The sequence below is a fragment of the Ktedonobacter sp. SOSP1-85 genome (assembly GCF_016587415.1).
Lineage (GTDB): Bacteria > Chloroflexota > Ktedonobacteria > Ktedonobacterales > Ktedonobacteraceae > Ktedonobacter.
Map to the genome: position 1 here is coordinate 1,729,432 of NZ_BNJI01000002.1, position 115,343 is coordinate 1,844,774.

A 115,343-nucleotide genomic window follows, 5' to 3' on the forward strand; every position below is an offset into this window, starting at 1 on the left:
CGGCAGGGTTTGCCACTTCTCTCAGTCTGGCGAGTAGGTAAGTTCGTGTGCAGTTCTCCTGGGTGCTGCGCTCCGATTGAGCTTCAGCGCTTAATCAAGCTGCTTGTGCAAGAACGCAATGGTCCGCTCCCAGGCAAGGCGAGCAGCCTCGGCGTCATACTCGGGGCGATTCTCCTCGAAGAACCAATGTTTGGTCCCTGGATACGTATAGACGGTGACTGGCTTTCCCGCAGCCTGGAGCTCCTGCTCCATCTGTGCAACCGACTCAACCGGCTCGAAAGGGTCATCCTCCGCGAAGTGGAGAAGGTATGCGGCCTTCGCGCTGCGATAGTCCAGTCCGGGGTAGGAACCATAAAAGACCACGACGGCGGCGATCTGCTCGGCTAGGGTGACGGACATGTCGAGCGCGTAGGCATCTCCCAGCGAGAAGCCAACGAAGGCGAGCTTACCGCGCCCGCCTACCAGATGTGTCGCAGTGTGTTGGTGCAGGACCCCCGCTGCCGCCATGATGTCGCCGCGCCACCGCTCCACATCTTGATCCAGCGCTGCGCCCAACGCTTGTGCTTCCTCGACCGACGCGGTCGTCTTACCGTGGTAGAGGTCGGGGGCGAGCGCCACGAAGCCCGCTTCCGCGAGCCGGTCGCAGACCTGCCGAAACGGCTCAGTCAGTCCCCACCATGCATGGAGGACCAGCACACCTGGTCCGCTGCCCTGTTCGGGAACAGCCAGATAGCCGCTGATCGTTCTGCCATCAACTTGAAATTCTCTCATACTGCTCTCCCTAAAAACTCAGGAAATACTGCGCTTCAAGAAGCAGCGCACACGTGTTCGGTTCCTGCATCTCTCGACACCTGCGAGGCGACAGCCCCATCTGCCATCGTCTCCACAGGCATTAATGTTGGTGCAACTCACTGTTCTGCTCATCTCTTCTTTCACAGGAAGGCGAAGCCGGTAACGAAAGCGAAAGTCCGAGAAGACAAAGCAGCACATCAGAAACAGCTTTCGTCCCGAAGTCGATCAGAAAAGCGGTAAAATCCCTCCGCATCGGCCCTTTCTGGTGAGTGCACGTTGGTAGGCTCAGCATCTCCAAGAAGTCCTTTCGAGGAACATTAGCTAGCTCTTTTTCTACACTTGTCCTGCTCAGTTTTCACTCACAAGTGGGATCTATTACCTCTTCAACAAGCTCGTTGCGCATCGCGTGGGATATTGGATTGACCTGCCAGGAGGAGGTCGCTCGCGTCTGGGTACGGGACCAGGGACCAGGCATTTCAAAAGAGGTCCAAAAGGACATCTGGCAGCGCTTTCATCAGGTCAAGGAAGTGCCTGCGCAAAGCAGTACGGGGAAGGGCCTTGGTTTGGGCCTCGCTATCTGTCAGGCCCTCATCACCCAGCACCATGGAGAAGTCGGCGTGGAAAGTGCGCCTGGGAAGGGTTCCACCTTCTGGTTTACATTGCCCATCGTCAAAGAATGAAGTAGGGCACCAGCGAGGTTCCTGACGGACCTTTTCTGTTGCCCCGCCGAGTAGCCGGAGGGCGTTGCCGCCCTCAAGCCCTCTAAGAACCGTACAAGGCGGTATTGTCAACTTAACGAATGAAAGGGAGAGCTTTTTGAAGGGAAGGGAAAAGAGAGAGGAAAGAAGCGGAGAATTGCAGGGGATGGTGTCGTGTTAGGCGACTGCTTTTCCATTGGTAACCTCATTCCATGCCAGGAAGCGACCCCGTATGAGGGCACGGTAATCTCTGGTTGTGAGGCGATGCCGTTTGGGCCGAAAGTGATCCAGGATCGGACCAAATGCTGAGAGAAACCGTTGGGCTTGTCCTGGAGATGTAAAACGTCGCATAGTTCGTTCACGTTGCCGAGTTGGTTGATGCGAACGCTCCGCGCAATTGTTCAGCCCTTTGTGCTGACGATGTTCGACACTTCTCAGGGTCTCCTTCTTCGCTGCAGCGTAGCTAGCCAGTTTGTCAGTGATGATCACCCGTGGCACGTATTGCAAGCCCTTGAGCAGTTTCCGGAAGAATTTCTTGGCTGCGTGTTTGTTCCGTCGACTTTGCACCAGGATATCCAAGACATTTCCATACTGATCAACAGCTCTCCACAGAGAATGAGTCTTGCCGTTGATTTTGAGATACACTTCGTCCAAGTGCCACTTGTCACCCGTTTTGGTGCGACAATGTTTCAGTTCATTGGCATACGTCTGGCCACATTTCAAACACCACTGCCGGATGGTTTCGTAAGTCAATACCACCCCACGCTCTGCCATCATCCCTTCAACATCACGGAAACGGAAGCGAGAAGCGGAAGTACAACCAGATGCAATGGCTAATAATCTCAGCCGGGAAGCGAAAGCCTTTGTAGAGAGATGCAAGTGCTTGTGTTTTCATGAACATGAGTCTATCAAAAATTGGAGCCATTCAGCAAGTTGACAATACCTAAGCCAGAGCATCAAATCCTTGTGGTGTGTTGGCAAAGTGGTGTGAGCTGGCTTTTGCTTCTGTAAGCAGATGAACATCGAAGGTGCTTTTGGCCATATCAATGCCGAGAGCTGGGAGTAGGGTGCTCATTGAGAAGAGGCTCCTTTACTTGTTCCACTTGACGGCGAGAGGTGGGGAAGCGCGGATCAGAACCATACTTGTGAATACAGGCTCATTGCCGGCCTATCCAGCCGGGAAGGCCTCAGATACCGTTCGGTTTTCGATGCCGGCGCAGAAGAACGGGACCTCATCTCCAAATCAAGCTCGGGACCTCTGTGAACCCGCAGGTTCACCGTTCTTCTCCTCCTCGCCTCGATTCTCTCCTAGTGTATCCGATCCTCCCCTCTCTTAAGATACAAGTGAACCCATCAAGATAGATGTTCCCCTGAGGGGTTAGTGCTGTCAACGTGTATGTGATACGAGCGAGAGTTGCCTGCGTTCCCTCAGCTTCACAGGACACCTCAATCCGACTCACATGAGAATCTGGCAATACATTGAGATAGCTCACCTGAGCTTGTTCGCTAGCATACGCAACGATGGTCCAAATCTGAGTTGGTTTGTTGGCATGTTGGGTCGTGAAGACAGTGCCGACCTGAGTTCCTCCAGAGGAAGGATAGAGCATTTCAGGATCCCAATCATGTGCCCAGTGCTTCTCACCAAGCGGAGAAAATAAGGGAAACACCTTATGAGGAGCGGCAGGCGGATAAATAGTATGAGATCGTGTGACCCGTTGAGCGATAAAAGCCGACATAGCAATCGTTTCCTTTCGAAATCACCTTCACATGAAGAGGAAGAGTTGATAGCAGGGAATGAACATATGGTATCAGGATGGTTCATTGTGTGCAGTCTGCTCGATAAATCGATGGCTGACGCTAGCATCATAGTCCATCCCATAAACTTCCTTGAGCTGCGCAATGCGTTTGAGGGTTTCCTCTCCAAAAGGATGTTTTTGCTCGAAAGCATGTAAAACTATCCCTTCAAGCAAATCTCCAAGAGAGACGTCAAAATATTCTGCCAGAGCTTTAAGGACTTTGACCAAGTTCTTTTCCATGCGTGCGCCAATTTGCACCCGCTCAACGGGAATAGTCCGTCCATGCTGACTGGCATTTTCTTCAATCTGACCCATCATATTTCTCTCTTTCAGGTGTCGTTACCATGTTATATTGCTACCAATATAACATGGTAACGACAAAGAGTCAATCAGCCGAAAGAGTTCTCGCGGTGTGCCGCCTCGCGCAACTCCACCAATTACATCGAATTGCTGAAAATGATCGAAACGGACAACCCCGCTGGCGACATTTTTCTCATTACCGATAATCTGAGCAGTCATAATAGCCTGCAGACGCACACCTGGCTGGCGGAGCATCCGCGTCTCCAGCATGTCTTCATCCGAAAGGCGCGTGTTGGCTGAACTTGCAAGAAGGCTGGTGGCGTTTGTTCCGCCGTGATGCGCTCGCCGGCCAGAGCTTCGCCAACGCCGATGAGATCGAACAAGCCATGCAGGCGGGCACGACCCAACTCAACAACCGAGCGAAGCCTTGGATCTGGGAACGGCCTCCCAAGAGGCGCCGCCACTTGCGCCGCCTCTTTTGTTATCGCCTTTGAGGAATGGAGCACTATAAGCCAATCAGGAAACCGAGCCTGATATCTTCGCCAGAATGCGATCAATCACAGACTGCAATTGAGCAGGATTTGGACCAACGATGCGCTCAACCACGTTCCCTTTGTAAAAAACGATCAGTGTAGGAATGGCTTGAATGCCGAGAGTCTGAGCAGCATTGGGATTCTCGTCAATATTCATTCTGGCAAAGCGCAGTTTCCCCTGATACTGATCGCTCAAGCGCTCAAAGACAGGAGCGATAGCACGACAGGGCCCACACCAGGGCGCCCAGAAATCTATAATGACGGGCTGATCAGGCTGGTTAATAAACTTTTGGAATGCCTGATCATTCACAGTAAAAAGATTGGAGTGTATGCTCATGAGGTACCCTCCTGTCTGGATATATTATCTCTGCAACCGTTATTTGCTCTGCTTTTATCTGTTCGGGAACCTAGCACAACCAATGGTAGCTACTTTTATATATTTTCGCTGATGAGAGCAATAGTCAGGGATATGCTAAGATTGATAGCAAGATCAGGAGACGTATCTCTGTTACCTGGAAATGCATTCAGTAAGTGTCCGTTTTCCAGGCGGGATTGGTGTGTTTAGATAAGTGGCGCAGACCAGGAGTGCTGATCTGCTGATCGCGATATTCGAGCAAGCGATGGGTGTTGCCAGGGAACGACTTGCGAAGAGGGATGAGCACTCTATCAAAGGATAGATGTAGATTGTTTTTGTAGAGCATCAATACCAAGTATCGCTGTAGGTGAACCAAAGCGTCAGAAAGTTTGAGTGCTACGCGAACCAGACGTGCTGATCCGTTGAGCACGAGGTCCGCGCAAGCGAGGGATGGTATCAGGAAACGTCTTTTGAAGAAGCTATAAGATTTGTCAATCCCCTGGTCAGCGCCCATGGGGGAAGCTGAGCGCGGAAAGACAGCAAGCCCCCCTCTCGGCTGCCCTGGAGAGAGCAGCCACCCTGAGTGTGATCCCAAGCTGGGTAGGGGCTACGAGCTCGTAGCCCCTACCCAGACTTTGCCGGGATCGTAGTCCTCCCCCGTTTGCATCAGATGCGTTGCCACCGCCACCATTTTGCGCATGACAGCCATGAGCGCGGACATCTCCTCGAGCCCACGCGCAACCAGATGCTGGTAATACGCGCCAAAGGCGGAACCTTGCAGGGAAATGCTGCGCATGGCGGCTAAGTAGAGCATCTGACGCAGCAAGCCGCTGCCTCGTTTCGAGAGCTTGGCCTTGCCTTTCCACTTGCCGCTCTCGCGGATCTTGATATCCATGCCGGCGTAGGCGATCGCTTGATCGGTGTAGGCAAAGCGATCCACCTCTCCTAGTTCTGCCCGCAGGACCGCGATCGTCTTCGCCCCAATTCCGGCATCTACCTGTTGGGCTTGAGCTTGAGCTCTAGTCACTGTTGATATTCCACCGTCATCCGCCACATCTCTTTCGTAAATTGCAGTTAATTGGACAATGCGTCCAAAGCCTTGCTTTTTGGTCGGTGTAACGCTTACCAACCGCCATCCTTCACGCTGATGTTTTTCAGATCCTTTTCAAATTGGCTTTGTGTTGTGGAGAAGGACTTATCGTTGTAGATAACAACATCTTGTTGTGTTTTAGCCACAGATTATCCCCCAAAAATAAAGATAAACAGAACAATATTGATTGTATCATAATTTGCCTGCTTTGGAGTCACTTCACTTGGGGATATTTTACAATGGTGAAACATGTTTCCAGGCTCTATGCTGATGTTCATTATTACTGCTCTGCCTTTTTGACTCATGTTCTATCACCTCCATATACGGGTTTGTTGCCACTATATATGACCGTCTCTTTCTCAAATGACCTTTTCAGGAGGTGAGCCGCAGAAGACTGGCTAGGGGAGCAGGCGGAAGGGAGTGTAGAAGAGCCAGCTTAGAGGCGACGGCATGGAAGGCAAACTTTTTGTTGTAGCGCTCTTTTCAATGTTGGGATTTACACTTAGTGCCAGCTTGCGTAACAGCATGCATGCCATAAAAGGACAACAAAAAAGCGCCACCCCCTGGAGGGGGAAGCGCCGATATCATACGTGGAGAGGGTTAGTAATCTTCTTGAGATTTAGCTTGTGACGGTCAGCTCCGTATCACTAAAATGAGCGAACATGCCATAGCCTGCACGCATTCCTGCTCATTGGGACAATCAGACTTTTTTGCTACAAGTTTTCGCTGGTCATTCTCGCTTAACGGGAATTGTGGAGGCAAGGGGTAAAAAAGAGGCTCCGTCAGTGTGACGGAGCCTGGAGGTATTTTATGACTTCTTGCAAAAGCCATAAAGTTGCTAGACAAGCGATACCTGAAGCTTTTTACCAAGAACATGAGCATATCTTTGTAGTAAATCAAAAGTACACGCACGATAGCCTAGTTCTTCTAACTGTACAATTTGTGATTTAGGTACTTTTAAACGTTTAGCGATGCCTGCCTGTGTTATGCCAGCATCCAGGCGTGCTTCAACAAGTTCAAGTAGTATATCGAACTCGTTAGCAACTTCTTCATAAGCAGATCGAGCTTCAGGAGTGGACAGCAAGTTATGCTTCCATTCTTGATAGAGCTGCTCACCACTTTTAAATTTGTTGCTATTTCCCTGGACAAATTCCTGCATTGCAGTTTCTCTTTCACCTAGCATTGATGTTGACACAAGACAAACGCGTATACCTGTAATTGTACAATTGCTTCACCACAAGTCGCCTGTCTAGCAATAAGTATACCTCCAAATTAGTTTTGCACCAACATACTTTACTCTAGGAAATCTTGTATCTACTGTGTGCTTAATAGGCCTGAATGGTTTTTAGGAAGCAGGGGGAAAAAACAGGTTTTCGCCCCCTACTCCAACTCCTGTTAGGCGCTTAAAAGGTATTCTTTGTATCTTTTTTGCGCTAACTGGATAAAGCGTCCTGGAATTTTTTTTGTTTTCTTGAGAAAGCCATGTAATACAACGATATGCCGATCTTCATAAAAGAAGATAAGGCGACATGAATTGCCTGCGAAAACTCTGAGTTCCCAGAGATGATCATCACCTTCAATACGAGAGACCATTGAGCGGCGGGTATTACGGTTTGCTAAGCGCTTCAAAGTATATAAGACAGCGTACTGATCTCTCTCTTGAAGGCCCTTGATGAACTCTAGTGCTGGACTGGAACCATTAGCATTTTTATAGTAAGCAATGTCCCATGTCTGGCTTTCGTCCAAATCGGCATGCCTTTCTACTAAGCAACAGCATAATACAGATACTTCACGAGCTTCTCCCGGCTGGAAAGGTTATTGTTCAGCAAGAGAGAAGTTAGAACGTGAAGAGTAGTGTATGTTTGTTCAGGTGCGTGATTCAGGCTAAACGCCTGAGGTAAATTATAACATTTCAATGCTTGACCTGCAAGGATTGCGGACGTGATGCAGGGCTTTGTCGCCGGAGGAGAACGAGACAAAGCAGCGGTAATTGCAGGACTCACGCTTCCCCAAAGCAACGATTACCGGTACTTTGTGGACTCGGGGAATCGCGTCTGATAGTGGATGTCTATCCTGAGCAATTTGAGCACAGATTGCTCTCATTTGGTGGGTTTAAAACGGGGTAAAATCCCAATGCAACAAAGTACCGGTAACCGGTACTTTGTTGACGAGGGTGGAAGGGGGAGTAGAATGAAGGGAGAAGAAGAGAGAAGGAGGAGAGAAGAAGATGACGAGACGCATCGAGGTCGCCGCAGCTCCAGGACCACTGGAGGACTATGCGAGGTCCTTTGACCCCATCTTTGGCAAGAGCAATCAGCGTGAAGGGTTTCGGCGCTATCTTGAGGGGCTCTTACTGCCAAGCGAGCGAAATAAGACCCTCACCGGGCTGGTCAACACGGAGCCACTGGTAGGAGCGCACCAGCCACGAGCGCAAGCCTTACAATGGTTTCTCTCCGAGTCGGACTGGGATGAGCGCAAGGTGCAAGCCGAGCGGCTCACCATATTGCGCGAGGATCCCACCACAACACCGACCAAGGACGGGGTCCTGGTCATTGATGAGACAGGGGATCGCAAGGATGGTCACAAAACGGCTCATGTGAGTCGGCAGTACCTGGCCAATGTGGGCAAGATTGACAATGGCGTGGTCTCCGTCAGCAGTGTATGGGCCGACGAGCGCGTCTACTACCCGCTGGATGTCGAACCCTACACCCCGGCGCTCTATTTTGCCAAGGGAGAACAGGATCCTGCCTTCCGCACCAAGCTGAAGATTGCCCTACAACTGGTGCAACGAGCCGTGAGCCAAGCCCTCCCTTTTCGAGCTGTGGTGGCCGACTCCTTCTATCGGTACTTTGTTGACCAGGGTCAAGCGGAGCTGTAGAGAGCAAGGCCCTGCCCCCGTTCAAGCCTTTGAAAGAGGCGTTGCACGGCAGGAGGTGGGGGCAGTGATGACCAACCGCTCCAATAGCGCCTGAGCATGATCCAGGGCTCGAGCCATCCCCGCACGACTCGAAGGGCTGCTGGCCAGGACATCTGCGGTCGCATCCCGTGGGCCGTGGTGATTTTTTTCCCCCGTGTCTGCTGGTACGGACGAGGCACTCGTGGCGGCAGCCGTTGATGGCTCAGGCGGCTGGCTGACCACGTGGGTCGCACAGACGGTCGGATGACGGAGATGGTACCAGCAAAAGGAGAACGCGCAACAGACCAATTGCCAATGCCGGCGGATCCCTGTGTCGCTTCTCACCTGATATTGTGACCAGCCCAAGGCGTGTTTGACCTGTTTGTAGCTCTGTTCAATCCACATGCGCAACCCATAGAGCCTCATCACTTCTTCCAGCGTGGCTGCAGGCCATGAGGCTTCCATTTCAGAGGAGGCCGGCAGGTTCGTGACCAGGTACGAGGTCGTGGTGTCAGGCAATTGCTGGGGGTCGGTCGTCACCACCATGGCCCGTTCCTTCTGATCTGCTCCAAATGGCCCCGCCACGATCTCCAGCGCCCACCAGTCCTCTTGACTCCCATCGCGAAAGGTCCTGCAGATGCTCACCCACTTGCCTGGATGCTTACTCCCCTTCCATCCAGCCTCGTGGGCGACATCTTGCAAGGTTCCGGCTTCTTCTTCTGGATGCCACCAGGCGTGGGAAGGCTTGAGGGCCAGCACATACGGGACCTGCAGATCGGCTAAACCGCTTCGAAAGCCGCGATCCTCGCCATAAAAGGAATCGGCCACCACCGCTCGAAAAGGGAGGGCCTGCTGCACGGCTCGTTGCACCAGTTGCAGGGCAATCTTAAGTTTCGTACGAAAGGCTGGATCGTGTTCCCCCTTGGCAAAATAGAGCGCCGGGGTGTAGGGTTCGACATCCAGCGGGTAGTAGACGTGCTCGTCGGCCCACAGACTGCTGACGGAGACCACGCCATTGTCAATCTTGCCCACATTGGCCAGGTACTGGCGGCTCACATGAGCCGTTTTGTGGCCATCCTTGCGATCCCCTGTCTCATCGATGACGAGGACTCCGTCCTTGGTCGGCATTGTGCTGGGATCCTCGCGCAAGATGGTGAGCCGCTCGGCTTGCACCTTGCGCTCATCCCAGTCCGACTCGGAGAGAAACCATTGTAAGGCTTGCGCTCGTGGCTGGTGCGCTCCCACCAGTGGCTCCGTGTTGACCAGCCCGGTAAGGGTCTTGTTCCGCTCGCTTGGCAGCAAGAGCCCCTCGAGATAGCGGCGGAACCCTTCGCGCTGATTGCTCTTGCCAAAGATGGGATCAAAGCACCTCGCATAGTCCTCCAGTGGCCCTGGAGCTGCGGCGACCTCGATGCGTTTCGTCATCTTCTTCTCTCCTCTTTCTCTCTTCTTCTCCTTTCATTCTACGCTCCCTTCCATCCTCGTCAACAAAGTACCGGTAGCGGTAGTTTGTTGCCTTGGGATTTCTGCTTGTTTTAAGCTCATCAGATTCTAGCAACCTAAGCTCAAACTGCAGAGGATTGATATCCAAAATCAGGCGTAGTTTCCCGAGTCAACAAACTACCGGTAGGTTGCATAATGCACCCGTCTCTCGGATTACGATCACATCAAAGGAGTTAGGGAAGGCTGGTTCTGCGGAGCCGGGAAGAAGAGATAGGGAACTCCGATCATTGTATAGTAAACCAGCAACGCGCTCCTGACGCTACCATCGTCAAATGGATACTTGAGGCTTAGGTGGCTTTCAAAAGCCCTGCCTTGCGCAACGCATCCTGAACATTCCATTGGTTCGGATACCACTACACGGTTTTTTCCCTCCCCTCTTTCCCGCGTAGTTAGCACTTCATGACTACCCAACAGTAGCCATGAGGGTCATAATGAAGTTGAGCAAGCATCTCCATTGCCTCTTTTGCTTTCTCCCAGGAGGCTGTACGTGTCTGTTCCTGCCAAGTGTTGCCAATAAGCCTGCGCACACTGAAGGGTATTGTCAACTTCATTGAAATTGTAGAGCTTATAGAAGAGAAACAGGCCTCAAAGTGGGGATTGCGCCCTTTTTCTTGCCTTGGTTGCTCGAGAATTCTGGTTGATGTGGCATCGAAGTGGTGAAAGCTCATCAACGAAATTTTTTAAGTTGACAATACCCGTAATAGTAGCTCGAACGAGCCAGATTCAAGAATTCACACTGACGCACAATGCTGAGTGTCGGATGATCTGGTTCGATCAGTTGACGCTTCTGCTCAACGGAGCTGGCCTGATTTTTTTTTGAGAAAGTCAACCTCTACTTTAAGCTGACCGATTTGCTGATAGAGGTTGGCGATGAGTACTTTATCCTTCTTCTCTTGCCCAGAAGGTGGCTGTGCGAACAGGGAGGGGAGGTCATCGAGCACTTGCTTCTTCCACTGGGTAATTTGTGTCGGATGCACTCGATATTCTGAAGCAATCTCATTGGTGGTTTTCTGACCTCGAATAGCTTCCAATGCCACTTTCGCTTTGAAATCGGCGCTGTATCGTTTGCGTTGTCCAGTCATCTTATTTCCTCCTGAATCGCACTTCCTCGATACAGCTATTTTATCTTATCTCCCTGTCCAGTTTTCTGGTACCAGTATACTGGTTCGTAAGAAATCTTATTTCGTCGTAAGCATATTTTTATTAGGAGGGTAGATGTCTATAGTTGCAGAGAAGCCTAAATTGCATACAAATTTTCTCAAACAGGGATACCTGATTCAAGAAAATTTTGTTTCTCCTGAACAATGCACTCATTTTCTTGATCTTGTCGCCCAGCTTCAGCAAAACCAGGATCTGGAGCTCATTCACCGTGCCGTGCGTGGTCATCCACTGCATTATAAAGTAATCAATGGACAACAGATTGAAAGCGGTATCCCTGAGATTGACCAGTTTTACCGGCAACTGACTGACTTCGTGCGCAGAATCAGTAGCGACGACATGACACCATTGAAAGATAAGCTGGTGGGCGTCAACATCAACGTCACTCCCGCTGGTGGCACCTACCGCTGGCATTATGATCGCAATGCCGTAACGGTGCTGGTCTACCTCAATGAGGTAAGTGGGGGCGAGATCGAGGTCTATCCATTATTCAGGATCTATCTGAAAGGAAGAGGCCCGGCCTTTTTGCAACGCTGGCTGGACTGGTTCGTGCAATTGAATGTGGTACGCCAGCTTTTTGGCAAGAAGATCGTTGTGAAACCCGCTCAGGGGCGCATGGTGGCGCTTCGCGGCAATCGTTGCCTGCATAGTGTGCGACCAGTGCAGGGCGAACAGGAGCGTGTCAATATCGTTATGGCTTTTGACAATTATAAAGATCAGAATCTATCAAAGCAAGGGCTAGATCAGTATCTATACTCGCAAAAGCCTGTCTCATCAGACCCGAACTACACATCCTAGCTTGTAGTAATTGTCAGTTAATCAATGCGAGGGCTTTTTCTTCGGCGCTCTACAGTATCTTAAAATGATGACACATATGCCTATGAGTCATCCGTTCAGACGGCCAGCCGTCTGGGGAGAACTGCGGCTGCGGCTGCTCCTCCTCCTTGATTCGCTAGCGGTAGCAGACGCTTCGATCTGGCCGCGACAGGACCGCTGGACCGATGTTTTATTCTCACCCTCCAACCAACACGACACGCGGCCTCTCCTTGCCAGCAGAGAACACTCACGGCCATCCCTCTTGAAAACAGTGCGACACGCTCTCCACCACTACCACCAACATCTGGGGTATGACAATCAATACCATCTTTGGTTCTGTCTCCATACTCAACCAGTGTATAAGCAAACAATAATTAAATTCTTTATTAACGTGGGGCAAGCCATATATGGGTAGTGGTTGGGTCTGACTCAAGGTGTCTATCAAAACTTACAGAAGCCATCCTGGAATGGACACCCCGGCCATATGGCATCGATAATTATTCTGCCCCTTTCGCCTGACTCCCAATAATCACCCTGACACGTTCAGCCGCATTCCGCCACGAATAATCACACCCGCGAGTATGATTTTGACTCTTTCTTGGCCTGCATGAAGACAAGCTGAGACAAGGCTCCAACCCCCTTCCTTCTGATGGGATGCTCAGAAGCATTGGCATATGTTCCCAGATGGAGTATGATGATTCGTGGCGGAACCAGAGGGTGGTTGGGAGGGCGCGTTCGCTAGAACCGCATTCACAAAAAGAGTGGTGTGGTCTGCATCTGTGGTATGCGCTGGTCTTGAGTGCTGACACCACGCTGTTCAGTTCGACACATCAATGAGAGGAATGAAATATGAATCCATTAACGCCTGAAGAGCAACGCGTGATTCTTGGCAAAGGGACAGAACCTCCCTTTAGCGGGGAGTATGATCATTTTTACGAAGAAGGAACCTTTGTGTGTCGCCAATGCAACGCGCCGCTTTTCTCCTCGAAAAGCAAATTTGATGCAGGCTGTGGATGGCCGAGCTTCGATGAGGATTACCCCCACACGGTCAAACGGGTTCCCGATCCCGATGGGAGAAGAACGGAAATCGAATGCGCCAACTGCGGTGCTCACCTGGGACATGTCTTTGTGGGAGAGCAGTTAACCTCAAAGAATACGCGCCATTGTGTCAATTCTCTCTCTATCCGTTTCTTTTCAAAAGATCATGCGTTGCCTGCAATGCTCTCGAAAGAGAAATAGGAGCATTTTACCGGCGAATAACAGGCTCACGAAAAGGAAAGTGAGCCTGTTATTCAGTGCTTGCTCCCTCAAAAAAACAGGGACATTCACCCGGAAAAAGAACGGTTCTCATGTTTATTATTCTCCTTCTAGAAAGAGCACATTGAGTTGTTGCTCTCAGCCTTGACGCTCGTGCCACCTGATGATAGACCGTTCCTGTCGGAGCCGACCACAGGCCACTTGCCCACAAGCAAGTGGCGAGAGGCGAAGGAACAATTTGGATGGTATTGTCAACTTGGGAAAGTAGCTGAACAATGTGTTAGAATAGCTTTATGAAAACAACCCCCACTGTTCTAAGCTATAAAGGCTTTCGATTCCCACCTGAAATTATCAGCCACGCAGTGTGGCTCTATTTCCGCTTCTCGCTCAGCTTTCGCGATGTCGAAGAGCTTCTGGCGCAGCGTGGAATCGTGGTGACGTATGAAACCGTGCGTCAGTGGTGCCATCGATTTGGACACACGTATGCCAATGAACTGCGTCGTCTTCGCCCGAAGACGGGAGACACACGGCATCTGGACGAGGTATATCTGAAAATCAATGGCAAAACCCATTATTTGTGGAGAGCTGTTGATCAGGACGGCAACGTGCTGGATATCCTTGATCAGAGCCGACGCAACAAGCATGCGGCCAAAAAGTTCTTCCGCAAGCTCCTCAAAAGGCTGCACTACGTGCCACGCGTGATCATCACCGATAAACTGAAGAGTTATGGAGGAGCGAAACGTGAGATCCTGCCTGGCGTGGAGCATCGGCAACACAAAGGATTGAACAATCGAGCGGAAAATTCGCATCAGCCCACACGGCTCCGTGAAAAGAAGATGCGGCGCTTCAAATCAGCCAAACACGCACAACGCTTTCTCTCGGCTTTCGGCCTCATCGCTGGCCATTTCCAACCACGAAGGCACGGATCTCGAGTGCTGAGGAATACCGTGCCATTTTACAGACCCGATTCCAGATCTGGAATGAGGTAACCGAAACAAAAACTACGGCATAACACTGCATCGTCCACTCCTCTTCTTCTCCCTCTTTTCTTTCCCTCATCCTTCTTTTTTACAAGCTCTTCCATTCTTTCAATAAGTTGACAATACCTCCTCAGCTCGTTGCATGCTTTTTCTGCTCCTTTTCGTTCTGAGATTACCTTATCCAATTTCAGTTTTTCTGTCAATTATCCTGCGGAATGTGGGACACACGCATACGCATGAACATTAAGTGTCGGACGAGCTTAAATAACAGGCAAAAAATGAGGTGGCGCGCATTTTTGCGCGCCACCTCATTTTTTGCCTGTTTTATTCAATGTGGCAGTGTGAGAGACCGCTCTTCGCCAGGTAGCGCTGGTGATACTCCTCCGCCCGGTAGAAGGTGGTGGCGGGAACGACCTGGGTCACAATAGGGCGCTTATAGCGGCCGGAGGCTTGCATATGCTCCTTAGATGCCTCTGCCTCCTTCTGTTGCTCGGGAGTGTGATAGAAGATGGCCGAGCGATACTGAGTGCCGACATCGGGACCCTGGCGGTTGAGTGTGGTCGGATTATGGTTCTCCCAGAAGACCTGCAAGAGCTGATCGTAGGAGACCTGTGCTGGATCGTACTCTACCTCTACAACCTCAGCGTGCCCCGTCTGGTCTGTACAGACATCGCGATAGGTTGGATTCGCGTAGGTGCCTCCCTCATAGCCAACGGCGGTATTGGTCACACCCTTAGTAGCACGGAAGGTCTCTTCAACTCCCCAGAAACAGCCCGCGCCAAAGGTGGCTTTCTCTAATTGTGTCATATTGTATGTGCTCCTTTCAGAGAAAACTGAAAATGCTATATGCTAATAAACTTCTACCTTTTAGAACAATCCCCCATGGCCTTTAGTTCCCAGCAGGGGCTGTATATGCAATATTCTTGTTCATGCTTCTTATATACCTGCGGTGCTTCGTGTGGATTTATAGTGTGTGATGGCGGGCTGGCGCAGCCAGCCCGCCATCACACACTATAAATCCGGCGAGCCACGTAGTGGCGAGTGGTCTCTTATAAGAACACGTTGCACGCAGCTTGTATTTGCAAGCAATGTTGGCTATTTCACAGACAAAAAGAGATTTTTCGTGTATAATTTATAGGGATCTCTTTTTCCAATGAACACTGGTCTACCACTATTATATCCCACATTCCGCAGGGTAATTGACAGAAAAACTGAAATTGGATAAGGTAATCTCAGAACGAAAAGGAGCAGAAAAAGCATGCAACGAGCTGAGGATTACCAGAACGAACGTTTGGACCATTTGGGCATTGTGGCAGGCGTGTGCCAGGAATTGGGCCTGGCGCAGTGGTTGGATGCCTTGGAACCCAACCAACAGCGCGTGGTCAGTTACGGGACCTCCACTGGGCTGTGTTGCAAGAACGGAAGGTATTGTCAACTTGACGGTGTGGCGAAACATGGTGCTAAAATAACCTCATGAAAACAAACATCGTTGCCCCCACATATAAAGGCTTTCGTTACCCTCCGGAAATCATTAGCCACGCCATCTGGCTGTATTTTCGCTTTTCGCTCAGTTTTCGTGATGTCGAAGAACTGCTGGCACAGCGAGGGATCGTCGTGACCTATGAAACCGTGCGGCAGTGGTGCTTGAAGTTTGGGCAGACCTCTGCCAATGAGTTACGTCGTCGCCGCCCTCGTTGTAGCGACACATGGCACCTGGATGAAGTCTATCTGAAGATTAACGGGAAAACGCACTATCTCTGGAGGGCTGTAGATCAGGATGGCAACGTGCTCGACATCCTTGTGCAAAGCCGACGCAGCAAGAAGGCCGCGAAACGATTTTTCCGCAAGCTTCTCAAAGGGTTACAATACGTTCCACGCGTGATCATTACCGATAAGCTGAAGAGTTATGGGGCGGCGAAACGCGAAACCTTGCCTGGCGTGGAGCATCGTCAGCACAAAGGGTTGAACAATCGTGCTGAAAATTCGCACCAACCTACGCGACTGCGTGAAAAGAAGATGCGGCGATTCAAGTCTGCCAAAACATGCCCAACATTTTCTCTCTGCTTTTGGCCCCATTTCAGGGCATTTCCAACCCCGTCGTCACCGTTTGAGGGCCGAGGAATACCGTGCTATTTTACAGGCTCGCTTTCTGGTGTGGAACGAGATCACCGTAGGAAAACGCATCGCATAATAGTTAACCCTCCCTCGCATTTCACTGTCTTCAGTCTCTCTCTTCTTTATAACTCAACAATAATCGGCATTCCTAACAAATAAGTTGACAATACCTGATATTCCGAGGTATCGGTTACAACCCCGTCCAGATCAAAGATGATTGCCTGTGGCTGCTGCATTGTTCACCTTTCCGCATACGCAAGCCTCTTCGCCTGTATACTGGCTTTCTCCTTTTCCGCTGCAATACTGTTGCTTTCCAGTACTAGATCTCTGTGTTGATCTGAAGAACGCGCACTCCCCGCATATCCAGCCAGTAGCGCCCCCTTCCTTGCGCCACGCGAATGAGCACGGTATCGCAGGAGGGGCAGCGAATGACCGTCCCCATCCCATGCATGTAGACAGCCAAAGCACCGATGGCAGCGGTTGCGCCGCAGCCGGTGCAGGTTGCCTGGACCTGCGTCATTTCAAAGGGGAAGATCTCTTGCAGGATGCCCCCGGCAGCGTTGCCATCAAGCTTGTTCTCCATCATGTTTCTCCTGTCGGTCCGAAGCGTTCGGTTTTGATGCGCCCTGGCTCATATCCCAGGGTGACGAGACTCGTGGCGGTTGTTTCGACGAATGGGGTTGGGCCACAGATGAACAGCAACGGGCGTTGATCAACTGGCCATGCCACCTCACGCAGCATCTCGGTATCGATCCGGCGGTGATACTCTGTCCACCCAGGCGGTTGCTCCCGGGTTAGCGTATGCACCACCTCAAGCTTCGTGTTGCCCTTGACCAGGCGAGCGAGTTCTTCACGGTAGATGACCTCTGTGTATGATCGCGACGAATACAGCAAACGGATCGGAATCGTGCTCCCGAGAGCAGCCCAATAGCGGATCATCGCCATCAACGGCACGATCCCCGATCCCCCGGCTACCAGCAAGAGAGGGCCACCCATCTGCTCCTCCCAGACGAAGTATCCCCCGATTGGACCGCGCAGTTCCAGCTGGTCACCGACACGGAGTTCACCCGTGAGGTAGGGCGATACTTCCCCCTCATCGAGCCGTTCGACGGTAAGCGTCACACGTGGTTCCTGCTGGGGAGCAGACGCGATCGAATAGCTACGTTCTGCCTGGTAGCCGTCTTCAGCCGTGAGGCGCACATCCACATGCTGTCCTGGTCGATGCCCGTTCCAGTGCGGAACGGCGAGCGTAATACTCTTCGCCCGCGCTGTTTCTTCCTGCGTCGCAACCACCTCGCCAAGCTGCCAGCTTAGTCGCCCCGGTATCGTTCTTCTTTCCATGGATCACCGTGATTATGGTAGCCAAGCGATTCCCAGAAGCCCGGTTCATCCCGATCGACCAATCGCAGCCCTCGGACCCACTTGGCGCTCTTCCAGAAGTAGAGATGGGGAACCAGCAGGCGGGCCGGTCCACCATGTTCAGGGGGGAGCGGCTGCCCCTCATACGCATCCACCACCCATGCCTTCCCACCCAACACGTCTTCCAGCGGAAGGTTGGTGGTATAGCCGCCATCGCTAAAGGCGATCACGTACTTGGCATCGTACGCAACCTGCTCGAGCAGCGTCTCGACAGAGACACCTTCCCAGTGTGTATCCAGTTTCGACCACTTGGTTACGCAGTGGATGTCTTTGGTCACCATCTCATGTGGCAGTGCGCGAAAGGCATCCCAGGTCCACCGTTTTGGTTGATCGACCTCCCCAAGCAGGGAGAAATCCCAGGTTGCGAGGGGCGTGTGTGGCGTTGGCCCTGCCGAAAGGACAGGGAAGCCACGCTCCAGATATTGTCCTGGCGGGATTCGCCCACGCTCGTCGCCAGGTTTTCGGCGACCTCGGAATCCCCGCGAGACGAAACCTTCGCTCATTTCTTCACTCCTGATCTCTTTCTCATGGTATTTTTGATGAACGACAACTTGTCCTACGAATCGAGTGTCATAAACAGCAGATTGAGCCCTTCCGCCAGGAGTGGATGGGTGAAGATGCCTTCCTTTAAAGCAGTGTAGGGCAGCTTCCCCATCATCGCCACCTGGATGATGGTCATGATCTCGCCCCCTTCGATGCTCAGGATGGCGCAGCCCAGGATGTGCTGGGTCTCGGCATCGACGATAACCTTCATAAACCCACGCGTCTCGCCCGTTTCCAGGGCACGGGGCACAGCAGTCATGGGCAATTTCGCCACACGGATATTGCGCCCCTGTTTCCTGGCCTCGTTTTCAGTCATGCCAACCCGTCCAAGCTGGGGGTCGATGAAGATGGTATAGGGGACAAGGCGATCCCGCGTGCTGGCACTGCCATGCTCCAGCAGATTGGTGCGTAAAATGCGGAAGTCATCGTACGAGGCGTGGGTGAACGCTGGCCCCCCTCTTACATCCCCCATGGCATAGACGCCAGGAACGTTCGTTTCCAGTCGCTCATTGACCTGAATGTAGCCCTCCTGGTTCAGGTGGATGCCCGCCGCTTCGGGGGTGAGCGCTTCGGTATTGGGAATGCGACCGGCGGCTGCTAGCAGATGCGAGCCGGTCAGCTGCTGTTCGCCTTGAGGCGTACGCACGGTCAACTGGAGACGCCCATCACTGAGCGGCTCCACCTGTTGCGGTGTGGTGCCGGCCAGGACCGTGATCCCCTCCTCGCGAAACATCTTCGTGATCTCATCGGACACGTCCTCATCCTCACTCATCAGCAAGCGTGGACGGCGCTGAATAATCGTGACCTGGCTGCCAAAGCGGCGAAACATCTGTCCGAACTCCAGCCCGATGTAGCCGCCACCGAGAATGAGCAGATGTTCGGGAAGTGTATCCAGCTCCATAAGCGTGGTTGAATTGAGCACGGGGATACTCTCGACGCCTTCGATCGTGGGTGGCGCTGGTCGGTCGCCCGTATCGATCACAATCAGGGGCGCGGTGATTTCTCGCGTCTCGCCGTCCTGGAGAGAGACCTCAAGCGTTTTTGGGGCGGTAAAGTGAGCCTCGCCCCTGAGCAGATCCAGCCCTTGTGCCGCAGTCAGAAGGTTCTGGTGGCCCTTGCGCGCACCCTCAACGATCCCTTGTTTGCGTTGGAGGACATCCTGCAGATCGACCGAGATGGGGCCCGTGTGGACGCCGTACTCAGAGCCACGCCGTGCCAGATACGCAACGCGTGCGCTAGCAACCATCGTTTTGGTGGGGGTACAGCCCACGTTGACACAGACCCCGCCGATATGGTCTCGCTCAATCAGCGCCACTTTTCGGCCTGCCTTCGCCAGGGTGATGGGGAGGAGTCTGCCACCCCGGCTGGTCCCGATCACAATCGCGTCATAGGTGGTGGCTTGGGGCATCTCACTGTTCTCCTTCTGCTTCTCCGTAGACGGAATAGGTGCTTCCCACGAGCAACCTACCTACCTCAATAATGGTGTTCCATCTTCAAGATATATGTTGAGTACAAGAGAATGACAAGCATATCTCCATCTCTTTATGCAAAAGATTACAGGGATGTCATTTCATGGTACGTGCATGTTTTTCCAGCTAAGTTCCCAAAATGAGAACGGCCTTGTCATGTTCCGTCAACCGATATTTGCAACAGAAGGCTTTCCCTTGCTCTCTTGAAATCGCTGCGGGGCAGCCAGGCATCCATGCTGGTCTGTCCCTATGCGCGCCGATCTTCCCGATCATGGAAGTAGGGCTTGAGCATCATGGCTGTTGGAGAATGCTTTTCCCACGCCAGAGACATCCTTTGCTGCTCAGGCCAGCAGTTCTGCGGGATGTGTCAGAACTGAGAACACAGAAGATCACAAGGCGTGCCTCATCTTCAACCTGAATCTGTTTAGGCGACCAGCAACATGGTTTTCAAGGCATCCAATCGTTGGCAGAAGAGATGACGTTGGTCAGCGAGGGAAACATATTGCTTTCTCGTGGTCCGAAACCGAAAGAACTGGCGTACCTCGTCAAATGCCCTGCAGAAGCGAGAGGCCGATGTGAAGTTCCCAAAACCACGCATCGGATAATAGCGCTGTTTGATCCCACGATGATCTTGCTCCAAGTGGTTATTCAGATAGGCATTCCGGCGATGCATGACCTCGCTGCCGAGAATCTCACGAATCGCACGTGGAGAGGAGTCATGTCCATCGGTCGTTACCCGCTCCGGGGCGTGACCAACCGTTGCAATAGCTTGGCGGAAAAACTGCTTTGCTGCCTCCATATCGCGTTTCTCACTCAGGCGTGAATCGACCAGATTTCCATCACGATCGAGAGCGCGATAGAGATACCACCACGTTCCTCGCACGTTGATGTACGTTTCATCCACGTACCATGATGTCCCTGTTTGTCCCCGCCGCCTGGTACGCAAGTGTTCTGCAAGCAAGGGAGCAAAACGAGCTTCCCAGTCTCGGATCGCCTCATGAGTGAAGACCCAACCGCGCTCGAGAAACATCTCAGCGCGATCCCGCAGACTCAGTGTATAGCGCAGCCGCCAGAGAACAACAAGCAGAACGAGATCGGTTGGATATTCCAGAAAGTTAAAAGGCGTGTTGGTGCGCTCATTGAAGATATGGTGGCACCTTCGGCAGCGGAATATCCGGTAGCCAAGTGTGGTTTTCCTGTTTTGTTCTCTTGTCGTTACAGCCAGGCAGTACGGGCAGTTCATCGGGCACGCCTCCCCAAAATGTTTCTGTGCTGATCAGTCTATCACACGCTAGCGGAACTTCGCTTAGAGTTCTGTTCTTAGTTCTGACGCATCCAGAAAAAGGGCGCAATCCCCACTTTGAGGTCTGTTTCTCTTATATAAGCTCTACAATTTCCATTAAGTTGACAATACCTATTCCTCGCTTGTCCCGCGTAACATGCGTTCCATTGAGGCGATGGCCCGCTCAAGTGTTTCTTGTTCGGCGGGCGTCAGTTGCGCGAGCAGATTTCCCAGTTGCTCAGTTCGTCGACGCTGGCCCTCATGCAAGACCTCCATACCCCTGGATGTGACTATCAAATGAATCGTGCGCCGATCACGCGCGTCTGCCTGGCGTTCTACCAATCCCTCCGTGACCAGGGCTGCAACGATCCGGCTGATCGTTGGCAGTGCCACCTGTTCCGCCTCGGCTAGCTCGCTGATGGTACGAGGGCCACCAAAACCGATCACTGAAAGGGCCGAGAGGCGTGCGGGACTTAACCCTGTCAGCGGATCTTGCTGACGCACGCGCCTGAGCAGGTGGATCGCCACAGAATGGAGGCGGTTGGCGATGTCAACCGCATGGTTTTCAGGGTGATTTGACGTGTGACTCATCATATGCTATTCTACTCCTAGAAATTAGTTAGCAATGCTAAGTATACCCCGGAAAGGATTATTTGCCTCATGTCTCAAGATTTTTTTACCGCTATCAGAACAGGCGATAGCGCGCATCTCACCACATTGCTTGCGGAACAGCCCACGCTGGTCCATGCTCGGTCACCTCAAGGTATCTCCGCTGTCCTCTGGGCACATTATACAGGCCAGACCGGCTTGCTTCCACTGCTCTTAGCCGCTCATCCTCAGCTTGATATTCATGATGCGGCAGCTCTGGGTGATCTGTATCGGCTGCGCGCCCTTCTCGCTGGTGATCCTTCACTGGCTCAGGCGTATTCAAGTGATGGTTTTACGCCATTGCACTACGTCGCTTTTTTTAATGGCAGTACCGACCTGGCATCCTCTTTGCTTGAGGCAGGGGCGGAGGTTGATGCTGTTGCGCGCAATGCTCAGCAGGTCACACCACTGCACAGTGCTGCCGCACATCGCCACCATGCCATCTTTCAATTACTCCTGGCTCATGGAGCTAACGTCAATGCTCGTCAGCAGGGTGGCGAGACTCCGCTCATGGAGGCCGCCCAAAATGGCGACGTGGCTCTGGTGGATGATCTGCTCGCACGCGGAGCTGATCCCATGCTGACTATGGACAATGGACAGATCGCGGCTGATTTCGCGGCAAAGGCTGGGCATGCTGATCTCGCTGCAACTCTGCGTCGTAAGATGGTGTAATATCTCTCGCGAGTGTTTCACTTGAAAAGAACCCTACGAGCAACTACTCGGTTGGGGGTATTTTCAGTCGCATTTCTGTCTGGTACAGACATCGCGTTTTCTCATTCAGAAAACTCGTGTGTAGGAGCTTTTCTGAATGAGGAAACACCCTCCAACAGGAGCGGTCTCCAGATGAAACTTAACACATTGAAGACGTTTCGTCAGCAAGTGTACCACTGCCTGGAACAGCGAGCCGATGCCTTGTTTAGTTTGTGTGACGGTTTGTTGAGCAGCCCACAAGCGCGAACGTTCCCCCGAACTCTCTCATTCGCCCTTTTTGGGCCGGAAGTGGCCCAGCATCTATGCCGCACTGGCCGATGGGAAGATCAAGGTTGATCAACTGCAAGCTCTGTGTGTGCGCAGGGTGCTGGCCGAATTGCCCGCAGAGGGTCCGATCTGATATTGTCAAGATATCATGTGCCGAAGGCACACCACCCTCTATGAAAACGGGCTACAATGAACCCCGAGAAGAGCTTCCAGCGAGAGGACGAGAACAAGTTTAAGGCCATCGAGCTTGTTTCATTGTCAAGATGTCCCCTGGTGCCTGGGTGAACCACCCCTTGTCGCTCCCTCGGGAAGCACGAAGAAGAAATGAGAAATAATGGCACCTCGCTGGGGATCTTCGCGAACCAAGTGTGGTGAGAAAAAGGAAGGGGGAAGTGAATGGAAGTGCTCTATACGCGCTGTAGCGGCATTGATGTCCACGAACGCTTTGTGGTCGTTTGCCTCAGCCAGGTGGAACAAGGGCGACGGACCAAAGAACTGCGGCGCTTCGCGACGATGACTGGAGATCTTCTGCGGTTACGCAAATGGCTCCTGGAGGCGGGTTGTACTCACGTGGCAATGGAAAGTACGGGAATTTATTGGCGTCCGGTTTATGATCACCTCTCTGGCTTCTTTGAACTGATTGTGACCAATGCTCAGCATATGAAGGCCGTGCCTGGCCGCAAAACCGATGTTCAAGATGCTGAATGGATCGCGGACCTCTTGCAACATGGCCTTCTCAAAGGCAGCTTTGTGCCACCTTCCGCACAGCAAGCGTTGCGCGATCTGACGCGAATGCGTGTGACCCTGGTACAGGAACGAGCCCGACTGGTCAACCGGTTGCACAAAGCGTTAGGAGAAGCCAACATCAAATTGGGCGCGGTTCTCAGTGACATTCTTGGCGTCTCGGGCAAAGCCATCTTATCGGCGCTGGCGGCAGGAGAAACCGACCCTCAACGGTTAGCAAACCTGGCTCATCCCAGCCTGCAGCCAAAACACGACCAGTTGGTCCAGGCCTTGGAGAGTGAAGGTGGGGAACACGTTCAATTCGTCCTCCGGGAGCTGCTCAGCTTGATTGAAGCCCTTGATCACTCGATTGCTCATGTGGAGCACCAACTCGAGGAGCAGTTGCATCCCTGCGAGGAGACGCTTGCCCGTTTGGAAGAGATTACCGGGGTGAGCCGACGCATCTTGTATGTTCTGTTCGCCGAAGTTGGAACGGATATGAGCCGCTTCCCAGATGCTGCTCACCTGGCGTCCTGGGCCGGAATGTGCCCTGGCCAGCATGAGAGTGCTGGCAAACGGCTCAGCGGGCGCATTCGTAAAGGGAATCAGTGGTTGAGAGCAGCGTTAATCCAAGCTGCTCATGCGGCAGGTAGGACCCAAACGTACCTCGGAGAACAATATCGACAGATTGGGAAGCGGCGCGGGAAGAAGCGGGCAGCGGTTGCCGTCGGGCACAGCATTCTGATCATTTTTTATCACATGATGCTCACGGGTGAGCGTTATCAGGAAAAAGGGGTGACATTCTTACACGAGCGAGATAAACAACGGCAACAGCGCTGCCTCGTCCAACGGCTAGAACGCCTGGGCTATGAGGTCAGCGTACAACCACAGCCGGCCGCTTGAATGAAACGAGCGAACTGAACGAGAAGAGGCTGAAGAGGTTCGAGAGGGAGGATTTTTTTGCTTTTCGTACGGCGTTTTCAGAAGAACTTGTTCGGAGAAATGAAGTATATTGATGAGGTATAACGAAGTGAGACGTTGAAAGGCGAGGAGAGGCGGGAATACCTCTGCGATTACGCGACCAGTTTCACCCTGGTTACCTCATTCCATTGTTGGAAGCGGCCCTGTAAAAGAGTACGATATTTCCCAGCACGCAAACGGTGGCGTCTCGGCTGGAAATGCCCAGCAATGGGACCGAAGGCAGAAAGGAAGCGTTGGACCTGTTTGGCTGATTTGAACCGTCGCATATTCTTTTCACGCAGTCGTGTGGGTTGATGCGAGTTCTCCGCTCGATTATTGAGGTATTTATGCTGGCGATGCTCCACGCCGGGTAGGATCTCGCGTTTCGCTACTCCATAACTTTTCAGCTTATCAGTAATGATCACCCGTGGAACATATTGTAATCCTTTGAGGAGTTTGCGGAAAAAGCGTTTGGCGGCTTTCTTGTTGAGTCGGCTCTGCACCAGGATATCCAGGACGTTGCCGTCCTAGTCTACTGATCGTCATAGGTAATGTCTCTCACCGTGGATCGTGAGGAAGACCTCGTCCATATGCCATGTGTCTCCACAACGCGGGCCACGACGACGGAGTTCATTGGCGTAGGTCTGCCCGAACTTCAGACACCATTGTCGCACAGTTTCGTAGCTCACGACCACCCCTCGTTGTGCCAGCAACTCTTCCACATCGCGAAAACTGAGCGAAAAGCGAAAATACAGCCAGACAGCGTGGCTCACGATTTCAGGTGGGAAGCGGAAACCTTTATAGTTAGGGGAAATGGTGTTTGTTTTCATAAAGCTATTCTAGCATATTGTTCAGCCGTACTACCAAGTTGACAATACCCGCCAAAGTCCTGGAAACTGGGGGATTTCAGCGCACAGCCCAGCCAGCATACCGTGAGCGGAAACCTCCGCAGGCTGATGTTGTCTCTCAGGATGCACAGGATGCAGATGCTCATACCGCTTCGTCCTCCATCGTTCGTTCCCACTCGACGATCCCTGCGAACAACGGGTAAATCTGGTAGGGAATAACGGCATTGCCTAGCGCTTCTATGCGCTCTCTTTGCTCTGATACGCTTCCAACAACTCGCCGCGGCTCCCACTCAAATTGTGGTCCTGGAGGAGCTGGCCAGCGGGCGCGGTCCAACTTGGCGGAAATCCCATGAAGCATTCGGTCCATTCCGGGCTGAGGTTCTCGCCCGGCAACGGCGCTGCCACGTAACACAGTTGCACCTGGTTGGCATGCACTGAGCACCCACCGTTCGCGTCCCCAGTGTTGAGCGTGGGCCAGTGCAGACGACGAACCAGCGCGGGCAATAAGGAACGTTTGAGGAACGCTGCATCCTTTATACTCTCTACAAGATCAATAACAGCATGATCCCTGCAGAACAAGCAAGCGTTCTGCGGGAGTGCTACAAGAGAGGATAAGAGCATGGATATATCGAACACACGATCTCGTTCCCATTTGTTTACCGTGCGCGTATGGGAAGAGGAGATCGAGCCAGGTGTGTCCGAGTTGCGGGGCAAGGTCCAGTTGCTCATCAGTGGAGAAGTGCGGTACTTTCGCGGATGGACTGCACTGGTGCCTCTGCTTGTCGCTCTGTTGTTGGAGTTGGATTCCCAATCGGAACCAAACCAGTAACATTTTGCCAGTCATTCTAGCGGAAAAAGATATATATATCTAAGCGTGCATATCTATAGAAAAGGAATAAACAACCATGAGTACGGATACAGTAGAAACGGAAACAGTAGATGAAAATAAAGCCCAAACTCAGATAAGCCTGCTAACTGCACATCGTCTCAAACGTGGAGCACTCCTCTATTGGGCGGTATTGCTCACTATGAGCGCAGCCATCATGCATAGTGTCGCTGTACTGAACCAGCTACCGCCGTCCGCGCTGCTCGCGGTTCTCCTGATTGGTTTTACTCTCTTTCAGGCTGTTGTCTCCATTGCTATCGTAGCAGCCCCAGCGCGTCGTTTCCTGTTCGTTGCGGGGATAGTTGAAGCAGTTGGGATGCTGATCTGGCTGGTCGCGCACATCTTTGGGCTGCCTAATGGCTTCGCCATATGGCGTCCAGAAACGCTGGGTGTGCCGGATCTATACATCCCCTTTGTGGAAGGAATCTCAGCCGTCTTTTTCCTCTGTCTTAGTGGACGCACCTGGAACGCGGCATCCAGAGCATGGCGTCTCAGTTTTACCTGGCTGCCTCGCCTGCTTCTCCTTGGTTTGCTGATATGGGGAGTGCTGAAATCCGTCGCTATTGTCGTCTTCTTCCTGGTTCCCGGTGTGTTTTCAAGCTTGCAGTATTTCTTCCTGCCCGTCGTTGGGTTGCTGGCTGTATTCATGATCCTGCGTCTGGTTATTCGACCTCTGCGGATGAAGACGCCGGGGGCGTGGCGCACGACTTCTCTCGTGCTTCCGGCGTTGTTCGTGCTTGGCTTCCTGACCTGGGGTGGGGGCGTAAGCGCCATCGATACAGCGTGGCTCTCCACATCCACGCCAGTCAGTGTGCCTGCCGGTCAGACCGCGACTCGGATGTACTGCAATAGTCGTGTGAATGGTAGTCCGCTTGCCATGGACATTTCCGAACCCTCAGTTCAAGCGCCTCGTCCCGCGCCAATGGTCTTCTACATTCACGGCGGCGAAACGCTTGTCGGTTCGCGCCTCCTGCGAGATGGGACTTCGGATGGGATGTACTTTGATCAGCTGCGCGCGGATCTGCTCAATCGCGGCTTCATCGTTGGCTCAATTGATTATAGCCTTGTCCCGGTCGCTAACGCGGGAGAGCAGGTCAGGGAAGCTAAGTGTGCCGTGCGCTTCTTGCGTGCCCATGCGAGTGATCTGGGCCTCGACCCGCGAAGCATCGGCGTTTATGGCCCCAGCCAGGGTGGGTATATTAGTGCCATGCTGGGAACAGTTGGTCCTGAGATGGGCCTTGATGCAGGTCAATACCTGAATCAATCGAGCAGTGTGCAGGCAGTTGTCGATATGTGGGGACCCGCCGATCTGTCGGATTTCAGCGGTTCGCCGTGGTGGGTCTCTCTCCTCAAAGGGAATGGCACGAAAGCGCAGTTTTTAGCCTCAAGCCCGGTCAGCCACGTTGCGCACGGTGATCCGCCTTTCCTGATTATGCACGGAGCCGACGATTGGTTTATCGCGCCTCATCACTCTCAGGATCTGGCAAAGCGGCTACGTGCGGCTGGTGTCTCTGTGACGCTGGTGATGATCCAACACGATGGCCATGGCCTGGATATGCCTAGTGCCAGGCAAGTTGAGCAGCCCAGCCCCAGCGCGCTTATCCAGATGATCGCCGATTTCTTCAGCAGAACTCTCTCAGCTTGATAACGAAAGAAGTCTTGCGGCGACAAAAGCAGGCGTTTGCTTTTGTCGCCGCAAGACTTCTTTAGAGATAGCCCATCTGCTCCGCAAGAGGACGCGCCTGCAGGAGGAGAGTGTGAGCCATCGCTTCTTCTCCTGCATCCCATGCGTGCAATACCGCTTCGAGGAGGGTGTCCAATGGTTCACGAGGGGGCTGCTGTGTGGGATCGAAGAGCAGGCGCACGTTGTTGATAGCTGCGGAGGTTTGTTCTTGAGCCAGGGCCACGCCTATCAGCGGCCACCTGCCTGTCCAGAGGAACGGGTTTGGCCTGATCTGCAGGGAACGCTCTCCTTGCAATGATTCGCGGCCATAGGTCTCAGCTAGAGCCAGATTGCCTTCGCGCCAGGCGACCCAGGCAGCGTGTCCTGAGAGAATGCGATTATGTGGCGCGATGCCTATAGACCGGGCTTGAGTGAGCACACGGCGCAACTGCTCCACCTGGCCGCGCTGCCTGAAGACAAAGGGCAAAAACGTCAGGCAATTGTTTTGCGCCCAGGCATTTCCTGTACGTTCTCCCAAACGTAATGCCTGCCATAGCAATTCCTCAGCCTCATCGAACTGAGCCGCGCATACGAGGCCGATGGCAAGTATGGCAAGGTCCGTGGCTCGCTGAGCCTCGTTCTCTGTTGGTCCCATGGTGGCTATGGTCGCGCGCCAGGTAGCTACCCTTTCAGCAGGAATCACATAGCGATCTCGCAAAGCATTGTGTACCCCTACTGCCTGTGTGAGCAGCTTGCGTTGTTCCTGTGTCCCATACTGTTCAACGATGGGCCGGGCTTTTTCAATGGCTATGGCCATATCGTCCACAGAGCCTTTCCCTTGCCATAATCGAGCAAATTGTAGCGCTATCCATTCATCGCGCCAGTCCAGGTTTGCTGTGTCTGTCATCTGTGTTAAGATGCGTTCCGCTTCTTCAAACTCCTCGCGCCCATGCAGATAGGAGGGATCGTGACGCTCAGTGGAAATAGACATCCAGGTGGTGGCTCTTTTCCAGTACAGACGTGCTCGCCAGAGATGTGCGTCTGGCGGGATACTGTTCATAGCATGCTGATACGCCTGTCTCGCCTCCTCACAGGAGCCAACTTCCATAGAAACGTCTCCAAGCAAGCTGTAGACCTGGGCGGCCGTCTCCCATGGGATATTCCCTGGCGTTTCAAGAAGCCGGGCCGCCCGCGCAAATGCGCGTTTTGCCTCCACGTGTGCGTAGATGCGGAGCGCCGCTTTCCCGGCCTGTTGATATGCTGCAATGGCCTGCTTGGGAAGGTTCGCGTGCTCGTAGTGAGTGGCGATTTGTCCACTAACAGTCTCCTGATCGGCTATATACAGGGTTTTGAGTGCCTCCGCGACAGAACGGTGGAGCAAACAGCGGGATGCAGAACTGAGCGATGTATAGACCTGTTCTCGCAGCTTGTCATGACTAAAGTCATAGGCCTCAGCCGTTCCCGTGCCTTGCTCGCGCACGATGCGTCGCTGCCACAATTCATCCAGTCCGCGCACCACTTCGTCTTCGCTATGTTTGCTCGCTTGTACGAGGACGGAAAACGCGAACTCGCGCCCGATGACAGCGGCCACGTTTGCCACTTTCTGAGCCAGCGGAGAGAGTTGCGCGAGCCGCGTCGCAAGCACGCTTTGCACGACTGGCGGAAGTGTTGAGGCTGATTGCGAGAGCAGTGGCACCGGGCGACCTGGAAGATGTTGCTCTGTCTTCTGCTGTGTCAGTGTGCATGCTCGTACCATTTCGACCAGAAACAGTGGGTTGCCCTCTGTCTCGTGATATATAGTATTGCTCATCGCTGAATCGAGCTGACTTCCTAGCATATGCTCAGCCAGGATTGTTGTGTCTGCCGCTGTAAGTGGTCCGAGTGGAATCTCCGTTATCAAGCCGTCACGCTGCAATGTGCTCAGGAAGGTAGCCAGGGGATGCCCAGGAACCATCTCCTCCGCCCGTACAGTTCCGATGAGCAAGAAGCGTGCTCCTGTGTCAAAATGCCAGAGAAAATGTAACCATTCCAGTGTCTCGTTGTCGCACCATTGTAGATCATCAAGCAGGAGGAGAAATGGTTGACGAGCGGAGAATACAGCACGTGCCAGTGCTGCGAAGAAACGCTGGCGTTGCCATCCTTCAGTCATCGCAGCAGGAACGGAGAGGCGTGCATGTGTGGTAAGCACTTCTGGTACCAGCCGTGCTATTTCCGTGAGTGAGATCGAATCGAGAGTGGTAAAACCTGTTTGGAGCGCAGCCGCGCGTAGCCAGCTGGTGACAGGAGCATAAGCCAGTGACCCGGGCAAGGCGTAACAACGCGCGCTCGCCGTTGCCATGCCCTGGCGACTCACCCATGCTTCCATTTCCTCGGCCAGCCGTGTCTTGCCAATGCCAGCTTCACCTGTGAGTATCACAAAGCTTTGGTGTCCCGCGGTAACCTTACGCCATGCCTCCTGGATTTGCCGCCATTCCGCTTTTCGACCGAGCAACGGTACTGCTGTTCCGCGTGTTGTGAGCGAGTTCGTCGGCGAATCAGGAGTACTATCCGATTGTAAGAGCGCTTCGTAAACCGCCCGTGTGGCCTGACTCGGCTCCACTCCTAGTTCGCGTTCCAGGAGTGTGACACCGGTGTGGTAGATGCGCAGTGCTGTAGCTCGGTCGCCACGCAAAGCCAACAAACGCATGAGTTGGCGATAGGTCGCTTCACGCAGGACATCCTGGCGAAGAAGCTGTTGCGCTACTGTGATCGCGGCGTCATAGTCACGTTCCTCTTCCAGAAGCGCACTCAAGCGTTCTGCAGCCTGAAGGAACACCTGGCGTAAACGATCTCGTTCAGGTAAAATCCATTCATCATAACAATTGGGCAACAGATCCCCACGGTACATGCGTAACACTACCTCTAAAGCCTCTCGCAGCGCTGACATATTCTGGGCACGCCGCGCTTGTTCAGCCTGGGCCAGAGCCTGCTCAATCTCTAGGACATCAAGGGTCCAGGAGACATCGGCCTGCAGAGGTCGCCACTGTATGTTCTGTTTGCCTATAGAGAGGAGCAGATCGACATCCGGGAATGTTTGCCGCAAATGATAGAGGAGCTTACGCAGATTGGTATACGCTTGCCCCTCTGTTGAATCGGGCCATAGCAGGAAAGCCAGGTGCGAGCGGCTTTGGGGTGTATTTCTATGCAAAGCAAGATACACAAGCAAAGATTGTAGGTGGGGAATAGTGCTCGTAGTCACAGGGGTATCGTCAGCCATCAGCAGAAAGTCACCCAAGAAAGAGATATGGAAGGTTGGGTGCATCAAAGATCTCCCTTGGTAGACTGTCTTTTTGTGGAATCTTGCGTGCTAGCTATAGTGCCGCGCAAATGCTTCAGCAGTAGTATATCATATCCATCATCAAAAATGTTTTGCAGGTTTTCCTGTGGCAGGGCTTGTGAATTATTGCTGAGAGGAGCTCTTTGGAAGGTATTGTCAACTTAATGGAAATTGTAGAGTTTATAGAAGAGAAACAGACCTCAAAGTGGGGATTGCGCCCTTTTTCTTGCCTTAGTTGCTCGAGAATTCTGGCTGACGTGGCATCGAAGTGGTGAAAGCTCATCAACAAAATTTTTTAAGTTGACAATACCCGAGTTGTTGACCAGTTGTGTTTTGACGGGCCGCCAGCCCGTCAAAACACAACTGGTCAACAACTAAGGCGGCCTGCAAACAGGCCGCAATGGGATGGAGGGCAACTTTTGCGAAACCCTGCTGCTGGCTTGAGATGATTCTCAAAAAAGGCCGCAAGTATCGCTAGAGCGTGTCCAAGAAGGCTGCTCAAGCGCTTCGATGCCGTTGAGCGTTCTCCCTGGCCGTTTCAGAGGGATTAGTGAGCCTCCTGAGCATCAGACGAATCATCGTCAGGCACACCATACTTTCACTGCTGCTCGTTAAGTACTCATAATCCTTGCTCATTCGACGATATCTCCCCATCCAGGCAAAAGTTCGTTCCACTACCCAACGTCGCGGAAGCACCCCTCGAAACTTCTTTGGTTCAGGTTTGATGCGCTCATACGTGAACCAGACCGTTCGCAGGTCCGAGAGATCTCGCACGCCGGTACCCACTCTCCACGGGCACGCCAGGCATGACGAACCACCTCTACTTCCCATCCCATTTCTTGCTCGATCCACTTTCGTCCCTTGCCCGTGTACCCCTGATCGACCCATACTTTTTTCAGACGAGTAAAGATGCCCTTGATTGGCTCTAACAAGAGCGGGACGCCTTGCCGATCCTGGATGTTGGCTTCATGAACGACAACTTTGAGCAGTAATCCAGTCGTATCAACGAGCAAGTGCCTCTTTCGGGCGGATCAGCTTCTTTCCACCATCATAACCATGTGGTCCGCCCCGATCAGTCGTTTTGACCGATTGACTATCAATGATGCAGCAGGAAGATGTGGCCTCCCTTCCTGCCTCCAAGCGGCAGCGTTCACGTAAAGTGGTCATGATCTGTTCCCACACTCCCTCATCGCGAAAGCGAGCAAAATACGCATACACGGTAGATTTTGGCGGGTAGCCACGCGGGATCATGCGCCAAGCACACCCAGCTCGCAGCACATAAAATATCCCATCAAGGACCGCACGCATATCCACTTCTCGTGATCGCCCACCTGGCTTCTCTGGTGGAATCAGCGGTTCGAGAATGGCCCACTCAGCATCTGTGAGATCAGACGGATAGATTTCCATTGGCTTCCCATCTTTCTCGGATAGACGCCCTTTTCTCCCCTTTCTCTCTTATTCTATCATTTTGCTCTCTTCTCGTGCTGGCCCTTGCTTCAATCCGCTCCTCAAGCCTTCCTGGACACGCTCTAGTTATATGGTACGTCGTATCCTGGATTTTGCACATTTTAAGCGGAGGAACACACAAGGCCAGCAAGGCGAACAAGATCCGAGCGTGGGAGTAAAATGACATCAGGGTTTTGAGGTGATGTAGAAGAACTGAAATTGTTCCACAAGTGCCATCGTACAGCGGCAAGTACATCAATAAAGGTGGCTTGCTGCTTTTGATACCAGGCTGTTCGTTGGAATGGAATATCCCCACGAGGATGGAGGCGGTACCCAAGCAACGCCACCAGACTGTAGAGTCCAAAGAGACAAGGTGTCATCCTCTCGATAGCTTTGTCAGACCATTGCCGCTGTGTCTCTATCCCTAAATGGGCTCGACTCTCTTCAAAGGTCACTTCAGCACACCAGCGCTTCATAAAATCGATCACGATGGAGAGGCCAGATTGGGCTTGATCGGTTGAGAAGTAGGCTCGTGGCTCATGTTTCCTCTTGGGATCGCGAGTTAAGACCCATCGTAGAGGTAAAGGTCTTTGACCTCCACGGTACCACAGAGCCGTTCCACTACACCATTCGATCTTTCGTTCGCCTTGCCCATACCATTTGACACAGGCTTTCTGCCAAGTGGTCTGCTGATCAGCCAACACCTGATCAAGTTGCGGTAAACGTTGCCCGATCAGGCGTGGTCGCCCCATTTGGCCTGCTTGACGAGTTGGAGGAGGGGTATAGAGACAGGCATCAAAACGCAGGGGAGCAATCAGTGTCACCTGCTGGCTTTGGCAGGTCGTCCCCAACTCAACCACGCTGTATGCTCCATCACCGACCAGCTTGAGAGTGCGATTGGGAAGCCATCGTCGTACCACTTTCACAAGCTGCCTTGTCCACTCTGGAACCGTTTTGTGTTGGCGTCCCACTTTCGTATCTCTCTCCTCTGAGGTTCACAAAACGCAGAGAAAAGGCAGGGCCCAGACACGATTCGTCCAGGCGGGTCGCACCAAGAGCATCATACACAACCATTTCAAACCACGACTGACTTTCCTGTGTTTTTGGGAGGAACGAACAGGGTCATGGTAATAAGCACATTTGGTAATATGCGGCCCCCATCGCCGCTCCAGGGTTTCATCAACGACCAATTCAACCGTTTCTCTTGATTGGAGAAATGTCTGGACGAGCAGCAGCAGCAGCAGACGACTCAGCAGAAGCGAAGACCAACGAGCGCGACTGAGCACATGATGGAAACAATTGAAATGTCTTTCCTCTTGCAATCCCACCGCTCGTAGCGCTGCTGTCACGGTTCTGCGTCCAGGAGTGAGAAGGGCTCCTTCAATCAATAGCACACCCTTGCGCCAGGTCGGTTTACTAAAGGCCGATTGGAATGGAGCAAGCAGAAGCGTAAGAGGATGTGATCTCACGAACAGAAACCTCCTTTTCTCGTGAAAAGAATGAATAGGTTCCTGGCATTGTATCGGAAGAGGTCAAAAAAGCTCCTGCTTACAAAAATGTGCAAAGTCCAGGTATCTTTTCGTCAGAAAAACACTGAGAGGCCTAATGTGCATTTCTCTCTACAATTCCTCAGGAGTCGATTACAACACGAAAATAAAGATAGTGTATAGTAGGGATAAGGCTGAGTGTTGTGCGTTCGATGCTCGCCATCGCGTTATTTTGCCCGAAAGGGTCCGAGCTGCTCCTGCTGATTGTCCCGAGAGCACCTATAGAAAGTGAGCAATTATGTTGCGTTTAACGATACCGTCATTTACCCTCAAACAACGTCTCCGCAGTTTTCTGGCTTTCGCACGCGATCCCCTGGTCTATTTCCAACAGCTTGTCGCCTCCTCACCTGACCAGGAGATCCACGCATTTCCTTTGTTGTATAAGCGTTGCTATTTGCTCAGCCATCCAGACGATGTGCGCGCGTTTTTTAAACGGGCAGATCTCTTTCAAAAGAAGAGTATCGACTTTGCCATTTTCCGCCAGACCCTGGGAAATGGCATATTCGTCTCCGAGGGGGAGCTCTGGCAGCAACAACGCGCGCTCATGAATCCGATGTTTACCAGGAAACAAGTGCTTGCGTTCGTCCCCGCTATCGCCAGCGCAGCGGAGAGGATGGGGCGGCAATGGGAGACCCTCCCCGCTATCGACGCCTGGCAGAGCAACAAAGCCTTTGCCCTGCGCGTGATGGGGGAAGTCCTTGTGCGCAACCACCCGCAGATGGAGGCCGTTGGCGTGCATTTTGAGGCCATCGAGCGCTACATCGTCGAACTCTTTCAAACACCGCTCCCCATTCCTAAGTGGGCCCCCCTCCCGCAAAACCGGTGATTGGTGACGGCCCATAAGCATCTGGGCAATACCATCGCCCAAATACGGGAGGAACGGCACCGCACGCCCCTTCCGCCAGGAGAGGTCGATGTGCTCTCAACCCTGGTGGACACGCAGCAGAAGCAGAAACACGACCCGCAGCAGACAGTGGCCATGACTGATCAGCAAATTGTTGATGAGATGGTCACCCTCCTCTTTGGCGGCCATGAAACGACGGCCGCCACGCTGACCTGGATCTGGTATGCACTGGCGACCTACCCGCAGGCGAGGCGGGTCTACGAAGAAGTGGACCAGGTGCTCGGAGGGCCGGGCCAGGAGCCCCGTCTTCCTAGAGCGGAAGACCTCGAACGGTTCCCCTATACATCAATGTTTATCAATGAGTGCTTGCGGCTCTGGCCGCCTGCGCCATTTACCAATCGAGTCGTCATGCAGGAAACCGAGCTGCGAGGATACACGCTCCCTGCTGGGAGTACCTGCTTTGTGTGTGCCTACAGTATGCATCACCATCCTACCTACTATCCAGATCCGGACCGTTTTGATCCAGATCGTTTCACCCCGGTGCAGAAACAACTGCGACCAGCCCTGGCCTACTTCCCTTTTGGCGCGGGTCCCCATAGCTGTATCGGGATGTCGCTGGCGATGGTGGAGCTGCTCCTGGCGGTGGTAACCATCGTGCGGACATACCAAATTGAGCGGATCACGGAGGAACCGGTAGAGGCCAAAATGCAGCCGTCATTGCGCCCTGTGGCCTTTACGATGCGCGTCAAAAAGCACGTGCAGGACCAACTTCTGGTCGAGCAGTAACAACCACAGGAAGCGAGTCCTCTTTCTCCCTTCCTAAACGGGGTTTGAGCACGCTACCCCAACTTTTGGTTCCTAGCGTGCTCAAACCCTCAGGACTCGTCTCGTTTTAGCCTTTTCTCCCCCAGACGGAAACGAAATAATTAAAGTTCACGAACATGGGGTCAGCGACATCGTGCGCGGCCAGCGCGATGAGGTTTTCCAATTCTTCCTGGGTTGTGACCCCGGCGCTGATCATTCTGGAGTGCAGGGCGGAGACGATCGCGAAGAGCTCTTCATTCCATGCGTTGGCCAATTCCGTGCCGTAGGAGCAATCGACCGCGTAAGCCTCGCTCTCGATTTCGAGAAAACCGGCTTGATAGAACCACATCGGTAAGCGGTGACTGATCCCAAGGCTTGCCCCTGCCGAAAACCCCTTGCCCATGGCATACATCCCCTGCAGAAAAATCTGATTGAGCCGGCGAAGCACAGGGCTTGTCGAAACGGCTGTTTCGTACTCGCTCACCACCAAGCATCCCCCTGGCCGTAAGAGACGATGCGCCTCTTGGATCAGGAGGGGCCATTGATTGCGAGGAAGAATACTATCGAGCAAACGCGCGTGGATCAGATCAAACGATTGCCCGTCAAATGGAAGCGGATATTGTGTCACATCAAGTCGGCGAAACTCCGCTCCGAGCGCATTTTCAGCCTGCGCGAGTAAGCGGGCAGGTGTTGTCAACTTGTTTGTAGCAACGCAATGTATTGCTGAGTTATAACGAAGAATGCGTGCGGGAGGAGTCAATGAGAGGCAGGGCGAGTGGTGGTTAGGCCGCTTGTTTGATTCCGGTTACCTCATTCCACGCCTGGAATCGGCTCTGTAAAAGAACAAGATATTCCTGCGCATGCAAACGGTGTCTCCGTGGTTGAAAATGCCCTGTGATGGGACCGAATGCCGAGAGAAAGCGTTGCGCGTGTTGTGCTGATTTGAATCTTCGCATCTTCTTCTCTCGCAGGCGTGTGGGTTGGTGCGAGTTTTCCGCACGGTTGTTCAATCCCTTGTGCTGGCGATGCTCCACACCAGGCAGGATCTCGCGTTTCGCAGCCGCATAACTCTTCAGTTTATCAGTGATAATCACCCGCGGCACGTACTGCAACCCTTTGAGGAGCTTGCGGAAAAAGCGTTTCGCCGCTTTTTTGTTGCGGCGACTCTGGACGAGGATATCGAGCACATTGCCATCCTGATCGACGGCTCGCCATAGGTAGTGTTTTTCGCCACGAATGGTGAGGAAGACCTCATCCATGTGCCATGTGTCTCCACAGCGAGGGCGACGACGACGCAGTTCATTCGCATAGGTCTGGCCAAATGTGAGACACCACTGCCGCACTGTTTCATACGTCACAACGATGCCTCGCTGTGCCAGAAGCTCTTCAACATCGCGAAAACTCAGCGAAAAGCGGAAATAGAGCCAGACAGCGTGGCTGATGATTGCAGGAGGAAAGCGGTAGCCTTTGTACTCGGGAGTGGTGGGAGTTATTTTCATGCAGTTATTTTAGCACAGTGTTCAGCTACGTTCCCAAGTTGACAATACCTTCGCTCTTTACTCAATCCTTGAACTTTTAAGTGCTGAGTGCAGGTCTCAAGAAAAACGCGCAGGTGGACGAGCGCCTGCCGGAAACTGTCAACCAACTTGCTCTGGATGCGTAATTCACTGATATACCGAACGATGAGATCGCGGCGAATATCCTTGGGCGTACATTGAGGAAAATCTTGAGCAAGGAAGCGTGAGAAGATGTGAAGTGCCCAAAGCTTGTTCGAGCAGTCAGCAGGGCTCGCAATGGCAATTCGGTATCTCATGAATGTCTTGGCCAATGAACGAAGCCAGGGTTGGACAATGGAGGTAAAATTCAGGAGATAATTCGAGTTCGTCAAGTTGACTGGTAATCCGAGCTGGCACATATCCCAGATATCTCGTTCCAGGATGGGGCGATCATCATAGGCCTTTTGAAGCGTCGCGTAAATCTGACGCAAGAGACTAATGCGCCGGTCTTCACAGAGATAGGTTACATAGACCTGGTTAGCTCGCAGACCTGGAGCCCCTTTCCATTGTTTGAATAGCCCCATTTCGATAAGATGTGATCTCAGAGACCACTCCCAGTACTCAAGACGCTTTTCCAGGAGAGAGGCTCCGTTTGGGGAAATTCCGTTAAGCCAGACGACAAGATGGTTCAAGCGAGCACGGAGGCGAGAAACATCCTTTTCCTCGTTCCATGCCTTTGTGTGAAATTTGTGCCATATTGCATACTTGATTTCGGTCCGAAGTGCGGGAGAGGTCAGATGGAAACGGAGGTAACATGCACTCCCCGATTCCCCATTCAGCTTCCAAATATCCTCAGACCAGGAATCAACGAGCTGATCCTGCAAATGCTGAGTTTTCTGCGGCGACCAGATGATATCATCAGACGTAATTGTTTCCACGTGAGTCCCGAACCTCCTTTCCTTCCATGAGCACTTTTTTCAAATCTTCAGCAGTCAGGTGAAGATACGTATCGTTTGTCGTTTGAATACTGGTATGCGTGAGTAAACGGGAGACAACAGGCAGAGGCAGTTTGTCATCTCGAATCCACGTCGTGGCCCGGCTGTGACAAAACATATGTGGGGTAAAATCCACACCGGTCTTCTTGCGCAAGCGTTTGACCAATGACATGACTGCTGCATAGGTCAAAGGGCGGCCAATTTCTCCCTCCCAAAGATTGACAAAGACGAAATCCGGGAGTGTATCGTATTCTAATGCTCCAAGCTCATCTATCAGATAATCAGTGTACAATTGCATGAGAGGAGTTAAAGCCGGAAGGGTGTAGACAGCCCGCGATTTGGTGCGCGCCCCGTTAGGATTGTCATTGCGCGGAACCACTAATACTTCCCCATTCTCCACAGAAATGTCAGCATGCCTTAGCCCCAAAGCCTGTCCTACTCGCATTCCTGTTTCATACAGCAAACTGAGGAGAAATTTGTCTCTGGTATGAGAGCAAGCATCGAGGATCTGTTGAATTTGTTGGTGAGTAAGAGTCTTTGGTCTTCTTTGCTCTCGTTTGATAGAAACGACCCGTGTTTGTTCCGGTTTCGTTTTGGCAATGCCATGCAAGAAAGGTTTGTATCGTTTTTGGTAGGACCCAGATGAACGATACAGTGATAACTCAGGAAGTGATCCAAGACGGATGTGGAAATTGTAGAACCCATGAACTGAACTGAGCATCTGATCGATGGTTGCATTGGTTCGTGTGGGGGCATGGAGCTCGATGGAGGCCACTTTGGGATCTTGCCGTCGAAGCCAGGAGATGAAGCCTGCCAATTGTGCGATATCGACCTCTTGCCAGACGAAAGAGCTATCACGTAGATACTCCCAAAACAACTTTAAGTGGTACGCCGCATTACGGATAGTGTTTGGGCTACGATCGATATCATGAAGGAATTTGATGTAGGAGAAAACCGGTTCAATGGGGACAAAGTCATCATCAAGAACGAGCCAGGAGATCTGATTCGTTTCGAGTAACCGAATACGTTGGACTTTCATTAACTACGTTCCTCACGTTGTAGAAATAGGTCACCATTTATATTATATTTACAACGCGAAGATAATCCTTTTCATATGTTTTTCACGTTATGAGTATGAGTATGAGTATTTGTTAGTCTAGATTTGAGCCGTAAAGTGAGTTGGCACGCGTGGATCCAGTTCATGGCCGACGATGTGGTCGACGTGCGTCGTTCGCGGATATCCATAACGCACATCGTCCATGAACGTGCTACTCCAGGTGACCACCACAGACCCGGCGAGGGCGAGGAGCAGCGCACACAACATCCCCAGCCCAAGGGGCAGGAGCCAGCTCCCTCCTCGGGACCTCTTTGGCTGTGGCGAGGCCTCCCGCAAGCATTCCGGGACCTCTTCGCTGGATTCAGGGCGCTGCTCCCGTGGTTTGGCGAACTGAGAAGCACGCGCTGTCTGGACCGCTGGCGCTTTTCCTGGTGACGACATCGGACGGCGGCGCACGACAAGGCTGCGTGGAGCCAGACGTGACTCCTTCTCCTCGAGAGGTGCAGGCATAGTGGTTCCTTCCTTTGCGAAGCAAAGCACAACACAGTCACACAAGAAATAGAGGGGCCGACGCCGGGCACAAGAGAGGGAAGCACGCTCGTTCCTCCGAAGCATACCTGAACCAGGGGGCCCGACGCAACCCACTTTTCCACGAACTTATCCAGGGGGGTGTGCAGCGATTGTGGAGAAAACACAAGCCATCGTCACAGCCAGGCCAACTGGCTACCAGCCGGGTGCGACAAGTTTTTTTGCGCGAGGCAGAGACCAGGAAAAGCTTCGTACTACAATAGAGCTATCGGCGAGATGACGGTCGGAAAGAAAAAGAGCAAAGCGGGATTGCAAAGGACGCAGCCATTTGCTGGGGGCGGGGTATCTCCGCAAAAACCTCTTTTTCCTTCTTTTGCACACCGCCGCAGGTGACAGATGGGACGTTGCAACGGCCTTGAGGGCCATGGGATCACTCTTGCTTTCGGGTATACTCTATGTTATATTCAATCTGTTGAAACATCGTTTCTTCAAACAAAAAGGAGCAACAGAAAATGAAACACACCCCCTATTTTCATGTTGTGTGCCGCTTCTGCTAACAGCTCGGTACAGCTCTCTTAAGGCATCTTACCGCTTCTTGTTATCATAAGGAATGGATACCTATCCTCCCTTGTGCCACACCACGCTCAATGCAGAATCGCTTCAGCAGAGATACCCCTGAGTGATATATGTCGTTCGTGCACATGCATGAACGACGCTGGTACACACTTCTCGATACTCCCAACAATCAATCGCGACATAGCACAGCAGAGGCAAAGCTATGTACTTCGGTGTGCTATGTCTTTATTCGCTAAAAAACATGAAGGAAGAAAATATGAATCAACATAGTGTAACAGGCGAAATTAAAACAGAGGTTACTGCAAGTGATCGAGCGAACATAACCAGGCTGATCGAGGATTATCGCCTGTATGAAGGGGTGGACTTTCTCGTTTCCCTGGAAGAGATGCTTGCACCATCAGGAAACAAACCAGCACAGTTACTCCATTATCAGGGTGACACCCTCACCGGCATCGCCTACCTCCAACACCTCCGACCTGACTCAGAGATCGAGATCTACGGGATGGTACATCCAGATCACAGGCGTAAAGGTGTAGGAACAACTCTATTTGAGGCAGCGAAGGCTGTCTGGCGACGGAGAGGTGCTAGCGGCCTACTGCTGGTTTGTGATGGTGCCTTACCCTCCGGCAAAGCGTTTGCCTCCGCAAACAGGGGAGAATATCGTTTTTCAGAACATCGCATGGTGCTTGATCCAGCTAACATCAAGCGTCCCCAATTGTCACAAGGACAGCAGATACAGTTCCGACGCGCAGAAGCTACCGAAGTTCCAATCCTCACCCATCTCGTTTCACAGGCATTTGAGGCATCTGAAGAGGCGATAGAAAACTGGATCATGGAGGTTATTTCAGCAGACAACCAACGTTTTTACATCGGCCTGCTTGATGGGTTGCCAATTGGGGCACTCAGAACTGTCAGCATTGGTGAGCAGATTGATATCGTGACCTTTGGCGTACTCCCTCCCTATCGCGGGCGGGGTTACGGTCGGCAAATGCTTCTGGCAATCATTGATCTGCTGCTTGAAGAACACTGGCCTGACATCGCTCTTGATGTAGAGACAAAGAACGCTAATGCCCTCGGACTCTACGAATCTTGCGGCTTCCGTACAATCAGAACATGTGATTACTACCAAGTAATCGAAGGGGATCCTGCTCGCTCGTAGGCTGATAGAAGAGATAGCCTGTAAATCATCAGATTCTGCTCATAAAATCTTGTGCTTTACAGGCGATCTATTTTGTTCGTACTTTCATCACCGACCGGCGTTCGAGGAGGTGGTAGACCCAGCGCAAAAAAACTTGCCGCACCCCTACCAGCCTGGCTCTGATGATGGCTCCCTTTCTCGCGCGACATGGTGAGAGAAAAGTGGCTACCGGTTGGCAAAGAGAGGCGCGAAGAGAATATCAAGACACGCCACCATGAATGGACGCTCGCATTCCCTTCCACCACGGCTCCACCATGGCATCATGTCGACTCCCATGCTCATCACGCTCTTCCATACATTTCCGCGCTTTTCTCTCGGGGATTGCACATTGCGGCATTTCATACTACAGTAAAGATGAACAGAGGCATTCGTGCGTCGTGCGAATGCCTGTCCCAGGCGTCAGGTACGCAGGCGCCATTTTTCAAGGGGACATCTCTATACCCGCAAACAGACACAGAGAGACAGCAAGGAGAATGCCATCTCGCGGAGAAGTCTGCGCTCTTCGAGAGGCTGCCACCAGTTCCGTTTTGTGCAACCACAACAGATCTCCTCCTGCCAGTTCGTGCTCTCCCAACGGCAATGCCGGCAAGGGCTCCAGGCTCACATCACCCAGGCGCTCGTCATGCCACCTCTGCGCTCGATCCTCTGGGACCATCCAAACGTCACAGCCTACTTTCCGGCCCAATCAATTAGCAATACCATGCTTCTCCTCCTTCTGCTCCCCTACCACTCTCAAACGGCACCACTGCGCACTCCAGTACACCATCTCCATCTCCACCAGGAGCGCACTACCATCGTCCTTACGAGAAACGGTCATACCTGCATGCGCCTCTCTGCAAAGAGAGGATCCCCAGCACAAAACGACACACCATCACTCTCGTGGGTTGCTACAATGGGTCTCGCTCCTGCAATACGAGCTCCCTTGTTCCATTCTCGTCAGAAGCATCCTTTTCCTCCCTCTCGCACACCACCATGACAACAACACTGAGACAGACGTCATCTCACCTGAGGCGGACGACAACGCGCGGTGAGAACCGACAAATGCGGCCCCTCGCGCTCCGTCTGTTGCGGAGGAAGACGAACGAGTTCAGAGACCGCCGAACAGGTATTCACGTAGGTGCAAACGACGGGCGAAAGGCGGATGGCGGCTTGTCAGTTGTCGAGGACCGCAAGGTGCACCTGGCGCAGGCGTGCAGGATCGGTAATCGTGGTGATCGCGATGATCTTGCCTCCCCTGATCGAGACATCAAAGACGCCGATCAGCCGCCCGTACGGGGCCACGACGACTCCCACGGAGCCATTCACCAGCGCAGTCTGTGTTGCCTGGGCACGTCCCACAAACTGGTTCGCCACAGCCGCTGCACCATGAAGCTCTCCTGCTCCGCCCGCAGGCACGGACATGGGATCGCGCCGGAGCACCACATCTGGATCGAGCACGGCGAGCAGCGCGTCAAAGTTCCCGACACGCGCGGCGGTGAGGAAGGCTTCCACCACTTCTCGGCTGGCGGACAGGTCCGCATCCTGCATAGGTGCTCTTCCCCGCACCCGGCGGCGGGCGCGGCGGGCGAGCTGCCTGGCTGCGCCCTCTGAGCGCTCCACGAGAGGCGCGATCTCGTCGAAGGGCACGGCGAAGATGTCGTGCAGCACATAGGCTAGGCGCTCGGCAGGAGTAAGCTGATCGAGCACCACCAGCAGCGCTAGACCCACCGCATCGACCAGTTCGGCTTCTTCCTCGGGGTCGCTTCTGCCAGGCGCTCTCGTGATGGACCCAGCAAAGGACGCTTCCAAGGACTCTTCTCCCCGCGATTTCCGCGCGCGCAGCATATCCAGGCAGATCCGCGTGACCGCCCTGCTCAGCCATGCGCCCGGGTTTGAGACGGTACTTGGGTCCGTGCGGACCAGACGCAGCCAGGACTCCTGAACGGCATCCTGCGCCTCGGGAAGGGAACCCAGCATCCGATAGGCCATCGCCTGCAGTTGGGGACGTTCTGCCTCGAAGCGCTTCACCAGCCAGTCTTGTTCATCCATTCCTTCTCTTCCTTCTTTCTCCATTCGTCATACCACCGACGAAGGAAACCGGGCTGATGTGACAGGCAGCCAGCCCGTCTTGGCGCGTCATCACAAGAGAGCAGGATGTTCCCTTCCAATCGCACACGAGTTTGCCCGAATCAGGAAGAAACCGGTCACATTCTTTCCGTGTCATACGTCGGGAGGGTGACGAGGGAAACCCAGTCAAGGTGAGAGGGAGTCCCACTCCTCTTGACCGCGCTGACTGGGCAATCTCATCACCATCAAGATGCACCTTGGGGGGGGTGTGCACCGCCAGCGGAAACGCACCACGAACCAAGTGGACAAGTGAAAGGACCTGTTCCCATGAAAGTAGCGATTTCCCATACCAAAGTCAAGCCTGACAAGCGCGCCGAAATCGATGCGGCGGGCAAGCGCGTGCTCGAGGCGCTTGAACGAGAACGTCCGCAGGGGTTTCTCTATGCCGTCTGCCCGCTCCCCGACGGGGAGACCTTTGTCACGCTCAGCGTCACTGACGACGGCGTAGACAATCCGTTGGTGGCCTTCCCAGAATTTCAGGCGTTCGTCGCGAACTTCAAGACCTGGATCGCTGAGCCGCCAACCGCCGAACACTTGACGGCTACCAGCTCCTATCGGTCCTTCTAACGACCCAGGAGTCGAGCGTCTGGCGAGTGAGGCAGCCGCTGCCGATCATACTCGCCAGATCCTCTCGGCGATCTCCGGTGAAAAGCCTGGCGAGAAGACGCGGGCCACATGGCTCGTGAAGCAGGTGAGCGCGGCTCGTGAAACAGAGCCGCATTCCTGTGCTTTCCCGATGGTATCGTGTCTTTTGGATTGGGCACGCACGAGAGGAACAGAAGCAATAGCCCGAGTGACTGTCGTTTCTCAGAATACTTGGTTCTTCCCACGGGTTGCGCAATGAGGTTGAGTAACCAAGTGATGGAAGCAGGAAAGGGTTGTGCCCAAAACAGGGGGCTGTTGATTACAGAAATGCTCGATTGGATGGCTCGCGCTGCCAATCGGTGTTGAGAAAGGCAGTTCGCAGAGCCACCAGGGCCGTGGCATTGGCTCGTTTCCAGCGCATCCCTCGCCGTTTCATGCGCCGATTGATGACCAGAGCCACTGCTCGTTCGATGATGCCACTGCCTACCGGATATCCTGCTTGTCTCCAGGCCTCATACGATCCCATCCAATCTCGTTGCTGATCCAGGTAGGTCAAGGCTGCTTCCAAGGCTTTGCCTTCCCCTTTCTCTTGCCCTTGCCAGCTCTGCAATCGCTTGACAGCCTCCTCGACCTCTCCCTGCCACAACCAGCTCTTGATCTCAGCAATCTGCTGCCTGAGCCAGGTGTCCGAGTAGTGCTGCTCTCGTTGCATCTCACAAATGGCCTTGCGTACCACCCGCCAAAGGTGGAACCAATCCAGTATGTGCGTGGCTTGGGCAAAGTGTTGCTGGGCTTCCTGTTTGATCCACTGCGCTCCATCGGCCACCACCACGCTGTTGGCCTCATCCAGTCCCACTTCACGAGCTGCAGCCTCCGCCAACACTCCCAATGCCTTGCCCACGACATGCGCAATGAGTTCGCCAAAACGTTTCTGCTTGCCCAAGTCAGGGGGATGAGTTACTCTTCAGGTTCTCCTCCTGGTTTCCGAGAGCCTGGACTTCATGTATTCCCTGTCTGAAGTGCTTGCTCCCTACTCCCTCCAATTGCGCACGGGCCTCTCTGGCCTGCTAGAGAGCCAGTCAAGTAATCGAAAGTTAGTAGATAAGCTCTAGCATTATCATGCTCGATGATTATCGACTGAGACCATCTTAGAACCCTAAATGGTATTACTTGACCGATTCTCTAGACTCAGTCGTTATTGAGCGCATTCCTCTCGTTGCCGCTTTCGCACAACGCCATTCCTTCGCTTCACAGGCGTCCGTCTCGATCCATTCCCTGAGCGATGAACCGTTCATTGTTTGCCAACGCCAGGTTTCGCATTTTTTTTACGACCGGATCATTCAGCTCTGCGGCTTTAGTCCGCGCATTACGCAAGAGGTCCCTGACATTGGTATGCAGTTTGGGCTGGTGGCTGCAAACCTGGGTATCGCCATTGTGCCTGCTTCAGCAGCAGACATTCGCAATCTTGGGGTCGTTTATCGTCCTCTTGCCGATCTCAATGGCGATGGTGCCATCGAAACGGCTCTGGTGTGGCGTCGAAAAGACACCTCTCCCTTGGTCCAGGAATTTCTTGCCGTTGCACACGAGGTGCTGGGGCAGCGTACAAATACCGCGACAGGGGTTGAGGAAATGTAAGCTTCTGAGAAAGGTGCAAGGGATTGCCTCGCCGACATGAGTAGTAGCATCATGTACGATAACATGTTCTTGTGTGGATTCTCTTGATTACGTTCGCATCTCAATCATAAAAGCATTTATCAGTTTTGCGTCAGACAGCTTGCAGAGCCGTGCCAAGCCTTACAAGTGGTACTCTCTTTTCTCATATAAATTTTCCAGGCTGCGCAGGCGCATTTTGACAGGTCCAAACAGGCGATTTTTCTCACATAAAAATTCGCTGGTAGGGCTTTGGCTCGCTCCACAGGCCGATGAAAATTTATGTGAGAAAAAGCTTTTTGAACGATCTATGCCACCAGCAACGACCTTACCAGCGTCAAGAACAGTTATGTGAGAAATTGTGCCTGTTCTACTGCTTCTGTACATAGATGCTGCGAATTTTTTTCTGATAATAACGAACAAAATTATAAGAAACCACATGATACCGCAGCATGTCGGATTTCGAAGTATCGCCTTGCAGGATGGAGTTTTCCTGGTCAATGGAGTGGCGATAAAACTGAAAGGTGTGAATCGTCACGACCATCATCCCGATCTTGGGAAAGCGGTCCCCTATGAGGCCATACTGCGGGATATTGTGCTCATGAAGCAGCATAACATCAATACCGTCCGCACCTCACACTATCCCAACGATCCCCGTTTCCTTGATCTGTGCGACGAATATGGACTCTATGTCATTGACGAGACCGATCTGGAGTGCCACGGCTTTATCTCTCTGGAGGATATGGATGCCTTAAAAGAAGAGCGTCAGATCAGTAGAGATGAAGCCTATCGTGTACTCAATGAGCATGCCGCACACTAGACCAGTGATAGCTCTGAGTGGGAGGCCGCATATGTTGATCGGGCGGCCCGCATGGTGCAGCGTGACAAGAATCATGCCAGTGTGATTCTGTGGTCGCTGGGCAACGAATTGTTCTTTGGTCGCAACCATGAAGCGATGGCGAACTGGATACGCGCATATGATCCCACCAGACTGATTCACTACGAGGGCGATAGAGAAGCGCAGGTTGCCGACGTCTTCAGTACGATGTATACCTCAGTCGGTGAGCTCAAGGAGCTTGGCGAGCGGAGCGACCTGGAGAAGCCACATATCCTCTGCGAATACGGGCACGCCATGGGGAATGGACCAGGCGGCCTGACAGAATATTGGGAGACGATCTACAAATATCCTCGTTTGCAGGGAGGATGTGTGTGGGAGTAGTGCGATCATGGTATCCGGCAACGGACTGCGGATGGTCAGGAGTACTTCGCCTACGTGGCGATTTTGGTGATGAGCCAAATGATGGAAATTTTGTGATCGATGGGCTGGTGTCTGCGGACCGTGTGCCGTCGCCCGGACTGATCGAATATAAAAAGGTGATTGAGCCTGTCTGGGTCGAGGCCATCGATGTGGACACGGGGCAATTGCGCATCCACAATTTCTATGACTTCAGCAACTTGAAGCATCTGGTCTGTTCATAGTCCCTGCTCAGGGAGGGGACCATCGTGCAGCAAGGCGTTGTTGATCTCCCTGATATTCCTGCGCACGACGCTGGCACAGTTGAAATACCCTTTGTCCGGTCTGCTCTCCAGAGTGGATGGGATTACTGGCTCAACCTGGACTTCACGCTGGCCTTCGATACGCTCTGGGCTGATCGAGGACATGAAATCGCCAACGCCCAGTTTCTCGTCGCGGCCCGCACAAGCGATGAGCAGAGTGCCGTTCAGGTGGGTGCGCAGTTGCATTGTCATACCGAAGGCACATCCCTGGTAATTGAAGGGCCAGAGCTAGAGATACATTTCAATACAGCGTACGGTCAGCTCACATCCTGGATTTCCGAGGGCGTGCAACTGATCGAGAAAGGTCCACAACTCACCTTCTGGCGTGCCACAACGGACAATGATCGTGGTTTTGGCACCACCTCGGTCGCGCAGTGGCGATCACTTGGTTTGCACCAGCTCACGCATCGTATCGCCAGCGTGGATTGGGAGAGTATTGATCGTGGGCGTGCTGTGAAAGTGGTTGTCGCGGCACGTATTGCACCTCCGATCAAGGCCTGGGGCATTGCATGTATGTATGTATGAATATATGGTGTATGCGACCGGCGATATAGTGATTCAGATCAAAGGTGAGCCAGCCGCAGGTGGGCCGCGTACACTGCCTCGGATTGGTCTGGAACTTCAGCTTCCATCGCAATTCGAGCAGGCAAGCTGGTATGGTCGTGGGCCGGGCGAATCCTATGTGGATACAAAGCAGGCGAACCGGGTCGGTGTCTACACAAAATCCGTCGACGAGCTGTACACGCCCTATACGATGCCGCAGGAGAATGGGAATCGTTCAGAGGTGCGCTGGGTAACGGTTACCAATACGCGAGGGGTGGATCTGATGGCAGTTGGGATGCCTGAATTGAACTTTAGTCTGCATCGTTATAGCGTGGAGCAACTGGAGAAGGCTATGCACACCTATGAATTAAGTGATAGTGGACGGCTGATCTGGCATCTGGACTATCGTCAGCACGGTATGGGGTCCGCCAGTTGTGGACCGGATGTGCTACCGCAATATGAGTTACTCTGCCAGGCGTTTCAATTTGCGCTCCGTCTGTCCCCATACTCGCGCGATCTTGTTGCTCCCTCTGTTCTGTAGGGGAGGAGCTTGTCTCCTCCCGAATTCCTCCCCTACAGAACCGGGATGGAATACCGGAATCAACGGCGAATCTGGCTGAGGATTGTTTTATCCTTAATTTTGCTATCCTCCGCCAGCAAGAATGCCTTGGAGAGTATGAGCGATAGCAAAGGATCGCCTTCGAAAGGCAAGAAGAAGCGCTCTTTCTCCGTCTTACGCATCTTTCCTCCAAAGACGATACATAGATACTGGTCCCCCGGTTGCATGAAGATATTGCCAGAAATGAGATGGATACGATAGGTATGCAAGTCACCGCGCACGGTGAGAAAGCGTTCTTCCAGTGAACATCGTTCGCTGATTGCCAGACGCGGCAACAAGCGTTCCAGGATCTGCCTTCTTGCTTCAATTTGCAGGGAAGGCGTCTCCTGGTTATAGGATTGCCAGTACTCTGCCAGTAATGAATCTCCATCATCATGACCATAGATATCAGTGCCTACGCTGGTGACGCTGACAAAGAGATCCACGTCGCGCATTATCTCTGAAAAGACAATGGGGGGAATCTCTTCCAGTGGCTTGAACTGCTGGTTGTGAAAAGGGCTGGTGATGGGCTGAAAGCGTACCTTCCTGGTCAAAAGGTGGCGTGGGATCTCTTGATCCTGGTATAGATTGCCGAGCGTGAATTCGGCACGTATTCCCGCCGATGGGATATCTATATAAGCCGGATCATCCTGGATCGAGCCAGAAAAATTGCTGTGCAGGGAGAATTGCCAGTCACGAGCACGGGCCAGAGCATTGAGTTGGTGCTGCTGGATAATGTGGTCCGCAAAACGGCGCGAGTAGTCGTATGTGTCCTGCTCTGCGTCCGTAATGGGATAGATTTCACGGTGCGCTTGCTTGAAGGGCTGTGTGATCTGTTGTTCCTCCAACCAGAGTTGCCAGAGCTGCGCCTCCTGGGGCTCACTCATGAGGGGATGCCAGAGAGTAACCTCACTCTGGGTAGGCAACTCACAGGGCTGGCCCTGCGCGTTGACCAGTTGCCCATGTTGCCAGATGACGCGCCAGTTGTGTGCACCAGAACTGATCTGCCAGATGAGTCGTCGAGCCAGCACGCTGACCAATGGATGCTCCAGGTAACGTTCACGCCAGTCCTCCAGTGACCAGTGTCGCGGATTCAGGTACAGGCGCTCTAATCGGCCCCGTTGTGAGCTGATCAAGTGTTGCATATCGTCCGCCAGACGATCGACGGACTTGATCTCATCTTTGTGCTCACGCTTGAATGCGGTTGGGAGTTTCGTTTGCGGCTGACCGCTGGCATCAAACCAGAGCGGCTCTACTTTTCTTCCTCCTGCGTCTAGCTGTACAGTCCAATCGCCAACAGTGATCTGAAGCTGACCATCGTGCAGATCGAAGGTTGGGAGCATCAATTCTTCCAGGTCTTCACGACTCATCTTCTCACGTCTGGCAACGCCATCCAGTGCCTTGCCGATTTTTTCCTGATAGGAAGGCTGTTTAACATTTCTGCGGATGCGTTCTAGTTGACTGATCGCGTCCTTGCCGGGCATGGTCGCGAGCGTGAAGATGCCAGCATCTCCCACTTTGGGGCAGCGCGGTCCCTCACCCGGGAGCTTGCGATAGCCCTCAATAGCGGCATCGGCCAGGGTCGCAGCCAGTCCACGATCGCTATTTCCGCGACAGAGCCAGATCAGCCCACGCAAGATGTCAGAGTTATCGCCATCCATGCGGCCTTCCTTCTGGGTGCAGAAAAGGTCGATCCAGCGCCGTACGGTGGATGTGAGTTGCTCTGGCTCTATGGCTTCCGTGAGCGTGTAGGCCTGCTGCTGCCATTTGTCTGTAGGGGCCGTTCCCTTAGCACTGGCACACAGGTTCAGGATCGCGAGCCAGGGATCACGTTGCTCTGGCGTGAGGTCCGTCAGTTCGTCAAGAATAGCGGTACCCCAGCGATCGGGCAGCAAAGGATAGCTGAACTGTTGTCCCCGTTCGGAGAGCAGATCGCGGAGCAGGAGATGGAAGCGACGGGTATCCGGATCGGAGAGGGAATTTTTCGTCTGGTTGACTAACCACTTGATCTCGGCGCGACACTGTGCCAGCACGTCCGGTTGCCGCAGGAATGGCTCCAGTTCTTGCACGTATGGCCTGAGGGTATGGGTCGCGTAACGTATTCCCAGGAGATCATGCAGGAGCATATGAATGTCTTCAGGGACGAAGGGCAGCTGGTTGTTGAGCAAGGTTCCTATCAGGCAGAGATCCTGCTCTACCTGGTAGGTGTTTCCCTCTCTCCGCTCGGATTCAGAGCCGGGTTGGATGTTGTGTGTCTCTTCCGCGCTCAGGCGCAGGAGACGCACGATGCTCTGTGCGCCGAGTCGTTGCTGAATCAGGCGTGTAAGCTCGGCGTCTATATCCGGGGTGCCCGCTCCAAACTCCTCATGATATGCTGCCAGCAGTATGAGGAGCTCACTATCGCTGGTAAAGTGTCTGGTGTTGTCCTGGAGAAGATCTCTCAATGGACCCGCGCTTTGTGGGAAGAGGAGGTGGCGGATCAGAAGGCGCATTTGATTTTCCTCTATCTGTGCGCTATGCCAGCGGACTTGCGAGAGGTGTTCATAGAGAGGTGCTAACTCGTCCTGACAAAGACGTTCTAACTCTGACGGCTTGAGCACAGGAACGAAGGTTTTAAACAGGTCGAAGAGCCGTATATTTTGTGGGCCGTATTGAAATGTTCGATAATAACTATCATCCAGCCCGAATAGCTTTGCGATGCCCACCAGGATACCATAGATATCCTCGTAGCTATAGGGCAGATCGTAGGTAAAGATAGCCTGGATAAGCAGAACGTTTTGCTTGTAGTGTACGGGGTGGTGATTGGAATAAGAGTCTGGAGGGTTCAGAGTGGATGTATAGCCATCGAGCAATGCTTCCTTGATCAGGTGAGCTTTGATCTGCTCGCTGGCCTGTTGACTGATAAATTCAACCACATATGGCCTGTTGACCAGGCCGTCTCGCATCTCCTGATGATAGGCGACCAGGATGGCACGTGCGTGCTCTTCTGCTGATGACTCGGCCTTTTCGGCATCGTCGCGTAGCAGTGGAGCAAGGCCGGGAGGATTCCCGGCGTAGCACAGGTCCGCGATTAAGAGGTACAACGCGTATGTCTCCTGACTTCCATTCAAGAAGTAGTCTGTGTAATCTGCTTCTTGCGACCAGGCGTAGAGTGTATGGAGCTCTTCCTGTACATATTCGTGGATAGCAGGCTGTTTGATGGCGGGTGCGATGGCGTGCAGAACTGCCGTGATGCTGATCGCCCATTGCAAGAAACGACCTCGTTCATCGAACGTCAAGCTATGGGGATAGTTATGCAGATTGCGTAGATTCTGGTTGCTATAAAATGTCACGCAGCTGTGCAGGATCGCACGAACATCTTCTCTACTACAGGTGAGGGGTGTAGAGGAGAGAACTGTGACGAGATTCATATCTCGCTCTAAGAGACTTCTACTCTGGATTGTGGTGCTGATGACACGCGCTTTAAGCGAATCGCTGAGGGTATCCCTCATCTGCTGCAAGAGAGGATGATCCAGAGGCGGTATGTGCTCTCCGAACTCGCGCTGGTAGGCGGCAAGAAACGTGTCCACCTGTTCTTCATCTGGCATCTGGTTTTCTTGATAGGCATGAAGGAGCGCGGCGAGTCCATGTGAATTGCCGGGAGAGGACATCGCTGTAATGGACTGTCTCAATGCGTAGATTTTGTCTTGCATATAGCTCATTTTTTCCTGTGCCAGACGAGCTTCAAGTGTTAGCAGCTCTGGCTGGTTACGGAAAGATTTGCCTGATGCTTTAAGGATAGTGAGCGCGTATTGCAGTAGAACGATGCCACCTCTGCGGCCATTGCCGAGTTCTCCACCGTGCGCAAGGATGTTCAGGATGCGCTGAATATCTGCATCGGTCCAGGGGAGATCATCTGTGATGAGCGCGGCTACTATCTCCCGGTTATTATATGTAATCTCATCCGATTGAATACCTATACCTTCCTGTAAGGCAAGGAGAATCATACTCTTTTTGACGGGCGGGCTGGCTTGTCTGAGCAACGCAAATACAGGGTGGTCATATTTGTAGAGCCTCAGTCCGCGTAGCTCCTGGTGGAGTATAGTGAGTAAGACTTTGGCTTGCTCGTCGCTATCGGGTGCATCCCCGCTGGCATATCTGCGTAATTGGAAGATAAGGCCGGGTGCGTCGTCCCCAAAGAGCAGCGCTTCGAGCTGTTGTCGAAGCTGGTAGGATTCGTGGAATGGTTCAAAGGTGCCCCAGCGATACACATAGGTATAGAGTGTTTCGCATTCGCTGCGACAATAGTTGAGAATCTCTGGTTGCTGCAATGCCGGTACAAAGCTGCTCAGCAGGTGCAAGAACGGGGTCCGTGCACTATCTGAGTGATATTCCACCGCGAGAAACGATTGGAACACGTCGTTCACAAGGGAGAGGATGGCTTGCAGGTCTTCCTGCTGGTATGGCACGCCTCGTTCGCTGATCGCACTGAGAAGAGAGAGGTCTGAAGCAAACGTTTTATCATCGCGTATCTTGTAGGGTTCCAGCCGATGTTTATAGAGGACTCTCTGGATATCGTTCAGTATTACCTGGATGAGGTGGCTATATTGATTGTCATCGATTTTTTCGATGATGCGCGGACACTGCTGGCTGGCTTTGCTGGTACGATGAGCCTTATCGTATTCTGTGAGGATCTGTTGAAGCGTTTCCAATTCCTGTTCATTGATCATCGTTGTTAGCCCCCCACCAGTGGTACAAGTTTGAAGAAGGTGACGCTGCTCTCCGGCGTGAGCAGGATCGGGCTGTCGAGCTGTGTTACCTGTCTGGTATCGACGATCACAATGTAGCTTCTTTTCCCGAAGGCTTTGATGGCTTGCTCATATAGTAATTGCCAATCGAGCTGAGGCTGGTTCTCTGTTACTGCTTCACTGTGGTTCTGGTCGGGTGATGGTGGGATCAGGCAGAGCTGTCGGGCACGCTTGCGGGCGTTGTATTCGGTGACATCCTGATAGATGCGGCTACGAATAATCTCGCGGAGCGTACAGCGTTCTTCAAATATCTCAAGCTGCAAGGGTGATTGAATTTCCCCTTGCAGCGATTCGTTGTTGACGGTGATCGTAATTGACATACAAAAATCTCCTGATAATACTGTTCTCTGAGACTAAGGCGCAGAATTTATGTGAAGAGGTATTTTTTGTTTCTGCTTATGCTTCTATTCTTTCCATTGCATTATAAATCGGAAAGGGAATAGGCCGACGCAGATTTCTGAATGTATTGAAATCGTTGCGCTTGCTTTAGCCCTCATCAGTAGTTTTGACCGTAATACCCAGTCCTCGGACGATAGCGAGCGCCTGATTTGGATCGATGATCGCACCTTTGAGCTCACGTGGGCCCACGCGTGCACCATCGATCTGCGAACCACGTAGATCGACACCTGTGAGCCTCGTTCCTGTGAGGTCCGCATTGCGGAGATCGCAATCGACGAACATTGTTCCTGAAAGATCGACCTCCATAAAGTTGACCTCACTCAAATCGCAGTTCTCGAGGCGTACCGCCTTGAAGCGTGAGTAGGCGAATTGGGAAAAGCCCGCATGGCAGTCTTTAAAGAGAACATCCTGGAACTGTGCTTCACCACATTGCCAGCCAATCAGATGGCAACCGATCAGTTCCACGCGACTCATACTGGCCTCGGTCCACTGGGCGTTGGCAAGGTCACAGACGGAGAAGCGACTATCAAGCACCTGAACTTTTTTGAAGAGCGTTTTATTAAGATTCACATGTTGAAAAAGCATCTGATCGAGGGAAACATGTGCTGCCTCGTATTCCTGATATATAGTGACCCCCTTTGTCAAGACACCAAAATCACGAGTTTTAAGGTGTGTTCTCCTTGCTTGCTGAGGCGAAGTAAAGCTCTGCCGGAGTTCGATAATCAAGCGCCTGATGAAGACGTTGCTCGTTGTAAAAACGAAGATAGGTTGCGAGTTCCTGGCGAGCTTGGCGAGGACTCTCGTACCCTTTTATATACACCTCCTCATATTTAATGGTTCTCCAGAGTCTTTCTGTAAAAATGTTATCCAGAGCACGACCACGACCATCCATGCTAATATGCACTCCATGTTCTTTTAAGAGCGTAATATAGGGTGTGCTTGTGAAGTGTGATCCTTGATCACTATTCCAAATGTCAGGCGTTGCAACCTGAAACGCACGCGTTACGGCGGAGAGGACAAACGGCAATTGCAGCGTCTGATCCACTTCCCAACTCACGACATAGCGCGAGTACCAATCCAGGACAGCGACCAGGTACATCCATCCTTTGCTCAGGCGGATAGACGTGATGTCGATCCCCCAGATATGATTGGGCGTGCTGGCCGTGACATTTTTGAGCAAGTAGGGATAGATGCTTGCCTGATGGGCTCGCTTGGAGAAATTGGGACCGGGGTAGATCGCCTCGAGCCCCATCTCTCGCATGTGTCGAGCGACCGCCTTATGGTTCACCTGGACTCCTTCAAGCTGTACGTGTTTCGTGATCTTGCCCACGGGTTGCGCAACGAGGTTGAGTAACCAAGTGATGGAAGCAGGAAAGCAGCTAGGTTGAACGTGAATGAGGAACGATTCTGTCCGCAAGAGAGGATATAGTGAGCAGAGAAACGTTGTACTTTCGCGGAAAGATGTGTAGAAGGAAAAGAGAGTAGACAGGAGACAAGCTAATGGCCTCTATCCACAAGGAAATTCTAATCCAGGCTCGCCCCCAGGACGTGTGGGCGGCGATTCGCGATGTCGGCGCGGTCCACCAGCGCCTCGCCCCTGGCTTCGTCATCGATGCACGCCTCGATGGAGATGCCAGAATCGTGACCTTTGCCAACGGTGCAGTAGTTCGCGAACTGCTCGTCGACATTGACGACGAGGCTCGACGGTTAGCCTACGCAGCGGTGGGTGGGCGAACCACTCACCACAATGCGTCCATGCAGGTCTTTGCCGAGGGGGAAAATCACAGTCGGCTCGTCTGGATCACCGACCTGCTGCCCAATGAGGTCACCACAGTTATCCATGGACTGGTCGAGCAGGGCGCAACCACGATGAAACAGACGCTGGAAGCTCAGACTACAGGCAGCTAGAGAGGAGGGAATGAATTCTTCAATACCCTCATTGTGCCATTCATGGGAATTGCGCAATGAGATGGAACCCGTAGCGAAGCAGCAGAAAAATATGCCTTCTTGATGAGGAAGAACAAAAAGATTCCTGACAAAGGAGGCATATGTGAACAGTATGATGGATTCGTCGGTAATCATCCAGACTTCTTCGCATTCCGTCCCCTCAACGCCCTGCTGGTTTGGGGAGGCAGTGGTCATCGCTCAGGCTCTTCGACACAGAGGTGTACTGGCAAAGATTTCCCAGCGTGTGCGCTTCGCGCGGCGTCGGTTCGGGCGTTACGAGGTCATCGATTTTCTCGCCGTCCTCTTCGGCTATGCTGTGAGTGGTGAACGGACGCTCGAAGCGTTCTACAAAAGCCTGCATCCCTTTGCCCCAGCCTTCATGGCGCTCTTCGGACGAGATCGCTTGCCTGCCCGTTCGACGCTCTCGCGCTTTTTGGCGGCTCTGACTGCCGAAGCAGTCGAAGCCTTGCGTGCGCTGTTTCTCGAAGAGCTGCTTGGGCGGCAACCCGACTTTGAGCAGCAACCATGTGGGCTCACCGATCGAACAGGCAACCAGTGGAAGGTGTTCGACATCGATGGCACCCGTGAGGCCGCCCGACAACGAGCCTTACCCCAGACCCCGGAACTGCCTGTTCCCCAACGTTGGCTGCAAGAGGTGTGTGCTCCTGGTTACACCGGTCGCAAGCGGGGAGAAATCGTGCGCACCCGGACGACGGTCTTGCAAGCGCATTTGTATCAGTGGCTCGGTTCCTTCGGTAACCCTGGTAACGGAGAGTACCGCAAGGAGTTGCGCAGAGCGGTCGGGGTGATCGGGTCCTACCTACAAGCGCACCAGTTTCCCGAAGAGAGCGCGCTCCTGCGGCTTGACGGTCTGTATGGAACTGGAGCCGTCCTGGCTGATCTGCTCGGGTTCGCATTCGTGATGCGCGGCAAAGACTATCGGCTCCTTGACCTACCTGTTGTCCAGACACGCTTGCACTTGCCTGCTGATCAGCAGTTCTCGCGCCCGGAAAGTAACCTGGTCCGTACGCTCTATGACTGCCCGGATGTAGCGGTGGGTGCGAGCGGGCAGCGCTGTCGTCTCGTGGTGGCAACCCATCCTGCTGGGCCGACAAAGAACCGCATTGGTGTCGAACGCGGCGGACTCGTCTACGAACTGTTCTTGACAAGGCTGCCGCAGGAGGCCTTCACCGCTTCTGATATCGTGGCGCTGTATCTGCATCGGGGGCCTTTGAAACCACCCTCTCGGATGAAGATAGCGAGCAAGATCCCGATCGCTGGTGTTCTCATGCCGCTTGTGGGCAAGAAGCCTGGCAGATCGTCTCGCAATGGCTCTGGAACCTCCGTCTGGAGTTGGGACATCAACTTGAGCCTGAGCCGGTGCGCATCACTGAGTTTGCCCCTGCTCTTTCCCCCTCCAAAGAGCCCACCGCTTCTGTCTCGGGCTATGCAGCAGCCGAGGTGGCCCTGCCGTTCAAACTGGGTCGCTTCTCGGGGAGCGACTTTGCCCTTCAGCCTGATGGCACTGTGCGTTGCCCCGTGGGACAGGCACTGCGTGCGACCGAAGAGCGCCGGGAGGCTGATGGGAGCCTGCGGCTGATCTATGCCGCTCGTATCAGCCAGTGTCGAGGCTGTTGCTTACGCGAACAGTGTCAATGGCATGGTGGCAACACCCAGAAACCACGCCGGGTCAGTCTATTGCTCCATCCGCTCCAGGTCGGCTCAGCTCCCTTGCAGTGGCGTGACTGGAGTCGTAGACAGCATCGTCGAGCCTGCATGCAGCTCGTGCGCCACCAGCGGGTTGACGTGCACCTGGAGCCTCCCAGCCAGCTTGACTCAGCCACGCCGGCATCCGTGCTTTCTCGCGCCCAACGAGCCCATTCTCGGCTCTCATGGCAGGCGCGATTGGCCTGCAATGCCTCTGCCTCAACTACTGCTCGGAGTACAATCACGCTGTTCGGGGTACCAGAAGGCTTTGCGACCTGGCTCGGTCTATCGGCCGCGTAACACCGCGACCGGTCGCCGTTGGGTTTCTTCTCCTCGGAAAAGCAGGCTTCTCCGAGCGATGCTTCATGTCTTTTTTGCCCGGCTTTTGCTCTGTTTCTCTCACCTTCTGGTCTTTTTGCTTTCTCCTTCCCGGTTTTTTCTTCCCTCTTCTGGACATTCTCTCCTGTTCTGAGGAGCTTTCGTCTCCTTACCCAGCGATGAGCCCTTCAACAGGCTCGTTGCGCAATTCGTGGGCAATTTCACCGGTCGGCTTGAGGGGTCGCGTCTGATCGACATAGCGGTCGTAAGACGAATGGAACCAGGCCCCCACCTTTTCCAGGCGGGCGTCCCTCTTATTTCCCTTCCAGACCGGCCAATCCTTTTGCAACAGGGCATTGATGACGCTGATGCGCACGATTTCGGGCCGCCGCTGCTTGACCTTTGCGAGATAGCCACGGTAGAGCCGCTGGCCATCCTCGCTTGCTAGAAATGCATCGTCGAGATATTCCGGGCCATCAAGGACGAATATCAATCTCCGTGCTTCCAGGTCGTCTGACACATCATCCAATACTTCGCTCGACGGCCCACTCCACGCCTGGTCATCTTGCAATGGCTGCTTCTCACTCTCCGAGTCATGTCCCGAAAAGGAAGCATTCTGGCAGGAGAGCGAGGGCGCCTCTTGTGGAGTTTCATCGTGCCTGTCTCTGTTTTCCGTACTGCTCTCAGAAGGGATTTGGGTATTTTCGGCCTCCTTCTCTAACACACAAGTGTAGTGGAGAGAGAGGGACGAGCATTCCTCTTTAAAGGAGCCTGGCAAGACATGTCTTTCCCTGGTTTCCTCCATTGCTCCCAGGTAGCCCTTGATCAGCAGATGCAAGGGCTGAGTCGTAAACCAGAGGACAAGTTTCCTCCGCATCTTGCGGGGAACCCCAACCTCCCCCAGCTTGCAAATGAGCGCCTCTTGGAGTTGCAGGCGCAGCTCCAAGAGACGAGGCTCTTCCTTCTCACCCGAGAGAGCGTAGGAATACCATACCGCTTAATATCCTCACGTGCGCGCAAAAGGAGTTCCCGGGTTTTGCCGTTTTTGTACTCAACCAAGTAGAGATCTAAACGCTCTAAGAGCTCCTCTTCATTGAGTGGGGGTTGCTCTCCAAGCGGAATCTGGATCACGGTCTTCCTCTTGCGACGGAATTTATTGATAATTTTGATAGCCTCAAACAATACCAACCACTTGAGCGTCGTTTCTCTCCCATAGGACCACACCGGGCAATCATTCCGATTTCGCGACCGTTTGCATGATTTCGCGATATTATCAATTTCGATTTCGGTCAGAGGCGGTATCTCATCAGATGTAAATAAGTGCGGCTGGAAGGCCATGCGGCAGAGATCTGCCAGAACGCGTAATCCCTCCACGTGCCCCTCCCGTGATGGGGAGGAAAGCATCTCAACGAGGTGCAAACGAGCAGGATCTATCCAGGCACGTAGTAGATTCTGCGTTACAGCGGGAAAATTCGCGGTGTTTTGGTCACCTGTTGGGCGTAAGATGACAACAGCATCCTCAATGGGTCTTCCTCCGGTTGCAATTGGAGGGGGGAATTCACCTGGCTTGGCCGCTATTGCTCTCATGCGCTATCTCTCCTACATTCACATCTTTTATTGACGGAGAGAAAAGGGCCGTGCTATACTAGTAGTAAAAATACAATCTGTACTACAGAAAACAACATAAGGTCCCTCACCAGTCTGGTTGGTCTTTCGCAAAAAGTCCGGGCTGGTAAAATCTCTCGTTGGTTTGTAGTTGCTTAATTAATTGTCAAATAGGCTCTGGATAGAGCGAGCAGGTTAACTCGAGTCCATAAGGAGGCCTCCAGGATTAAATAGCAAACGTTAAAAAGTGCTGGAAAACCCACGCTGTGTCAGAGCGTGAGTTTTCTCTTTTTGGGACTGTGCTCGATTCAGCCTGAGCATCAAAATCGACTGCGAGTGAGAGAAGAATGTGATAAAGGATGCACAAAGTAAACATAGCTTGCGCCGTTTTGCCTTTATGAAGACCCGCTTAATCAAGGTTTCGGCCAGATTGCATAGTAGCGTGATTTGCCGCACCGGTGAGACATGGATACTATCCCTTATCATCCGCCTCTCTTCTTTCCACTGCCTCTGCACTCCTTTTTCCCCTCTCTATTCTGCCGGACTTCATTAATTCCACACCACATCCTTTATAGACGCCATCTGATCTCATCAGCGCGTGACATCGTGAGACAGGATCTCGACGGTAGTCACGAATGTACTATATCGACATTATAGCCAGCGATATCTCTTCCTACTAGCCCGCATAATGCACTTTTACCTCTTAAAATCAACCGCCTGGCGGCAAAAGCCACTGCCGGGCAAATCCTTTTTGCCGTCTTCATTAAGCTCTTTTTTGGCCTGCTATGCGGACCGATAATTTCACATTAGATATTGTTTAACAACTCCTAAAGGGAGGGGGGGTGGCACAAAAGGCCCCAAAAAGTCAACCAGCTAGCGCCAAAGTCAACCGGCTAGCGTTAAACACCACCCCCACCTAAGCTAGCTTGTAGAGCTAGTTAGCGTATTTTTTTGGGAGGTCCTGATACCAGCCAAGGGGGTGGCATTCGTCCAGAGGCAGAAAATCAACCGCCTGGCGGCTTCTACCACCTCCCATTACACTGGCCTTTAGAGCGCTTTTATACGCATTTGATACACAAGGGGGGTGGCATTTAGAAATACACAGGGGGTGGTAACGACTGAGTGTTGGCTATAGCTGCCTTTTTCTGGTTTGAAGTGGGCTGGGCAACCAAGCACCAGCATGCCGGGATCCTACGCCAGGCGAACCTGGACACGTGATACTGATCTGATCAGTGTTAGGCCTTCATCTCGATACTACAACATAGGCTACGCCTCTAGATGCAGAATTATAGACAACCAGCACTTTGGTTCCATCGGGATTCTTGAAGGCAACATCCTGAATGCCATTACTCCCAGTGCTGGAATCAATATGATAGGCACCGGGTGCGACAAACTTACTAGCCTGCCCCAAAGCATAGTAATCCCCGTTATAGGTGACATTACCGTTGCTCTGATCCACGCTGACAACGCCACGACAGGTTGAGCAGGCCGCGCCCGTACCGAGATTTGGTTGACCATTAGGATCAAGCACCATGCCCCAGCGGACCACCGACTTGCCCCAGTTGCGCACAACACCAATCAACAGCGACATTGTATTGGGAAAGCCATTGCTATTTTCCCATGTTCCACCAGAACATTCCGTCTCCCAGGCATCCTTGTTGGGGAACGAGGTATGTACCGACGTCTGTGCATCAACACTACCACCATAACAGTGCCAGGCGGTACCAGCAGTGTAAGCGTTGGCGGTTGCATCATTCAATATGGTAGTAGGATAGCCTGACTGATCCCAGTTGTGGTCGTAGCCCAGTATTTTCGTTGTAACACCGTTGCTAGCGAAGGCTGGCCCCAGATAGTTTTTGATGAAGTTGGTTTCATCGCTCGCAGGAAACGACATTCCAGGATAACCATTGGGCACATAGAGAGGCTCATTTTGCGGTGTAATGGCATAGATAGGTAGCCCCTGGGCCTGATATGCTTGAACGTACTTGACAAAGTAGTTGGCATAAGCACTATAGGCACTCGTGTTGAGTGTCCCACCCTCCATCGAGCCAGTCGACTTCATCCAACCAGGGGGGCTCCAGGGCGTGCCCATAATCTTGATGGCAGGGTTGATCTGCAACGCCTGTTGAAGCACTGGAATGATGTAAGCGGAATCATGGGCGATGGTGAAATGCGCCAGCGACGGATCAGTCTGTCCACTGGGCATATCATCATACGAATACTCACCTACCGCAGGAGCTGGCCGCGTGAGATCTGAAGCACCAATAGGCTGGCGAAGGAAGCTCAGGCCAATGCCGCTACTGCTACTAAAGAGGTTATTCATCAATGTAGAGCGCTGACTACTACTCATCTTGTTATAAACAAGCCACGCGGAGGAGTCAGTAAAAGAAGCACCAAAACCATCCATCTGTTGAAAGGTCTGATTCTCGTTGACGGTAATTATGTTTCCGGAAGCGTTACCAGTGGCAAATGTGAGACCTGGTTGCTGCGCGAGATGGGTGCTGAGATCCCCCGTGGTGAGCCACACGCTGACTGTCTCGCCAGCAGCATGCGCATAGAATGGAGAAGAGAAGAAGGCAAAGACACTACATGCGATCACAATACAGATTACGATGATATGAAGTACGTGTACCGAGAGTTTGCGAAAAAGAGTCGACCAGAACATACAATCCTCCATGATATTCTTGTCTGTCGGCCTGCCACAAACAAAGACAATGGGCTCCTTCCCATCATGCGGGACAATTACGTACCATGTATCAATTTATGGCGTTGAATACCTCCTCTCCAACAAGGGGTGCACTAAATAACCTTCAATTCTGCAATGTATTGTCTCTTATATGTACTATTGAACCTTTATTGCCAAAGCTGATATAAGCTCGTACTATATCAACTATACCTACCTCCTTCTCAGATGTCAATATGTCCAGACCTCTAGACCAAAAGAGCAGCATCTCAACTGATGAAGATGGCGTTACAGCCCTCCACCAATGTTTCTTGTTCAACGCCTCTTCACACATTCAGCAAACATTCAGCAAACAGACCGTAATATTTCAACCTACAGAGGTATGCTTCTTTTCGAGGTACATAGAAAAAGCCTCAACCAAAAATGTGCATTGATGAAAGGAGAATACCTTGTTTCGGCTAAAACCTTCTGGAAAAAAAATTCTGTTTCTAACGAGCATGCTTGCCTTGATGGGCGCAGTGTTCCTCATGGGAGGTATCACTATGTCCTCTGCCAGTGCGAACAGTCTGAATAAGACTCCACCAAAAGAGAAGCCTCCTTGTTCACAGTCCTGCAATCTCACCAAAGGTCTGGCGACGATAACCAATGTGAACGGCAATACGATTCAGGCAAAACTTCTGGGAACAGAACAAAAGGGCAACCAGGTCACGCTCCTCACTACAGCGAAGACAACCTACGATCCAGATCGTAGCATCGTCGCGGTAGGCAAATCCATCATTTTTGCTGGTACGATTAACCATGATGGGAGTATCACTACTCAGTTGATTACTTCCTATGATCCCTCTGTTACCGACGTTGCTGGAACTATTGTGAAGATTGATGGTTCAGCCATCACGCTGCAAACGAAGGATACACAGTCCATCGTTCACCTAACCGATAGCACAATCTTCCTCAAACTCGATTTCAAGGACAAAAAGAAGCTGCCCGCAACCTTAAGTGACCTCAAAGTAGGTATGACCGTTACCGCTCACTGCACAGTGCATAGTAATGGTTCGCTCACAGCGCAGTCTGTCGTCATCGTTCCGGCAAATTCCGAGGTTAAGTAACCTTTACGTCTATACAGGGACTTACTTCGGTGGTAGAGCACTGCTAGATTGATGAGGCAAAACCAGGCACAGGTACTTTCTGAGCAAGAGGGTACCTGTGTTGATGAGAGAAGGGAAACTGCGCATGACCATCCAGCACGACACTGCCAATCAGAAACCAACCGTTCTCGTGGTTGATGATGAGCCGCAAATCATTGATTTTCTGCGTGTCGGATTGAGCTATGAAGGCTTCCTGGTTCATGTGGCGACCACTGGACCAGAGGCGTTAGAGAGCATTACTCGATGCCTCCCTGATCTGGTGATTCTTGATCTCATGCTCCCAGGTTTAGATGGCATGGCTGTCGCGCAGCGGATCTCTAATGCACACGATACCGCAATTATCATGTTGACAGCAAAGGAAGATGTCGAGGATCGTGTTGCCGGATTAGATATTGGTGCGGACGATTATGTGACCAAGCCCTTTGTCTTTAAGGAATTGATGGCGCGTGTACGTGCAGTTTTGCGGCGGCGTGGCAAAATGTTTGGGGAAGTCCTCTCGTTTCAAGGTATTACGCTCAATCGAGTCACGCGCATTGTCACTCGCGAGGAACGCACGATAGACCTGACTCCCCGTGAGTTTGAACTCCTGGAATGCTTTCTGATGCATCCACGTCAGGTCTTGAAGCGTGATGCCATCCTGGCCCGTGTATGGGGCTATAATTATGTTGGCGACGATAATGTCATTGAAGTCTATATTCGCCATTTACGTGAAAAGTTACAGGACGATCCTCCGCGGCTCTTGCAAACAGTGCGTGGCGTGGGGTATGTCCTACGCGGCTAAGGAGGTCGTCCATGTCCAGACGTTTTACATTCCCTCCCTTGCTAGCATCTTTGCCGATCCGATGGCGATTAGCACTGGTTTCCTTTGGTCTCTTCGCGGTATTGCTCACAGCCTTAGGCATCATCATCTCGACGACTGAGGAAAAGATACTGCTGGCAAACCAGGCAAATATCCTCTCCCAGGAAACAAGCCTCGCGCAATCGCAGTTGATCGTCACCAAAACTGCGCCTACGCAGTCACAGATCATCTCCTTTTCCTCAATGAGAAAAGAGGTGGCGGTCAGTATTGTGCCAATAGTAAAGGGTTTTGATCAGAATCAGAACATGAGCGTCGCCGTCCTTACCCCCGAAGGAGAGGTGCTAGCAACAAATACGGGCAACACTTCTATTTCCAAATATCGCGCGTTGCCAGCGATTCCCCTGACACGCTCGTTTCTCCAACAGTGGCTCGCAGAGAAATCCTATAAGCTTGCCAACGACGACCAGGGACAACGTCAACTGGTTATCTTGCAACAAATCATCATATGGGATAAAACAGTAAAAACAACGCCAGATAACGATATCGCGGGATATAAAAAAGGCCTCTTACTGCTCAGTATCCCGACCACGACCATTGATCAAGCAATCTCTATTACCCAACTGACCCTGGCTCTTGGTATTTTCATCGTCTTGTGCATAGCTGCCGCTCTCACGCTGCCTCTTATTAGCGTGGCCCTTCGTCCCCTACGGGAACTGGAGAGAGTCAGCTCTTTAATCGCTATGGGAACATTATCGCTACGTCTGGCAGAGCCACCAACACAAGATGAAATCGGACGGATGGCGCGAGCATTTAACAGTATGGTCGCACGCCTGGAAGCAACGTTTGCCAGGCAAAAACGTTTTGTGGCCGATGTTTCTCATGAATTACGCACACCACTGACCGGGCTTGGAGGAAGTCTCGAAATGCTACTCATTCGGGCTGACAATGGGGATGAGGAGACCAGGCATCACCTTCTTAACGGCATGTATCGCGAGGTCGAGCGGATGCAACGCCTGGTAACGGAACTGCTTGCTCTCACGCGCCTGGATGAAGGATATATGAAGCCTCAAATTGATACAGTACCTCTAGCGCCACTGGTCACAGAGGTGTGTGAACAGGTTCAAGAACTTCTCTGCGGTCAGGAACTTTCTTCTCAAATACCAGCGGATCTACCTGCGCTGCGTGCAGATATAGGTCAACTGAGGCGGGTACTTCTTAACATCGTTGAGAATGCCCTGAAGTTTACGCCGCCCACCGGTTGTATCACCATTGTGGCATCAAGAGAAGGAACGGAACATATCAGGCTTGAGATCCAAGATACTGGTATTGGCATTCTGCCAAAGGATCTGCCTCATGTCTTTGATCGTTTCTATCGTGCCGATCCGGCCCGAACGCGTCTTTCCCAACAAATAGGTGGGAATGGTTTGGGTCTTTCCATTGCGAAAGACATCGTCGAAGCACACAGAGGAAAGATAGCTATCAGAAGCACTCCTGGTGAGGGCACTATTGTGACGCTCTGGCTATTAGCAGATGCTGGTGACATGCTCTCAAAGCATTCGCCAACACCGAAAGGCAACTAGCTTCTGGTGTCGAACAAGGGCCTAGTGCAGTAGAACGAAAGAAAGTAGGAAAGTGAACCGATATGAATAGGTATGAAAGCACCCATCTTCATCCGGCCACTCACCGAAAACGAACAAAACGAGATCCAGGCAAGATTACGTTCCTCCTCAGCCTTTGTGTTGCGTCGCTGCCAGATTCTCTTGGCAAGTGCTCGTCACGAACATGCCAGAGCCATAGCCAAGCAACTGGGTTGCGACGACCAGACCGTTCGCAATGTCATCAAAGGCTTCAACGAGCGCGGACTCGCCGTGCTCAAGCGCGAGTCCTGCCGCCCACATCACCTTCGCACAAGCATTCCCGACGACGCGTTAGAGGCGTTGCAAGACCTCTTGCACCGCAGCCCTCGCGACTTTGGGCTCAACCGCAGCCTGTGGAGCTTGCCTCTGGTTGCCAAGATCAGCTTCGAACAAGGAATCATTCCGACTGCGACCAGCGTCACGAGCGTGTGCCGTGCGCTCAAACGCTTGGGAACCAGTTGGAAACGCGCCAAGCACTGGATTACTAGTCCCGACCCACAATACCAAGTAAAAAAAACGCTCGGCAACGGTTGATTGCCTACGCGAGCCTTCAGTCCGACTGGGCCATTGGCTTCCTTGACGAGGTCTGGTGGAGTCGCTTTGCTCTTCCTCGCCTCCACGCCTGGCAAGACGCAGAGCACCCCGTCCGTCTGGTTGAGCAATCCTGGCTAAAGGATGATCCTGACCCCAAAGCACTGGCTTGTTATGGCGTCCTCTGGCAACAAGGGAGCCATGATGATCCTCTACGAGAGGAGATGTGGCTCCGTTTTGTCACGGGACGCCCAGTCAGCGATATCACCATTCAGTTTCTGGATTGGTGTTGCCAGCACTTGGCAGCACAAGGCAAACGGCATTGGCTCCTCATTTGGGACAATGCCTCCTGGCATGTGAGCAAGATGGTACGTACCTGGATCCGGGAACACAACCTCACCGTTAAGCAATCCCATCAAGGCGTTCGGATTTTGCCTTTTCAACTGCCCACCAAAAGCCCCTGGCTCAATCCGATTGAACCAAAGTGGGTCCATGGCAAGCGCAATGTGGTCGAACTTGATGGCTTGCTTTCGGCCCATCAATTAGCCAGCCGGGTCTGCGCTTACTATGGGTGCTCGTATGAACCACATTTAACTCTTTCCGAAATGGTTTCGTAATCTTGCACTAGTAGCCTTATTTTGATGATCACAGAAAACACAGCAGACTGACATTTCGTCGTCAGTCTGCTGTGTTCATAATTTTTCTATCCCTCCCAAACAAGAACATCAATCATGTTGGAGCCAGGAGCCGCTCCAAGGGTCGAATCTAATTGTGGAGGTCTATCAACTAGAGAATATTGGTTACGCTTTGGTGAAAACAGTAGGCGCTTGTCAAAATGGCAGACCTTCCGGAAGAAGAGCCGAGAGTGTCAAGCAATAGGAATCTCCCATTGTGCCAACCATCGCTGTGTGCGGTGGTCACGCACGCGAATAATAGCTTTCTGCGGGTAGATATGGACAGCGAATGAGGCCAGCATATCTGGATCGTCCGAGCGATACACTAAGGTTTGATCATCCTCGCTCTTGACGGGTCCATGAAAGCCCGTATACCAGGGGCTCATCAGATTGACATGAGTCAGCGGATGAGTACCCAGCGTTTCGGTGTGAATGAGATGTGGAGACCCCCATCCAGAATGGGTATGCCCGCAAATATAGAGAGCAGTATTGGAATGGCGAGCAAGAATATCGCGTACCGCTGACGAATTTTCTACAAAGAAGAAACGGGTTAATGAGTCATCGTCGAGATTCCTTACAGGGTCGCGGTCCAATACCGTGTTTTTCAAGGGACAATGGGCAAAAATAATAGCGGTGCGTCCAGCATGGGCGGCCAACGTCTCATCGAGGAAAGCAAGGGCTTCTGGCGTAAAGACAACATCCATATTGAGTTCACACCTGTCAGGTAAAAACCAATCAGGCTGTTCAAGCATAATACACACAATACCCTCATCTTCCCCGGCAAGCCAGGCATACCGTATGGGTACAGACCAGGTCGAGGTAAATTCTTCAATACCATGAGGCGCGTTTTCGTCCTCCTCAGGAAGGTATTCGTGGTTGCCGATGCCTGGATAAAATGGCATGTCCTTCAAATACGTGGCGAGTTCCTTTTTCGCCAATTCATAGTTTCTGAGTGCACCGCGTTCTACGAGATCGCCGGGGAAAACGCAGAACGCAGGACGGCGTTCCTCCTGCCACACTGTTTGCAAGTCGTCAAACATCTGCGTCATACGCGGAGTATGAAGCTTTTTCCACTGCTCATGATCGCGAAAATGCATGTCACCAATGGCCCAGAAATACAGCAATTCCTGATCCTGATCAAGTGGCGTTGCAATATAGGCGCTATAGCTATCATCCATAAAAGTTCTAAGAACCTCCAATTCGTTCGTACTGCTGGGATAAGTATCACACAGTTAGAGGTTCGCTCCAATAGATCTCCTGGGCATAGTGAGCGCAAGCAAATGGGTCATTATATCGATGCGCAGCAACAAATTAAGCAGCAAGAGCCTATTCACCTGTACCACAAACTTGTTTTGATGAAATAAAGGGACGTGAATGATGGATGATCAGCGGAATATTTCCCCTTTACTCATTTTATTAACTAGGTCAGTCACTGCGAAGCCACTTGTAAACATTTGCGCGTTTTGACTGCTAGCGGGTGTTCAGATCCAAGGATGCGTTCTCGGATGAGGAGCGCCCACTGGTAAAGGGTTACCGCCTCTTTTGTTTTCCCTTGCATTTGTTGCAAGTATGCAAAATCGTGCAGAATGTGCGTAGTCTCAACACGCTCCAGGTAGAGCTTACTGATGCATAGCGCCCGTAGGTAAAGTGGCTCGGCTTGCGTGTATTGTTCTTGGTCTCGATAAAGATTGGCTAATCCAAGCAGCACATCGATAATGATGCTATTTTCTGGTCCAAGCTGTTGCACTCGGATGGAGAGCGCTCGCTGATAGAGCGGCTCGGCCTCCGTATATTTCTTTTCTTTGTAGTAGAGGTCTGCCAATCCGCGCAGCGTGTCCGCGACATCGAGATTCTCTGGCCCAAGTTGTTGCTCGCGCATATGCAGCGCCCGTTGATAGAGTGGCTCGGCCTCAACGTATTTTCCCTGCCCCGTATACAGCCTTGCCAGTGCATGTGAAGCCATGGCTACCAGTGGGTGTTCTGGTCCAAAATGTTGCTCGTAGATACGTAATGCCCGCAGATTGAGATGCTCAACTGGAGCGTCCTCGTCCTTTAAGGTCGTTATCTGAGCCAACCCAAGCAGTGCAGAGGCCACAGAGGGATGGTCTGGACCCACGTGTTGTTCACGGAGACGCAGCATCCGCTGGGAGAGGATGATTGCTTCTGTATATTTTCCCTGCTGAGCCTTAACAAAGGCCAGGCTTCCCAGGATGCCAACTCTTCTGATCTGTTCCGCTTCTGCGAGTTGCTCCCAGATAGACAGCGCTCTCTGGTAAAGCACTTCGGCCTGAGCATACTTTCCTTGATCACCATAGACATGCGCCAATCCGCGCAATACATCAATAAAGAGAAGTGGTTCTGCTTCCGTGTACTGTTCCACAATGGATAATGCACGCTGGTAGAGCGCTTCCGCCTCCGTAAAAGCTCCCTGACTGAAATAGATGCGTGCTAAATAGGCCATAGCTGATATGCTCGCGGGGTCGGTCTCACCCACCAGTTGTTCTCGCATGGAAAGAGCGTGCTGGTAAAGCTGGGCAGCGGGCGTGTACAGCCCACGTTCATACAGGTATGCTCCAGCCCGCTTGAGGAGTTCGGACGCTTCGGGAAGCAGAGCATGCTGCTCCCGGACCAAGGCAGCGCAGTCTTGCACCTGATCCAAATAGCGCGAACAGATGGGCCAGGAAGTAGAGTCTTGCGGATTCTGCGGAAAAACCGCATTGAGTACTCGCACTACCCGCACCATCCATTGGCGTTGCTCTTCCGGTGAGAGACGCTCCCTCTGTACCACCTGTACAAGCCGATGAATGCTAAGGGAATGATCCTCCGCAAACCGTTGGATCAGAGAAAAAGCAAGCAGCGCTTCGAGCATCTGGTTGAAGCTGAGACGATCCGCGACAGCCGCTTGTAGCGCAGGAGGCCAATGGGAAGCACCTTTGGTAAGCACTTCTTCGGGAATCGCATCCGGCGAGAGGAAAGCACATAACCGCAGTAGATCTGCCGAGGCTGGATTGGTCGCTTGGATGTGCCGGAACGAGAGTTCCCAGGTAGTAGCGACCGAGTGCGGGTACCCTATCGCCTGTCTGCCACGGCGCGAGAGCAGAATACGGCGATGTGTCTGGTAGAGCTGGAGATAGTCCGTCACACCGCACCCAGTCTCCTCAATGTATGCACCTGCCTGATCGAGTGCCAGAGGAAACAATGCCAATTCCGTTGCCAGGGTAGCCGCTTCATTCATGTGCTCATCTGATGCCTGGGCGAAGCGTCCGGCACGGCGTAATAGCAATTCAGCACCCTCAATAACACCCATGGTGCTTACTTCTAGAGAGGGTGCCAGCCAGCCAACTGCACTTGATCGCGTAGTAAAAAGCAGGCTGCCATGTCCTTGGACTGGAAGATAAGGATGCACCATGGAGAGATCATCAGCATTATCCAGAATCAACAGCCAGGATTCCTGGCACTGCTCTAACCAGCGAATGACGGCAGTGACCAGTTTGCGTTGGTCTGTCTCCTTCTTGAAGGAAACAGATGGTAGATGTTCTGCAAGCGCCGCAAAACTCATCAAGAGAGTCTCTTCGTTGGCAGCCGAGATCCAGAAAGTATGGATATAATGACCCATTTCACGAGCGCGATAGGCATATTCAACGGCGATTTGGGTCTTCCCAATTCCACCCAGTCCTTTAATGACCTGGGACTGTGTCAGAACCGCCCGACGGATAGTGGTTGGTTGGCTTGAGGCAAGGGAAGTGAGTTGCGAAGTAAGCTGGTCGAGCAGTTCGTGACGTCCGGTAAAGTGGCCATTGCGGGGAAATGGAACTGTCCAGAGGGTAATCCCATTGGTCATTGTCTGAGTCCTCTGTGTAGCGCCAACGAGATCTTGTTCAGATGAGGAGACAGAGGAGCGATGTAGCAGTTCACGGAACCAGTGTTCATCTAGAAGCACCTTCTGGCGTGCAGCCCGCCAAAGTGCCCGAATCGCTTCTTCTTCGTGTTGAGCAGGGAAGGCGAAAGCTTGAACCCCTAGTTCGATCAAGTGTTGAAGGTGTTTGGCTTTGGGATAACTATTGCCTCCCTCCCATTGGGCAATCGCATTGCGAGAAACACCAAGCTGGCTAGCAAGCCCTGCTTGTGTCAGCCCAATCGTGGTCCGTAGGGTCAGCATCATCTGACCAAAGGAATAGTCTCGCTCTCCATAAGAGGGTCTCTGCATTGGTGACCTCCTTTTCATTCCATAGAAATGGCACAAAAGAAGCGTTGTAAAGCAATGTAAAGCGATATGCCAACTGCTATACAGTGACTCCTCTGAGGAGCGTGGCTATACTTGGAGAGCAGGTGTCCCACGGGATGCGCAACGAGCCAGGAAAAGATCTCTTCAGGGAGAAGGCTTCTCCCTTGCAACAGTGGCCCATACCCCAGGGAGCGCCAGTTGCTGGACCACCTGCTCCATGTGTTCGGGTGAATAGGGCATCTCGGCCTTGAGCCACCATTTCAGCAAGGTAAGAATGGACCCGGTCAGATACTGGGCGATCACTTCCCTGGAAATCGCCGGAGAAGCGTTTTCCGCGTAGACCGTGCTCAAAGCCAGTTCAACGGTTTTACTGAAAGCCGTCTGTGCCGCCTCCCAGAACACCTCTGCGGTGTGCCCTCGCAACATGGCTCGAAAGTACTGCTCATGCTGTTGAACATGCTCAAATAGCTCCAGAATTGGAATGATTGCTCCTTTCTCCTGCCTTTGAGCAAGTTGCTTGCCAAACATGTCAAGCATCTGTTCTGCGATACTGGTCAGCACATCTTCCTTATCGAAAAAATGGGTATAAAATGTGGAGCGCCCGATCCCCGCCCGATCCAGGATGTCTTGAACCGTTATCGCATCATAGTGTTTCTCAAAGAGTAACGCTAGCATCGCGTCGTTGACCAGGTGCCGGGTACGCTGAGAACGACGATCCTGTTTGTCTTGTTTCACCGAATCTGTTCTCCTTTCCATACAATTTGGACGCTTTGTGCAGTAATGCACACTTTTCTCACTTTGGTTCTTGCAGGCAATCGGCTCTTCCCTGTATATATACAACGAACGGTATATCCATTACAAAACAAACTGTTCATCTGAAAGGAGTTCCATCTGTGTTTCTGTCACCCTCGTCTATGACTCCCCTCATGTGGGGAGAGATGATTCTCTTTATGGCGCTTTTGATGTTTGTGGTCCATATATTGAGGACGAACCATCTCAGACGGCATGGGCAGTCTTCTCATGGGCCATCGGGCGTGGTTTCCACCATCAACTGGGGGATCAAAGTGCTGCTTCATCTGGGGATTCGCGTGACGATCCTGGGACCGATGATATTACTCACCGTACGTGGGCGCAAAACGAACAAACCTCGTACTATTCCTGTCGATCTGCACGAACGCGATGGTCGTCGCTTTCTGATGGCGACCCACGGCGAGGGGAACTGGGTGCGCAATCTGCGCGTAGCAGGTTCAGGCGTCTTGAGCCTCGGACGGCATCACCAGACATTTACTGCGGTGGAATTGACCCCAGAGGTAGCCGGGCCAGTGATCAAGGAGATCCTGGGACCGCTTCTGGCCTCTTCCGGGATACGAGGAAATGCTCTGCGCCAACATCTTGGGGTGCGTGCTGATTCCTCGTTGCAGGAGTTCATCACGGTGGCCAGAACTCACCCTGTCTTCGAGCTTGACGAAGCGCTCGGCTCATCTTCTGTGAGAGGAAAGCAGCAAAAAAATGCTGGTCACTCCGTTCCTGAAGGGATCGAGTACGGTTCTTGACGCTTCAACCCGTCACCACCTCACAGAACCTCTCTGTGAGGTGGTGATATTCATTATCTTCGTCCTGCTGTTGGTGCTTTCTTGCAAAAAAGGATGGAAGATGTTTTTCCCCACGGGGCGGGCTGTCGAGAAACGAGGCGCGCCAGCCATTTGACTCCGGAACCTGCTCGACGTGTTGTCGAACAGAGAAAGAAAAAGGAGCGATTTGTCTATGCATCCACATGATCAGGAGGCTTCCCATCAGCATCCTTATGGCCAACCATCTCACACGAGAGAAGAACTCCCCAACCATCCCCAGGAGAGCGAGATGCACGAGCATGACCATCACGCTGAGCATGAGCACGCACACCATCTTCTGGGATGGCTCATCGAGGCGATTCCCTTTCTGCATGGGCACAGTCACGGCGAGACACATGTTGACCGTGCGATGGAAACGAATGCTCGCGGCGTCTGGGCGCTCAAAGTCTCGCTGGCTGGACTCTTCATCACGGCCTTGTTCCAATTCGCGATTGTCCTCTTGAGTGGCAGCGCTGGATTGCTTGCTGATAGCATCCATAACGTGGCTGATGCCTTTACAGCAGTTCCGCTGTGGATTGCCTTCGCGGCTTCCCGTCGTCCTGCCACGCGTCGTTACACCTATGGCTATGGGCGTGCGGAGGATCTTGCCGGAGCCATCATTGTCCTCATGATTTTCCTCAGCGCGTTGCTTGCTGCCTATGAAAGCGCTCAGAAACTCCTGCACCCGGAGCCACTGCACGATGCCGGGTGGGTGATCGCCGCAGCGCTCGTTGGATTTGTTGGCAATGAGGCAGTGGCCGTCTTTTGCATACGCATCGGGAAACGGATCGGGTCAGCAGCGTTAGTGGCCGATGGACAGCACGCCAGAGTCGATGAGTGGACCTCTCTGTCTGTCTTGCTGGGAGCGCTGGGCAGCCTGCTGGGATGGCCGCTGGCTGACCCACTCATTGGAATCCTCATCACGCTGGTCATCCTCTTCACAGTCCGAGACAGCACCGTGACGATGTGGCATCGGCTGATGGATGCGGTTGAGCCGCAGCAGGTGGAGGCAGTGGAGCGTGAGGCTCGTGCCATTGCGGGCGTGCAAGATGTCCATGAGGCGCGTCTGCGCTGGATAGGACACACCTTGTTCACGACTGCATGCTCATTGCGCAACTCGTGGGTGTTTGAGGGCCAGATCTGCTCACTTCAGATAGAATCATCTCTCAATGATGAATGAGGAGTTTCGTAGGGAATTTACCACCATTCCTGTCCATACGCACGCGCCTTTCTCTCTTTCTACCCTCTATTCTTGCATCAGTGTTGTACAGTAGAGACGTGATCCAGAAAAAGCCCGGCCAGCCTGGATCGGAGATGCATGCATGCAGCCGAATGCTCGACCTGTCGAAGCCAGGAGAGTGTTCTCACTTCTCCAGGCTCCCATGCTCTCGAGAGCAGGAGACGAGAGCATGGGGCAAAAACAAAAAGCGAAAACAGTATTACCGTAAAGAAGCTGGCCCGCGTCATTTGGGAAAGTCAAGGCGGTCCGCGGTGTGTCCTTTGAAGTCAAGAAGGGAGAGATATTTGGACTTCTCAGGCCAAACGGAGCCGGTAAAACGACGATCCTGGAAATGATGGAAGGCCTCCGCAAGAGTGATAGTGGGACGAGTATTGTGGCTGATGTCAATGTTGGTGAGGACATGAGCAAGGTCAAATCTCATATCGGCGCCATCGGCGCCCAGCTACAGTCCTCTTCTTTTTTGATAATTTGAAAGGGGTGCAGCCGTGATCCTCCCGAAAGACCGCGACCCTCGCTTCATCACCATCCGCCGCGGGGGGACGCTCACAGACTCCGACCATCAGCTGCTCGCCCTGTGGGCCGCAATGTGTGCGGAACACGTCCTGCACCTGTTCGAGTCGGCGCAACCTTCAGACCTGCGGCCTCGCCAAGCGATCGCGCAGGCTCGGGCATGGGCGCGAGGCGAGATCAGGATGTCTCAGTCCCGCGCGGCGGGTGGCCATGCCATGGCTGCGGCAAGAGAGTTGAGCGGAGCCGCTCGGTACGCCGCATATGCTGCCGGCCAGGCGGCGGTGGTGGCGCATGTCGCCGCACACGAGCTCGGTGCTGCGGCCTACGCCATCAAGGCTGCGCGTGCAGCCGCTCCTGAAGGCGAGGGTGAGAGCTCCGGGCGGCTCGAGTGCCGATGGCAGCGCGACCAGCTCCCTGATGCGATCCGCGAGCTGGTCCTGGATGATCAGCGGTTGCGAAACGACATCTGCTGGTCGGTGTTCGACTGCTGATCAACGTTCAACCTGACCACACACCATCTGCCTCACGCTCCCTTCACACCTGGAGCACCATTCCGTTGCCCAGCGCTCTCGTAGAAAGGAAACGTTCGCTCCCACCACATAGCGCACTGGCCACTCCTCCCTCCCTCCCACTTTAGCATTTCCTGCCAATTGGCTACCTTACCACCTTTGGCGAAGTGTCATCTCCATTGCATGATATTTCTTGGGGTTCAAAGCGGGAAAACATCTTTATCACCAGGGATGGGGGTATGTGAAAGGGAGACAGACAGTATGACATTCAATCCACAAAGCAGCGAGTATAGCCCTCTTACATCGCGTGACACGCTCCTCAGCATACTCGAGACGCTTCCTGATGCGTTATTTTGCATTGATGACGCCGAGGCGGTAGAAGGACTCCGTGTCCTGATCGATACCATTCCCCAATTCGTCTGGATGATGCGCCCCGATGGCTCGTGTGAATACTGTAACCAACGCTGGTGTGACTCTACCAATATGACTTCTGAACAAGCTCAAGGGGACGGCTGGCTCCAGGCTATCCACCCCGATGACCAACAGCGTGTCCTGGAGAGGTGGCAGAGTGCCGTCCAGACCGGCAGGCCCTATGAAGCAGAACTGCGCCTGCGCCATGGTACGACCGGAGAGTATCACTGGTTCCTTGCCAGAGGAGTGCCACACAGGGATGATCAGGGGACGATCCTGAAATGGTTTGGGACTGCCACCGACATCGAGGACCAGAAACGAGTCGAGCAACAACTCAAGGAAAGCAAGGAAAGCGAGGAGCACTGGCGGGTACTGGCTGAAACAGTGCCCCAACTCGTGTGGACGACACGACCGGATGGCCGTGTTAACTACTGTAATCAGCGCTACTGTGACCTGACGCAGGCCGATTTCGAGCAGATACGGGACTATAGATGGCGTCAATTCCTGCATCCCGAAGATGCCGAGCACACGCTTGCGCTTCGGCAGCAATCCCTTGCCACAGGTGAACTCTTTGAGAACGAACAGCGTCTCAGAGATGGGCGAACTGGAGAGTATCGCTGGTATTTAACCCGTGCGCTCCCAGTCCGCGATGAAGCAGGCCAGATCATCAAGTGGTTCGGCACCAGCACTGACATCGACGAGCAGAAACGCGTCGAAGAGGCCCTGCGAGAGAGCCAGGAGCGCGTGAGTGCCTTGATGAACTCGAGCATTATTGGGATCACTGTCCTCGAAGGGGAGCAGATCGTGGATGCCAACGACACCTTTCTGCGCATGACTGGCTATACGCACGAAGACTTGCGTACCGGGCGCATGAACTGGATGTGCATGACAGCTCCTGAGTATCTCGCTCGGACCCAGCAAGCGCATCGGGAGCTTGCCACCCAGCAGTCGATGACGCCCTATGAGAAAGAGTATGTGTGTCAAGATGGCAGTCGCCTTCCGGTGCTTGTGGGTGGAGTCGTCTTACAGCATCACTCATGCCAAAATATCACCTTTGTGCTGGATAACTCGGCGCGCAAGGAACTCGAACAACGCAAGGATGACTTTATCAGCATGGCCAGCCATGAACTGAGGAACCCACTTACCGCCTTGAAACTGCAGACCACCTTGCTGCACCGGCAACTCGACAAGCAAGGCCTTCAGGCTGCTGCTCCAGCTCTTGTCAGCATGCAGACCCAGATTAACAAACTCACCCGGCTGGTGGAAGACTTGCTGGATGTCTCCAAAATCCAGGCGGGCAGGCTCGAGTATCGGCAGGAATCGGTGGATCTCGATGCCTTGCTGCGGGAGATCGTCGACACCATGCAGCAAACGCATCCCAGCCATACCATTCTGGTACATGGTACAGCAGAGGTCAGCCTGCTGGGGGACCGAGACCGGCTCGGACAGGTCTTCACCAACCTGCTCAGCAATGCCATCAAGTATTCTCCCAGCGCAGAGACCGTCGAGGTGGATCTCTCCGCTTCCGAAGAGACGGTCACGATCCGAATACACGATCATGGCCTGGGCATCCCACGCGAGCAGCGCGACAAGATTTTTGACCGCTTCTATCGCGTCACTGATCCCAAGCAGAAGGCAATCCCCGGCCTGGGCATGGGGTTATACATTGTCGCGGAGATTGTGAAACACCAGGGGGGAACGATCACCGTCGAAAGCGAACCAGGAAAAGGATCGACCTTTCGGGTGACGCTTCCCCGCAAAAGAACATGAGGAACGCACATGGAGACTTCCCAATACCAGGAATGTAATGAGAGTGTAGTTGTCAAGAGTATTCTCATTGTCGAAGATGATCCCGTTCTTGGGAACCTGCTGCTGGAAACGTTCCAGGAGGAGACGACCTATCAAGGCTATCTTGCGTCAAGTGGCGAGAGCGCGCTGATGATGCTTTCAACGATCATGCCTGCGTTGTTTCTGCTCGACTACCATCTCCCTGGGATGAATGGGCTGGAACTCGCCGAGCACCTACGTCGCCGAGAAGGTGGGAAGCACTGCTCCATCCTCCTCATGAGCGCCGATTTGCCACAAGAAAACGATGTCCTGGATCATCTGAGCACACTGCAGAAACCTTTTGACCTGGAGGCACTATTGCAACTGATCGCAGAACTGCTTGCTCCATAAGGAGAAATGGCTTTTTAAAATAGGATACAGAGGCCGTCATGCTCTCCTTCTGTGAGCGTGACGGCCTCTGTGGTTTCTAGAAAATCAGAACAAAAGACTTGACGCATTCATTTCGCTCTAGTACTCTGTCATCCTTGATTTGATGAGTTGAAAAAGAAAGAGTATCCTTGAAGGACAAACGAAACAGATCCATTCAAGGAGGCTCTATGAAAAAGTATACCGTCCAACTCGACGCACAGCAACGTCAGATGCTCGAAAGCATGCTGACTGGAGGGAAGGCCACAGCGCGCAGCCAGACTCATGCGAGGATTTTACTGAAAGCCGATCAGGGAAGCTTCGGCCCAGGCTGCTCAGATGAACAGATCGCAGAGGCGCTCGCGGTGGGAAGGGCCACGGTGGAACGGGTCCGCCAACGCTTTGTGCAAGCAGGGCTCATCGATGCGCTGGTGCGCAGGCCCCAACCCGAGCGGCCAGAGAAGCGGAAAATGGACGGAGAGTTGGAAGCGCATCTCGTGACGCTGGCTTGTAGTCAAACAGAAGGAGGAAAGAACCGCTGGACGATGCGTCTGCTCGCCGACACATTGGTGCAATTGGGGTATGTGGATCAGATCAGCCACCAAACCGTGTGGGTGACGTTAAAAAAAATGAACTCAAACCCTGGCTAAAGAAGTCCTTTTGCATTCCTCCTGAAGCGAATGGGGAATTTGTCTATCATATGGAAGACGTTCTTGAGGTGTATCAGCGTCCCTATGATCCGCGCTTTCCAAAGCTGTGTCTGGATGAGGGAAGCAAACAACTCCTGGCCCATACCCGTGAGCCGATCCCGATGGAAATTGGCGCAGCAGAGCGTGTGGATTACGAATATGAACGCAAAGGAGTGTGTAGCATCTTCCTCTGCATGGAACCGGAAACAGGAGCGTGCCAGGTGCGTGTGAGCCAGCGACGCACCAAAAAGGACTGGGCTCTGTTTGTGCGTGAGGTGCTCGATCATCACTACCCCCACGCCGAGAAAATCGTGCTGGTGATGGACAATCTCAACACGCATACGCCTTCGTCGTTTTACGAGGTCTTTCCACCGGCAGAAGCTCGACGGCTGACGGAGAAGTTGGAGATCCATTACACCCCCAAGCATGGCAGTTGGCTCAATATGGCTGAGATCGAATTGTCGATCCTTGCGCGGCAGTGCTTGTCCGACCGCTTTGCGAGCATGGCAGCGCTAGCTGCTCAGGGAGATGCCTGGCAGGCTGAACGCAACCGGTCGAAAGTCTCCATCAATTGGCGCTTCACCACCGCAGATGCACGCATCAAGCTCAAGCGCCTTTACCCATCAATTGAACAATGACAGAGTACTAGCTCTACCTCAATGCTGGGCGCAGGGCCGCGCGCTGTTGCTCAAACAGGTTATGACCGCTGGCGTCTCTCGCGTACATGTCTCCGAAACGGCAGCCCAAACCTGGAAAACCGCTGTTGCCTCTCCGTATAACCTTACCGCGCGCGAACTGGATGTCCTGCGCCTGCTCGCTGAGGGACATCCAGACACGCGCATTGCCCAGGCGCTGGTGCTAAGTCCGCGCACCATCAACACCCACCTGCGCTCGATCTACGCCAAACTTGGCGTCTCCTCGCACAGCAACACGTCGCGCGCTTGAACACAAACTTATCGCGTTTGGGGAGCCTCGTTCGGGGGAGGAATAATCCAGTCCCAGCGAGGCATGGGATCGAGATCTTTCGGGATTTCTCCATCGTATTGTGAGACGGAGAGCGCAACGCGGCTTCCCCATTCGATATAGCTGACGAAAGCCGCGCGGAACTCGGCATCAGAGGGCAGGCCGATCTCGTCTGCAGTTTCGATGAGCAGGCTTACCCAGCGGGCGCGCTGCTGTTCGCTGAGATGACGGTGCAGGTGAGCCGAGATCAACTGGCGGTGTCCTCCGCGCTGCCGGGTATAGGTTTGTGGACCGCCCAGAATCTCGGCAAGCGCCCAGGCCACACGCTGCGGGTGATCCTGAGCCATCGCTCCAAAGACCGGCTGCAAAATGGGGTCGTTGACCACCCTGCCATAGAAAATCGAGGTTAGCCGCTTGAAGGTTTCCTCTCCGCCAGCCCATTCATACAGTGTGGGCACACTCTCTTCTCCATGTTCATAAATGCTCCTTCAGTTTACTACTTTTTGCCAGCAATCGCGGTCACTTCATAATGACGCATTTCCTGAATATTGCTTACAAACGGACTTATCGCTCTGAAAAAGCTCTGAAACTCTGGACTTTTGCGAAAGCCCTGTAGATGGCCTTCTATGGAGTCCCATTCAATCCGCAGGATATAGGACGTGGGCTCTTCAGCGCAGCGAGCCAGTTCATAACCAAGACAGTGAGGAGATTGTAGCAGAGCTTCGCTCGCGTGGCTATAGGCTCGTTCAAGTTCGGAGCCCTGCCCCTCTGAGATGAGGTAACGGATATATTCAACGATCATAGTATTGTATCGTCCTTTCGTCAAAAGCTGGAAACGCAACCGTATTCTCTTTTTCAAGAGGTGGTTGATGCCATGCGGAGGAAGTCCGCGCGCAAAGCGCTATTCTCGCAAAAGGCGCCTTGCATCGTAGTCGAGATCATCGTGGCGGGTGTGCGAATACCGCGCATGATCATGCAGAGATGCTCACCTTTGACATGTACAGCAACGTCTCTGGATGCGGTGATACGCATAACCTCTTCCGCGATTTGCTGGCAGAGCAGCTGGTAGGTAAATGACCTGAAAACTGGATCTGCCCACGGGGTGCGCAACGAGATGCGTTTTTGTGCTGAGGGGTCTTCACAGGCTCGCTCAACGCTCAGGCTTTTTCTTGACCAAGAGGCCGAAAATACCTCTGCATTATGCGAACGGAAGAGCTGCGAAGAACGTTCTCAAGCCAAATTGTTGCTGAGGTAAAACTCGTTGCGCAACCCGTGGGTAACGTGGCGTGGTCTGGTCGAGATAGTAGAAAAATGGCTGAGAAGCGTAGGCAGCACGCTTGCCATGGCGGATGGCGGTCACCTCTTGTGTGGTAAAACGTGCTCGCTCGCGATAAAAGGTGCGTTCACTCACCGCAGGAATGCCTTGCTTCGCACATTCTTCGCAGTACAGCCAGTAGACTGCCGCAGCGCGTTTGGCCTGGGGAACGGCGTAGTGAGCAGTCAGGTACTCTTCGAGCAACTGTTTGGAAGCCTCGGGCAAGCGCGTCTTTCGGTTCCCGCGTTGGGCAACCTTGTCCAAGAGTCCGAAATATCCGCATCCATATTCTGCTTCCGCCTGGCGAAAGGCGGCCATCCAATTCTGGATGCTGCGTGCAGTGAAACTGATGGCTTCGCCATAGCGATACGCCAGAATCTGGCTGAGTCGCCGATTGGCAGCCTCTAGTGCTCTGACCAAGTTGAATTAAAAAGAAGAAAAGGAAGAGGTAACCTTGAGATGAACACAAACCACAACAAGGAGACCTCTTTGAAAAAGCATATCATCCGTTTGCAACGAGAACAACATCAGACATTAGAAGCGCTCATCAACTGCGGCCAGTCCTCAGCTCGCAGAATCAAACATGCTCAGATCCTACTCAAAAGCGAACAAGGCTGGAGAGATAAGCAGATCATGGAGGCCTTTGGAGTGGGAGAAACCACGATTTGGCGGGTGCGCAGGCGATATTTGGAAAAGGGACTGGACCAGGCACTCCATCGTCGTCCCCAGCCAGAGCGACCTGAGAAGCGCAAACTGAGTGGAGAAGCCGAAACGCATCTGATTGCCCTGGCTTGTACGCAGGCTCCAAGCGGATACGAACGCTGGAGTATTCGCTTGCTGACGAAGACCGCTATCGAACTGGAGGTGGTTTCGCAGGTGGGAAGAGAGACAGTGAGACAGGTGCTAAAAAAAATGTGCTCAAACCCTGGCTGAAAAAGCAATGGTGCATCCCACCAGAACAAAATGCCGAATGTGTCTATCACATGGAAGATGTGCTCGAAGTCTACCAGAGACCATATGATCCGAAGAGGCCACAAGTTTGCATGGATGAGGCAAGCAAACAATTGCTCGCTGATACCCGTGAGCGGCTTCCTCTGCAGAAAGGAAAGCCCGAGCGTTACGACTACGAGTATGAGCGAGAGGGAACAGCCAATCTCTTCATCGCCACCGAACCACTAACGGGAAGGCGGGTGGTAGCGGTGACAGAGCGACGAACGCGCGTGGATTGGGCACACTTTGTGCGTGATCTGATCGAGGTCCAGTATCCCGATGCCGAGAAGATCGTGTTCGTCATGGATAACTTGAACACGCATACGCCTGCCTCGCTCTACGAGGCTTTCCCGGCCCAAGAAGCTCGGCGTCTGGCTGAAAAGGTAGAAATCCATTGGACGCCAAAACATGGGAGTTGGCTGAATATGGCCGAAATTGAACTCTCTGTTCTGGCACGCCAATGCCTCGGTGAACGCATTGCTGGCAAGCAAGAGCTATGCCAACGGGTCTCGGCCTGGCAAGACCAGCGCAATCAGGCTCAGATGAAGATCAACTGGCGTTTCACAACAGCCGACGCCCGTATCAAGTTGAAGCGCCTCTATCCATCTTTCGATTGAAGGTGGTCAGAGCACTAGTGCTCTGTTCCTTAAATCCTGTAATAAAAGGTTCGGCGCCGGTGTCGAGGCGACTTAGGAGGTCGTCCCCAGACCCAGGACTTGGCGCGAGCGTTGAGTTGCGCGGTGGTCACGCGCCTGGCCAGGTCAATCTCGCTCGGGTTGGCAAAGCTCTGTCCAGCGAAGGCGTCGCGGCGAAAGAGCCGCCACCAGCCCTCCTGGAGATTGAGCCAGCACGCTCCTTTGGGAATGAAGATCTGGTGGAGCCGGGGATGTTCGGCCAGCCAGGTGCGCGTCTCCAGACTGTTATGACTACTCAAATTGTCCGTAATGATGAAAATGTCGCCAATGGGATTGTCGGCCTCGATCAGCTTCAGTAACTCGATGTAATTCGTCGAGTTGCGCGACGGGGCACAGCGGATGAGTTCTTTGCCATCGCGCACGCGCAACGCCCCATAAATCCAGGTTTTCTCCAGCCCCCGGCTGTACTCCAGAGGTGCTTTGATCCGGTGCCCATTCGCTGACCAGCCAGGTGCTGGGGGAAGCTGCGCGGCAAGACCGGCCCGAGTTCATCGGCACAGATGGTCGTCGAGCCCTCGGGTGGGTCCGTGTAGTGGCTGACGACCGCTACCCTTTTGGGACACGCGTCTTTGTCATCGCTCTCCCCCCAACTGTGCGTCCGACGCCAGCGCACTCCCTCACGGAGGCAAATTCGGCGAACCTGGCTGCGTTTGACCTGGATGCCTCCTTCTTGAGCCGCGTCTGTCAGCGTATTTAAGCTCCAGCGTGCCGCTCCCTGTTCCTCGCGCACATCCAGTTCTCCGCTGGAACGTCTCTTCAATTTACCTGGCGGGGCAGAACGTGCCAGGGCAAGAATCCGGCTGTCATCTTCCGCCGTCAAGCGGCGGGGACGGCCTGTTCTCGGTCGATCTCCCAACCCTTCAATCCCTTGGACATCGAAGCGATGCAGCCGGCGGCGCACCGTCTGCGGGCTACAGTTGAGCTCTTGGGCGATGGTTTCCACCCGCTCGCCATCCCAACTGCGGACCACGATCCTGGCATGGACAATCCAGTCGGCTGGCCCATGCCGGCTGGCGGCCAGTTTGCGCACCCAGCGTTCTTCTTGTTCATCGCAAGCTGGGCGCGCTCGCAAGGTTTTTGGCATGGCTCTGTTCCTTTCTTCCATCCCTCCCTTCTTATTTTACTCCCACTTAAGGAACAGAGCACTAGGCGACTGTCTGCTTCATCGAAACAACAAATATCTCAATAATCGCCTGGAGCAAGATCATCGGGGAATCAAGCAACGGTATTACCCCATGCATGGCTTCGGAAGCTTCGATTCGGCTGCCCGTTTCTGTTCTGCTTTTGATGAATTGCGGAACTATCTTCGCCCTCACTCCATCATGGGAGAACCAGCCACGCTCTCCGAGCAGCGACGAGCTTTCCTTGATCGGCTTATCGCTTTGAAAGGAGCCATGCGAGTCATTTCCTAACACAATACAGCAATTTCCATATGTACCTGGTCCTTGATAAGCTTCTGTGCTCTCAGTTCTGACAGAACCCTTTTTTCCGAGTTCGCCCAGGTATTTGCAGATCCGTGCTGACAGATGGCCCTTATAGAGCCGAAAACAGTTCCCTGGGTCCTGGCGAGATTCGTCCTCATATACGCATGATTTGCCCCTGGTAAGGATAGAAGAAGATGATTATACTATGTCCATGTTTCTCTTGAAGGAGTCACGACAAGGGACAGGACGACAGGTAGCCCTGATGTACTAGCAAACGAAAGACAGCGACGTGATCTACCACTACAATGAAATGGTGTTGGCACCTTTGCAAGGGGTTCTGTTGTCATTACTCTTTATCTGCGTTGCCCCTGACCAGATATCAAATAGCTGAAATAAGGAGCACCTGTATCGCAGAGTGTTTCCAAATTGCATAAGGAGTCTTATACGATGCCGAAAAACATTGCTGGTATTGCCATTCCTGATAGTTCCCTGGCCAACGAAGCCGCAGAACTCCTGCGCGAACATGGGACCCCACTGCTTTGGAACCATTCACATCGCGTCTACCTCTTCGGAGCCCTACAGGGGCACCAGACAGGGATGCACTATGATCCTGAATTGCTCTACATTAGCGCGCTCTTCCATGATCTCGGGCTGACAGAGAAGTACCGCAGCCAGGACAAACGCTTCGAGGTCGATGGAGCCAATGCCGCCCGTGATTTTCTTACCAGTCATGGCATTCCTCACGCCTCAATTCAACTGGTTTGGGATGCGATTGCATTCCATACAACGATTGGCATTGCGCAATATAAAGAACCTGTTGTGGCTCTGGTCAATGCTGGCGTTGGCCTCGATGTCATAGGAGAAGGCTATGAGGATCTTGCCGAAGAGGTTCGTGGGCAGGTCGTAGCAGCGTTCCCACGCGATGGCTTTAAACACAAGATCCTGCATGCCTTCCTTGAGGGCTTCGCACATAAACCAGAGACGACCTTTGGCAACATCAAGTCGGATGTATGCGAACGCTTCCTTCCAGGCTACAAGCGACCAAACTTCTGTGACTACGTCCTCCAGTCACCATGGAATGAATAGGGCCAGAGAGAGAAGACTTCTGAAGCAGAACGCGTGGCTTCCGCCTCTATCTTGTAGAGGCGGAAGCTCAGGTTGCCTCGGATCCAATGTATGTCAACTGACTCATCAATCGAAGATAAAAAACATCCAAGGTTAAAAGGGAGAGGCGAATGAAAGCTATTGGCATTCTGTCTGAAAACATTGGCGGTTCCGAGCTTTTGGAAGTGGTAGAGGTTGCGAACCCGGTTCCTGCTGCTGGGGAAGTGCTTTTGCAGGTGAAAGCTGCGGCTTTAACACCTGATGAACTCACATGGCCGGAAACATGGTACGTCCATGGGGAGAGCGCCCAGCCACGACCACGTCCTATTATCCCAGGCCATGAAGTTTCCGGGATTGTTGAAGCAGTTGGTGAGGAGGTGACAGAGTTCCAAGTAGGCGATGAAGTCTATGGGCTTCCCCGCTTTGATCATGATGGTGTCTGGGCTGAATATGCCATTGTCACTCCCAATCAGATTGCCCGACGACCCCGATCAGTCAGTCATGAAGAGAGTGCGGCTCTTTCCCTCTCGGCGCTCACCGCCTGGCAGGCACTCTTCAAGAAGGGAAACCTGCAAGCGGGGCAGCGTATCCTCATCCACGGGGCCGCTGGGGGGGTTGGTAACTATGCCGTCCAGCTCGCTCATCGGAAAGGCGCATACGTGATCGCCGTGGCTTCTGGACAGCATCGCGAGACTCTACTCGGCCTCGGTGCTGATGAAGTGATCGATTATATCACGACCAGCGTTTCTGAAGCAGTGAGTGATATCGACTTTATCTTCGATGTGGTGGGAGCCTCGGTGATTGAAGCGAGCTTCAAATTGCTCAAACTAGAGGGGACCTATGTAGGGATTGCCAGCAACGCCTATAATCTGGTGAGTAAATATGCCGAGCAGTACCAAAAGAAAGGAATCTGGTTCATCGTTGAAGCCGACGCCGATGATCTTACACAGCTTGCTCACCTCACCGATGAAGGGCATCTAAAACCACGGATCGAGAAAGTGTACCCTCTGGAACAAGCTCGTCAAGCCTACGAGCGCCTCTTAGAAGGCCATCTGCGCGGAAAAATAGTTCTGAGTGTCTAGAACAAACGCAAGCATTGTTTCATCATTTGGGTGAAAGTTGGTAAATTGGCTGAATCTTCGGACAAAAGTGAGCGTGGATGGCCTCTGCGTCCGAAGATTCAGCCAAATTTTTCATGGATGAATCTTCGGACAGATTTCCACCTGTTGTGAAGCTCAGTCCGCTTCGAGAGCGGATCGTTACTCGTCTGTCCGAAGAGTCGGCCCAAAATCTCACGAGATGCGCAGCGAGCTAAGCTCAAGTAAATCTTCTCAATCGGGAGTATCTTTCGAGACTAGAGAAGCGTAAAGGCTCGGAGAGCTTCTAAAGTGGCATGGACATCCTGCTCAGGACCATCCTCACTCTGCCAGTTCCCAGTCGGCTGTTGCTGTTGTTTGAGGAGCGAAGCAGCTTGAACAATGAGGGAAGTCGTGGCGGGCCAGTTCGCCAGACGCAACGTGACCGTCAGCCATGCTAGGCTACTGGCAGAAAGATCAGGCAGACGGGTTGCCAAGTAGGCCAGGAGACGCTCGGCAGGCTCGATCTGCTTCAGACAAGAAAAGAGACCAGCAGCCAACCAGTGTGCATGCAGGTAGGTTGGCAGATGACCATCTGGTGGCAGGAAGGAGCGGACATATCCGGCCGCCAATTGCGCGCTGGCTTGTGTCTGGGAGAGAGTGGCGAGCCAGAAGCCGCAATTGGCCGTGAGGTAGAGCTGAGCCGCAAGATCACCCGGTTTCGCCCAGGGTGGAGCCAGGTTGGTCACTGCTTCATCTTCTTCAAAGGCACCGTCCAGGCGCTGGCGTTGGGCCAAGAAGAGGGCCGCACGCACCATATCCGGCTCGTTTGCCGAAATGCCCATCTGTTCCCCCTGCGCCAGATGAAAACACGTGGTGTCGAGTCCGCTGTAGCCAGGAGCCCAGAAAGGCGACCAGCTCCCATCCTTCTGCTGATCCTGGAAAAACTGCTGAATGGACTCAGGGGAGGGCCTGGCACCTGTCAGAAGAAAGGTGAGCCGGGCTTGTTCAGAGGGATTACCGCGCTCACGGACAAATTGAATGGCAGCTCGTTGATTCAAGTGAAATCCTCCTGAAAGGAAATGGGTCAAGGATGTTTCCCATTGTACTCGTTCGTTCGTCGCCTTCGCAAGGGCTTCATTCGGAAGCTCGGTAGCCCAGCCTATCTCTCTCAAAAATGCGAGAGCGACTTCAGGTGTACCGGAGAAGCAAGAGAAGTCCCCCTTTTCTGCTGTGTCGGCAAAAACAGAGAAAAGCGAAAGTTCATAGGCGAATATCCCACGGATTGCGCAACGAGATGCCACTCTCTTATGGAAAACCTGTGGGGGCGACCGCATCGAAAGAGATGAAGAAGAATGAATATCTAGCCCCCTGATTGAGAGGGCTTGGAATCCCAGGAACAGTGAAAGAAGGATATCATGCGGAAACTCATTGTCAGCAACTTGGTGTCATTGGATGGCTATTACGAAGGGAAAGATCGAAATCTCGATGCGCTCTTCGACTATTTCCACGAAGACTACTCAGGGGATGAGCACTTCGATTACTATAATACTGAACGGCTGCGTGCTGCCGATACCCTGCTCCTGAGTGGCCGCACGTCCTTTTTAGGCAACAAGGCGTATTGGACAGGGGTACCACACGACCCGAATGCCACCGCAATCAGACGTGAGTTTGCAGGGCTGATGCAGTCTGTCGAGAAAGTCGTGGTTTCGGATACCATTACCCGCGAGGATTTAGCGCCCTGGGAGGATACGACGCGCATCGTCAGAGGGGCGGATGTGTACCAGGAGGTTGCCGCGCTCAAGCAGCAACCGGGCAGAGACATCTTCACGTTTGTGAGCCGTATGCTCTGGAACGACCTGCTCCTGCATGATCTGGTTGATGAACTGCACCTCACGATTTTTCCGGTGATCGCAGGTGAGGGGACTCCGCTGTTCACGGGCCGCCCGCCGGTGTCGCTCAAACTCCTTGCCACACGCACCTGGCAAGGCTCTGGCAACATCCTCGCTTGTTATCAAGTGGGTCGGATGAAGTCGTAAATCCCACGCGACGTGCAGAGAGCCAGCTCACCTGTAGCGAACCAGGAGAGCGATGTGCTTCTTTGAGAGGAAAAAGACCCTCATTCTCTCAAGGAGGCACCTATGACCAGTATCGCCGATAGATTAGTGCGTATTGGGTCATATGGTCAATGGTAACATTCATGAGTTCAAGTTGAGCTACATCGGGTAGAAGATTGAAGGTTGCCATCGGAAACGCTCTTTTCTCTTCAGATCACAATCAATGTTTCACCTCCAAAGGTACATTACAGCGTTCCCAATGACCCTTTGAGTGTCATCAAAAGTGCGCCTGACTCGCTACCAAGGGTTCACTCCAGGTTGTTTTTCTTCTCTTTTCTCCCCATCATCCCTGGCTTGTCTCTGTGTCACCTTTTCCTCTGTTTGAGCGTGATTTTTTGAAGAAGCAAGAGAAACCACAAGGAGAAGAAGCATGATGGAGAAACCAACTGGCACACAACACTCAGAAGTGAGCATGAGCCGTTCCTATGTAGTGACGGGAGGGGGCCAAGGTATCGGCAGGGCGGTGGTTGAGCGGCTGCTGAACGAGGCTGGCACCGTTGTGGTAATCGAGTTCGATCAAGCCGCGCTCGCCTGGGTAAACGACCATCCCGCTGGTTCGAGGGTGAAGGCGATGGTCGGTGATGCTGCCGACGAGAAGGTGACGGAGCGGGCTGAGGATTTGGCAATGGACTTGGGCGCGCTCACCGGCTGGGTCAACAACGCCGCCGTCTTCCGGGACGCCTCGATCCACTCCGCTGGCGCGCACACGGTGCTGGATCTGGTTGCGCTGAATCTCAATCCTGCCGTGGTAGGATGCGCTACCGCGATCCGTCGCTTCCTAGCGACAGGAACACTTGGGGCGATTGTCAATCTCTCCTCCCATCAGGCACGGCAGGCGGTCCCTGGCTGCACACCATATATCATCGCCAAAGCAGCCATTGAGGGACTGACACGGGCGCTGGCAGTTGAATACGGGCCGCATGGCATCCGCGTCAATGCTGTAGCACCAGGCTCGGTGGAGACCGAGCGCTATGAGGCATTCCTCGGCCAACAGGGGCCTGAGGCCATCGCACGGATCGAAGAGGAGATGCGTCTACTGCATCCACTTGGTCGAGTTGCCCGCGCCCAGGAGATCGCTGACGCCATCGTGTATCTGCTCTCAGATGACGCGAGCTTTATCAACGGTGCTACTCTCCCTGTTGACGGCGGCCGGTCGGTGCTCGCTCGCGATCCCGAGGCGTAGAACGTCGCACGAGAAACAAGGAGCAATCACGCTTCTGGATGAAGAGGCACGCTTGGAGGACAAGGAGAAGTTTGCATTGACCTCAACGCAAATATCCTCTGTGAAGGATATCTTGGCAGTCTCCCAATGGCAAGAAAAATCCAGAACTCATGAGCAACCTACAGCCAAGGAGAGCCTCGAAAAAGATGATGGCGGAAGCTATTCAGGTGTGAGCGCGCCTTACAAGCCACCCACACGAAAGGTAGAGATTCTATGAAAATTGGCTACATCCGTATATCGAAGCAGGAGCAAAACGAGACACTCCAAAGAGATGCCCTGAAAGATGTTGGCTGCGAGAAGGACTTCAGCGATAAAATAACCGGATCGAAGTTTGAAAGGAAAAGAGATTGAGAAGACTGCCAACTTTCTCCATCACATGCGGCTTCATAGCAACTCCTTCTATTCCCTAAGAACACTGGCTTTATCTCTCAGGCTTTTCTCTACCTGGCTGTGTTTTAGTATAAATGGTTGAGGTCACAGCGAGCAAGAATAATGTCCGCCCTGACCGGACAGGTTCGTTGACGAGGTTGCTGCATCCAGAGCATAATCTTCCATTGAGATGAGAGAAACGCCGCTTGTTCCCAGACAGCAGGTGAGGCGCATGAACAAAGGCACAAACGCAGGGAAAGAAAGTGGCTCTCGGTGGATGGACGGATCACGCGACTCGCATTTGCCTGCATACCTCCACTGCTGACGTTGGAGAATGGACTTAACCGACTTGCGAGGCTTTCTTGCCTGCCAACCCGGTCAGTTGTTCACTGATCTGTCGGAGTCGGCTTCGGGCAGCCATATCATACGCTTGAGGGTGCGCGCGTGCTTCCTGCTGCTGATCAAAGTATTGGCCTGTTACATTGTCTAACATTGGAGATGTTGCTAGATACATCACGGAACGGAGACCATCTTCGACAGTGGCCTGAGAAAAAGGAATCGTCTCGCGAACCATTTTGGTATTCATCAGCGAGGCTGGATGCACACAGTTGACGGTAACATGTTCTCCTTTCAACAGGTCAGCCAGATCAATGGTAAACATCACCAGTGCGAGCTTACTGCGGCGATAGGCATCATAGCCATTATAGCGGCGTTCACCCATAATATTGTCAAAATCAATCGGAAGCTGCCCGACTGATCCCACGTGAATAATGCGGGCTGGTGGGCTGTGGCGCAAACTGGATAACAGCAGATGTGTGAGTAAGAAAGGCGCGAGATAGTTCACCGCGAAACGAAGCTCATACCCATCTCGACTGAGTTCGCGTCTGCCTCCGAGAAGCTTTCCGCTCCCCACACCGGCGTTGTTAATGAGCATATCGAGCTGAGGATGTTGCATTTGCACACGCTTAGCCAGACTGCGTACCTCTGCAAGCTCGGCCAGGTCCGCCAGGTAGGTCTCCAGGTGCCTGTTTCCTGTTGTATCTTGAATTTCTCGCAGCGTCTTCTCCAACCGCTGCCGATTACGCCCATGAAGCAGCACGGTTGCGCCCTGTTTGGCCAATGCAAGCGCGGTCTGTTTTCCGAGTCCATCGGTTGATCCGGTGATCAGGATCGTTTGTTGAGCCATCGGTTTCATCATGTGTTCTCTTTTCAAGCGGAATATTTTCTCTTTACGAGGAGGGTCTGCTCTGCGTCACGCTCATCTATGAGACGGGTTGGGTGTTTGCGATGCCAAGTGCTCTTAGCAGCAGTCCATCACGCGCACGGTCAGGCAACAGGCGGAGAACAGCGATCATCCTGGTCCCTCGCCCAGCGAAGTAGCGCGTTTTGGGACTACGAGAGGTCAGCGCCTGGACAATGGCAGCTACGACGACATCAGGGTTCTCCAGTTGCTGGCTAGCTGAAGTTTTCGCTACTGCGGCAAGTGCCGGTGCATACAGTTGCAGAAGTTCTCCAGACAACTGCTGCCTGACCTGCTGGGAGCTAGCCGCCGACTTTTGAAAGATCTCTGTCTGCATAGCCCCTGGTTCAATAAGAGAGACGGAGATCCCAAAGGAGCGAAGTTCGCTCCGCAGCGCATCGGTCACAGATTCTAGCGCGGCTTTCGAGGCCGAGAGCATCCCCAGATAGGGAAATGACACCAGTCCAGTCGGCGCTCCAATATTAATGATACGTCCCCGCGCTTTCCGCAGCAGAGGCAGAAAAGCTTGTGTGACCGCAATATGCCCGATAACATTCACCTCGAATTGTTTGCGTACCTCCTCGATAGGAACCAACTCAACCGGACCCTCAACAATGATACCTGCATTATTCACCAACCCAACAAGTCCTGTCTCCCCAACTGCCCTGGTGACGATTTCGGCAGCCTGAGCAATGGAGGCATCGTCAGTGATGTCGAGCAAAACGGGGGTAATCCGGACAGAGATATCGCGTTGAAGCCTCTCACCATCAGAAGATTTTCGCACACCAGCAAAAACCTGAAATCCTAATGCATCGAGCCGGCGTATAGTAGCCGCACCAATACCACCGGCGGCTCCAGTAAGCAAAACAGCTCCTCGTTGTGCCTGAGTCGTTGTCGCCATAGAGATCACTTTCCTTTCGCTGAAAGAAGAGGACTACTTGTCTCTCCCTCCAGCTTCTGATAGAATGAACGATACGTAGCGTATCATATTTGGCAGCATAAATATATACGATACGGGGCGTATATGTCAAGGGAAAGTTTTTGACGTCGAAAAGAGATGAACAAGGATGACTGAACAGGAGAAAAAGCCGGAGTCTTTCGCACCGGGTCGTCGGCGAAGCGACCAAGCGCACCAGGCGATTTTGCAGGCGGCCAGAGAGGGGCTGGAGCAGGTAGGCTATCAGGCTATGACGATTGAAGCGATTGCTGCCAGAGCTGGTGTGGGGAAAAAGACCATTTATCGCTGGTGGCCTTCCAAAGCAGCAGTGGCACTTGAAGCCTTGACGACCTCTGCTGAGGCGCACATACCCTTTCCAGATACTGGTTCTCTTGGGGGAGATTTGACGACCTATTTTGAGCAGGCTTTTCCAGGCTTGCAAGGAAAAGCCGGAACCGTGTTGAGCGGGCTGGCGGCTGAGGCGCAGTTAGACCCAGAATTTGCGCGTGAATTTCAGCGGATGTTCATTGTGCCACGAAAACAAGAGCTGGTTGCTTCCTTGCAACGTGGTCTTCAACGAGGGGAACTGGCCCCCGATACCAATCTCGAGGTCCTGGCGGACCTGATTTATGGAGCCAAATGGTACCGCTTTCTCTTATATCCTGCGCCCTTGGATGATGCGTTCGCTCAAGAAATCATCAAGCTGATCCTCCGCTTGCGATCAGAAGCGTAGTGCTCGTATTGCATCGTTGCAAAAAAGCTGAATGGCAAACTGGCCTTGAGGACGAACGTAGCTCAGCAAGAGCCCTGCGCATGTTCAAACGGTTTTCTGCGGATCTGCTTTACTATTCTTGTTGAGCTTCTGCCGTGCTTGCTCAAACCAAGATTGCCATTCAGCCAAAAAAACGCCACACAGGAAGAAAGATTTCAGACATCAACAATATCTACAACTGTAGAGCTAGAAGGACCGATAGGAGCTGGCTGCCGTCAACTGTTTGGCGGTCGGCGGCTCAGCTATCCAGGTCTTGAAGTTCTCTGCGAACTCCCGATATTCTGGCAAGGCCAACAACGGATTGTCTACTCCGTCGTCAGTGACGCTGAGCGTGACAAAGGTCTCCCCGTCGGGGAGCGGGCAGACGGCATACAGAAAACCCTGCGGACGTTCTCGTTCAAGCGCCTCCAGCACGCGCTTGCCCGCCGCATCGATTTCGGCGCGCTTGTCAGGCTTGACTTTGGTATGGGAAATCGCTACTTTCATGGGAACTGTTCCTTTCACTTTTCCATCTGGTTCGTTGTGCTTTTCCGATGGCGGTGCACAACACCCTCAAGATGCGTCTTGATTGTGATGAGATCGCCCAGTCGGCGCGGTCAAGAGGAGTGGATCTCCCTCTCACCTCGGCTGGGTTTCCCTCGTCACCCTCCCGACGTATCTCACTGAAAGAATGTGACCGGCTTCTCACCGGCTTCGGGCAAACCCGTGTACCAGTGCGGGGAAACGTCCTGCTCTCTTGCGATGACGCGCCAAGACGGGCTGGCTCCCTGTCACATCAGCCCGGTTTCCTTCGTCGTTCTTATGACGAATGCAGAAAGAAGGAAGAGAATGAATGGATGAACATGACTGGCTGGTTGAGCGCTTCGAGGCAGAACGTCCCCAACTGCAGGCGATGGCCTATCGGATGCTCGGTTCCCTTCCCGAGGCGCAGGATGCCGTCCAGGAGTCCTGGCTGCATCTGGTCCGCACGGACCGAAGCACCGTCTCAAACCCGGGCGCATGGCTGAGTAGGGCAGTCACGCGGATCTGCCTGGATATGCTGCGCGCGCGGAGATCGCGGCGCGAAGAGTCTCTGGAAGCGTCCTTTCCTGGGTCCATCACGAGAGAGCCTAGCGGAAGCGACCCCGAGCAAGAAGCGGAGCTGGCCGATTCGGTGGGTCTGGCGCTGCTCGTGGTACTCGATCAGCTTGCTCCCGCCGAGCGCCTCGCCTATGTGCTGCACGACATCTTCGCCGTGCCCTTCGACGAGATCGCGCCTCTCGTGGAACGCTCAGAGGCCGCTGCCAGGCAACTCGCCAGCCGCGCCCGCCGCCGAGTGCGGGGAAGAGCGCACATGCAGGACGCTGATCTCACCACCAGCCGAGAAGTGGTCGAAGCCTTTCTCACCGCCGCACGTACAGGAAACTTCGACGCGCTGCTCGCCGTGCTTGATCCAGATGTGGTGCTCCGACGCGATCCAAGAGCCGTACCTGCGGGCATCGCAGGAGAGCTTCATGGGGCCGCCGCTGTGGCCAAACAGTTTGTGGGACGTGCTCAGGCAACACAACCAGTGCTGGTGAATGGCTCAGTGGGAGTCGTCGTGGCCCCGTATGGGCGGCTGCTCAGCGTCCTCGATCTCTCAATCAGGGGAGGGAAGATCACCGCGATCACCACGATTTCCGATCCTGCACGCCTGCGCCAGGTGCACCTTGCGGTCCTCGACGACTGACGAACCGCGGCCTGTTAGCCGTGCTCACACGACTCGAACGGTCCTCGACGGCTAACGGGCCGCATGCTCGCGTGATGCGTCGCACCATCGGTCGGAGCCTGCGGAAAAACAGGGGGAGCCGATGAGATGCGCAACGAGGGAGACCCATTCTTTCTACGACAGATGGCGAATTGGTATCAGCTATTTGGGTCGATTCCAGTGAGAGGCATCTGACTCCTCAGGCAACTGAATATCCTCCTGCACCAGCTCAGAATGTTTGTTATACCCGCGTGGAATATCGAGCTCTTGATGATGTTGATCAACGTCAGCCTGATACTCCTTCAACACCGTGCCGATGAGATCCTTGCGACCACCAGCCAGGGCTTTGACTAAGCTGACATTGAGAAACCACCGTCGCCTGGGTTCGTTAGCCCGATTCCACTGCATGATGGCATAGATCGCGTGGCGCAGACGTTCCTTGGTCGCCCCTTGTCGCCAACGATCAAGAGGTGATCCTCTCAGACGGCGCTGCCTACAATGATGGTAGCTTTCTAATACCCACGCGCGAAAGTGTTCCTCAAATTGAGCCAGCGTGAGGGTCGCGTACCGTTCGCTCCTAACGAAGAAATCTGATGAGAGCAGACATTCCTGCTTGCTCTCATCAGTAAATGGGAACTCTGGTTTATTGTGCCCTTCAACTTTCCTCAGTGATTTCTTCATAAAAAAACACACTCAGAAACGCTGAGAAAGCATCACCATACACAGGAAGGGGCCTTGACCATGCGCTCCTTCCTCCTCTGCTGCTTGCCTCGTTTGGCTAGCGTACGCGCCGTCCCAAAAACCGTTGCGCCTGCTGCTTTCGCCAGTTGGTCGCAGCAGTTCCGACACCGCTGCCAGCCGCGCCGAAAACAGGATGCGCGTTTCTGCAGATGATTGGCTTTCAGCCTGGCAGGACCGATCCGCATATTCGCTATCATGCCAGCGATGCCACAACCATTTTCGCGATGGTTCGTGAGGGGCTTGGAATCACGCTCCTACCACGTACCATGCTCCCTGAAAAGCTCGAAGGAGTTGCGGCCCTTCCACTCGATCCACCACAACAGTTCCAGATTGGACTGGGGGTACAGTCACAAGAAGCAGCCTCTCCAGGAGCAAAGTTGTTTGTTCAAACGGCATTGACCTGGATGCAAGAGCAACTATCACAGCTTCCTAGCGCTCTCAGAGATTAAGCATCGACCGGAAAACGGCAAGCGGTCAGATAGGCAAAGTCATGATGGAAAGCCGAGAATATACCTCTACTGCATGTAATTTATCCCGGACACACGATACCTGACCGTAAGGTCGCGACAAGCTTATCCTTGCAAAATTACTACGCTTGGTTTTGGAGGAGATCGGCAATAACATGTGGCTGTTCACTGGCCATAAAATGCCCACAGCCTGCCGCTACCTGTGCGATCACATTGCGACAACCAAACTTTTTGGTTAGCTCATTGGCCGTTGGCCCCGGCTTACCGGAGCCATAGTCACCCTCGATGAGGAAGAGAGACACATCCAGCTCGTCGCGGTGAGATCTCATGAATACCCGGTTCTTTTGATATGTTCGATACAAGCCAAGCCCAGCTCGCAGTTGTTCGGGAAGTTTATAGGCGCTCGCGTAATGACGCATGTCTGCGTCTGTCATTGCCTGCTTGTCCTTTGCAAAGCGAAGGAAGAATGCTCTTTTAAAGTAGGTGTACTCACGACCACCAATAAGCCATTCAGGTAATTTGGGTAGACGGTGAAAAGTGAAGTGCCAGAGGAATGGCATCTTGACCATGAGGTCGGTGCTGGCTGTACCGGGTAGCGGGCCGTCCAATATAGCTACACCTCGCGTTTCGGACGGGTAAAGGCGAGCATACGCATACGCGATCATGCCGCCCATATCATGGCCAACAATGTAGGGATCTTTAAGAGTAAGCTGGCTGGCCAGCTCGTGAATATCATTCGCCTGTGTCTCCGCATCATAGTCGGCTCGCGTGGCTTTGGACTTTCCGATGCCCCGTAAGTCAACTGCGATAACTGTGTACCTGTTAGCAAGCAAGCACATAACCTTGCTGAACTCGTACCAGTCTTCCGAAAATCCGTGCAGAAAAATAATCGATGGACCGCTACCGCCCGATACATAATGTACTGACGCATCACGTAACTGTACAGTGTAGGACTTAAACGCCGCGCCGAGTACAACTTTCGCCGGATCCTTACTGTCTAGCCCAATAAAGAACGGGTCGTTCATAGTCGTTCCTCCAAGGACACTTCAATAATATCGCCTGGTCGCGCCTGCATGGCCTTGAGTCTTTTTTTGCTTACGGGTAAGAATTGTGTGCCGTCGCCCCACGGCATAAAGGCCGTCTGGAAGGCAACGCCGTTCATGGTGCCTTTGACCTTGACGGACTTGGTAGAACCAAAAAATGGAACCGATTCAGGCCACACCACACATGCCCAGCCATCGCGATCTTCAATGGTGGCCTTAAACGTTTTATTGATAGGGGTTATCTGTCCCATGAGTAGACTCCTTCGTTAGACTCATTGTGTTCTAAAACGGTAGCGAGCTGTTCCATCTGGCGAGCCAGCAGAGCGAGGTTATCCGCTCCTAGCTCTGGGGTAGCCGCAGTCTTTGCACTCGTGGTAGCTGATCATCGACCTTTTCAAAGCCGAGCGTGTGAACGTAAAATTGGACAAGAGCCAAGTTTTGTGAGAGAAACACTCATCTGTTCTACAGGTTGAATGAGCGAAACCGCGCCAATTTCCGGCAATGCAGAGAAAAGTAATTACCAATTATTCTGAGAAATATCTTTTTTTCTCGTCTCTTGTTGGCTTGTCTGTTGTTCATCAGCCTCCAGGATGTGCGCAATCTCCTCAAGTGCGTCAGCTACCGCGTCTAATTGCTCTGGGTTGAGTTTGGTCATGATATGTCGCGCCCACTCTTCGTTGAGTGAAGAGATCGTCCTGAGCATTTCTGCTCCGTGCGGCGTCAACTCAAGCAACGGTGAACGCCGGTTTGCCGGGTTATCCTGGTAGACAACCAGACCTTCTTTTGCCAAAACGTCTGCAACACGCTGCACGCTCTGACGAGCATGGCCCATGTCCCGCGCTATCTGCGCCACCGTCTGCAGCTGATAGCCGACTCGACCAAGCACTTGCCACCTGGCGCTGCTTTGGCCGATGGATCGCGTCAGTCTATCGCCGTTGCGCAGAAGCAACCCGTTGATCCAAAAAATGCTTAACGCGAACCTGCCGAGAGGATCGTTTGGTTTTCCTGTTGACTCCATAGCAGTATGCATACCATATTGACAGTATGCTGTCAAGAAGACAGTATGCTGTCAATATGGTATGCTACTGTCTTTTTCTTCACTGTGCCTGTAAAACGAATGATTTCTCTCGTGATCTGCAACAGATATTACGCTATGATGCAATACTTGAGCATGCCTGTGATATGGCTCAATATTTTTAAGTCTCGCTCTAGCGGTACTTTGTTGACCAGGGTCAAGCGGAGCTGTAGAGAGCAAGGCCCTGCCCCCGTTCAAGCCTTTGAAAGAGGCGTTGCACGGCAGGAGGTGGGGGCAGTGATGACCAACCGCTCCAATAGCGCCTGAGCATGATCCAGGGCTCGAGCCATCCCCGCACGACTCGAAGGGCTGCTGGCCAGGACATCTGCGGTCGCATCCCGTGGGCCGTGGTGATTTTTTTCCCCCGTGTCTGCTGGTACGGACGAGGCACTCGTGGCGGCAGCCGTTGATGGCTCAGGCGGCTGGCTGACCACGTGGGTCGCACAGACGGTCGGATGACGGAGATGGTACCAGCAAAAGGAGAACGCGCAACAGACCAATTGCCAATGCCGGCGGATCCCTGTGTCGCTTCTCACCTGATACTGTGACCAGCCCAGGGCGTGTTTGACGTGTTTGTAGCTCTGTTCAATCCACATGCGCAACCCATAGAGCCTCATCACTTCCTCCACCGTGGCTGGAGACCATGAGGATTCCGTTTCAGAGGATGTTGCCGAGGCAGGCAGGTTCGTTACCAGGTATGAGGTGGTGAGGTCAGGCAGTTCCTGTGGGTCGGTCGTTACCACCAGGGCCCGTTCCTTCTGATCTGGGCCAAATGGCCCCGCCACGATCTCCAGCGCCCACCAGTCTTCTTGGCTCCCATCGCGGAAGGTCCTGGTGATATTCACCCACTTGCCCGGATGCTTGCTCCCCTCCCATCCAGCCTCGTGGGCGACATCTTGCAAGGTTCCGGCTTCTTCTTCTGGATGCCACCAGGCATGGGAAGGCTTGAGGGCCAGCACATATGGGACCTGCAGATTGGCTAAACCACTGCGAAAGCCGCGATCCTCGCCATAGAAGGAGTCGGCCACCACAGCTCGAAAAGGGAGGGCTTGGCTCACGGCTCGTTGCACCAGTTGTAGGGCAATCTTCAGCTTGGTGCGGAAGGCAGGATCCTGTTCTCCCTTGGCAAAATAGAGCGCCGGGGTGTAGGGTTCGACATCCAGCGGGTAGTAGACGCGCTCGTCGGCCCATACACTGCTGACGGAGACCACGCCATTGTCAATCTTGCCCACATTGGCCAGGTACTGCCGACTCACATGAGCCGTTTTGTGACCATCCTTGCGATCCCCTGTCTCATCAATGACCAGGACCCCGTCCTTGGTCGGTGTTGTGGTGGGATCCTCGCGCAATATGGTGAGCCGCTCGGCTTGCACCTTGCGCTCATCCCAGTCCGACTCGGAGAGAAACCATTGTAAGGCTTGCGCTCGTGGCTGGTGCGCTCCTACCAGTGGCTCCGTGTTGACCAGCCCGGTGAGGGTCTTATTTCGCTCGCTTGGCAGTAAGAGCCCCTCAAGATAGCGCCGAAACCCTTCACGCTGATTGCTCTTGCCAAAGATGGGGTCAAAGGACCTCGCATAGTCCTCCAGTGGTCCTGGAGCTGCGGCGACCTCGATGCGTCTCGTCATCTTCTTCTCTCCTCCTTCTCCCTTCATTCTACTCCCCCTTCCACCCTCGTCAACAAAGTACCGTTAGAGCAATGTACAGAAAGGTTGATTTCGTGCTCCGGCCGACGCTGCTAAAGCACGCGTCTACATATGAAGGTACGGGGCATCTCGCGCCTTGATATGTAGACGCGTGCTTTAGCAGCGTCGGCCCCCTCCACACGGCTTAATGCTACTGCACAACGCTGTAAGATGATGGAATGGCCTGAGAAATTGATCCTTGAAGCGGAGCAAAAATTCTCTGGGATGGGATGGTAGCTGGTGTGGGAGCAATACGGAGGCATAGAAGGGACGGAGTAGAGCGAATAAAGGGGAAATGATATGACGACGATAGAACAACTATACAAGATCATTGAGGAACTTCAACTGATTGACCTTGGAGATGCCATAAGCTACTTGAGCAAAGAGGAAATAGGACTTCTGAATTAAAGAGGATAAAGGCAGAAAATAGAGATAAACGTGTATACCTCATTCTACTCAAGAAACTACTGACCTATTGAGTGATCTCCCGGAGATATTTTCTATCCGAAAAAGTGCAGGAAAAATGATGCAAAACAATCTTCTCGGCATCCATCATGTCACAGCGATTACGAGCGATGCCCAACGCAATATCGATTTCTATACTGGCTTCCTTGGATTACGGCTGATCAAAGTGACCGTCAATTTTGATGACCCCAGTGCTTATCACCTGTACTATGGAGATAGTGTGGGACACCCGGGTACGATCATAACCTTCTTTGCCTGGTCTGGAGCTCCCCGTGGGCGGCAAGGAACAGGACAGATTAACGCTACTGCTTTCGCGATTCCTCGGTCTTCTCTCGGTTATTGGATTGGTCGCTTGATCGAATATGGCATTCAGTACAAAGGACCCACCACTCGCTTTGATGAACAGGTAATCTCACTCCGTGATCCAGATGGATTGGTTGTGGAACTCGTCGCACGTCCTGATGTTCAGGAACGCCTCGGTTGTGAGAGTCAGGCGATCCCTGCCGAACATTCTATTCGCGGTTTCTCGGGAGTCACGATCTGGGAAGATGATTATGAGCAGACGAATCATGTCTTGAGCGACATTCTAGGCTTTCGATTGATTGCTGAAAAAGAGAATGTGTTTCGCTACGAATTTGGAGCAGAGGAAAACAGAGCGAGACTCGATGTGCGTCATACCGCAGGCTTCTGGCGTGGGGAGGTTGCAGCGGGAACGGTGCACCATGTCGCACTACGTGTTGCGACGGATGAAGTCCAGCAAGCATGGCACGACATGCTCATTGGAAACGATCTCAACGTTACATCGATACGGGATCGTAAGTATTTCCACTCCATATACTTTCCTGAACCTGGTGGTGTGCTCTTTGAGATCGCTACCGATCTCCCGGGCTTTACCATTGATGAGTCAGCTGAGCGCCTGGGAACGCAACTTCAGCTACCGTCCTGGCTCGAAGCTCAACGTTCAGAGATAGAACTTGTATTACCACCACTCCATTGGCCATCAGCACAAGGAGAAGCGGCATGGCCAGAGAGAGATTGAGGCGTTGGACAGAGGGCTAGAGTTCGCCCTGTCCGATTCCTTTGTAGCTGAGGAAGAGAATTGCGACAAGGATGAACGCAAGCAGGACACCAAGCAGGCCAATAGCAATGTTGCCAATATCTATGTTGTCGATGCCGCCCCAGATGAAGATCAGACATAGGATAGATCCCAGGACGAGCACGCGAGCGGTGCGGAGTTTCACAATGCTTCCTCTTCTTCTCATGCGGAAACCGACCCTCATTCGACCGAGACACCGCTCTTGTAGCTGACGCTCGGATTAACTTTTAGGCACGCCGACATGCCGACACGCCCCTTTTTGGGCAAAAGCGTGTCACGTTGCCATGATAGCAAAATCGACCTTCTCTTACTGTGACGCATTTCACATTTTTACATAAAAATGTTACAACTACTCCTATCTTCCTGCCGAAACCGTTCTCAGCATCTGCCACCCTTCTCTTTATACTGAAATAAGCATGATCCCTGATATGCTAAATACAAGCGTCTATATAAGGTATCTTTGTAATGCGTAGATGTTATCGTTCATTCATTTTTGAAAGAGCAATGGCGCTATGGAGACAATGCAGAGTAAAACTAAAGCGGTAAAGACCGATGTCCCTGCCAGGATGGATCGCCTCCCATGGAGTCGCTGGCACTGGCTCGTGGTCGTCTCGCTGGGCATCACCTGGATTCTGGATGGCCTTGAAGTCACCATCGTTGGCTCTATCGCCAGCGTGCTGAGCAAGCCTCAGACCCTTCATCTCTCGACGGTGGAGGCCTCCAGCGCTGGCACAGTCTATCTCATTGGCGCGGTCCTCGGTGCCCTGATATTTGGCCGAATGACCGATCAGCTGGGCCGCAAGAAGCTCTTTATGATTACCTTGCTGGTCTACCTGAGCGCGACCATCGCAACCGCCTTCTCCTTTAACTTCTACTGGTTCGCCGCCTGCCGCTTCATTACAGGCACGGGCATCGGTGGCGAATACGCGGCCATCAACTCGGCTATTGACGAGCTTATTCCGGCACGGGCGCGTGGCTGGACTGACCTCGTGATCAATAGCACCTGGTGGATTGGTACAGCCTTTGGCGCGGCCATGACTGGCGTACTGCTCAATCCCAATCTCTTCCCCATCAATGTAGGCTGGCGTCTCTCCTTCGCTCTGGGCGCGGTTCTGGGCCTGGCCGTCCTGCTGGTACGCCGTTACGTGCCCGAGAGTCCACGCTGGCTGATGATGCATGGCCACTTTGAGGAGGCCAACAAGGTGGTGGCGGAGATTGAGCATGAAGTACGGAGGGAACGAGGCGGGAAGCCGCTACCTGAGCCAGAGGGCTCCATTTATATCCGCCCTCGCGGCGCGATTGGCTTCGGCGAAATTGCGAAGACGATGGTCAGGCTCTATCCCAAGCGCACAATTCTGGGCCTCTCGTTGATGGCCGCGCAGGCATTTTTCTACAATGCCATCTTCTTTACCTATGCCCTGGTGCTGACGACCTTCTTCCACCTGCCAGCCGAGAGCGTGCCACTGTATCAGATTCCCTTCGCCATCGGCAACGTGATTGGCCCCCTGACCATCGGTCGTCTGTTTGATACGATTGGGCGTCGCAAGATGATCAGCTTCACCTATATCATCTCCGGCATACTGCTGGCAATTACCAGCTGGCTCTTCGCCCAGGGTATGCTCAACGTAGTCACGATCACCATCTGCTGGTCAATCATCTTCTTCTTTGCCTCCACTGGCTCTAGCTCGGCCTACCTGACCGTCAGCGAGGTCTTCCCCCTGGAGATGCGTGCGATGGTCATCGCCCTCTTCTACGCCATTGGAACAGGTGTTGGTGGTGCCTTCGCCCCCTTCATCTTTGGCCTACTTATCCAGACCAACCAGCCAGTCATCCTCTCCTACGGCTACTATGCGGGCGCGCTATTCATGGCGGCTGCGGGTGTTGTAGCCATCTTCTTCGGCGTCGACGCCGAGCGCAAGTCCCTGGAGAGCATCGCCAAACCCTTCTCCCAGGCCGACGACGAGGAAGGTCCCCAGACCGCCCAGGCCAGTTAAACTATAAGAAAAGCGGATACAGTGGGCGAGACATTCACGCCCCACTGTATCCGCTTTTCTTATTATGTTTTGCTTTTGAAGAAATGCTATCGCTTACGTCTTCTATAGTGTAAAATGAAACTCTTCAATATAATTAAAAGAAGATGTAGTGAGGTCCACTTGTATGTTGTTGCAACCGACCATCTTCATCTGTAGCCTGTTTATTTCAGCGATTATCGGCTGCCTCATCGGCTACTCGGGCTTCAGGGAGCGCAAGCGCACCTTGTTCGAGGAAGGCTCCAAGCTCTATACCCAGCAAATCCCCTTTGGGGCATATTGTCGCTATGCGGAAGTTCGCAAAAAGAGTATTTCTACAATACACGGGCGCGTTCGCTCTGCATGGCCCTTTTTCCTGTTTCCCGCTGCTATACTCATCTGGTTGATAGATTGGATAACCCGGCAGGATTTCGTTACATCTCATCGCGAACTCACGGCCTTGCCAGCCTTGATAGGGGTAATCGGAGGAATCTGGATCATGGAGATCATTACCGATATCAAGCTCGATCTCCCAGCCTTACGCATCTTTCTGGACAGCCAATTTGAGCGCTCGCGCTTTATCACGTGTGACATACGTCAAATGCTCTTTGCTTTCCTGTCGTGGTTTTTGATACTTCTTATCGGTGGTATGTACCTCTCTATTTATTCCGCCAAGCTTTCTCTCTTCAAATCGCTATTTCCTCTTCATGTTGTCTCTGTCACTATTGGTAACATTGGAAACCTGCCATGGCTCATTACGCTCGTCGTTTTTCTAGTCTTACTGCGCCTCTTTCTCAATATTTTCGCGCTTCAATACGCCAGGTTGACCGCTTCGTTGCAACCATTAGAACACACGCAATGGGCCTCTCTAGCTCCACGCATCCTCGCCTGGTGCCAGCTTACAGGCGTGGAATTTGCATCAGTCATGGTCGCACAAGACCTCATCAACAGGCAAGCCATCCGCTTAGCAGGCCTGGGCCACCGTCCCACGCTTATCATCAGCGAGGCTCTCTTAAGAACTGGTGAATGGCGCCAGTACGATACCTTTATTTGCCAGGCCATTGCGATATATAAACGACTTGAGCCCCAAAAGCAACTTATGCGTGATATTCTAGCTCTCAGCATACTTATTGCATGGATTGCTATCGCCCCAATTACTGTGATGTTCCCCGCTTCGCCAGCAAGAGATATTATTTGCGATATCCTCTTTATAGGCCTCGGCATTGCAGGCATTGCAGTACATACACTTCTTTCAGTGAAGAACATTCATGCCACAGATGATTTTGTCATTAAGCTAACGGGCGATCCCCTGGCACTTATCACTGTGCATCATGTACTCGCGGCTCTCAATGGAGAACCAATCAAACCAATAACCAATGATGCTACAACGAAAAATGATCGTATGCAACGCCTGGTTGAGAAAGGCAATGCGCTTTGGCCGCGCGCCCCTTATGCTGGCACCCCTATTCCTTCACCTCTAAAGGTTGAAATCAATAACTACCCAATTACAGCCCCGCTCAACCAGGCAACATTACCCGCGCCCGTCCCGAAAGTGACCTATGGAAATCTCGCTTCATAAATAAATCAGGGAGAAGAAACGCTATGCTGTTAATATCAATATTTTTACTCGCGTCTGCCCTGCTTATCCCGGTAATCATCTCTGCCATCATAGGACGACGCAACATACGTAAACTCCGGCAGGTCGTAGCCAGCGGCTACGGGCAGAAAACCACTCTTGATGGCTATTTCCATTACGCAGCCGCCCGCTCTGATATGAGCACAAGACGATCTAACGTGGTAAGTTATATTATAGGTTTCTTTGTGCTGCTGATTATTGGCGGCATCATGATTGCATTGAATGATGATCTTTATCACTCAAATTTAATGCAGCTCATCGAAGCATATTTTATCAATTCATTGATTGTTACAATCTGGCTTCTTGCATTTAGTACAGTCATAGCCACTGATCCCCTGGCGCTGCATACTTTTCATGTCAATGACCTGCCAGATGACAAATACAGGAGAGCCTATCTTTACAACTACCTCTTTCCACAGGCGCTCATATTTCTTCCCAGTCTCTATATCCTGGGAGGAGTGGCCTGGATAAGCAAACAATTAGGCCTTAACACAGATGCCATTCCGCCCATTGTACAGTTAATACCATTTATTTTGCTCCTCTTATCGGGGGACATCTTCGCGCTTCAGCATGAGAAGCGCAAGGCCATGCTTCAGCCAATTAAAAGCACCCGCTGGGCTTATTTGGAGCCAAGGATCGCCGCCTGGTGCAGGCTCGCCAACATTCAGTTCGCCTCCATCCAGGTAGCCCATGATATCGTCAGTAGACATACAGTACGCGTCGTTGGCATGGGACAGCATCCGGTGCTGATCATCAGCGAAGCGCTGTTGAGGGCTACGGACTGGCGGCAGAAGGACGCGCTGATCTGCCTGGGCATCGCCATGCAACAAAAACGCCTGACACGCAAGATATTCCTGCGCCACCTCTGGCTGGTCGGGGTCTTTCTAGCCTGGTTGGGCTGGCCTCAAGCTGTACAGTTCTTCCCTTTTACGGCGTTTCGCATCATAGTTTCACTGCTTCTCCTCATAGGTCTGCCCATCCTGGCTCTCATTATACTGATGTGTTATCCGCATAGGGCCTATCGCGACCTGGACCGCCTCGCCGCCCAGCTCACAGGCGACCCGCTCGCGCTCATCGCCGTCCAGCACCTTATCGCCGCGCTCAACGGCTTCAACTTTAACAGGCAGCAGCGCTTCTCTCCCTCGACTGCTGATCGCATCGAAGCCCTGATCAAACTAGCCAAATCGACCAGTAATCGCGCCCCCTACGCCGCCGACCCTGTGCCCGCCATCTTACATATAACCGTCAACGGCGCCCAGGTCAGCGTCCCTCTCGACCACACTACGCCGCCCGCGTCCGGCCCGGAAGTTCCCAAGAGGCCGTCATGATCCATTTACCCTAGCATTGACAAATTTTACCTAAATCATGTATTATTTACTTGAATTACGTAAGTTTTACTTGAGCATCAGCACATCAGCATATTAGGAGCAGCGGTATGCCAGTGCAATGGAACCTGAAGCAGTGGCTAGCAGTCAACCATCATATTTATCGACCCACTGAGTTGCAGACATTGCTTGAGGAGAAAGCTAACACCCAGCTTTCTTTGCAGGCTATTTCCTCGCTACTGAATAACGTTCCCAACGCTTTACGCCTCTCCACTATTCAGGCATTGTGCAACGCGCTCAATTGTACGCTGAGCGACTTTTGCGAAGTCCTTCCCGATCAGCCTGCTCCACACAAACAGCATACTGAGGATCGGAGACGAGCAGAGAGCGAGAGTCAGCATATTCCTCCCTCTATGTTTCCTCCCATTACCAATGCGACTACCTCGCAAGCGAGCGTTGAAACTGCCATCCGCGATATTGTAATGCAAACACTAGCAGAGCAGGGTCTTATTTCGCCAAAGCAGGAAGCACACCCTTCCACAATCAGTGTCCTCATTCCTGGCTGGGTCTGGTCAGTCATTCCCGATCTTACGCGAGGTGTGGTCGAGACGATATCAGAGAGTCCGTATGATATCGCACTCTATAGCATCAGTGACGAAGAACCAAAGAATAGCGAACAGGCGCTCATTGAGCGTTTTCTAGCGACTCCGCTGAGTGCCGGGCTGGTGGCTATTTTCCCTGGACGCCTCTCTTCACGACTAACCCAACTCTCACGACAGGGATTTCCAGTGGTAGTGATTGATGATCAAGAGACACAGGTGGTTCCCTGGATTGGTGTAGATAATACGACAGGTGCATACATGGCCGTGCGTCATCTGCTTCGTCTCGGACATCGGCGCATCGCCCATATTAAAGGCCCCGCTCACTACCTGGTCTCCTATGCTCGCTATCAAGGATATTGCCAGGCACTTCTCGAAGCCGGGCTTTTCCCGGACGCCGACCTTATTCTTGAGGGAGATTTTCTCCCTCCAAGTGGTCGAGCCTGTGCTACTACGCTCTTTGAGCTTCCGCACGAGAAACGACCAACAGCGATCTTTGCCGCCAGTGATCAAATGGCCTATGGAGTGCTCACAGCCGCAGAAGAGTATGGCCTCTTTGTACCCAGGGATATCGCCCTTGTTGGCTTCGATGGAGACCGTCCCTCGGCCTATACACGTCCTCCATTGACGACAGTGAGACAACCTTACTTCGAAATGGGGCAGCGCGGTGTCTCCCTGTTGCTCTCACTGCTACAACAGCCAGGCCCATTGAATAATGAGACGCTTCACCGGGCAACTTTATATCTCGGAAAGGATGACAAGAACACATCCATTTCTCAGCAACAACCAATCCACATCCAACTCCCGGCTGAACTTGTGGTGCGTGAATCCTGCGGAGCCAACTTTCGCAGTCCCGTCGCATCACCTTCAGAACCGTTGCTTCCATAAAGCGTACCATTTCCTAGACCTATTCGTTCTCACTATTATGCAAACGCGAAAGGAGGCTTCTTTAGAGAACAGAAAACTCAGAAACCTTCAGCAAGGATGCAAGCTTCCCTTGTTGTGCTCACCATGTTTCTGCGCTAGTAACTCTTGTGGCTTTTCGCCGCTGAATTGTGTATATGTATCACTATCGCATGAAAGGATGAAAACATGTCAGCACGTACACTTCTCCGCACGTTATCTCTGATCGCATTAACCCTTGTATTGATTACTGCTCTAGGAGCGATGACGGCTGCGCATGCCGCCTCCAGCCAGGCGAGCGCCAACCATAAGTATGTATCCAGTGGAGATGGCAAGCAAAAGAGTGTGACCACCGTTGTGACCTGGTATGGATATAACGATAATTCCGGCGCGACCGAGAACCAGCATGGATCAGCCGATATCGCTTATCCCAAATCCGATGGCTATCCCACCATTCACAATCATGCCACCGAGGGTACAGGCACCTACAACGATCCCGTGACATTCGCTGCCCCCAATAAAGATCTGAAAACGACCTTCCCCATTGGTAGTATCATCTACGTCCCCCTGGTCAAGAAATATTTTGTTATGGAAGACCAGTGTGGCGATACCGATCCCCAGGGATGCCAGAATGGCTCCAACCACGCGGACCTCTGGATGGGGCCAGCCAAGGAAATGAATGGTACAAAACTTGATGACTGCGAGGGTAATGCCACTCCAAACTCTGCAGTAAAGGTGACCATCAACCCGAGCTCCACATTATCTGTGGATACAACTACCATGTACACCACAGGCAATAAATGCACCATCCATCTCTATTAGTTTTTAACATATAAGGCAGGAAGCCTTACCACAAATGCTCCCTCCTTAGGCGTGATGAGTGTCACGAAGAGGTATGTTCTGCCTATACAATGCTCTCCTCTTGTTCAGGAACAGGAGGAGAGCATTGCTTCTCTGCCCTTCTCACATGTACTTGCCACTGAGAAAACCACCAGCTAGCGGACGCCAAGGCAAGATAGCGAGACCTGCGCACTGTGTGAGCGGCACCAGTTCATGTTCAATTAGGTGATCATCCACTTGCCAGAAATCGAAAGAAGGTGCATAATAGAGATGTACAATATTTCACACAATGTACATTTGTGCAAACATAATTTGTGGAGATAAAAAATGACCGATCTGCAAAATGAAAGGGTACGATTACTGGTTAAAATCAGTCGACTTTATTACGAAGATGGACTCAATCAACAGGACATTGCCAAACGATTAGGTATTTCACGGCCTCACGTGAGTCGAATGCTCGCTGCTGCAAGGGCCGAAGGGATTGTCAACATCACGATTAACAATCCTTATTCACGAGAGCAGAACATTGAGCAGGAACTCATTGAAACGTTTGGTATTCTCGATGCTTTTGTCGTAAGCATAGAAGAACATTCTGAACAAAGACTTCTCCACCAACTAGGGCGAAGTTGTGCAGTGCTTCTCGAATCTATGCTCAAAGATAACGATATTGTGGGAGTTATGGCTGGGCGTACGGTTACTGCTGTTGCTGCTGAGCTAGAGTATTTTGCACGAAACGGGCTACAGTTTACTCCACTTGTCGGTGGCTGGGGTTCTACTGGCTCATCCTGGCATGCAAACTCGAATACCATGATGTTTGCGGAAAGGATGAAATCGAACTACTGGCTTCTGCATGCACCTGCGGTTGTTGTCTCCCAGGAAACCAAAGAGCTTTTGATGAAAGAGCCAGAAATAGCCAACGTACTTGAGGTTGCTCGGAAGAGTACTGTTGCGATTGTCGGTATTGGTCAGGTCTCAAAGGAGGCAACGATTGTCCAAACCGGTTACTTTGGAAATGCTGATTTGAACGATGTTCTTCGACAAGGAGCCGTGGCAAACGTATGCGCGTCCTTTCTCAACATTCAAGGAGAGAACATCGCTTTTTCTGCAAAAACAAGAATGCTCGGCATTGACATATCAGAGCTGAAACCACATACCCATGTCATCGGTGTCGCTGGTAGCCAGGACAAAGTCAAGGCGATCACGGCAACGTTGCGAGGAAAATGGATTGATACTCTTGTGACGGATCTCGAGACCGCCCAACGGGTTTTAGATTTTCATAAGCACAATAAATAATAGGGAGATAAAGCAATTGAGTGTAAATGGTTACTACGGATCATATGGAGGAATGTTTATTCCTGAGATCTTATTCCCTGCTTTTCACGAACTAAAAGAAAAGTTCGCTGAAATACAAAATGATACCGCGTTTTGGCAGGACTATCAGGATAGCCTGGCAAACTTTTCCGGTCGTCCAACACCACTCACCTATGCCGCAGGGCTAACAAAGTATTTTGGTGGACCCAAAATTTACATGAAGCGGGAAGATTTGAATCACTCAGGTGCCCATAAACTGAACAATGCCTTGGGGCAAGCGCTGCTCGTGAAACGGATGAACAAAACACGCGTCATTGCCGAAACAGGTGCCGGGCAACACGGGGTTGCAACAGCCATTGTGGCAGCGAAGTTCGGCTTAAAGGCTACCGTTTACATGGGGAGTGAAGATGTAGAACGCCAGTATGCGAACGTTTTCTGGATGAAACGCTTCGGCGCAGAAGTTGTGCCTGTGGAAGCTGGTTCTCGCACCTTAAAAGACGCTATGAATGAGGCGTTGAGAGACTGGGCTTCGAGTTTTGAAACAACCCATTACTTGCTGGGAACCGCATCAGGGCCTCATCCTTTTCCAGCTCTAGTAGCTTTATTTCAATCGATCATTGGGACCGAGGCCAAGGAGCAAATTCTTCGCTTAGAAGGCAAGCTTCCCAAACGTGTCTATGCCTGTGTGGGTGGAGGGTCGAATGCCCTTGGTATTTTCCAAGCGTTCATACCTCACGAAGAAGTTGAACTGGTTGGAGTAGAGGCTGGGGGAGAAGGACCAATGGCCGGAAAGCATGCATCACGAATCGCGTATGGGCAAGGCAGGACCGGCATCGCCCAGGGATACAAAACCCTCTTTCTGCAGGACAAAGACGGGCAAATGTTAGAGACTTCCAGTATTGCAGCGGGACTTGATTATACAGGCGTGTCACCTCTCCTCGCAAATTTATCAGAACGTGGGCGAGTGCGCTTCGAAGCAGCGACCAACGAGGAAGTTGTAAATGCCCTCCAACTTGTCATGACCAAAGAAGGCATTGTTCCTGCATTAGAATCTGCCCATGCTTTTGCAGGGGCTTTTCGGGAGATGCAGCAGTGTTCGGAGGATGAGAGTGTCATAATCAACATGTCGGGCCGGGGCGATAAAGATATTTTTAACATAGCGGAAGGATTACAAGATGAAGAATGGAAGGCTTTTATCCAGCGGAAAAGCACGCAATATCAGCAATCTCGCTCAGGAGATTCTGGAAAAGCGTAAAAGAAAATCTATTTTGCTGATGGCGCATCAAATTGTAGGCTATCCCGATTTCGAGACGAATTATGAAATGATCCGCCTGTTCCACGAATGTGGCGTGGATCTGGTGGAGTTACAACTTCCTTTCTCCGAGCCGATTGCGGACGGTCCGCTGTTTCTGAAGGCAAATCAAAAAGCATTGGAACGAGGGACGACCATAGAGCAGTGTCTGGATTTTGCGCAAAAAGTAACGAGAGATTTCCCTCTCTTTTGTATTTTCATGACGTATTATAATATTTTACTCCAATATGGAGTAAAACGGTTTGTTGAAACTGCCGGGTCCATTGGAATTCGTGGGCTGATAGTCCCCGATGCATTTCCCGAGGAGAGCGATGAATACTTTGCTGCCTGCAAGCAAGAGCATGTTGATCCCATTCTAGTGGTTACTCCCTACACACCAGATACGCGAATGGAGTATCTAGCGGGCAAGACAGAAGGACTTTTGTATTGTGCTGCAAGAAAAGGCGTGACCGGATCACCAACGTCTTTTGGTGATGCGACAACAGATTTCCTCTTACGATGCCGTCAGTATTCATCCACTCCCATTGCAGTCGGGTTTGGCATTCAGCGTCCAGATGATGTTCGCTATCTCGTCAACAAAAGTGATATTGCCATTGTGGGAAGCACATTACTCAACATATTGGAAGCAGAAGGAACTACTGGTGTAAGGGAATTTTTGCTTTCTCTCAGGCCTGAATGACGCTAGCACAAGACATAACAAAAAAAAGGGGCAGGATGTAAGACAATTTGTCTTACATCCTGCCCCTTTTCTTCTACTGAAAATCCTTTACCCGCGGCTGGAGACCATCTGGACTTGCTCGACGGGTTGCCGGGCCTTCCAGGGCCAGCCAACCTGCATGCAGAGAAAGCTGAGGACCGCGAAGAGGATCGCGATCAGCGTGGTATGCAGCAGTTCGACGACAAGCTGGCCGCCAGTGACGACGGTGAGCATGCCGGCCGCGCCCTGCAAGATAACCATGATGAGCGCGAGCCAGGCACCACGCACGAGGTCACGGCGCTCGCGATAACGGCGTAGGACCCAGACGAGAAGGCCCACGATGAGCAGGCCAATCAGTGTAGCAGCATAACGGTGGAACATCTGCACGCCGGGATGGCTGGCAAGGTCCGGCACAAGTGTGCTACAGCCGGGCCACTGCGTGCCACAACCCAGGGTGGAGGAGGAGTGGCGCACAAAAGCGCCTGTGTAGACGACGATGTAGCAATAGGCGGTGATGCCCCAGATAGCATACTGCATGCCCTTGCTCACCAGGCCTGGCTTCCGCTCCTCGCGCTGCTCCACGGCTTTGCCAGACTTCATCTGGAAGAGATGAATGGTAAGCAGCACAACACTGGCGAAGGAGATGAGCGCAAAGCCGAAGTGCAATGAGAGAATCCACTTCAGGACAAAAGTTCCCTCATATGCAACGGTGACTCCACCCAGAGCGCCCTGGACGACGACGAAGAACAGGCTCATAAAGCCGAGCAGTTTGACGCGCCCATCGTGTCTAAAGACCCACCAGGACCAGACCGTCAAAATAAGGATTAAGAATCCGTCGATACCAGAGGAAATGCGATGACTGTACTCCAGCACCGAATCAACCGACATATATGCGGGTATGAGCTGTCCCTTACAAATCGGCCACGAGGTACCACATCCCTGGCCCGCTCCAGTTTTGGTAACTATGGCCCCCATCAGCACCATTATATATGCGCCGATAGAGGTCAGGATGGCCAATATTTTCATCAAACGCAGTGTCATACTATTCCCATTATCTCTTTTTGTATCTTGTGGCTGGCAAGCCCCTCGCGCCTGCGGCGCTCGCCCTGTAGGTGGTGCATCCTGGCTGCCTCAGGCAGCCAGGATGCACCACCTACAGAAGGTAGTTGTTTATTTTTGCATATTATAGCACGGTATGTCAGGTGGAAGCACAGTCCCCGCCCACAAGTCCAGGGCGTTCTATCTGTATGTAGCGAGGCAACTTAGAACGCTATATCCACAAAAGGGACATCTTCCAGGATGCGCTGGCGACGATTCTGCATAAGGCGTTCCGACCATGAACCCTCCGGCAGTTCATATTTGAGCGCGGTCAGCACAATGTAGAGATTGATCTCGCGCTGCTTGAGGAAGTAGGGAATCTCCCGCCGCCACGCGGCATCGAGAGTGTAGATCTGGCTATAGCCTTCCATAAAGTGCTGGTAGAACTGGCGCGCGAAGTCTAGCTCCTCCTGGCTCTTGGCCTGGGGCGAGATGGCATAGAATAGGGCCATCGCCAGGTCTTCAGCAAACCAGGAGTACTGGCTATCATCAAAGTCAAACAGGGTGATGCGCCCATTCAATACATGAAAATTGCCCCGGTGAAAGTCGGCGTGGATCAGGCCATAGGCGTCACGCTCCTGGGGTAGGCTTTCTGGATAGGCGCGAATGGCCTGAAACTTCGCCGCGATGTCGGCATCTACGGCGTGCAGATACTCCTGCGCGAAGACATCCAGGTCCTCGTGCCAGGCAGACCTGCGCTGAGTAGCAATGGCTGGCATGTATTCTCTGGTCGCCTGGTGCATCTGGCCAACAAAGCGTCCCATTGCCGCGAAAAGCTCGGGCGTCCACTCTTCTTTACCTGGATGCTTCCCTGGAGCCTTGTGCATAGCGACAACTGGAACCTGCCGTCCCTCATGCTCAATGACCTCCACAAAATTCCCCCTCTGCGAGGGCAAAGGGTCAACCACCGCAAGGCCTCGCCCGGCCAGATAATGCATCCAATCCATCTCGGCACGGATCATATCAGCCGAGCGCTGGCTCTCAGACGAGATACGCAGAATATAACGCTGCTTATTCTGGCCGTACTCATAGACCCGGTTCCGAAAACCGCCCAGGAAGCTCAGCGACGCAGGATCAACCTCATAGCGCTCAAGTGCTTCACGTAATACGGGATCATCTTCAAAAGAGACAGGTGACATGCTCATAGAAGGAGTCTCACTTTCGACTTGCTAAAATAAGGGGGTTGCGCGAGGGATTACACAGCAGTGAATCGCATTATAGATTTTGCTCTATGTTTCTGTCAATCCTCAATGCATATTTTCTAACGATAAAGCACACTCCAGATCAAGGAGGCTGCGATAAACCATATGATACATCCTATCAAGCAATCCAGGACCCGCCAGGCTAGAGGGGAACGAAATAAGGGCGCCAGCCAGCGGGCACCATATGCGAGGGCAAAGAACCAGGTGAGCGAGGCAAGCATAGCCCCCAGGGCGAACAACAGGCGCTCTCCAGAGGGATAATGGGCACCAACACTTCCGATGAGTACTACCGTGTCGAGGTAAACATGTGGATTGAGTAAACTAAAGGCCAGCACCGCCAGCATGATCTCGCGCGTACGTGTAGGTTCTCCAGCCACTTCATGTGTGTTAAGTTTATCCGATTGAAAGGCTGCGCGAAAAGAGCGAAGGCCATAGATCAGCAAGAATAATGCGCCACCCCATGTCGCCACCAGGGTTAAGACAGGAAGCGCATTTATCACTGCTCCGAGTCCTCCAACTCCCAGCAAGATAAGCACGGCATCACACAACGAACAAAGGGCAGCCACCAGAAAAACATGCTGCTTCTTCAATCCCTGGCGCAACACAAACGCATTTTGCGCACCAATAGCGACAATGAGGCTCATCCCAAGGCCAAATCCCTGCAAGAGGGGCAAAAATATCTGTGGCATGTTCCTTCAACTTTCTTGACTGACACTGCTCCTCATAATTTACCACATCCAGTAAAGCTAATTAGCAAATTATCGCAGTACAAAACATACAGTAAATTCTATTTAAAGTAGTATAGTTGTAAAAACCATTATTATATTTTATACTTATGCTACAGGCGTCTTCCTTAATTAGATGCTTTCTCCCCCTTTAGAGGGTTCTCTTGTGGTGATTGACAGAAGATGTTGTGAGATGAAAGGAGAGACTCTCTCATGAAGCGCTCCACCCGACACTCCAGGTATGGTATCGTTCCACCATACATCCTGTCTTCTATCGCAAATCATGGCACGGCCGAACAGCGTGTGCGTGCCCTCAAGACACTGCAACATCAGCAGCAGCAGCAGCATATTCATCCAGCACCCGACACATATGAGCAGGCTGAAACTCATGCCAAGGCAGACAAGTCCGACAAGGAGGATCATACCATCCTGGCTCGACAAGCTAAACGCACCGTTTATGATGTGCAATACACCAGTCGACTTCCAGGAAAAATCGTCCGTAAAGAAGGCCAGGACTCTAACAGCGATATTGCCGTGAATGAAGCTTATGGTGGTCTAGGCTGGGCATTCAAACTCTACAAACAGAAATTTAACCGCAACTCTATCGATAACAAAGGTCTCGCCCTCAAAGCCAGCATTCACTACAACCAGGACTATGACAATGCCTTCTGGGATGATGTGGGCAAGTGTGTGGTCTTTGGGGATGGCGATGGCGATTACTTCAACCGCTTTACCATTGCCCTTGAAGTCATTGGGCATGAGCTAACACACGGAGTTACAGGTAACGAAGCCAATCTCGACTATAATAACCAGCCGGGCGCGCTCAATGAATCCATCTCAGATGTCTTTGGCTCCCTGGTGAAGCAGTTCTCTCTTAATCAAAGCTCAGAGGAGGCCGATTGGCTGATTGGCAAAGGCCTGTTTACCAGCAAGGTTCAAGGAGAGGCACTACGCTCCATGAAAGCCCCTGGCACGGCCTACGATGATCCCGTTC

Annotated in this window: 105 protein-coding genes and 13 pseudogenes (2 of these 118 only partly in view); 59 read left to right on the forward strand and 59 right to left on the reverse strand. The window is 52.7% G+C overall.

Features of this window, described 5'->3' with window-relative positions:
* Nucleotides 1-41: the end of a hypothetical protein gene (locus KTE_RS35820; protein WP_201390261.1), read on the forward strand. The gene continues 1,876 nt to the left of window position 1, outside the view; only the last 41 of its 1,917 coding nucleotides appear in the window; its start codon lies beyond the left edge, outside the window; its stop codon occupies nt 39-41.
* Nucleotides 42-90: 49 nt separating this feature from the next.
* Here the strand turns inward: KTE_RS35820 and KTE_RS35825 are convergent, their stop codons facing one another.
* Entirely contained in the window at nt 91-771 is a 681-nt protein-coding gene (locus tag KTE_RS35825) for a dienelactone hydrolase family protein (protein ID WP_201390263.1), read from the reverse strand.
* Between the two features lie 416 nt (nt 772-1,187).
* On the opposite strand from KTE_RS35825, the gene KTE_RS35830 reads away from it, so the two are divergent.
* Complete coding sequence (locus tag KTE_RS35830) at nt 1,188-1,472, forward strand: cell wall metabolism sensor histidine kinase WalK (RefSeq protein WP_236600833.1); 285 nt, start codon at nt 1,188-1,190, stop codon at nt 1,470-1,472.
* Between the two features lie 195 nt (nt 1,473-1,667).
* Here the strand turns inward: KTE_RS35830 and KTE_RS35835 are convergent.
* From KTE_RS35835 to KTE_RS35840, 3 genes and pseudogenes are all read right to left on the reverse strand, one after another.
* Nucleotides 1,668-2,385 (reverse strand): annotated as a pseudogene (locus KTE_RS35835) (IS6 family transposase).
* A gap of 48 nt (nt 2,386-2,433) precedes the next feature.
* The gene (locus KTE_RS49100; protein ID WP_255553031.1) at nt 2,434-2,565 is read right to left on the reverse strand and encodes a hypothetical protein; all 132 of its coding nucleotides are present in this window, start codon (nt 2,563-2,565) and stop codon (nt 2,434-2,436) included.
* 733 nt (nt 2,566-3,298) lie between these two features.
* On the reverse strand, nt 3,299-3,604 hold the full coding sequence (locus tag KTE_RS35840; protein WP_236600834.1) for a hypothetical protein: 306 nt from the start codon (nt 3,602-3,604) through the stop codon (nt 3,299-3,301).
* A 138-nt stretch (nt 3,605-3,742) separates the two neighbouring features.
* Between KTE_RS35840 and KTE_RS48195 the strand changes: the two genes are divergently transcribed.
* Nucleotides 3,743-3,886: a hypothetical protein gene (locus tag KTE_RS48195; RefSeq protein ID WP_236600835.1), complete on the forward strand. Its 144-nt coding sequence runs from the start codon at nt 3,743-3,745 to the stop codon at nt 3,884-3,886.
* Nucleotides 3,887-3,888: 2 nt separating this feature from the next.
* Entirely contained in the window at nt 3,889-4,080 is a 192-nt protein-coding gene (locus tag KTE_RS48200; protein WP_236600836.1) for a hypothetical protein, read from the forward strand.
* Nucleotides 4,081-4,102: 22 nt separating this feature from the next.
* On the opposite strand, the gene trxA is transcribed toward KTE_RS48200, so the two are convergent.
* The 4 genes from trxA to KTE_RS35865 all read right to left on the reverse strand — a co-directional run bounded on the left by trxA (nt 4,103) and on the right by KTE_RS35865 (nt 7,310).
* Nucleotides 4,103-4,456 (reverse strand): thioredoxin, encoded by a 354-nt coding sequence (gene trxA / locus KTE_RS35850; protein ID WP_201390268.1) that lies wholly within the window; start codon nt 4,454-4,456, stop codon nt 4,103-4,105.
* A 625-nt stretch (nt 4,457-5,081) separates the two neighbouring features.
* Nucleotides 5,082-5,501: a transposase gene (locus KTE_RS35855; RefSeq protein ID WP_236600837.1), complete on the reverse strand. Its 420-nt coding sequence runs from the start codon at nt 5,499-5,501 to the stop codon at nt 5,082-5,084.
* 901 nt (nt 5,502-6,402) lie between these two features.
* Nucleotides 6,403-6,723: a helix-turn-helix transcriptional regulator gene (locus tag KTE_RS35860; RefSeq protein ID WP_201390270.1), complete on the reverse strand. Its 321-nt coding sequence runs from the start codon at nt 6,721-6,723 to the stop codon at nt 6,403-6,405.
* Between the two features lie 236 nt (nt 6,724-6,959).
* Nucleotides 6,960-7,310, reverse strand: coding sequence for a type II toxin-antitoxin system RelE/ParE family toxin (locus KTE_RS35865; protein WP_201390272.1), 351 nt, complete (start codon nt 7,308-7,310; stop codon nt 6,960-6,962).
* A 481-nt stretch (nt 7,311-7,791) separates the two neighbouring features.
* Between KTE_RS35865 and KTE_RS35870 the strand changes: the two genes are divergently transcribed.
* Complete coding sequence (locus tag KTE_RS35870; RefSeq protein WP_201390274.1) at nt 7,792-8,442, forward strand: transposase; 651 nt, start codon at nt 7,792-7,794, stop codon at nt 8,440-8,442.
* A gap of 21 nt (nt 8,443-8,463) precedes the next feature.
* Here the strand turns inward: KTE_RS35870 and KTE_RS35875 are convergent, their stop codons facing one another.
* Together KTE_RS35875 and KTE_RS35880 are read right to left on the reverse strand one after the other, a co-directional pair.
* Complete coding sequence (locus KTE_RS35875) at nt 8,464-9,885, reverse strand: IS701 family transposase (RefSeq protein WP_201390276.1); 1,422 nt, start codon at nt 9,883-9,885, stop codon at nt 8,464-8,466.
* 775 nt (nt 9,886-10,660) lie between these two features.
* Nucleotides 10,661-11,045, reverse strand: a pseudogene (locus KTE_RS35880) (transposase); the annotation flags it as partial.
* 133 nt (nt 11,046-11,178) lie between these two features.
* Between KTE_RS35880 and KTE_RS35885 the strand changes: the two are divergent.
* From KTE_RS35885 to KTE_RS35895, 3 genes and pseudogenes are all read left to right on the forward strand, one after another.
* Nucleotides 11,179-11,919: a 2OG-Fe(II) oxygenase gene (locus tag KTE_RS35885; protein WP_236600838.1), complete on the forward strand. Its 741-nt coding sequence runs from the start codon at nt 11,179-11,181 to the stop codon at nt 11,917-11,919.
* A gap of 867 nt (nt 11,920-12,786) precedes the next feature.
* Nucleotides 12,787-13,176, forward strand: coding sequence for a methionine-R-sulfoxide reductase (locus tag KTE_RS35890; RefSeq protein WP_007913519.1), 390 nt, complete (start codon nt 12,787-12,789; stop codon nt 13,174-13,176).
* Between the two features lie 311 nt (nt 13,177-13,487).
* A pseudogene (locus KTE_RS35895) lies at nt 13,488-14,206 on the forward strand (IS6 family transposase).
* A 292-nt stretch (nt 14,207-14,498) separates the two neighbouring features.
* On the opposite strand, the gene msrA reads toward KTE_RS35895, so the two are convergent.
* Nucleotides 14,499-14,981 carry a peptide-methionine (S)-S-oxide reductase MsrA gene (msrA, locus tag KTE_RS35900; protein WP_201390280.1) on the reverse strand — a complete coding sequence of 161 codons (483 nt, stop codon included), beginning with the start codon at nt 14,979-14,981 and terminating at the stop codon, nt 14,499-14,501.
* Nucleotides 14,982-15,432: 451 nt separating this feature from the next.
* Between msrA and KTE_RS35905 the strand changes: the two genes are divergently transcribed.
* On the forward strand, nt 15,433-15,651 hold the full coding sequence (locus tag KTE_RS35905; RefSeq protein WP_201390282.1) for a DUF4277 domain-containing protein: 219 nt from the start codon (nt 15,433-15,435) through the stop codon (nt 15,649-15,651).
* Nucleotides 15,648-16,365, forward strand: a pseudogene (locus tag KTE_RS35910) (IS6 family transposase). The gene KTE_RS35905 and the pseudogene KTE_RS35910 overlap by 4 nt, the downstream one beginning before the upstream one ends.
* Nucleotides 16,366-16,608: 243 nt before the next feature.
* Here the strand turns inward: KTE_RS35910 and KTE_RS35915 are convergent.
* The 6 genes from KTE_RS35915 to KTE_RS35940 form a co-directional block, all read right to left on the reverse strand.
* On the reverse strand, nt 16,609-16,875 hold the full coding sequence (locus KTE_RS35915) for a DUF6510 family protein (protein WP_040445278.1): 267 nt from the start codon (nt 16,873-16,875) through the stop codon (nt 16,609-16,611).
* Nucleotides 16,872-17,630 (reverse strand): ferredoxin reductase, encoded by a 759-nt coding sequence (locus KTE_RS35920; RefSeq protein ID WP_201390284.1) that lies wholly within the window; start codon nt 17,628-17,630, stop codon nt 16,872-16,874. The genes KTE_RS35915 and KTE_RS35920 overlap by 4 nt, the downstream gene beginning before the upstream one ends.
* Entirely contained in the window at nt 17,600-18,211 is a 612-nt protein-coding gene (locus tag KTE_RS35925) for a sulfite oxidase-like oxidoreductase (protein WP_201390286.1), read from the reverse strand. Before KTE_RS35925 ends, KTE_RS35920 begins: the two co-directional genes overlap by 31 nt.
* A 53-nt stretch (nt 18,212-18,264) precedes the next feature.
* Entirely contained in the window at nt 18,265-19,659 is a 1,395-nt protein-coding gene (locus tag KTE_RS35930) for a mercuric reductase (RefSeq protein WP_201390288.1), read from the reverse strand.
* 485 nt (nt 19,660-20,144) lie between these two features.
* Complete coding sequence (locus KTE_RS35935) at nt 20,145-20,963, reverse strand: IS6 family transposase (RefSeq protein WP_201390290.1); 819 nt, start codon at nt 20,961-20,963, stop codon at nt 20,145-20,147.
* A 171-nt stretch (nt 20,964-21,134) separates the two neighbouring features.
* Nucleotides 21,135-21,596, reverse strand: a complete 462-nt coding sequence (locus KTE_RS35940) for a MarR family winged helix-turn-helix transcriptional regulator (protein WP_201390292.1) — start codon at nt 21,594-21,596, stop codon at nt 21,135-21,137.
* A gap of 66 nt (nt 21,597-21,662) precedes the next feature.
* On the opposite strand from KTE_RS35940, the gene KTE_RS35945 reads away from it, so the two are divergent.
* Together KTE_RS35945 and KTE_RS35950 are read left to right on the forward strand one after the other, a co-directional pair.
* On the forward strand, nt 21,663-22,322 hold the full coding sequence (locus tag KTE_RS35945) for an ankyrin repeat domain-containing protein (protein ID WP_201390294.1): 660 nt from the start codon (nt 21,663-21,665) through the stop codon (nt 22,320-22,322).
* A 702-nt stretch (nt 22,323-23,024) separates the two neighbouring features.
* On the forward strand, nt 23,025-24,254 hold the full coding sequence (locus KTE_RS35950) for an IS110 family transposase (RefSeq protein ID WP_201390296.1): 1,230 nt from the start codon (nt 23,025-23,027) through the stop codon (nt 24,252-24,254).
* 170 nt (nt 24,255-24,424) lie between these two features.
* Here KTE_RS35950 and KTE_RS35955 read toward each other — a convergent pair.
* Together KTE_RS35955 and KTE_RS35960 are read right to left on the reverse strand one after the other, a co-directional pair.
* Nucleotides 24,425-25,141, reverse strand: a pseudogene (locus tag KTE_RS35955) (IS6 family transposase).
* Between the two features lie 255 nt (nt 25,142-25,396).
* Nucleotides 25,397-25,738: a hypothetical protein gene (locus tag KTE_RS35960; protein WP_201390299.1), complete on the reverse strand. Its 342-nt coding sequence runs from the start codon at nt 25,736-25,738 to the stop codon at nt 25,397-25,399.
* A gap of 40 nt (nt 25,739-25,778) precedes the next feature.
* Between KTE_RS35960 and KTE_RS35965 the strand changes: the two genes are divergently transcribed.
* On the forward strand, nt 25,779-25,988 hold the full coding sequence (locus KTE_RS35965; protein WP_201390301.1) for a hypothetical protein: 210 nt from the start codon (nt 25,779-25,781) through the stop codon (nt 25,986-25,988).
* A gap of 76 nt (nt 25,989-26,064) precedes the next feature.
* Nucleotides 26,065-27,690 carry an alpha/beta hydrolase gene (locus KTE_RS35970; RefSeq protein ID WP_201390303.1) on the forward strand — a complete coding sequence of 542 codons (1,626 nt, stop codon included), beginning with the start codon at nt 26,065-26,067 and terminating at the stop codon, nt 27,688-27,690.
* Nucleotides 27,691-27,751: 61 nt separating this feature from the next.
* Here KTE_RS35970 and KTE_RS35975 read toward each other — a convergent pair whose 3' ends face one another.
* From KTE_RS35975 to KTE_RS35985, 3 genes and pseudogenes are all read right to left on the reverse strand, one after another.
* Complete coding sequence (locus tag KTE_RS35975) at nt 27,752-31,009, reverse strand: AAA family ATPase (protein ID WP_201390305.1); 3,258 nt, start codon at nt 31,007-31,009, stop codon at nt 27,752-27,754.
* Between the two features lie 513 nt (nt 31,010-31,522).
* A pseudogene (locus KTE_RS35980) lies at nt 31,523-32,431 on the reverse strand (IS5 family transposase).
* Nucleotides 32,432-32,592: 161 nt separating this feature from the next.
* Nucleotides 32,593-33,939: pseudogene (locus tag KTE_RS35985) on the reverse strand (transposase).
* Nucleotides 33,940-34,255: 316 nt separating this feature from the next.
* On the opposite strand from KTE_RS35985, the gene KTE_RS35990 reads away from it, so the two are divergent.
* Together KTE_RS35990 and KTE_RS35995 are read left to right on the forward strand one after the other, a co-directional pair.
* The gene (locus KTE_RS35990; protein WP_201390313.1) at nt 34,256-34,843 is read left to right on the forward strand and encodes a cytochrome P450; all 588 of its coding nucleotides are present in this window, start codon (nt 34,256-34,258) and stop codon (nt 34,841-34,843) included.
* 3 nt (nt 34,844-34,846) lie between these two features.
* Entirely contained in the window at nt 34,847-35,647 is an 801-nt protein-coding gene (locus KTE_RS35995) for a cytochrome P450 (protein ID WP_201390322.1), read from the forward strand.
* A gap of 106 nt (nt 35,648-35,753) precedes the next feature.
* On the opposite strand, the gene KTE_RS36000 is transcribed toward KTE_RS35995, so the two are convergent.
* From KTE_RS36000 to KTE_RS36020, 6 genes and pseudogenes are all read right to left on the reverse strand, one after another.
* Entirely contained in the window at nt 35,754-36,149 is a 396-nt protein-coding gene (locus KTE_RS36000; RefSeq protein ID WP_236600839.1) for a hypothetical protein, read from the reverse strand.
* 57 nt (nt 36,150-36,206) lie between these two features.
* Nucleotides 36,207-36,293, reverse strand: a pseudogene (locus tag KTE_RS50075) (hypothetical protein); the annotation flags it as partial.
* 154 nt (nt 36,294-36,447) lie between these two features.
* Nucleotides 36,448-37,164 (reverse strand): IS6 family transposase, encoded by a 717-nt coding sequence (locus KTE_RS36005; protein WP_201390325.1) that lies wholly within the window; start codon nt 37,162-37,164, stop codon nt 36,448-36,450.
* Nucleotides 37,161-38,099 carry a hypothetical protein gene (locus KTE_RS36010; protein ID WP_201390327.1) on the reverse strand — a complete coding sequence of 313 codons (939 nt, stop codon included), beginning with the start codon at nt 38,097-38,099 and terminating at the stop codon, nt 37,161-37,163. The genes KTE_RS36005 and KTE_RS36010 overlap by 4 nt, the downstream gene beginning before the upstream one ends.
* Nucleotides 38,080-39,195, reverse strand: coding sequence for a tyrosine-type recombinase/integrase (locus KTE_RS36015; protein ID WP_201390329.1), 1,116 nt, complete (start codon nt 39,193-39,195; stop codon nt 38,080-38,082). The genes KTE_RS36010 and KTE_RS36015 overlap by 20 nt, the downstream gene beginning before the upstream one ends.
* 117 nt (nt 39,196-39,312) lie before the next feature.
* Complete coding sequence (locus tag KTE_RS36020; protein ID WP_236600841.1) at nt 39,313-39,723, reverse strand: hypothetical protein; 411 nt, start codon at nt 39,721-39,723, stop codon at nt 39,313-39,315.
* Nucleotides 39,724-40,573: 850 nt separating this feature from the next.
* Between KTE_RS36020 and KTE_RS36025 the strand changes: the two genes are divergently transcribed.
* Nucleotides 40,574-41,476 (forward strand): GNAT family N-acetyltransferase, encoded by a 903-nt coding sequence (locus KTE_RS36025; RefSeq protein WP_201390331.1) that lies wholly within the window; start codon nt 40,574-40,576, stop codon nt 41,474-41,476.
* A 724-nt stretch (nt 41,477-42,200) separates the two neighbouring features.
* Here KTE_RS36025 and KTE_RS49105 read toward each other — a convergent pair.
* A complete protein-coding gene (locus KTE_RS49105; protein WP_255553032.1) occupies nt 42,201-42,332 on the reverse strand; it encodes a hypothetical protein in 132 nt (43 codons plus the stop codon).
* Between the two features lie 335 nt (nt 42,333-42,667).
* Nucleotides 42,668-43,567, reverse strand: coding sequence for a sigma-70 family RNA polymerase sigma factor (locus KTE_RS36030; protein WP_307812041.1), 900 nt, complete (start codon nt 43,565-43,567; stop codon nt 42,668-42,670).
* A 321-nt stretch (nt 43,568-43,888) separates the two neighbouring features.
* Between KTE_RS36030 and KTE_RS36035 the strand changes: the two genes are divergently transcribed.
* Nucleotides 43,889-44,188, forward strand: a complete 300-nt coding sequence (locus KTE_RS36035; RefSeq protein ID WP_201390335.1) for a hypothetical protein — start codon at nt 43,889-43,891, stop codon at nt 44,186-44,188.
* Nucleotides 44,189-44,525: 337 nt separating this feature from the next.
* On the opposite strand, the gene KTE_RS36040 is transcribed toward KTE_RS36035, so the two are convergent.
* Entirely contained in the window at nt 44,526-45,149 is a 624-nt protein-coding gene (locus KTE_RS36040) for a transposase (RefSeq protein ID WP_201390337.1), read from the reverse strand.
* 227 nt (nt 45,150-45,376) lie between these two features.
* On the opposite strand from KTE_RS36040, the gene KTE_RS36045 reads away from it, so the two are divergent.
* The 5 genes and pseudogenes from KTE_RS36045 to KTE_RS49120 all read left to right on the forward strand — a co-directional run bounded on the left by KTE_RS36045 (nt 45,377) and on the right by KTE_RS49120 (nt 48,497).
* Nucleotides 45,377-45,841, forward strand: coding sequence for a LysR family substrate-binding domain-containing protein (locus tag KTE_RS36045; RefSeq protein WP_201390339.1), 465 nt, complete (start codon nt 45,377-45,379; stop codon nt 45,839-45,841).
* 454 nt (nt 45,842-46,295) lie between these two features.
* Nucleotides 46,296-47,075: pseudogene (locus KTE_RS48210) on the forward strand (glycoside hydrolase family 2 TIM barrel-domain containing protein).
* Nucleotides 47,066-47,335 carry a glycoside hydrolase family 2 TIM barrel-domain containing protein gene (locus KTE_RS49110; RefSeq protein WP_201390343.1) on the forward strand — a complete coding sequence of 90 codons (270 nt, stop codon included), beginning with the start codon at nt 47,066-47,068 and terminating at the stop codon, nt 47,333-47,335. Before KTE_RS48210 ends, KTE_RS49110 begins: the two are co-directional and overlap by 10 nt.
* 24 nt (nt 47,336-47,359) lie before the next feature.
* Entirely contained in the window at nt 47,360-47,938 is a 579-nt protein-coding gene (locus KTE_RS49115) for a beta-galactosidase domain 4-containing protein (RefSeq protein ID WP_201390345.1), read from the forward strand.
* Nucleotides 47,931-48,497 (forward strand): beta-galactosidase small subunit, encoded by a 567-nt coding sequence (locus KTE_RS49120; protein ID WP_201390347.1) that lies wholly within the window; start codon nt 47,931-47,933, stop codon nt 48,495-48,497. The genes KTE_RS49115 and KTE_RS49120 overlap by 8 nt, the downstream gene beginning before the upstream one ends.
* Before the next feature lie 59 nt (nt 48,498-48,556).
* Here KTE_RS49120 and KTE_RS36075 read toward each other — a convergent pair whose 3' ends face one another.
* From KTE_RS36075 to KTE_RS36090, 4 genes and pseudogenes are all read right to left on the reverse strand, one after another.
* Complete coding sequence (locus KTE_RS36075; protein WP_201390349.1) at nt 48,557-53,263, reverse strand: DUF4132 domain-containing protein; 4,707 nt, start codon at nt 53,261-53,263, stop codon at nt 48,557-48,559.
* Nucleotides 53,264-53,268: 5 nt separating this feature from the next.
* Nucleotides 53,269-53,661, reverse strand: coding sequence for a hypothetical protein (locus KTE_RS36080; protein ID WP_201390351.1), 393 nt, complete (start codon nt 53,659-53,661; stop codon nt 53,269-53,271).
* A 166-nt stretch (nt 53,662-53,827) separates the two neighbouring features.
* Nucleotides 53,828-54,310, reverse strand: a complete 483-nt coding sequence (locus KTE_RS36085) for a pentapeptide repeat-containing protein (protein ID WP_201390353.1) — start codon at nt 54,308-54,310, stop codon at nt 53,828-53,830.
* A gap of 94 nt (nt 54,311-54,404) precedes the next feature.
* A pseudogene (locus tag KTE_RS36090) lies at nt 54,405-55,064 on the reverse strand (IS3 family transposase); the annotation flags it as partial.
* 176 nt (nt 55,065-55,240) lie between these two features.
* On the opposite strand from KTE_RS36090, the gene KTE_RS36095 reads away from it, so the two are divergent.
* The 3 genes from KTE_RS36095 to KTE_RS48220 all read left to right on the forward strand — a co-directional run bounded on the left by KTE_RS36095 (nt 55,241) and on the right by KTE_RS48220 (nt 57,694).
* Nucleotides 55,241-55,648: an SRPBCC family protein gene (locus KTE_RS36095; protein WP_201390358.1), complete on the forward strand. Its 408-nt coding sequence runs from the start codon at nt 55,241-55,243 to the stop codon at nt 55,646-55,648.
* A 142-nt stretch (nt 55,649-55,790) separates the two neighbouring features.
* Nucleotides 55,791-57,287 carry a hypothetical protein gene (locus KTE_RS36100; protein WP_236600842.1) on the forward strand — a complete coding sequence of 499 codons (1,497 nt, stop codon included), beginning with the start codon at nt 55,791-55,793 and terminating at the stop codon, nt 57,285-57,287.
* Nucleotides 57,227-57,694 (forward strand): hypothetical protein, encoded by a 468-nt coding sequence (locus KTE_RS48220; RefSeq protein WP_236600843.1) that lies wholly within the window; start codon nt 57,227-57,229, stop codon nt 57,692-57,694. The genes KTE_RS36100 and KTE_RS48220 overlap by 61 nt, the downstream gene beginning before the upstream one ends.
* A gap of 187 nt (nt 57,695-57,881) precedes the next feature.
* On the opposite strand, the gene KTE_RS36105 is transcribed toward KTE_RS48220, so the two are convergent.
* Nucleotides 57,882-58,658 carry a hypothetical protein gene (locus KTE_RS36105; RefSeq protein ID WP_201390360.1) on the reverse strand — a complete coding sequence of 259 codons (777 nt, stop codon included), beginning with the start codon at nt 58,656-58,658 and terminating at the stop codon, nt 57,882-57,884.
* A gap of 1,902 nt (nt 58,659-60,560) precedes the next feature.
* Nucleotides 60,561-61,982, reverse strand: coding sequence for a glycoside hydrolase family 30 beta sandwich domain-containing protein (locus tag KTE_RS36110; RefSeq protein ID WP_236600844.1), 1,422 nt, complete (start codon nt 61,980-61,982; stop codon nt 60,561-60,563).
* Between the two features lie 560 nt (nt 61,983-62,542).
* On the opposite strand from KTE_RS36110, the gene KTE_RS36115 reads away from it, so the two are divergent.
* From KTE_RS36115 to KTE_RS36135, 5 genes are all read left to right on the forward strand, one after another.
* Entirely contained in the window at nt 62,543-63,106 is a 564-nt protein-coding gene (locus tag KTE_RS36115; RefSeq protein WP_201390362.1) for a DUF5666 domain-containing protein, read from the forward strand.
* A gap of 124 nt (nt 63,107-63,230) precedes the next feature.
* Nucleotides 63,231-63,926, forward strand: coding sequence for a response regulator transcription factor (locus KTE_RS36120; protein ID WP_201390364.1), 696 nt, complete (start codon nt 63,231-63,233; stop codon nt 63,924-63,926).
* A gap of 11 nt (nt 63,927-63,937) precedes the next feature.
* Nucleotides 63,938-65,524 (forward strand): cell wall metabolism sensor histidine kinase WalK, encoded by a 1,587-nt coding sequence (locus tag KTE_RS36125; RefSeq protein ID WP_201390366.1) that lies wholly within the window; start codon nt 63,938-63,940, stop codon nt 65,522-65,524.
* Nucleotides 65,525-65,596: 72 nt separating this feature from the next.
* On the forward strand, nt 65,597-66,115 hold the full coding sequence (locus tag KTE_RS36130; protein ID WP_201377570.1) for a helix-turn-helix domain-containing protein: 519 nt from the start codon (nt 65,597-65,599) through the stop codon (nt 66,113-66,115).
* Nucleotides 66,115-66,729, forward strand: a complete 615-nt coding sequence (locus KTE_RS36135) for a transposase (RefSeq protein ID WP_201386915.1) — start codon at nt 66,115-66,117, stop codon at nt 66,727-66,729. The genes KTE_RS36130 and KTE_RS36135 overlap by 1 nt, the downstream gene beginning before the upstream one ends.
* Before the next feature lie 251 nt (nt 66,730-66,980).
* Here KTE_RS36135 and KTE_RS36140 read toward each other — a convergent pair whose 3' ends face one another.
* From KTE_RS36140 to KTE_RS36150, 3 genes are all read right to left on the reverse strand, one after another.
* The gene (locus tag KTE_RS36140; RefSeq protein WP_201390368.1) at nt 66,981-67,964 is read right to left on the reverse strand and encodes a metallophosphoesterase; all 984 of its coding nucleotides are present in this window, start codon (nt 67,962-67,964) and stop codon (nt 66,981-66,983) included.
* A gap of 251 nt (nt 67,965-68,215) precedes the next feature.
* Entirely contained in the window at nt 68,216-70,993 is a 2,778-nt protein-coding gene (gene fxsT, locus KTE_RS36145; protein WP_201390370.1) for an FxSxx-COOH system tetratricopeptide repeat protein, read from the reverse strand.
* Between the two features lie 162 nt (nt 70,994-71,155).
* Nucleotides 71,156-71,746 carry a TetR/AcrR family transcriptional regulator gene (locus KTE_RS36150; RefSeq protein WP_201390372.1) on the reverse strand — a complete coding sequence of 197 codons (591 nt, stop codon included), beginning with the start codon at nt 71,744-71,746 and terminating at the stop codon, nt 71,156-71,158.
* Nucleotides 71,747-71,904: 158 nt separating this feature from the next.
* On the opposite strand from KTE_RS36150, the gene KTE_RS36155 reads away from it, so the two are divergent.
* The 8 genes and pseudogenes from KTE_RS36155 to KTE_RS36190 all read left to right on the forward strand — a co-directional run bounded on the left by KTE_RS36155 (nt 71,905) and on the right by KTE_RS36190 (nt 79,118).
* A complete protein-coding gene (locus KTE_RS36155; RefSeq protein WP_201390382.1) occupies nt 71,905-72,564 on the forward strand; it encodes a nitroreductase/quinone reductase family protein in 660 nt (219 codons plus the stop codon).
* Nucleotides 72,565-72,775: 211 nt separating this feature from the next.
* Entirely contained in the window at nt 72,776-73,801 is a 1,026-nt protein-coding gene (locus KTE_RS36160; protein WP_201390384.1) for a cation diffusion facilitator family transporter, read from the forward strand.
* A gap of 313 nt (nt 73,802-74,114) precedes the next feature.
* Nucleotides 74,115-74,333 carry an ATP-binding cassette domain-containing protein gene (locus tag KTE_RS36165; protein ID WP_201390386.1) on the forward strand — a complete coding sequence of 73 codons (219 nt, stop codon included), beginning with the start codon at nt 74,115-74,117 and terminating at the stop codon, nt 74,331-74,333.
* Between the two features lie 13 nt (nt 74,334-74,346).
* Entirely contained in the window at nt 74,347-74,862 is a 516-nt protein-coding gene (locus KTE_RS36170) for a putative immunity protein (protein WP_201390388.1), read from the forward strand.
* Nucleotides 74,863-75,261: 399 nt separating this feature from the next.
* A pseudogene (locus tag KTE_RS36175) lies at nt 75,262-77,061 on the forward strand (PAS domain S-box protein); the annotation flags it as partial.
* Between the two features lie 9 nt (nt 77,062-77,070).
* The gene (locus KTE_RS36180; protein ID WP_201390392.1) at nt 77,071-77,469 is read left to right on the forward strand and encodes a response regulator; all 399 of its coding nucleotides are present in this window, start codon (nt 77,071-77,073) and stop codon (nt 77,467-77,469) included.
* A 206-nt stretch (nt 77,470-77,675) separates the two neighbouring features.
* Nucleotides 77,676-78,811, forward strand: a protein-coding gene (locus KTE_RS36185) for an IS630 family transposase (RefSeq protein ID WP_374226840.1) whose coding sequence is annotated in 2 segments (ribosomal slippage) — nt 77,676-78,096 and nt 78,096-78,811 — 1,137 coding nt in all. Because the reading frame shifts where the segments join, the coding sequence is not laid out codon by codon here.
* A 46-nt stretch (nt 78,812-78,857) separates the two neighbouring features.
* On the forward strand, nt 78,858-79,118 hold the full coding sequence (locus tag KTE_RS36190) for a response regulator transcription factor (RefSeq protein WP_201390396.1): 261 nt from the start codon (nt 78,858-78,860) through the stop codon (nt 79,116-79,118).
* A gap of 8 nt (nt 79,119-79,126) precedes the next feature.
* Here KTE_RS36190 and KTE_RS36195 read toward each other — a convergent pair whose 3' ends face one another.
* From KTE_RS36195 to KTE_RS36210, 4 genes are all read right to left on the reverse strand, one after another.
* Nucleotides 79,127-79,594: a group II truncated hemoglobin gene (locus tag KTE_RS36195; protein ID WP_201390398.1), complete on the reverse strand. Its 468-nt coding sequence runs from the start codon at nt 79,592-79,594 to the stop codon at nt 79,127-79,129.
* Nucleotides 79,595-79,632: 38 nt separating this feature from the next.
* The gene (locus KTE_RS36200) at nt 79,633-79,938 is read right to left on the reverse strand and encodes an antibiotic biosynthesis monooxygenase (protein WP_201390400.1); all 306 of its coding nucleotides are present in this window, start codon (nt 79,936-79,938) and stop codon (nt 79,633-79,635) included.
* A 53-nt stretch (nt 79,939-79,991) separates the two neighbouring features.
* Nucleotides 79,992-80,246, reverse strand: coding sequence for a GTP cyclohydrolase I (locus KTE_RS50080; protein ID WP_374226841.1), 255 nt, complete (start codon nt 80,244-80,246; stop codon nt 79,992-79,994).
* An 88-nt stretch (nt 80,247-80,334) separates the two neighbouring features.
* Nucleotides 80,335-80,871 (reverse strand): hypothetical protein, encoded by a 537-nt coding sequence (locus KTE_RS36210; RefSeq protein WP_201390404.1) that lies wholly within the window; start codon nt 80,869-80,871, stop codon nt 80,335-80,337.
* Between the two features lie 39 nt (nt 80,872-80,910).
* On the opposite strand from KTE_RS36210, the gene KTE_RS36215 reads away from it, so the two are divergent.
* Nucleotides 80,911-82,058, forward strand: a protein-coding gene (locus KTE_RS36215) for an IS630 family transposase (RefSeq protein ID WP_374226842.1) whose coding sequence is annotated in 2 segments (ribosomal slippage) — nt 80,911-81,355 and nt 81,355-82,058 — 1,149 coding nt in all. Because the reading frame shifts where the segments join, the coding sequence is not laid out codon by codon here.
* A 29-nt stretch (nt 82,059-82,087) separates the two neighbouring features.
* On the opposite strand, the pseudogene KTE_RS36220 reads toward KTE_RS36215, so the two are convergent.
* A pseudogene (locus tag KTE_RS36220) lies at nt 82,088-82,638 on the reverse strand (transposase).
* 186 nt (nt 82,639-82,824) lie between these two features.
* Nucleotides 82,825-83,241 (reverse strand): annotated as a pseudogene (locus KTE_RS49270) (helix-turn-helix domain-containing protein); the annotation flags it as partial.
* Between KTE_RS49270 and KTE_RS36230 the strand changes: the two are divergent.
* The 3 genes from KTE_RS36230 (at nt 83,219) to KTE_RS36240 (ending at nt 85,746) form a co-directional block, all read left to right on the forward strand.
* Entirely contained in the window at nt 83,219-83,548 is a 330-nt protein-coding gene (locus KTE_RS36230; RefSeq protein WP_374226843.1) for a DDE-type integrase/transposase/recombinase, read from the forward strand. The pseudogene KTE_RS49270 and the gene KTE_RS36230 sit on opposite strands and share 23 nt — an antisense overlap.
* Before the next feature lie 459 nt (nt 83,549-84,007).
* Nucleotides 84,008-84,646, forward strand: a complete 639-nt coding sequence (locus KTE_RS36235; protein ID WP_201390408.1) for an HD domain-containing protein — start codon at nt 84,008-84,010, stop codon at nt 84,644-84,646.
* A gap of 149 nt (nt 84,647-84,795) precedes the next feature.
* On the forward strand, nt 84,796-85,746 hold the full coding sequence (locus tag KTE_RS36240) for an NADP-dependent oxidoreductase (protein ID WP_201390410.1): 951 nt from the start codon (nt 84,796-84,798) through the stop codon (nt 85,744-85,746).
* Nucleotides 85,747-86,018: 272 nt separating this feature from the next.
* Here KTE_RS36240 and KTE_RS36245 read toward each other — a convergent pair whose 3' ends face one another.
* Entirely contained in the window at nt 86,019-86,801 is a 783-nt protein-coding gene (locus KTE_RS36245; protein ID WP_201390412.1) for a terpene cyclase/mutase family protein, read from the reverse strand.
* A gap of 357 nt (nt 86,802-87,158) precedes the next feature.
* Here KTE_RS36245 and KTE_RS36250 point away from each other — a divergent pair, with 357 nt between their 5' ends.
* The 3 genes from KTE_RS36250 to KTE_RS36260 all read left to right on the forward strand — a co-directional run bounded on the left by KTE_RS36250 (nt 87,159) and on the right by KTE_RS36260 (nt 89,430).
* A complete protein-coding gene (locus KTE_RS36250; RefSeq protein WP_201390414.1) occupies nt 87,159-87,779 on the forward strand; it encodes a dihydrofolate reductase family protein in 621 nt (206 codons plus the stop codon).
* A 448-nt stretch (nt 87,780-88,227) separates the two neighbouring features.
* Entirely contained in the window at nt 88,228-89,040 is an 813-nt protein-coding gene (locus KTE_RS36255; protein WP_201390416.1) for an SDR family NAD(P)-dependent oxidoreductase, read from the forward strand.
* A 252-nt stretch (nt 89,041-89,292) separates the two neighbouring features.
* Nucleotides 89,293-89,430, forward strand: a complete 138-nt coding sequence (locus tag KTE_RS36260; RefSeq protein ID WP_201390418.1) for a recombinase family protein — start codon at nt 89,293-89,295, stop codon at nt 89,428-89,430.
* Between the two features lie 358 nt (nt 89,431-89,788).
* On the opposite strand, the gene KTE_RS36265 is transcribed toward KTE_RS36260, so the two are convergent.
* Entirely contained in the window at nt 89,789-90,646 is an 858-nt protein-coding gene (locus tag KTE_RS36265; RefSeq protein WP_201390420.1) for an SDR family NAD(P)-dependent oxidoreductase, read from the reverse strand.
* A 64-nt stretch (nt 90,647-90,710) separates the two neighbouring features.
* On the reverse strand, nt 90,711-91,589 hold the full coding sequence (locus KTE_RS36270; protein ID WP_201390422.1) for an SDR family oxidoreductase: 879 nt from the start codon (nt 91,587-91,589) through the stop codon (nt 90,711-90,713).
* Nucleotides 91,590-91,755: 166 nt separating this feature from the next.
* On the opposite strand from KTE_RS36270, the gene KTE_RS36275 reads away from it, so the two are divergent.
* On the forward strand, nt 91,756-92,358 hold the full coding sequence (locus KTE_RS36275) for a TetR/AcrR family transcriptional regulator (protein WP_201390424.1): 603 nt from the start codon (nt 91,756-91,758) through the stop codon (nt 92,356-92,358).
* Between the two features lie 225 nt (nt 92,359-92,583).
* Here the strand turns inward: KTE_RS36275 and KTE_RS36280 are convergent, their stop codons facing one another.
* Nucleotides 92,584-92,883 (reverse strand): hypothetical protein, encoded by a 300-nt coding sequence (locus KTE_RS36280; RefSeq protein ID WP_201390426.1) that lies wholly within the window; start codon nt 92,881-92,883, stop codon nt 92,584-92,586.
* 346 nt (nt 92,884-93,229) lie between these two features.
* On the opposite strand from KTE_RS36280, the gene KTE_RS36285 reads away from it, so the two are divergent.
* Complete coding sequence (locus tag KTE_RS36285) at nt 93,230-94,105, forward strand: sigma-70 family RNA polymerase sigma factor (RefSeq protein ID WP_201390428.1); 876 nt, start codon at nt 93,230-93,232, stop codon at nt 94,103-94,105.
* 180 nt (nt 94,106-94,285) lie between these two features.
* Here the strand turns inward: KTE_RS36285 and KTE_RS36290 are convergent, their stop codons facing one another.
* Nucleotides 94,286-94,804: a hypothetical protein gene (locus tag KTE_RS36290; protein WP_201390430.1), complete on the reverse strand. Its 519-nt coding sequence runs from the start codon at nt 94,802-94,804 to the stop codon at nt 94,286-94,288.
* A 209-nt stretch (nt 94,805-95,013) separates the two neighbouring features.
* On the opposite strand from KTE_RS36290, the gene KTE_RS36295 reads away from it, so the two are divergent.
* The gene (locus KTE_RS36295) at nt 95,014-95,313 is read left to right on the forward strand and encodes a LysR family transcriptional regulator substrate-binding protein (protein WP_201390432.1); all 300 of its coding nucleotides are present in this window, start codon (nt 95,014-95,016) and stop codon (nt 95,311-95,313) included.
* Nucleotides 95,314-95,453: 140 nt separating this feature from the next.
* Here the strand turns inward: KTE_RS36295 and KTE_RS36300 are convergent, their stop codons facing one another.
* From KTE_RS36300 to KTE_RS36315, 4 genes are all read right to left on the reverse strand, one after another.
* Nucleotides 95,454-96,356, reverse strand: coding sequence for an alpha/beta fold hydrolase (locus KTE_RS36300; RefSeq protein ID WP_201390434.1), 903 nt, complete (start codon nt 96,354-96,356; stop codon nt 95,454-95,456).
* Nucleotides 96,353-96,625, reverse strand: coding sequence for a DUF1905 domain-containing protein (locus KTE_RS36305; protein ID WP_201390437.1), 273 nt, complete (start codon nt 96,623-96,625; stop codon nt 96,353-96,355). The genes KTE_RS36300 and KTE_RS36305 overlap by 4 nt, the downstream gene beginning before the upstream one ends.
* Before the next feature lie 266 nt (nt 96,626-96,891).
* Complete coding sequence (locus tag KTE_RS36310; protein WP_201390439.1) at nt 96,892-97,392, reverse strand: MarR family winged helix-turn-helix transcriptional regulator; 501 nt, start codon at nt 97,390-97,392, stop codon at nt 96,892-96,894.
* 251 nt (nt 97,393-97,643) lie between these two features.
* On the reverse strand, nt 97,644-99,074 hold the full coding sequence (locus tag KTE_RS36315; protein WP_201389039.1) for an IS701 family transposase: 1,431 nt from the start codon (nt 99,072-99,074) through the stop codon (nt 97,644-97,646).
* Between the two features lie 580 nt (nt 99,075-99,654).
* On the opposite strand from KTE_RS36315, the gene KTE_RS36320 reads away from it, so the two are divergent.
* Nucleotides 99,655-100,635 (forward strand): ring-cleaving dioxygenase, encoded by a 981-nt coding sequence (locus KTE_RS36320; RefSeq protein WP_236600846.1) that lies wholly within the window; start codon nt 99,655-99,657, stop codon nt 100,633-100,635.
* A 16-nt stretch (nt 100,636-100,651) separates the two neighbouring features.
* Here the strand turns inward: KTE_RS36320 and KTE_RS36325 are convergent, their stop codons facing one another.
* On the reverse strand, nt 100,652-100,837 hold the full coding sequence (locus KTE_RS36325) for a hypothetical protein (RefSeq protein WP_201390441.1): 186 nt from the start codon (nt 100,835-100,837) through the stop codon (nt 100,652-100,654).
* 367 nt (nt 100,838-101,204) lie between these two features.
* On the opposite strand from KTE_RS36325, the gene KTE_RS36330 reads away from it, so the two are divergent.
* The 8 genes from KTE_RS36330 to trpA all read left to right on the forward strand — a co-directional run bounded on the left by KTE_RS36330 (nt 101,205) and on the right by trpA (nt 111,306).
* Nucleotides 101,205-102,686, forward strand: coding sequence for an MFS transporter (locus tag KTE_RS36330; protein WP_201390444.1), 1,482 nt, complete (start codon nt 101,205-101,207; stop codon nt 102,684-102,686).
* 163 nt (nt 102,687-102,849) lie between these two features.
* Nucleotides 102,850-104,280, forward strand: a complete 1,431-nt coding sequence (locus KTE_RS36335) for a hypothetical protein (RefSeq protein WP_201390446.1) — start codon at nt 102,850-102,852, stop codon at nt 104,278-104,280.
* Between the two features lie 23 nt (nt 104,281-104,303).
* Nucleotides 104,304-105,665, forward strand: a complete 1,362-nt coding sequence (locus tag KTE_RS36340) for a hypothetical protein (protein ID WP_201390448.1) — start codon at nt 104,304-104,306, stop codon at nt 105,663-105,665.
* Between the two features lie 107 nt (nt 105,666-105,772).
* Nucleotides 105,773-107,149, forward strand: coding sequence for a substrate-binding domain-containing protein (locus KTE_RS36345; RefSeq protein ID WP_201390450.1), 1,377 nt, complete (start codon nt 105,773-105,775; stop codon nt 107,147-107,149).
* Between the two features lie 204 nt (nt 107,150-107,353).
* Nucleotides 107,354-107,986 (forward strand): hypothetical protein, encoded by a 633-nt coding sequence (locus tag KTE_RS36350; RefSeq protein ID WP_201390452.1) that lies wholly within the window; start codon nt 107,354-107,356, stop codon nt 107,984-107,986.
* Nucleotides 107,987-108,331: 345 nt separating this feature from the next.
* Complete coding sequence (locus KTE_RS36355) at nt 108,332-109,297, forward strand: sugar-binding transcriptional regulator (RefSeq protein WP_201390455.1); 966 nt, start codon at nt 108,332-108,334, stop codon at nt 109,295-109,297.
* 16 nt (nt 109,298-109,313) lie between these two features.
* Nucleotides 109,314-110,570, forward strand: coding sequence for a tryptophan synthase subunit beta (gene trpB, locus KTE_RS36360; protein ID WP_201390457.1), 1,257 nt, complete (start codon nt 109,314-109,316; stop codon nt 110,568-110,570).
* Nucleotides 110,491-111,306, forward strand: coding sequence for a tryptophan synthase subunit alpha (gene trpA, locus KTE_RS36365; protein ID WP_201390459.1), 816 nt, complete (start codon nt 110,491-110,493; stop codon nt 111,304-111,306). Before trpB ends, trpA begins: the two co-directional genes overlap by 80 nt.
* Nucleotides 111,307-111,393: 87 nt before the next feature.
* Here the strand turns inward: trpA and KTE_RS36370 are convergent, their stop codons facing one another.
* From KTE_RS36370 to KTE_RS36380, 3 genes are all read right to left on the reverse strand, one after another.
* On the reverse strand, nt 111,394-112,365 hold the full coding sequence (locus tag KTE_RS36370) for a heme A synthase (protein WP_201390461.1): 972 nt from the start codon (nt 112,363-112,365) through the stop codon (nt 111,394-111,396).
* Nucleotides 112,366-112,586: 221 nt separating this feature from the next.
* On the reverse strand, nt 112,587-113,567 hold the full coding sequence (locus tag KTE_RS36375; RefSeq protein ID WP_201390463.1) for a phosphotransferase enzyme family protein: 981 nt from the start codon (nt 113,565-113,567) through the stop codon (nt 112,587-112,589).
* A 116-nt stretch (nt 113,568-113,683) separates the two neighbouring features.
* A complete protein-coding gene (locus tag KTE_RS36380) occupies nt 113,684-114,313 on the reverse strand; it encodes a LysE/ArgO family amino acid transporter (RefSeq protein ID WP_201390465.1) in 630 nt (209 codons plus the stop codon).
* Between the two features lie 249 nt (nt 114,314-114,562).
* On the opposite strand from KTE_RS36380, the gene KTE_RS36385 reads away from it, so the two are divergent.
* Nucleotides 114,563-115,343, forward strand: partial view of a M4 family metallopeptidase gene (locus KTE_RS36385; RefSeq protein ID WP_201390467.1) — the 5' portion only. 353 nt of this gene lie beyond the right edge of the window; the window shows 781 of its 1,134 coding nt (coding positions 1-781); its start codon is at nt 114,563-114,565; its stop codon lies off the right edge, out of view.

Excerpts from the sequence above, each read along its gene's own strand:
- KTE_RS35825 (WP_201390263.1), bottom strand. The coding sequence starts at position 771 with ATGAGAGAATTTCAAGTTGATGGCAGAACGATCAGCGGCTATCTGGCT.
- KTE_RS49100 (WP_255553031.1), bottom strand. The coding sequence starts at position 2,565 with ATGAGCACCCTACTCCCAGCTCTCGGCATTGATATGGCCAAAAGCACC.
- KTE_RS35840 (WP_236600834.1), bottom strand. The coding sequence starts at position 3,604 with ATGATGGGTCAGATTGAAGAAAATGCCAGTCAGCATGGACGGACTATT.
- KTE_RS48195 (WP_236600835.1), top strand. The coding sequence starts at position 3,743 with ATGATCGAAACGGACAACCCCGCTGGCGACATTTTTCTCATTACCGAT.
- trxA (WP_201390268.1), bottom strand. The coding sequence starts at position 4,456 with ATGAGCATACACTCCAATCTTTTTACTGTGAATGATCAGGCATTCCAA.
- KTE_RS35860 (WP_201390270.1), bottom strand. The coding sequence starts at position 6,723 with ATGCAGGAATTTGTCCAGGGAAATAGCAACAAATTTAAAAGTGGTGAG.
- KTE_RS35870 (WP_201390274.1), top strand. The coding sequence starts at position 7,792 with ATGACGAGACGCATCGAGGTCGCCGCAGCTCCAGGACCACTGGAGGAC.
- KTE_RS35875 (WP_201390276.1), bottom strand. The coding sequence starts at position 9,885 with ATGACGAAACGCATCGAGGTCGCCGCAGCTCCAGGGCCACTGGAGGAC.
- KTE_RS35885 (WP_236600838.1), top strand. The coding sequence starts at position 11,179 with ATGTCTATAGTTGCAGAGAAGCCTAAATTGCATACAAATTTTCTCAAA.
- KTE_RS35890 (WP_007913519.1), top strand. The coding sequence starts at position 12,787 with ATGAATCCATTAACGCCTGAAGAGCAACGCGTGATTCTTGGCAAAGGG.
- msrA (WP_201390280.1), bottom strand. The coding sequence starts at position 14,981 with ATGACACAATTAGAGAAAGCCACCTTTGGCGCGGGCTGTTTCTGGGGA.
- KTE_RS35905 (WP_201390282.1), top strand. The coding sequence starts at position 15,433 with ATGCAACGAGCTGAGGATTACCAGAACGAACGTTTGGACCATTTGGGC.
- KTE_RS35915 (WP_040445278.1), bottom strand. The coding sequence starts at position 16,875 with ATGATGGAGAACAAGCTTGATGGCAACGCTGCCGGGGGCATCCTGCAA.
- KTE_RS35920 (WP_201390284.1), bottom strand. The coding sequence starts at position 17,630 with ATGGAAAGAAGAACGATACCGGGGCGACTAAGCTGGCAGCTTGGCGAG.
- KTE_RS35925 (WP_201390286.1), bottom strand. The coding sequence starts at position 18,211 with ATGAGCGAAGGTTTCGTCTCGCGGGGATTCCGAGGTCGCCGAAAACCT.
- KTE_RS35930 (WP_201390288.1), bottom strand. The coding sequence starts at position 19,659 with ATGCCCCAAGCCACCACCTATGACGCGATTGTGATCGGGACCAGCCGG.
- KTE_RS35935 (WP_201390290.1), bottom strand. The coding sequence starts at position 20,963 with ATGAACTGCCCGTACTGCCTGGCTGTAACGACAAGAGAACAAAACAGG.
- KTE_RS35940 (WP_201390292.1), bottom strand. The coding sequence starts at position 21,596 with ATGATGAGTCACACGTCAAATCACCCTGAAAACCATGCGGTTGACATC.
- KTE_RS35945 (WP_201390294.1), top strand. The coding sequence starts at position 21,663 with ATGTCTCAAGATTTTTTTACCGCTATCAGAACAGGCGATAGCGCGCAT.
- KTE_RS35950 (WP_201390296.1), top strand. The coding sequence starts at position 23,025 with ATGGAAGTGCTCTATACGCGCTGTAGCGGCATTGATGTCCACGAACGC.
- KTE_RS35965 (WP_201390301.1), top strand. The coding sequence starts at position 25,779 with ATGGATATATCGAACACACGATCTCGTTCCCATTTGTTTACCGTGCGC.
- KTE_RS35970 (WP_201390303.1), top strand. The coding sequence starts at position 26,065 with ATGAGTACGGATACAGTAGAAACGGAAACAGTAGATGAAAATAAAGCC.
- KTE_RS35975 (WP_201390305.1), bottom strand. The coding sequence starts at position 31,009 with ATGCACCCAACCTTCCATATCTCTTTCTTGGGTGACTTTCTGCTGATG.
- KTE_RS35990 (WP_201390313.1), top strand. The coding sequence starts at position 34,256 with ATGTTGCGTTTAACGATACCGTCATTTACCCTCAAACAACGTCTCCGC.
- KTE_RS36005 (WP_201390325.1), bottom strand. The coding sequence starts at position 37,164 with ATGAAAATAACTCCCACCACTCCCGAGTACAAAGGCTACCGCTTTCCT.
- KTE_RS36015 (WP_201390329.1), bottom strand. The coding sequence starts at position 39,195 with ATGAAAGTCCAACGTATTCGGTTACTCGAAACGAATCAGATCTCCTGG.
- KTE_RS36020 (WP_236600841.1), bottom strand. The coding sequence starts at position 39,723 with ATGCCTGCACCTCTCGAGGAGAAGGAGTCACGTCTGGCTCCACGCAGC.
- KTE_RS36025 (WP_201390331.1), top strand. The coding sequence starts at position 40,574 with ATGAATCAACATAGTGTAACAGGCGAAATTAAAACAGAGGTTACTGCA.
- KTE_RS49105 (WP_255553032.1), bottom strand. The coding sequence starts at position 42,332 with ATGACCGTTTCTCGTAAGGACGATGGTAGTGCGCTCCTGGTGGAGATG.
- KTE_RS36030 (WP_307812041.1), bottom strand. The coding sequence starts at position 43,567 with ATGGAGAAAGAAGGAAGAGAAGGAATGGATGAACAAGACTGGCTGGTG.
- KTE_RS36035 (WP_201390335.1), top strand. The coding sequence starts at position 43,889 with ATGAAAGTAGCGATTTCCCATACCAAAGTCAAGCCTGACAAGCGCGCC.
- KTE_RS49120 (WP_201390347.1), top strand. The coding sequence starts at position 47,931 with ATGTATGAATATATGGTGTATGCGACCGGCGATATAGTGATTCAGATC.
- KTE_RS36075 (WP_201390349.1), bottom strand. The coding sequence starts at position 53,263 with ATGATCAATGAACAGGAATTGGAAACGCTTCAACAGATCCTCACAGAA.
- KTE_RS36080 (WP_201390351.1), bottom strand. The coding sequence starts at position 53,661 with ATGTCAATTACGATCACCGTCAACAACGAATCGCTGCAAGGGGAAATT.
- KTE_RS36095 (WP_201390358.1), top strand. The coding sequence starts at position 55,241 with ATGGCCTCTATCCACAAGGAAATTCTAATCCAGGCTCGCCCCCAGGAC.
- KTE_RS36110 (WP_236600844.1), bottom strand. The coding sequence starts at position 61,982 with ATGTTCTGGTCGACTCTTTTTCGCAAACTCTCGGTACACGTACTTCAT.
- KTE_RS36115 (WP_201390362.1), top strand. The coding sequence starts at position 62,543 with ATGTCCTCTGCCAGTGCGAACAGTCTGAATAAGACTCCACCAAAAGAG.
- KTE_RS36120 (WP_201390364.1), top strand. The coding sequence starts at position 63,231 with ATGACCATCCAGCACGACACTGCCAATCAGAAACCAACCGTTCTCGTG.
- KTE_RS36125 (WP_201390366.1), top strand. The coding sequence starts at position 63,938 with ATGTCCAGACGTTTTACATTCCCTCCCTTGCTAGCATCTTTGCCGATC.
- KTE_RS36130 (WP_201377570.1), top strand. The coding sequence starts at position 65,597 with ATGAAAGCACCCATCTTCATCCGGCCACTCACCGAAAACGAACAAAAC.
- KTE_RS36140 (WP_201390368.1), bottom strand. The coding sequence starts at position 67,964 with ATGGATGATAGCTATAGCGCCTATATTGCAACGCCACTTGATCAGGAT.
- fxsT (WP_201390370.1), bottom strand. The coding sequence starts at position 70,993 with ATGCAGAGACCCTCTTATGGAGAGCGAGACTATTCCTTTGGTCAGATG.
- KTE_RS36160 (WP_201390384.1), top strand. The coding sequence starts at position 72,776 with ATGCATCCACATGATCAGGAGGCTTCCCATCAGCATCCTTATGGCCAA.
- KTE_RS36180 (WP_201390392.1), top strand. The coding sequence starts at position 77,071 with ATGGAGACTTCCCAATACCAGGAATGTAATGAGAGTGTAGTTGTCAAG.
- KTE_RS36200 (WP_201390400.1), bottom strand. The coding sequence starts at position 79,938 with ATGATCGTTGAATATATCCGTTACCTCATCTCAGAGGGGCAGGGCTCC.
- KTE_RS36230 (WP_374226843.1), top strand. The coding sequence starts at position 83,219 with ATGGCTCTGTTCCTTTCTTCCATCCCTCCCTTCTTATTTTACTCCCAC.
- KTE_RS36235 (WP_201390408.1), top strand. The coding sequence starts at position 84,008 with ATGCCGAAAAACATTGCTGGTATTGCCATTCCTGATAGTTCCCTGGCC.
- KTE_RS36240 (WP_201390410.1), top strand. The coding sequence starts at position 84,796 with ATGAAAGCTATTGGCATTCTGTCTGAAAACATTGGCGGTTCCGAGCTT.
- KTE_RS36250 (WP_201390414.1), top strand. The coding sequence starts at position 87,159 with ATGCGGAAACTCATTGTCAGCAACTTGGTGTCATTGGATGGCTATTAC.
- KTE_RS36255 (WP_201390416.1), top strand. The coding sequence starts at position 88,228 with ATGATGGAGAAACCAACTGGCACACAACACTCAGAAGTGAGCATGAGC.
- KTE_RS36260 (WP_201390418.1), top strand. The coding sequence starts at position 89,293 with ATGAAAATTGGCTACATCCGTATATCGAAGCAGGAGCAAAACGAGACA.
- KTE_RS36265 (WP_201390420.1), bottom strand. The coding sequence starts at position 90,646 with ATGATGAAACCGATGGCTCAACAAACGATCCTGATCACCGGATCAACC.
- KTE_RS36270 (WP_201390422.1), bottom strand. The coding sequence starts at position 91,589 with ATGGCGACAACGACTCAGGCACAACGAGGAGCTGTTTTGCTTACTGGA.
- KTE_RS36275 (WP_201390424.1), top strand. The coding sequence starts at position 91,756 with ATGACTGAACAGGAGAAAAAGCCGGAGTCTTTCGCACCGGGTCGTCGG.
- KTE_RS36280 (WP_201390426.1), bottom strand. The coding sequence starts at position 92,883 with ATGAAAGTAGCGATTTCCCATACCAAAGTCAAGCCTGACAAGCGCGCC.
- KTE_RS36285 (WP_201390428.1), top strand. The coding sequence starts at position 93,230 with ATGGATGAACATGACTGGCTGGTTGAGCGCTTCGAGGCAGAACGTCCC.
- KTE_RS36290 (WP_201390430.1), bottom strand. The coding sequence starts at position 94,804 with ATGAAGAAATCACTGAGGAAAGTTGAAGGGCACAATAAACCAGAGTTC.
- KTE_RS36295 (WP_201390432.1), top strand. The coding sequence starts at position 95,014 with ATGATTGGCTTTCAGCCTGGCAGGACCGATCCGCATATTCGCTATCAT.
- KTE_RS36300 (WP_201390434.1), bottom strand. The coding sequence starts at position 96,356 with ATGAACGACCCGTTCTTTATTGGGCTAGACAGTAAGGATCCGGCGAAA.
- KTE_RS36305 (WP_201390437.1), bottom strand. The coding sequence starts at position 96,625 with ATGGGACAGATAACCCCTATCAATAAAACGTTTAAGGCCACCATTGAA.
- KTE_RS36310 (WP_201390439.1), bottom strand. The coding sequence starts at position 97,392 with ATGGAGTCAACAGGAAAACCAAACGATCCTCTCGGCAGGTTCGCGTTA.
- KTE_RS36315 (WP_201389039.1), bottom strand. The coding sequence starts at position 99,074 with ATGACGAGACGCATCGAGGTCGCCGCAGCTCCAGGACCACTGGAGGAC.
- KTE_RS36320 (WP_236600846.1), top strand. The coding sequence starts at position 99,655 with ATGATGCAAAACAATCTTCTCGGCATCCATCATGTCACAGCGATTACG.
- KTE_RS36330 (WP_201390444.1), top strand. The coding sequence starts at position 101,205 with ATGGAGACAATGCAGAGTAAAACTAAAGCGGTAAAGACCGATGTCCCT.
- KTE_RS36335 (WP_201390446.1), top strand. The coding sequence starts at position 102,850 with ATGTTGTTGCAACCGACCATCTTCATCTGTAGCCTGTTTATTTCAGCG.
- KTE_RS36340 (WP_201390448.1), top strand. The coding sequence starts at position 104,304 with ATGCTGTTAATATCAATATTTTTACTCGCGTCTGCCCTGCTTATCCCG.
- KTE_RS36345 (WP_201390450.1), top strand. The coding sequence starts at position 105,773 with ATGCCAGTGCAATGGAACCTGAAGCAGTGGCTAGCAGTCAACCATCAT.
- KTE_RS36350 (WP_201390452.1), top strand. The coding sequence starts at position 107,354 with ATGTCAGCACGTACACTTCTCCGCACGTTATCTCTGATCGCATTAACC.
- KTE_RS36355 (WP_201390455.1), top strand. The coding sequence starts at position 108,332 with ATGACCGATCTGCAAAATGAAAGGGTACGATTACTGGTTAAAATCAGT.
- trpA (WP_201390459.1), top strand. The coding sequence starts at position 110,491 with ATGAAGAATGGAAGGCTTTTATCCAGCGGAAAAGCACGCAATATCAGC.
- KTE_RS36370 (WP_201390461.1), bottom strand. The coding sequence starts at position 112,365 with ATGACACTGCGTTTGATGAAAATATTGGCCATCCTGACCTCTATCGGC.
- KTE_RS36375 (WP_201390463.1), bottom strand. The coding sequence starts at position 113,567 with ATGAGCATGTCACCTGTCTCTTTTGAAGATGATCCCGTATTACGTGAA.
- KTE_RS36380 (WP_201390465.1), bottom strand. The coding sequence starts at position 114,313 with ATGCCACAGATATTTTTGCCCCTCTTGCAGGGATTTGGCCTTGGGATG.